Origin of the sequence: Emticicia agri (assembly GCF_004168285.1) — a bacterium.
GTDB classification, from domain to species: Bacteria; Bacteroidota; Bacteroidia; order Cytophagales; family Spirosomataceae; genus Emticicia; species Emticicia agri.
The window spans coordinates 1-115,343 of record NZ_SEWF01000006.1; the positions used below are offsets into that span (position 1 = coordinate 1).

The 115,343-nt window shown below is 39.1% G+C and carries 109 protein-coding genes, 2 tRNA genes and 1 pseudogene (1 of these 112 running past the window's edge); 59 read left to right on the forward strand and 53 right to left on the reverse strand.

The genetic code is table 11. The features are described from left to right. From EWM59_RS27570 to EWM59_RS05265, 5 genes are all read left to right on the forward strand, one after another. A partial coding sequence (locus EWM59_RS27570; protein ID WP_165372104.1) for a hypothetical protein occupies positions 1 to 206 on the forward strand: 206 nt, incomplete at its 5' end. An 8-nt stretch (positions 207 to 214) separates the two neighbouring features. Further along, positions 215 to 448, forward strand: a complete 234-nt coding sequence (locus EWM59_RS05250) for a DUF6252 domain-containing protein (protein ID WP_130019897.1) — start codon at positions 215 to 217, stop codon at positions 446 to 448. 46 nt (positions 449 to 494) lie between these two features. After that, on the forward strand, positions 495 to 731 hold the full coding sequence (locus EWM59_RS05255) for a hypothetical protein (RefSeq protein ID WP_165372105.1): 237 nt from the start codon (positions 495 to 497) through the stop codon (positions 729 to 731). 8 nt (positions 732 to 739) lie between these two features. Next, positions 740 to 973: a DUF6252 domain-containing protein gene (locus EWM59_RS05260; protein ID WP_130019897.1), complete on the forward strand. Its 234-nt coding sequence runs from the start codon at positions 740 to 742 to the stop codon at positions 971 to 973. A 46-nt stretch (positions 974 to 1,019) separates the two neighbouring features. Beyond that, a complete protein-coding gene (locus EWM59_RS05265) occupies positions 1,020 to 1,520 on the forward strand; it encodes a hypothetical protein (RefSeq protein WP_165372106.1) in 501 nt (166 codons plus the stop codon). A gap of 39 nt (positions 1,521 to 1,559) precedes the next feature. Here EWM59_RS05265 and EWM59_RS05270 read toward each other — a convergent pair whose 3' ends face one another. Next, complete coding sequence (locus EWM59_RS05270) at positions 1,560 to 2,270, reverse strand: thioredoxin domain-containing protein (protein ID WP_229239281.1); 711 nt, start codon at positions 2,268 to 2,270, stop codon at positions 1,560 to 1,562. Positions 2,271 to 2,547: 277 nt separating this feature from the next. On the opposite strand from EWM59_RS05270, the gene EWM59_RS05275 reads away from it, so the two are divergent. The 3 genes from EWM59_RS05275 (at position 2,548) to EWM59_RS05285 (ending at position 7,891) form a co-directional block, all read left to right on the forward strand. Continuing rightward, entirely contained in the window at positions 2,548 to 5,364 is a 2,817-nt protein-coding gene (locus EWM59_RS05275; RefSeq protein ID WP_130019900.1) for a TonB-dependent receptor, read from the forward strand. Positions 5,365 to 5,425: 61 nt separating this feature from the next. After that, on the forward strand, positions 5,426 to 7,186 hold the full coding sequence (locus tag EWM59_RS05280) for a beta-helix domain-containing protein (protein ID WP_229239282.1): 1,761 nt from the start codon (positions 5,426 to 5,428) through the stop codon (positions 7,184 to 7,186). Positions 7,187 to 7,342: 156 nt separating this feature from the next. Further along, on the forward strand, positions 7,343 to 7,891 hold the full coding sequence (locus EWM59_RS05285; RefSeq protein ID WP_130019901.1) for a hypothetical protein: 549 nt from the start codon (positions 7,343 to 7,345) through the stop codon (positions 7,889 to 7,891). Between the two features lie 186 nt (positions 7,892 to 8,077). On the opposite strand, the gene EWM59_RS05290 is transcribed toward EWM59_RS05285, so the two are convergent. Beyond that, positions 8,078 to 9,199 carry an AI-2E family transporter gene (locus tag EWM59_RS05290; RefSeq protein WP_130019902.1) on the reverse strand — a complete coding sequence of 374 codons (1,122 nt, stop codon included), beginning with the start codon at positions 9,197 to 9,199 and terminating at the stop codon, positions 8,078 to 8,080. A gap of 250 nt (positions 9,200 to 9,449) precedes the next feature. Here EWM59_RS05290 and EWM59_RS05295 point away from each other — a divergent pair, with 250 nt between their 5' ends. Then, positions 9,450 to 10,745 carry a DUF5690 family protein gene (locus EWM59_RS05295; RefSeq protein WP_130019903.1) on the forward strand — a complete coding sequence of 432 codons (1,296 nt, stop codon included), beginning with the start codon at positions 9,450 to 9,452 and terminating at the stop codon, positions 10,743 to 10,745. Positions 10,746 to 10,884: 139 nt separating this feature from the next. On the opposite strand, the gene EWM59_RS05300 is transcribed toward EWM59_RS05295, so the two are convergent. Then, positions 10,885 to 11,367 carry a DUF4494 domain-containing protein gene (locus tag EWM59_RS05300; RefSeq protein ID WP_130019904.1) on the reverse strand — a complete coding sequence of 161 codons (483 nt, stop codon included), beginning with the start codon at positions 11,365 to 11,367 and terminating at the stop codon, positions 10,885 to 10,887. A gap of 102 nt (positions 11,368 to 11,469) precedes the next feature. Continuing rightward, positions 11,470 to 12,651, reverse strand: a complete 1,182-nt coding sequence (locus tag EWM59_RS05305) for a hypothetical protein (protein ID WP_130019905.1) — start codon at positions 12,649 to 12,651, stop codon at positions 11,470 to 11,472. Positions 12,652 to 12,760: 109 nt separating this feature from the next. On the opposite strand from EWM59_RS05305, the gene EWM59_RS05310 reads away from it, so the two are divergent. Continuing rightward, a complete protein-coding gene (locus tag EWM59_RS05310) occupies positions 12,761 to 13,498 on the forward strand; it encodes a DUF5020 family protein (RefSeq protein WP_165372107.1) in 738 nt (245 codons plus the stop codon). A gap of 28 nt (positions 13,499 to 13,526) precedes the next feature. Here EWM59_RS05310 and EWM59_RS05315 read toward each other — a convergent pair whose 3' ends face one another. Together EWM59_RS05315 and EWM59_RS05320 are read right to left on the reverse strand one after the other, a co-directional pair. Then, positions 13,527 to 14,669 (reverse strand): TIGR03364 family FAD-dependent oxidoreductase, encoded by a 1,143-nt coding sequence (locus tag EWM59_RS05315; protein ID WP_130019907.1) that lies wholly within the window; start codon positions 14,667 to 14,669, stop codon positions 13,527 to 13,529. Continuing rightward, the gene (locus EWM59_RS05320; protein ID WP_130019908.1) at positions 14,670 to 15,410 is read right to left on the reverse strand and encodes an HAD family hydrolase; all 741 of its coding nucleotides are present in this window, start codon (positions 15,408 to 15,410) and stop codon (positions 14,670 to 14,672) included. A gap of 472 nt (positions 15,411 to 15,882) precedes the next feature. On the opposite strand from EWM59_RS05320, the gene EWM59_RS05325 reads away from it, so the two are divergent. After that, complete coding sequence (locus EWM59_RS05325; protein ID WP_130019909.1) at positions 15,883 to 16,398, forward strand: YMGG-like glycine zipper-containing protein; 516 nt, start codon at positions 15,883 to 15,885, stop codon at positions 16,396 to 16,398. A 242-nt stretch (positions 16,399 to 16,640) separates the two neighbouring features. On the opposite strand, the gene EWM59_RS05330 is transcribed toward EWM59_RS05325, so the two are convergent. Next, positions 16,641 to 17,438 carry a protein-glutamine glutaminase family protein gene (locus tag EWM59_RS05330; protein ID WP_130019910.1) on the reverse strand — a complete coding sequence of 266 codons (798 nt, stop codon included), beginning with the start codon at positions 17,436 to 17,438 and terminating at the stop codon, positions 16,641 to 16,643. A 760-nt stretch (positions 17,439 to 18,198) separates the two neighbouring features. On the opposite strand from EWM59_RS05330, the gene EWM59_RS05335 reads away from it, so the two are divergent. From EWM59_RS05335 to EWM59_RS05350, 4 genes are all read left to right on the forward strand, one after another. Then, entirely contained in the window at positions 18,199 to 21,402 is a 3,204-nt protein-coding gene (locus EWM59_RS05335; RefSeq protein WP_374755936.1) for a SusC/RagA family TonB-linked outer membrane protein, read from the forward strand. Positions 21,403 to 21,461: 59 nt separating this feature from the next. Beyond that, positions 21,462 to 23,054 carry a SusD/RagB family nutrient-binding outer membrane lipoprotein gene (locus EWM59_RS05340; RefSeq protein ID WP_130019911.1) on the forward strand — a complete coding sequence of 531 codons (1,593 nt, stop codon included), beginning with the start codon at positions 21,462 to 21,464 and terminating at the stop codon, positions 23,052 to 23,054. Between the two features lie 83 nt (positions 23,055 to 23,137). Further along, positions 23,138 to 23,719, forward strand: a complete 582-nt coding sequence (locus tag EWM59_RS05345; RefSeq protein WP_130019912.1) for a phosphonate degradation HD-domain oxygenase — start codon at positions 23,138 to 23,140, stop codon at positions 23,717 to 23,719. Positions 23,720 to 23,919: 200 nt separating this feature from the next. Continuing rightward, a complete protein-coding gene (locus EWM59_RS05350) occupies positions 23,920 to 24,987 on the forward strand; it encodes an alkaline phosphatase family protein (protein WP_130019913.1) in 1,068 nt (355 codons plus the stop codon). A 301-nt stretch (positions 24,988 to 25,288) separates the two neighbouring features. Here EWM59_RS05350 and EWM59_RS05355 read toward each other — a convergent pair whose 3' ends face one another. From EWM59_RS05355 to EWM59_RS05365, 3 genes are all read right to left on the reverse strand, one after another. Continuing rightward, positions 25,289 to 26,467, reverse strand: a complete 1,179-nt coding sequence (locus tag EWM59_RS05355; RefSeq protein WP_130019914.1) for a glycosyltransferase family protein — start codon at positions 26,465 to 26,467, stop codon at positions 25,289 to 25,291. Continuing rightward, positions 26,464 to 27,300, reverse strand: coding sequence for a UDP-2,3-diacylglucosamine diphosphatase (locus tag EWM59_RS05360; RefSeq protein ID WP_130019915.1), 837 nt, complete (start codon positions 27,298 to 27,300; stop codon positions 26,464 to 26,466). Before EWM59_RS05360 ends, EWM59_RS05355 begins: the two co-directional genes overlap by 4 nt. 149 nt (positions 27,301 to 27,449) lie before the next feature. Further along, the gene (locus EWM59_RS05365) at positions 27,450 to 27,641 is read right to left on the reverse strand and encodes a hypothetical protein (protein ID WP_130019916.1); all 192 of its coding nucleotides are present in this window, start codon (positions 27,639 to 27,641) and stop codon (positions 27,450 to 27,452) included. Between the two features lie 206 nt (positions 27,642 to 27,847). On the opposite strand from EWM59_RS05365, the gene EWM59_RS05370 reads away from it, so the two are divergent. Further along, positions 27,848 to 28,246: a hypothetical protein gene (locus EWM59_RS05370; protein WP_130019917.1), complete on the forward strand. Its 399-nt coding sequence runs from the start codon at positions 27,848 to 27,850 to the stop codon at positions 28,244 to 28,246. A gap of 357 nt (positions 28,247 to 28,603) precedes the next feature. Here EWM59_RS05370 and EWM59_RS05375 read toward each other — a convergent pair whose 3' ends face one another. Together EWM59_RS05375 and EWM59_RS05380 are read right to left on the reverse strand one after the other, a co-directional pair. Then, the gene (locus tag EWM59_RS05375; RefSeq protein ID WP_130019918.1) at positions 28,604 to 29,470 is read right to left on the reverse strand and encodes a right-handed parallel beta-helix repeat-containing protein; all 867 of its coding nucleotides are present in this window, start codon (positions 29,468 to 29,470) and stop codon (positions 28,604 to 28,606) included. A gap of 28 nt (positions 29,471 to 29,498) precedes the next feature. Then, positions 29,499 to 30,275 carry a phage tail-like protein gene (locus EWM59_RS05380; protein ID WP_130019919.1) on the reverse strand — a complete coding sequence of 259 codons (777 nt, stop codon included), beginning with the start codon at positions 30,273 to 30,275 and terminating at the stop codon, positions 29,499 to 29,501. A 265-nt stretch (positions 30,276 to 30,540) separates the two neighbouring features. On the opposite strand from EWM59_RS05380, the gene EWM59_RS05385 reads away from it, so the two are divergent. From EWM59_RS05385 to EWM59_RS05400, 4 genes are all read left to right on the forward strand, one after another. Continuing rightward, on the forward strand, positions 30,541 to 31,236 hold the full coding sequence (locus tag EWM59_RS05385; protein WP_130019920.1) for a response regulator transcription factor: 696 nt from the start codon (positions 30,541 to 30,543) through the stop codon (positions 31,234 to 31,236). Further along, positions 31,233 to 32,609, forward strand: a complete 1,377-nt coding sequence (locus tag EWM59_RS05390) for a sensor histidine kinase (RefSeq protein WP_130019921.1) — start codon at positions 31,233 to 31,235, stop codon at positions 32,607 to 32,609. The genes EWM59_RS05385 and EWM59_RS05390 overlap by 4 nt, the downstream gene beginning before the upstream one ends. 105 nt (positions 32,610 to 32,714) lie before the next feature. Beyond that, positions 32,715 to 33,197 carry a universal stress protein gene (locus tag EWM59_RS05395; RefSeq protein WP_130019922.1) on the forward strand — a complete coding sequence of 161 codons (483 nt, stop codon included), beginning with the start codon at positions 32,715 to 32,717 and terminating at the stop codon, positions 33,195 to 33,197. A 6-nt stretch (positions 33,198 to 33,203) separates the two neighbouring features. After that, on the forward strand, positions 33,204 to 34,589 hold the full coding sequence (locus tag EWM59_RS05400) for a SulP family inorganic anion transporter (RefSeq protein ID WP_130019923.1): 1,386 nt from the start codon (positions 33,204 to 33,206) through the stop codon (positions 34,587 to 34,589). Positions 34,590 to 34,733: 144 nt separating this feature from the next. Here the strand turns inward: EWM59_RS05400 and EWM59_RS05405 are convergent, their stop codons facing one another. The 4 genes from EWM59_RS05405 to EWM59_RS05420 form a co-directional block, all read right to left on the reverse strand. Next, complete coding sequence (locus tag EWM59_RS05405) at positions 34,734 to 35,243, reverse strand: DinB family protein (protein ID WP_130019924.1); 510 nt, start codon at positions 35,241 to 35,243, stop codon at positions 34,734 to 34,736. Positions 35,244 to 35,386: 143 nt separating this feature from the next. Further along, complete coding sequence (locus tag EWM59_RS05410) at positions 35,387 to 36,055, reverse strand: DUF4956 domain-containing protein (RefSeq protein WP_130019925.1); 669 nt, start codon at positions 36,053 to 36,055, stop codon at positions 35,387 to 35,389. 171 nt (positions 36,056 to 36,226) lie between these two features. Next, positions 36,227 to 36,961, reverse strand: a complete 735-nt coding sequence (locus tag EWM59_RS05415) for a polyphosphate polymerase domain-containing protein (protein ID WP_130019926.1) — start codon at positions 36,959 to 36,961, stop codon at positions 36,227 to 36,229. Between the two features lie 48 nt (positions 36,962 to 37,009). Beyond that, complete coding sequence (locus EWM59_RS05420; RefSeq protein ID WP_130019927.1) at positions 37,010 to 38,419, reverse strand: CotH kinase family protein; 1,410 nt, start codon at positions 38,417 to 38,419, stop codon at positions 37,010 to 37,012. A 121-nt stretch (positions 38,420 to 38,540) separates the two neighbouring features. On the opposite strand from EWM59_RS05420, the gene EWM59_RS05425 reads away from it, so the two are divergent. Further along, positions 38,541 to 39,143, forward strand: coding sequence for a Crp/Fnr family transcriptional regulator (locus tag EWM59_RS05425; protein WP_130019928.1), 603 nt, complete (start codon positions 38,541 to 38,543; stop codon positions 39,141 to 39,143). A gap of 71 nt (positions 39,144 to 39,214) precedes the next feature. Next, positions 39,215 to 39,886 carry a DUF8737 domain-containing protein gene (locus EWM59_RS05430; RefSeq protein WP_130019929.1) on the forward strand — a complete coding sequence of 224 codons (672 nt, stop codon included), beginning with the start codon at positions 39,215 to 39,217 and terminating at the stop codon, positions 39,884 to 39,886. Between the two features lie 63 nt (positions 39,887 to 39,949). Here the strand turns inward: EWM59_RS05430 and EWM59_RS27575 are convergent. The 3 genes from EWM59_RS27575 to EWM59_RS05440 all read right to left on the reverse strand — a co-directional run bounded on the left by EWM59_RS27575 (position 39,950) and on the right by EWM59_RS05440 (position 40,896). Next, a tRNA-OTHER gene (locus tag EWM59_RS27575) sits at positions 39,950 to 40,035 on the reverse strand. 156 nt (positions 40,036 to 40,191) lie between these two features. Further along, a tRNA-Arg gene (locus EWM59_RS05435) sits at positions 40,192 to 40,263 on the reverse strand. 54 nt (positions 40,264 to 40,317) lie between these two features. Beyond that, positions 40,318 to 40,896 (reverse strand): thymidine kinase, encoded by a 579-nt coding sequence (locus EWM59_RS05440; RefSeq protein WP_130019930.1) that lies wholly within the window; start codon positions 40,894 to 40,896, stop codon positions 40,318 to 40,320. A gap of 156 nt (positions 40,897 to 41,052) precedes the next feature. Here EWM59_RS05440 and EWM59_RS05445 point away from each other — a divergent pair, with 156 nt between their 5' ends. The 7 genes from EWM59_RS05445 to EWM59_RS05475 all read left to right on the forward strand — a co-directional run bounded on the left by EWM59_RS05445 (position 41,053) and on the right by EWM59_RS05475 (position 47,380). Continuing rightward, positions 41,053 to 42,321 (forward strand): DUF8457 domain-containing protein, encoded by a 1,269-nt coding sequence (locus EWM59_RS05445; protein ID WP_130019931.1) that lies wholly within the window; start codon positions 41,053 to 41,055, stop codon positions 42,319 to 42,321. Between the two features lie 37 nt (positions 42,322 to 42,358). Beyond that, complete coding sequence (locus EWM59_RS05450) at positions 42,359 to 43,252, forward strand: PorV/PorQ family protein (protein WP_130019932.1); 894 nt, start codon at positions 42,359 to 42,361, stop codon at positions 43,250 to 43,252. After that, positions 43,249 to 44,232 (forward strand): 2-hydroxyacid dehydrogenase, encoded by a 984-nt coding sequence (locus EWM59_RS05455; RefSeq protein WP_130019933.1) that lies wholly within the window; start codon positions 43,249 to 43,251, stop codon positions 44,230 to 44,232. Before EWM59_RS05450 ends, EWM59_RS05455 begins: the two co-directional genes overlap by 4 nt. Before the next feature lie 49 nt (positions 44,233 to 44,281). Then, complete coding sequence (locus EWM59_RS05460) at positions 44,282 to 44,953, forward strand: DUF2461 domain-containing protein (protein WP_130019934.1); 672 nt, start codon at positions 44,282 to 44,284, stop codon at positions 44,951 to 44,953. A gap of 228 nt (positions 44,954 to 45,181) precedes the next feature. Further along, on the forward strand, positions 45,182 to 45,898 hold the full coding sequence (locus EWM59_RS05465; protein ID WP_130019935.1) for a pirin family protein: 717 nt from the start codon (positions 45,182 to 45,184) through the stop codon (positions 45,896 to 45,898). Between the two features lie 23 nt (positions 45,899 to 45,921). Next, a complete protein-coding gene (locus tag EWM59_RS05470; RefSeq protein ID WP_130019936.1) occupies positions 45,922 to 46,497 on the forward strand; it encodes an NADPH-dependent FMN reductase in 576 nt (191 codons plus the stop codon). 28 nt (positions 46,498 to 46,525) lie between these two features. Further along, positions 46,526 to 47,380 carry a pirin family protein gene (locus EWM59_RS05475; RefSeq protein ID WP_130019937.1) on the forward strand — a complete coding sequence of 285 codons (855 nt, stop codon included), beginning with the start codon at positions 46,526 to 46,528 and terminating at the stop codon, positions 47,378 to 47,380. Positions 47,381 to 47,533: 153 nt separating this feature from the next. Here the strand turns inward: EWM59_RS05475 and EWM59_RS05480 are convergent, their stop codons facing one another. Both EWM59_RS05480 and EWM59_RS05485 read right to left on the reverse strand, forming a co-directional pair. Continuing rightward, complete coding sequence (locus tag EWM59_RS05480; protein WP_130019938.1) at positions 47,534 to 48,337, reverse strand: SDR family NAD(P)-dependent oxidoreductase; 804 nt, start codon at positions 48,335 to 48,337, stop codon at positions 47,534 to 47,536. 423 nt (positions 48,338 to 48,760) lie between these two features. Further along, positions 48,761 to 49,243: a DinB family protein gene (locus EWM59_RS05485; RefSeq protein WP_130019939.1), complete on the reverse strand. Its 483-nt coding sequence runs from the start codon at positions 49,241 to 49,243 to the stop codon at positions 48,761 to 48,763. Between the two features lie 104 nt (positions 49,244 to 49,347). Here EWM59_RS05485 and EWM59_RS05490 point away from each other — a divergent pair, with 104 nt between their 5' ends. Next, positions 49,348 to 49,944 (forward strand): methyltransferase, encoded by a 597-nt coding sequence (locus tag EWM59_RS05490; RefSeq protein WP_130019940.1) that lies wholly within the window; start codon positions 49,348 to 49,350, stop codon positions 49,942 to 49,944. A 45-nt stretch (positions 49,945 to 49,989) separates the two neighbouring features. After that, positions 49,990 to 50,511 carry an acyl-CoA thioesterase gene (locus EWM59_RS05495; protein ID WP_130019941.1) on the forward strand — a complete coding sequence of 174 codons (522 nt, stop codon included), beginning with the start codon at positions 49,990 to 49,992 and terminating at the stop codon, positions 50,509 to 50,511. Positions 50,512 to 50,720: 209 nt separating this feature from the next. Here the strand turns inward: EWM59_RS05495 and EWM59_RS05500 are convergent, their stop codons facing one another. The 3 genes from EWM59_RS05500 to EWM59_RS05510 are packed head-to-tail and all read right to left on the reverse strand — an operon-like array spanning position 50,721 to position 53,609. Then, positions 50,721 to 51,533 carry a polysaccharide deacetylase family protein gene (locus tag EWM59_RS05500; RefSeq protein WP_130019942.1) on the reverse strand — a complete coding sequence of 271 codons (813 nt, stop codon included), beginning with the start codon at positions 51,531 to 51,533 and terminating at the stop codon, positions 50,721 to 50,723. Further along, positions 51,508 to 52,467 (reverse strand): glycosyltransferase family 2 protein, encoded by a 960-nt coding sequence (locus EWM59_RS05505; RefSeq protein ID WP_130019943.1) that lies wholly within the window; start codon positions 52,465 to 52,467, stop codon positions 51,508 to 51,510. The genes EWM59_RS05500 and EWM59_RS05505 overlap by 26 nt, the downstream gene beginning before the upstream one ends. Beyond that, positions 52,449 to 53,609 carry a glycosyltransferase family 87 protein gene (locus EWM59_RS05510; RefSeq protein ID WP_130019944.1) on the reverse strand — a complete coding sequence of 387 codons (1,161 nt, stop codon included), beginning with the start codon at positions 53,607 to 53,609 and terminating at the stop codon, positions 52,449 to 52,451. Before EWM59_RS05510 ends, EWM59_RS05505 begins: the two co-directional genes overlap by 19 nt. Before the next feature lie 209 nt (positions 53,610 to 53,818). On the opposite strand from EWM59_RS05510, the gene EWM59_RS05515 reads away from it, so the two are divergent. After that, on the forward strand, positions 53,819 to 54,109 hold the full coding sequence (locus tag EWM59_RS05515; RefSeq protein WP_130019945.1) for a hypothetical protein: 291 nt from the start codon (positions 53,819 to 53,821) through the stop codon (positions 54,107 to 54,109). A 309-nt stretch (positions 54,110 to 54,418) separates the two neighbouring features. Here EWM59_RS05515 and hpf read toward each other — a convergent pair whose 3' ends face one another. Continuing rightward, a complete protein-coding gene (hpf, locus tag EWM59_RS05520; RefSeq protein WP_130019946.1) occupies positions 54,419 to 54,781 on the reverse strand; it encodes a ribosome hibernation-promoting factor, HPF/YfiA family in 363 nt (120 codons plus the stop codon). A 460-nt stretch (positions 54,782 to 55,241) separates the two neighbouring features. On the opposite strand from hpf, the gene EWM59_RS05525 reads away from it, so the two are divergent. The 3 genes from EWM59_RS05525 (at position 55,242) to EWM59_RS05535 (ending at position 59,886) form a co-directional block, all read left to right on the forward strand. Further along, a complete protein-coding gene (locus EWM59_RS05525; RefSeq protein WP_130019947.1) occupies positions 55,242 to 56,768 on the forward strand; it encodes a M20/M25/M40 family metallo-hydrolase in 1,527 nt (508 codons plus the stop codon). A gap of 52 nt (positions 56,769 to 56,820) precedes the next feature. Next, positions 56,821 to 59,268 (forward strand): TonB-dependent receptor, encoded by a 2,448-nt coding sequence (locus EWM59_RS05530; RefSeq protein ID WP_130019948.1) that lies wholly within the window; start codon positions 56,821 to 56,823, stop codon positions 59,266 to 59,268. 165 nt (positions 59,269 to 59,433) lie between these two features. Next, positions 59,434 to 59,886: an RrF2 family transcriptional regulator gene (locus EWM59_RS05535; RefSeq protein ID WP_130019949.1), complete on the forward strand. Its 453-nt coding sequence runs from the start codon at positions 59,434 to 59,436 to the stop codon at positions 59,884 to 59,886. Between the two features lie 315 nt (positions 59,887 to 60,201). On the opposite strand, the gene EWM59_RS05540 is transcribed toward EWM59_RS05535, so the two are convergent. The 6 genes and pseudogenes from EWM59_RS05540 to EWM59_RS05560 all read right to left on the reverse strand — a co-directional run bounded on the left by EWM59_RS05540 (position 60,202) and on the right by EWM59_RS05560 (position 64,112). After that, positions 60,202 to 60,558: a hypothetical protein gene (locus EWM59_RS05540; RefSeq protein WP_130019950.1), complete on the reverse strand. Its 357-nt coding sequence runs from the start codon at positions 60,556 to 60,558 to the stop codon at positions 60,202 to 60,204. Between the two features lie 47 nt (positions 60,559 to 60,605). Beyond that, positions 60,606 to 61,511: a M23 family metallopeptidase gene (locus EWM59_RS05545; protein ID WP_130019951.1), complete on the reverse strand. Its 906-nt coding sequence runs from the start codon at positions 61,509 to 61,511 to the stop codon at positions 60,606 to 60,608. Positions 61,512 to 61,692: 181 nt separating this feature from the next. Further along, positions 61,693 to 62,487: pseudogene (locus tag EWM59_RS05550) on the reverse strand (efflux RND transporter permease subunit); the annotation flags it as partial. 13 nt (positions 62,488 to 62,500) lie between these two features. Beyond that, positions 62,501 to 63,526 (reverse strand): TolC family protein, encoded by a 1,026-nt coding sequence (locus EWM59_RS05555; protein WP_130019952.1) that lies wholly within the window; start codon positions 63,524 to 63,526, stop codon positions 62,501 to 62,503. After that, a complete protein-coding gene (locus EWM59_RS28550; RefSeq protein WP_262709142.1) occupies positions 63,516 to 63,641 on the reverse strand; it encodes a hypothetical protein in 126 nt (41 codons plus the stop codon). The genes EWM59_RS05555 and EWM59_RS28550 overlap by 11 nt, the downstream gene beginning before the upstream one ends. Before the next feature lie 126 nt (positions 63,642 to 63,767). Further along, on the reverse strand, positions 63,768 to 64,112 hold the full coding sequence (locus EWM59_RS05560; RefSeq protein ID WP_130019953.1) for a hypothetical protein: 345 nt from the start codon (positions 64,110 to 64,112) through the stop codon (positions 63,768 to 63,770). Between the two features lie 338 nt (positions 64,113 to 64,450). Here EWM59_RS05560 and EWM59_RS05565 point away from each other — a divergent pair, with 338 nt between their 5' ends. The 4 genes from EWM59_RS05565 (at position 64,451) to EWM59_RS05580 (ending at position 69,874) form a co-directional block, all read left to right on the forward strand. Continuing rightward, positions 64,451 to 65,911: a TonB-dependent receptor gene (locus EWM59_RS05565; protein ID WP_130019954.1), complete on the forward strand. Its 1,461-nt coding sequence runs from the start codon at positions 64,451 to 64,453 to the stop codon at positions 65,909 to 65,911. Between the two features lie 68 nt (positions 65,912 to 65,979). After that, positions 65,980 to 67,545 carry a hypothetical protein gene (locus tag EWM59_RS05570; protein ID WP_130019955.1) on the forward strand — a complete coding sequence of 522 codons (1,566 nt, stop codon included), beginning with the start codon at positions 65,980 to 65,982 and terminating at the stop codon, positions 67,543 to 67,545. A 103-nt stretch (positions 67,546 to 67,648) separates the two neighbouring features. Next, a complete protein-coding gene (locus EWM59_RS05575; protein ID WP_130019956.1) occupies positions 67,649 to 68,569 on the forward strand; it encodes a DUF4349 domain-containing protein in 921 nt (306 codons plus the stop codon). 249 nt (positions 68,570 to 68,818) lie between these two features. Further along, complete coding sequence (locus EWM59_RS05580; RefSeq protein ID WP_130019957.1) at positions 68,819 to 69,874, forward strand: 3-oxoacyl-ACP synthase III family protein; 1,056 nt, start codon at positions 68,819 to 68,821, stop codon at positions 69,872 to 69,874. Between the two features lie 156 nt (positions 69,875 to 70,030). Here EWM59_RS05580 and EWM59_RS05585 read toward each other — a convergent pair whose 3' ends face one another. Further along, positions 70,031 to 70,783, reverse strand: a complete 753-nt coding sequence (locus EWM59_RS05585) for a DUF5602 domain-containing protein (RefSeq protein WP_130019958.1) — start codon at positions 70,781 to 70,783, stop codon at positions 70,031 to 70,033. 362 nt (positions 70,784 to 71,145) lie between these two features. Between EWM59_RS05585 and EWM59_RS05590 the strand changes: the two genes are divergently transcribed. Then, entirely contained in the window at positions 71,146 to 72,195 is a 1,050-nt protein-coding gene (locus tag EWM59_RS05590; protein WP_165372109.1) for a TlpA family protein disulfide reductase, read from the forward strand. Between the two features lie 118 nt (positions 72,196 to 72,313). Here EWM59_RS05590 and EWM59_RS28650 read toward each other — a convergent pair whose 3' ends face one another. Next, positions 72,314 to 74,326, reverse strand: coding sequence for a CHU_0125 family OmpA-like outer membrane integrity protein (locus EWM59_RS28650; protein ID WP_130019960.1), 2,013 nt, complete (start codon positions 74,324 to 74,326; stop codon positions 72,314 to 72,316). A 188-nt stretch (positions 74,327 to 74,514) separates the two neighbouring features. On the opposite strand from EWM59_RS28650, the gene EWM59_RS05600 reads away from it, so the two are divergent. Together EWM59_RS05600 and EWM59_RS05605 are read left to right on the forward strand one after the other, a co-directional pair. After that, positions 74,515 to 75,321, forward strand: coding sequence for an MOSC domain-containing protein (locus EWM59_RS05600; RefSeq protein WP_130019961.1), 807 nt, complete (start codon positions 74,515 to 74,517; stop codon positions 75,319 to 75,321). Between the two features lie 7 nt (positions 75,322 to 75,328). Further along, positions 75,329 to 76,153, forward strand: coding sequence for a hypothetical protein (locus tag EWM59_RS05605; protein WP_130019962.1), 825 nt, complete (start codon positions 75,329 to 75,331; stop codon positions 76,151 to 76,153). Here the strand turns inward: EWM59_RS05605 and EWM59_RS05610 are convergent. Together EWM59_RS05610 and EWM59_RS05615 are read right to left on the reverse strand one after the other, a co-directional pair. Further along, the gene (locus EWM59_RS05610) at positions 76,140 to 76,382 is read right to left on the reverse strand and encodes a hypothetical protein (protein ID WP_130019963.1); all 243 of its coding nucleotides are present in this window, start codon (positions 76,380 to 76,382) and stop codon (positions 76,140 to 76,142) included. The two genes, EWM59_RS05605 and EWM59_RS05610, sit on opposite strands and share 14 nt — an antisense overlap. Before the next feature lie 127 nt (positions 76,383 to 76,509). Beyond that, complete coding sequence (locus EWM59_RS05615) at positions 76,510 to 76,743, reverse strand: cytochrome b5 domain-containing protein (RefSeq protein ID WP_130020071.1); 234 nt, start codon at positions 76,741 to 76,743, stop codon at positions 76,510 to 76,512. 249 nt (positions 76,744 to 76,992) lie between these two features. Here EWM59_RS05615 and EWM59_RS05620 point away from each other — a divergent pair, with 249 nt between their 5' ends. From EWM59_RS05620 to EWM59_RS05640, 5 genes are all read left to right on the forward strand, one after another. Continuing rightward, on the forward strand, positions 76,993 to 77,430 hold the full coding sequence (locus tag EWM59_RS05620; protein WP_130019964.1) for a hypothetical protein: 438 nt from the start codon (positions 76,993 to 76,995) through the stop codon (positions 77,428 to 77,430). A 92-nt stretch (positions 77,431 to 77,522) separates the two neighbouring features. Beyond that, positions 77,523 to 78,545: a thiamine-phosphate kinase gene (thiL, locus tag EWM59_RS05625; RefSeq protein ID WP_130019965.1), complete on the forward strand. Its 1,023-nt coding sequence runs from the start codon at positions 77,523 to 77,525 to the stop codon at positions 78,543 to 78,545. Positions 78,546 to 78,604: 59 nt separating this feature from the next. Then, a complete protein-coding gene (locus EWM59_RS05630) occupies positions 78,605 to 79,738 on the forward strand; it encodes a C40 family peptidase (RefSeq protein WP_229239283.1) in 1,134 nt (377 codons plus the stop codon). An 84-nt stretch (positions 79,739 to 79,822) separates the two neighbouring features. Further along, positions 79,823 to 82,831 (forward strand): PVC-type heme-binding CxxCH protein, encoded by a 3,009-nt coding sequence (locus EWM59_RS05635; RefSeq protein WP_130019967.1) that lies wholly within the window; start codon positions 79,823 to 79,825, stop codon positions 82,829 to 82,831. 178 nt (positions 82,832 to 83,009) lie between these two features. Further along, positions 83,010 to 83,288: an Rdx family protein gene (locus EWM59_RS05640; protein ID WP_130019968.1), complete on the forward strand. Its 279-nt coding sequence runs from the start codon at positions 83,010 to 83,012 to the stop codon at positions 83,286 to 83,288. Positions 83,289 to 83,364: 76 nt separating this feature from the next. On the opposite strand, the gene EWM59_RS05645 is transcribed toward EWM59_RS05640, so the two are convergent. The 10 genes from EWM59_RS05645 to EWM59_RS05690 form a co-directional block, all read right to left on the reverse strand. Next, a complete protein-coding gene (locus EWM59_RS05645; protein WP_130019969.1) occupies positions 83,365 to 83,964 on the reverse strand; it encodes a dioxygenase family protein in 600 nt (199 codons plus the stop codon). 153 nt (positions 83,965 to 84,117) lie between these two features. Then, entirely contained in the window at positions 84,118 to 84,873 is a 756-nt protein-coding gene (locus tag EWM59_RS05650) for a LytR/AlgR family response regulator transcription factor (protein WP_130019970.1), read from the reverse strand. After that, complete coding sequence (locus EWM59_RS05655) at positions 84,870 to 85,937, reverse strand: sensor histidine kinase (protein WP_130019971.1); 1,068 nt, start codon at positions 85,935 to 85,937, stop codon at positions 84,870 to 84,872. Before EWM59_RS05655 ends, EWM59_RS05650 begins: the two co-directional genes overlap by 4 nt. Continuing rightward, positions 85,934 to 86,443: a copper resistance protein NlpE N-terminal domain-containing protein gene (locus EWM59_RS05660; protein WP_130019972.1), complete on the reverse strand. Its 510-nt coding sequence runs from the start codon at positions 86,441 to 86,443 to the stop codon at positions 85,934 to 85,936. The genes EWM59_RS05655 and EWM59_RS05660 overlap by 4 nt, the downstream gene beginning before the upstream one ends. A gap of 6 nt (positions 86,444 to 86,449) precedes the next feature. After that, positions 86,450 to 86,944: a hypothetical protein gene (locus EWM59_RS05665; protein ID WP_130019973.1), complete on the reverse strand. Its 495-nt coding sequence runs from the start codon at positions 86,942 to 86,944 to the stop codon at positions 86,450 to 86,452. Between the two features lies 1 nt (position 86,945). After that, a complete protein-coding gene (locus tag EWM59_RS05670; protein WP_130019974.1) occupies positions 86,946 to 87,299 on the reverse strand; it encodes a hypothetical protein in 354 nt (117 codons plus the stop codon). A gap of 25 nt (positions 87,300 to 87,324) precedes the next feature. Then, positions 87,325 to 88,818 carry an NHL repeat-containing protein gene (locus tag EWM59_RS05675; RefSeq protein ID WP_130019975.1) on the reverse strand — a complete coding sequence of 498 codons (1,494 nt, stop codon included), beginning with the start codon at positions 88,816 to 88,818 and terminating at the stop codon, positions 87,325 to 87,327. 313 nt (positions 88,819 to 89,131) lie between these two features. After that, positions 89,132 to 90,202 (reverse strand): SO2930 family diheme c-type cytochrome, encoded by a 1,071-nt coding sequence (locus tag EWM59_RS05680; RefSeq protein WP_130019976.1) that lies wholly within the window; start codon positions 90,200 to 90,202, stop codon positions 89,132 to 89,134. A gap of 87 nt (positions 90,203 to 90,289) precedes the next feature. Beyond that, complete coding sequence (locus tag EWM59_RS05685) at positions 90,290 to 91,471, reverse strand: parallel beta-helix domain-containing protein (protein ID WP_130019977.1); 1,182 nt, start codon at positions 91,469 to 91,471, stop codon at positions 90,290 to 90,292. A gap of 92 nt (positions 91,472 to 91,563) precedes the next feature. Further along, positions 91,564 to 92,142: a Crp/Fnr family transcriptional regulator gene (locus EWM59_RS05690; RefSeq protein WP_130019978.1), complete on the reverse strand. Its 579-nt coding sequence runs from the start codon at positions 92,140 to 92,142 to the stop codon at positions 91,564 to 91,566. Positions 92,143 to 92,251: 109 nt separating this feature from the next. On the opposite strand from EWM59_RS05690, the gene EWM59_RS05695 reads away from it, so the two are divergent. Then, a complete protein-coding gene (locus EWM59_RS05695; protein WP_130019979.1) occupies positions 92,252 to 93,169 on the forward strand; it encodes an alpha/beta hydrolase in 918 nt (305 codons plus the stop codon). A 207-nt stretch (positions 93,170 to 93,376) separates the two neighbouring features. On the opposite strand, the gene EWM59_RS05700 is transcribed toward EWM59_RS05695, so the two are convergent. The 6 genes from EWM59_RS05700 to EWM59_RS05720 form a co-directional block, all read right to left on the reverse strand. Beyond that, positions 93,377 to 93,943: a hypothetical protein gene (locus EWM59_RS05700; protein ID WP_130019980.1), complete on the reverse strand. Its 567-nt coding sequence runs from the start codon at positions 93,941 to 93,943 to the stop codon at positions 93,377 to 93,379. 88 nt (positions 93,944 to 94,031) lie between these two features. Beyond that, entirely contained in the window at positions 94,032 to 94,202 is a 171-nt protein-coding gene (locus tag EWM59_RS27580; RefSeq protein WP_165372110.1) for a DUF8506 family protein, read from the reverse strand. Next, positions 94,189 to 94,770 (reverse strand): ATPase, encoded by a 582-nt coding sequence (locus tag EWM59_RS05705; RefSeq protein WP_130019981.1) that lies wholly within the window; start codon positions 94,768 to 94,770, stop codon positions 94,189 to 94,191. The genes EWM59_RS27580 and EWM59_RS05705 overlap by 14 nt, the downstream gene beginning before the upstream one ends. 6 nt (positions 94,771 to 94,776) lie before the next feature. After that, positions 94,777 to 95,922, reverse strand: coding sequence for a MalY/PatB family protein (locus EWM59_RS05710; protein ID WP_130019982.1), 1,146 nt, complete (start codon positions 95,920 to 95,922; stop codon positions 94,777 to 94,779). A gap of 14 nt (positions 95,923 to 95,936) precedes the next feature. Next, positions 95,937 to 96,890: a 5'-methylthioadenosine/adenosylhomocysteine nucleosidase gene (locus EWM59_RS05715; RefSeq protein ID WP_130019983.1), complete on the reverse strand. Its 954-nt coding sequence runs from the start codon at positions 96,888 to 96,890 to the stop codon at positions 95,937 to 95,939. Positions 96,891 to 96,902: 12 nt separating this feature from the next. Then, entirely contained in the window at positions 96,903 to 98,210 is a 1,308-nt protein-coding gene (locus EWM59_RS05720) for an NCS2 family permease (protein ID WP_130019984.1), read from the reverse strand. Between the two features lie 87 nt (positions 98,211 to 98,297). On the opposite strand from EWM59_RS05720, the gene EWM59_RS05725 reads away from it, so the two are divergent. The 4 genes from EWM59_RS05725 (at position 98,298) to EWM59_RS05740 (ending at position 103,947) form a co-directional block, all read left to right on the forward strand. Next, positions 98,298 to 99,587 (forward strand): Gfo/Idh/MocA family protein, encoded by a 1,290-nt coding sequence (locus EWM59_RS05725; RefSeq protein WP_130019985.1) that lies wholly within the window; start codon positions 98,298 to 98,300, stop codon positions 99,585 to 99,587. 293 nt (positions 99,588 to 99,880) lie between these two features. Further along, positions 99,881 to 101,230: an AAA family ATPase gene (locus EWM59_RS05730; protein ID WP_165372111.1), complete on the forward strand. Its 1,350-nt coding sequence runs from the start codon at positions 99,881 to 99,883 to the stop codon at positions 101,228 to 101,230. A 106-nt stretch (positions 101,231 to 101,336) separates the two neighbouring features. Then, positions 101,337 to 101,819 carry an LURP-one-related family protein gene (locus EWM59_RS05735; protein WP_130019987.1) on the forward strand — a complete coding sequence of 161 codons (483 nt, stop codon included), beginning with the start codon at positions 101,337 to 101,339 and terminating at the stop codon, positions 101,817 to 101,819. Positions 101,820 to 101,964: 145 nt separating this feature from the next. Next, positions 101,965 to 103,947 carry an autotransporter outer membrane beta-barrel domain-containing protein gene (locus EWM59_RS05740; protein WP_130019988.1) on the forward strand — a complete coding sequence of 661 codons (1,983 nt, stop codon included), beginning with the start codon at positions 101,965 to 101,967 and terminating at the stop codon, positions 103,945 to 103,947. Positions 103,948 to 103,949: 2 nt separating this feature from the next. On the opposite strand, the gene EWM59_RS05745 is transcribed toward EWM59_RS05740, so the two are convergent. Continuing rightward, on the reverse strand, positions 103,950 to 104,657 hold the full coding sequence (locus EWM59_RS05745; RefSeq protein ID WP_130019989.1) for an NUDIX hydrolase: 708 nt from the start codon (positions 104,655 to 104,657) through the stop codon (positions 103,950 to 103,952). A 131-nt stretch (positions 104,658 to 104,788) separates the two neighbouring features. On the opposite strand from EWM59_RS05745, the gene EWM59_RS05750 reads away from it, so the two are divergent. From EWM59_RS05750 to EWM59_RS05760, 3 genes are all read left to right on the forward strand, one after another. After that, complete coding sequence (locus EWM59_RS05750) at positions 104,789 to 105,745, forward strand: ABC transporter ATP-binding protein (protein ID WP_130019990.1); 957 nt, start codon at positions 104,789 to 104,791, stop codon at positions 105,743 to 105,745. 267 nt (positions 105,746 to 106,012) lie between these two features. After that, complete coding sequence (gene hisB / locus EWM59_RS05755) at positions 106,013 to 107,128, forward strand: bifunctional histidinol-phosphatase/imidazoleglycerol-phosphate dehydratase HisB (protein ID WP_130019991.1); 1,116 nt, start codon at positions 106,013 to 106,015, stop codon at positions 107,126 to 107,128. A gap of 164 nt (positions 107,129 to 107,292) precedes the next feature. Next, on the forward strand, positions 107,293 to 108,108 hold the full coding sequence (locus tag EWM59_RS05760; RefSeq protein ID WP_130019992.1) for a polysaccharide deacetylase family protein: 816 nt from the start codon (positions 107,293 to 107,295) through the stop codon (positions 108,106 to 108,108). A gap of 211 nt (positions 108,109 to 108,319) precedes the next feature. Here the strand turns inward: EWM59_RS05760 and ruvC are convergent, their stop codons facing one another. Then, the gene (ruvC, locus tag EWM59_RS05765; RefSeq protein WP_130019993.1) at positions 108,320 to 108,880 is read right to left on the reverse strand and encodes a crossover junction endodeoxyribonuclease RuvC; all 561 of its coding nucleotides are present in this window, start codon (positions 108,878 to 108,880) and stop codon (positions 108,320 to 108,322) included. Between the two features lie 2 nt (positions 108,881 to 108,882). Between ruvC and EWM59_RS05770 the strand changes: the two genes are divergently transcribed. The 4 genes from EWM59_RS05770 to EWM59_RS05785 all read left to right on the forward strand — a co-directional run. Beyond that, the gene (locus EWM59_RS05770; protein WP_130019994.1) at positions 108,883 to 109,875 is read left to right on the forward strand and encodes a lysylphosphatidylglycerol synthase transmembrane domain-containing protein; all 993 of its coding nucleotides are present in this window, start codon (positions 108,883 to 108,885) and stop codon (positions 109,873 to 109,875) included. A gap of 25 nt (positions 109,876 to 109,900) precedes the next feature. Continuing rightward, positions 109,901 to 111,052, forward strand: coding sequence for a glycosyltransferase (locus EWM59_RS05775; protein ID WP_229239284.1), 1,152 nt, complete (start codon positions 109,901 to 109,903; stop codon positions 111,050 to 111,052). Between the two features lie 27 nt (positions 111,053 to 111,079). Beyond that, entirely contained in the window at positions 111,080 to 112,306 is a 1,227-nt protein-coding gene (locus EWM59_RS05780) for a dipeptidase (RefSeq protein ID WP_130019995.1), read from the forward strand. A gap of 783 nt (positions 112,307 to 113,089) precedes the next feature. Further along, a protein-coding gene (locus tag EWM59_RS05785; protein WP_130019996.1) for a SusC/RagA family TonB-linked outer membrane protein crosses the window boundary here: on the forward strand, positions 113,090 to 115,343 show its 5' portion. 1,007 nt of this gene lie beyond the right edge of the window; the window shows 2,254 of its 3,261 coding nt (coding positions 1-2,254); its start codon is at positions 113,090 to 113,092; the stop codon falls past the right edge of the window.

The window sequence follows — 115,343 nt, forward strand, 5'->3', positions numbered from 1 at the left end:
GTTTTCTGCTCACAGGCTCTTCATTTCTTGATTCTCTTTTACCCAAAGAAGAATTCTTTTGTAGAGTAAATGGCGAAAAATTCAGACCTGAAAAAGATGATTCTCCTGTTGGAGGCATTGGGTCTGACCCTTTAAAAGTTTCTTGGAATAGACAAAGTAAAAATTTAAGCATTTATGTTAGAGGAAAAGGAAAACTCGTTGGTTAAAACTATTAATGCCTAATTCAGAAATTGAAATTGGAAAATACCAGTTGACTAACAATAAACTATTAAATGTCGGATTATTTAGTCCTAATAACAATAGCTCGTTCCCAACTGATTTAATCTCAGAAATAGGCGAAGTAAACATCACAAAGATAGATGGTTACAATTTGTCGGGTACTTTCTTTTTTACATGTAAAGAGTACAAGATAACTAAAGGAGAATTTAACGATATTTCTTATTACTGATGTGTTGATGAAAAAAGTGCTATTCAATCATAAAGCTTCAATTTTTATGAAAGCCATGATTTTAACATGCTTTTTGTGTTTTCTGCTCACAGGCTCTTCATTTCTTGATTCTCTTTTACCCAAAGAAGAATTCTTTTGTAGAGTAAATGGCGAAAAATTCAGACCTGAAAAAGATGATTCTCCTGTTGGAGGCATTGGGTCTGACCCTTTAAAAGTTTCTTGGAATAGACAAAGTAAAAATTTAAGCATTTATGTTAGAGGAAAAGGAAAACTCGTTGGTTAAAACTATTAATGCCTAATTCAGAAATTGAAATTGGAAAATACCAGTTGACTAACAATAAACTATTAAATGTCGGATTATTTAGTCCTAATAACAATAGCTCGTTCCCAACTGATTTAATCTCAGAAATAGGCGAAGTAAACATCACAAAGATAGATGGTTACAATTTGTCGGGTACTTTCTTTTTTACATGTAAAGAGTACAAGATAACTAAAGGAGAATTTAACGATATTTCTTATTACTGATGTGTTGATGAAAAAAGTGCTATTCAATCATAAAGCTTCAATTTTTATGAAAGCCATGATTTTAACATGCTTTTTGTGTTTTCTGCTCACAGGCTCTTCATTTCTTGATTCTCTTTTACCCAAAGAAGAATTCTTTTGTAGAGTAAATGGCGAAAAATTCAGACCTGAAAAAGATGATTCTCCTGTTGGAGGCATTGGTTCTACTCCTTTAAGAGTCGAATGGTATAAAGACAAAAAAACTTTATTTATAAGTGTTCGTGATAGTCCGAGAGAAATAGGTTTTATAATTCTCTTTCCAAACGAGCAGATTGAAGTTCAATCCTTTTTATTGAAACCGGATATAAATGCATCAAAAGCGTATTTTACCCCAAGTAACAGTCATTCAGCGCCAGTTGAAAATATTATTTCTCAGGAAGGCACTTTTACCGTTTCCAAAATTGATGGCTATAATCTTTCCGGCACATTTGAATTTACCTGTAAGAGTGCCAAAAACGGGAAAGAATATACAATCACTAAAGGAGAGTTTAACGATATTTCTTATTACTGATTTTGGTTTTTTAACCTATCGCCCAACTAATAATTCCTACTACTGCAACTGCTTCACTACATCTTTCTTCTCAATAAACCCGACATTTGACCATTGGATGGTTTTGTTTTTGTAGAGTTGTAAAACAGGTAAAGCATCTACTCCCAAACTTTTGCATAAGGCCTGGTTATCGTCGGCATTGATGCGTATTACTTCTACTTGCGCTTTCATATCCGAAGCAATTTCTTTCAGATATGGTTCCATTCTTTTACAGGGTTCACACCAGTCGGCATAGAAATCTATCAATACCAGTTTATCAGAATCAATCAACTGATTGAATTGTTGTTGGCTCATGCCTTCAGGTTTGGTTGAACCCTCAGTAGTTTCCGGCAAATTAGCTGCCCGCCATTTCATGATTCCTCCGTCTAATTCATAGACTTCCTTAAAACCCATTTCACGCATTTTTTTTGCGGCGGCGGCACTACGTGCTCCACTCAGACAATACACAAACACAGGGTTCGATTTATCCATGCCCTCAATTCTGGCTGCAAAATTAGTGTCTCTCCAGTTAATATTTTTAGCATCTGTTAAATGTCCTTTGGCAAATTCTTCCGGTGTTCTTACATCAAGTACAGTTTCATTAGCCAATTCTTTAATTTTCTCCGAAAACGTATCAGCCGGAAGGTTAGTTGACTGGCTTTGTCCTTGTGAACAAGCTGCGCCAAGTATCGAGATAAATATCAGGCAGGTATAAAAGTATCTTTTCATCATAGTATTGTCTTATCTGATAGCAAATATAGGATATACATCTTTATTATACATATGATTATTATCAGATTTGCTACAATATAAATAATAAGAGAGATAACCAGTTAATGTTGTACCCTTCTTATAAATAGCAAATTTTTCAACATTGTGTCATTTGCATCAATTATGGCAACTCATTCGTAAGAAACCAAACATAATTAACCCATAATATTGACTTAACATTTACTTAATATTGGCGCAGTAGTTTTGCATCGTGAAAATTAAGACACGAAAAACCAATATGAACAAGATAAAAATTTCTACTACGCTATTTTTGCTATTTGCTACTTTTCTCACTTTTGCCCAGTCGGGTACTATTTGCGGAACAATTAAAGATGCTAAAACCAACGAAGATTTAATAGGTGCTACTGTTAAAGTTGATGGCACCGCTTTGGGTACAGTTACTGATGTAAACGGTTTCTTTTCGATTGCTAAGGTTCCGGCAGGTAAAGCAAAAATAGTGATTACTTATGTTTCTTATAAAGATAAAGTAATTGCTGATGTAGCAGTTGTGGCAGATAATGTTACAGAAATCAATACATTCCTTGAAGAAGAAGGAGCAGTTTTACAGGAAGTAAAAGTAACGGCCAGCCGATTGACAAACACTGAGGTATCGGTAATTTCAGAAATAAAAGCAGCCCAGATGGTGGTAAACGGTATTTCGGCACAACAGATTGCCAAATCTCTTGACCGTGATGCCGCACAGGTAGTAAAACGTGTACCAGGTATTACCATTGTAGGTGATAGATTTATCAACATCAGAGGTCTGAACTCACGTTATAATAATGTAATGTTGCACAATGCTTTTACGCCAAGTATGGAAACTGACGTAAAATCGTTCTCGTTTGATATTATCCCAAGTTCACAAATCGACAGAATGTTGATTTTCAAAAGCCCATCGGCTGAATTACCCGGCGAATTTGCCGGTGGTTTAGTAAAAATCTTCACCAAGAATATTCCTGATAGAAACTCTTTAGTAATCGATTACAGCACTTCTTACCGTAGTAATACTACTTTCGGCGATTTCTATCAGCCTAATCAGGGCAAAAACTACTGGACAGGCTTTAACAACGGTTATTACGATTTGCCTAAGTATTTTCCGGCTAATATCAGCCAGATTGGCAACAATCCTGCAGCCTTAGAAACGGCAGGTCGGTCATTGAAAAACGAATGGATTGCCAATCAGGGTACTGCCACACCAGACCAGAGAATTGGTGTAACAGGTAACTACAGATTTAATATAGGTAATGTAAAAGCTGGTAATGTAACAGCTGTGAACTACTCAGATACCCGTACTAATTTTGTGGTTGACCGTAACGACTTCAATGCCAATATCGACAATACTCAATCTCCGATTTATAATTTTAACGACCAGCAATATAGCCGCAATATCCGTGTGGGTATTATGCACAACTGGGCATTCCGTTTGAATGAGAATCATTCTATTGAATTTAAAAACCTATTCAACCAGTTAAGCAATTCAAACTATACCCGTCGTACAGGTCGTGCCATTGAGGCTAACTATAACCCTGATAACCACTCATTTAATCAGGTATATCGTGGGATTTACACCGGACAATTAACGGGTAAACATACCGTAGCTAAAGGTAAAACAACCATCGACTGGGTAGTTGGCTATAATAATTCTTACCGTGACCAACCTGACTACCGTCGTTATCGTTCAGATGTGGACCAAACCAGTGGTTCAAAAACTGTTTATATTCCGGTTGGTACAGCACAGGCTTTCTTCTTAGGGAGATGGTTCTCGAAAATGATAGAAAACGGTTATACCGGAGCAGTAAATGTAAGTCAGAAAATTACGCTTTCGAAAGAAAAAGAAACCGAAATGGAATTGAAAGCAGGGGTTTTCTATGAGAAAAAAGACCGTACTTTCGATGGTAGAAACTTAGGTTATGTACGTAGTTCTAACTTTAACGGAGAGCTTTTTACTGCCCCCATTAATGTTATCTTCAATAACATCAATAATACCAATGGTATCAGAATTGACGAGCAGACTAACCCTAATGACTCTTATACCGCAGGTAATAAATTATTAGCTTATTATGCAAACGCAAATATTCCGCTTACCAAAAAACTGAATATTATCGGTGGGGTACGTGTAGAAGACAATACACAAAGCTTGCAAAGTGCCTTTATTGGTGGTGCTAAAGTATCAGTGAGAAATCCTGTGCTTAGTGTGCTTCCATCGGCTAACCTTTCTTACAACTTCTCTGAAAAAATGCTGGTAAGAGCTGCTTACGGACAAACCATCAACCGTCCTGAATTCAGAGAGTTAGCGCCTTTCTCTTTTTATGATTTCGATTTCAACGTAGTATATGAAGGTTATACAGGCTTAAAAATTTCAACTGTAAACAACTTTGATGCCCGTTGGGAGTTTTATCCGACACCATCTGAGGTGATTAGCGTAGCGGCCTTCCACAAAGATTTCAGAAATCCGATTGAGATTGAAGTAGAAGCAGGTAGTGGCTCATTAGGCGCAAAAACTTTCATTTATAACAATGCCAAAAGTGCCAGAAGTACAGGTATCGAATTAGAAATCAAGAAAGGTCTGGCAAGCATCACTTCATCAAAACTGCTTGAAAGAGTAAGCGTATTGTTTAATACTACCTTACTGGTAAGTAAAGTAAAACTAAGAGATGGTTCGGTGGGTCAGTCAGACAATCGTCCGTTACAAGGACAGTCTCCATACATTGTGAATACAGGTATCAACTACAACGACCAGGACAGAGACTTTCAGGTGAATGTTCTTTACAATGTAATTGGTAAAAGAATCTTCGCCGTAGGTTTTGATGGCTACCCTGACCTTTATGAAATGCCAAGAAATGTACTTGACCTTACTTTCTCGAAAGGGGTAGGAAGAGATAACAGATTTGTAATCAAAGGCGGTGTGAACGACATTTTCAACCAGGCAGCTTTGATTTTACAGGATGGTAATCAGGATGGCAAATTCGACCGTAAGAAAGATGAAATCATGCAGGAGTACAGACCGGGCAGATTATTCTCTATAGGTGTGAGCTACACTTTAAATGGCAAATAACAAACGAATCATAGAGTAAAATTAAACATTCACTGAGTTTACATTATAAACCCCAAAAATTATGCAATTTTCTAAATTCTCTCGATTGTTTGCAGCGTGTACAATGGCAGTTTCTGCTGTGTTTGTACTGAATGCATGTAAAGAAGATGAAGAAGTGTTCCCGGCACCAAGTGTATCGGCAGGTACAGAAGCATCAGGTGTGCCAGGTGCTAAAGTTAACGTTACGGCTTCTATCAGTGCACCAGCAGGCTTAAAAACCTTGACAGTTTTGAAAAACGGAGCAGCATTTGATACTAAAACATATACTGCCAACGAAACATCAGATAACTATACCAAAGAATATACCATTGAAAATTTAGCTGCTGGTACAGCTGTTAACTTCACAATCATTGCAACAGACAGCAAAAACCAATCGTCGGCTCCTGCTACATTTACTGTAAAATCAACGGCTGTTCCTCCAAAAGAAATAGTAACAGTAAAAGGTGTATTAACAGGAAACGTAACCTGGTCGAAAAGCAAAATCTATAAATTATCAGGTTTTGTGCGTGTAGGTGGCGACACTACTGCCGTTACAGCAGCAGGTGCAGCAACAGGTACACTTACCATTGAGCCTGGTACAGTTATTATCGGCGAACGTGCTACGAAAGGAACTTTGATTATTCAGCGTGGTAGCAAAATCATCGCTAATGGTACAGCCACTGAACCTATCGTGTTTACATCAGAGCGTGGTGTAGGTGAGCGTGAAGCAGGTGACTGGGGTGGTTTAGTCATTTGTGGTAAAGCAGCAAATAACTTACCTGGTGGTTCTGGTCAATTAGAAGGTAGCTATAAAGGCTGGCATGGTGGCACAGATGACGCTGACAACTCAGGTAGTCTGAAATATGTACGTGTTGAATATGCAGGAGTACCTATCAACCCAAATCAGGAAATTAACTCTTTCACTTTCGGTTCAGTAGGTAGTGGTACCGTATTGGAGTACTTACAGGCTTCTTACGGTGGCGATGATGCTTTTGAGTGGTTTGGTGGTACTGTAAACGCTAAATATTTGGTTTCTTACAGAACATTGGATGATGATTTTGATATGGATAACGGTTTTAGAGGAAATATCCAGTTTGCCGTAGCACTTCGTGGTGCAACAAGTGCTGACCAATCAGGTTCAAACGGATTTGAAGTGGATAACGACGGACAAGGAACTGCTAATGAACCATTCACTTCGCCAACACTTGCCAACGTTTCGTTGATTGGTGCTAAACAAAGCCAGGAGACATTTATCAGTACTTTGTTCCAGAATGGTATGCACTTGCGTCGTAATAACAGAATTAAAGTATATAATACATTCATAACAGGTTTCCCTAACGGCATCTATATTGATGGTGCTACTACAGCAGCTAACGCCAATGGTGGTTCTTTAGTATTGAACAACATCGTATTGGCTGGTGTAACAGGTTGGGGTTCAAATGGTTACGGACAAGGAGCAGCTACACAACCACAAGGTTTCCCTGTGCGTGATGTTAATACCGCCACTCCTGCCGCTGACTTAATGATTGGTACTAAAAAACCATCTGAGTGGTTTGCAGGTCTTACAGGTAACAAAACAGTAGCTTCGTGGTCAACTACTGGTGTGAGCAATAGCGTATTCGGTACTGGCCGTCCAACATTTACAATTATTGGTACAGCCGCTGATGCTTTAAACAAAGCGGTTACAGTACCAACTTTACCGGCGTTCTTTACAGCTACTACTTATGTAGGTGCATTCAATGATACAGACTGGACTGCAACATGGGCAGAGTTTAACCCAAGTACAGTAACTTATATTAAGTAATATTTCTGAGAAAAAGTACCCCATCCCCAACCCTTCCGCATCGGCGTTCCGACCCAACAATGGGGAAGGGAGTTAAAGTCCCTCTCCCCACTGTTGGGGAGAAGGATTTAGGGAGAGGGGTTTTGTATTACTTTTTCTGATTGCCTGAACACCAATATGAAGAAAATTTTTGTATTATGTATTTGTCTGCTCACGCTATCATGCGAAAAAGACAAGTATGATGTAAATACCTATTTTGATAAAGCACAACAAGATTCTTTACTGACAAATATCATAACCTATATTTATCAAAAGGCTCCTCAGTCAAGCAATCAAACAAGATTCCAGCCACAATACCGGAATTTTTATGTAGGTGTTCTACCAAAATTCAGTATCCAGAATTATTACATCGCACCCGATAGTACACATTATTTTTTTGTGATTCGTCCGGTTGGTGGTCTGCCTTTTAAAAGGGGTGTAATAGGTCGATATAAATTAGGCAAAAACCTGATGCCGACTGATTTTGAAGAAGTGGTAAATACACCGCATCTCGACGAAAAAGTAGTGAAGGAACGAGGAAAGTTCTTGTTTAATGAACTGATTAAAAATGGCAATTTAGATAAGTATCTATCCATGAAGCATTATGTTGAATGGCCTGATGCAAATCTAATTTATGATAAAAAACTGAATGAATGGGTAGCGCCCAGACCTGAATCCATACAATAAAAGACATTAGTTTAAATACTAAAAGACTATCAGCCCTTTGGTTGAGAATTGAATCAGCAGATTCATATTGGTGTTAAATCAGAAAAGTCAGGAGCCTTGCTTCTGACTTTTTCTTTTGGTTGAATATTTTAGCAATAAATTTGTTGTTATTTTCTTTTAACAATAAGTTTATTGTTAAACTACAAGTTACTTCTCCTCCTTCTTCTTCCCCCTTTTTTCCATGCCTTTAAAATTAAAAATCACTTTCCCTACCCGGGGTTGGTTATCACCAATCAGGAAGCCGAAGGGTTTTAAATCATCAATCCTATCGAAAATTACTTTTAAAATGGCCGTTAAGGGAATAGATAGAAACATACCCGCAACTCCCCATAAAGCACCACCTATAAGTACTACTATAATAGAGACAAGTGCGTTTACATTCACTTTGCTTGCTACAATTTTGGGTACAATCAGATTGTTATCTATAAATTGCACTACCGAAAATAATACAATTACCCAAATTGCATAGCTGGGTTCTTTAGTGGTCAGTGCCATTAAAATAGGAAAAACCATCGCTATCATATTTCCAATATAAGGGATTAAATTGAGAAGGGCAGCGATGATACCCATTAAAATAGCATACTCAATTCCCATAATTAATAATCCTGCTGAAATAAGTGTGGCCACTATTACTGCTTCAGTAAGCAAGCCTATAAGGTAGCTTTGAATAAGCGTTTTGGTTTCATACAATACTTCTTCTACAATTTTCTTTTTAGGACCCTGAAAAAGCATGGCAATAAACTCAAGCAATAAAGGCTTATAGAACAGAATAAGAAAGATATAGACCGGCATCAGAATGAGTAAGGTAAATATATTACCCATAGCACCCAGCGTGGCAGTAATTACAGCACTACCATTTTTCAAGCCCTGGTCTTTGGCACTTTCAATGCCTTGCTGAATCTTGGGCTTGCTGAGATTAAAGGTCTGGGAAACCCAGTTAATAGTATTCTGGGCAAATTCATCGAGTTTTTCTTTAAACTGTGGTGCTGAATCGCTGAACATAACTAATTGCGAACCAATAAAAAACATCACTCCGCCAATAACAACAGTTGCCAGCAGAATGGCTAATGCAATAGCTAATATCTTGTTGAAGTTTTTGCTCATCAGAAAATTAACTATCGGATTGAGCAGAATGGCTACAATAGTAGCTAATAAAAAGGGAATAATGATGCCTTGCCCGATATACAGTATATAGAAAAAGGCCAGTAACCCTATAGTGATTTGAGCCAGTTTGAGATAGACGGGTATTTTAGAAGATGATGAGTCCATTAGTTTGTTTCTTATTAGGTGTTTGACTTTATAGATATTGAATCTATTTAAAAACCCTATCCAGACTGATTTTATAGCCAATTCAATAGAACAAAGGTGTTTATACGTTGAAAGATAAAAGTTATGTGGAATGCTACGTATATAGATTGTGGAATTAATTCCTCAGCCTGAAATTCTTTATTTAATACTGGCATAACATTGAGTTTATATGGGTTGCCGAAATTACAGGTTTAATAAATAGAGGCAACCTGTGAAGAAAATCCTTGAGAAATCTGAAGTATTATTGATAGTCTGGTGTATCATAGCGGCTTTTGGTACCTACTTCTGTATGTATGCTTTCCGCAAGCCTTTCACTACTGGTTTGTATGAAAATTATGAACTGTGGGGCATAGGCTATAAAAGTATTCTGATTATCTCTCAGGTATTTGGTTATATGCTTTCCAAGATTATCGGGATAAAGGTGATAGCTGAATTGAAAGCCAAAAGCCGGATACTGTTGATTATTGGTCTGATAGCCTTTGCCGAAGTGGCCTTGCTAGCCTTTGGTTTTGTGCCTTTTCCATACAATTTTGGTTTTCTGTTTTTGAATGGCTTGCCATTGGGTATGGTCTGGGGCGTGATTTTTAGTTTTTTAGAAGGACGCAAACTGACAGAGTTTTTGTCGTTAGGATTAAGCCTGAATCTGGTAATGACATCGGGGGTATTAAAAACCATTTATCTCTATTTGCAGGAAACTTATCATATCAGCGAGTTTCATTTGCCTTACGTAATCGGCCTCGTTTTTCTGCCTTTCTTTCTGTTTTTTGTCTGGATGCTGGCCCAGATACCGCCACCTAATGAAGAAGATACACGACTGAGAAACAAACGGACAGCTATGACTAATGCCGATAAAGACAGAATTATCAGAGAATTTGGCATCGGTCTATTCTGCTTTATAGGAATGTATCTGCTGATGGCCACCATGCGTGATTTCAGAGATAATTTTGCGGTAGAAGTCTGGCGGGAAATTGACCCTCAATTCAGTAAAGTTATTTTTTCAGAAATAGAAACCACTATTGGTCTGGTAGTGGTAAGCCTGATTGCACTGATAGCTTTTATCCGTAATAACTTTTATTCATACCTTACCTTTTCGGGTATGATGATAATTGCTGTAATAGCTTGTGGAGGGAGTACATGGGCTTTTCAGCAGGAAATGATTTCAGCAAAATTGTGGATGCTGAGTTTAGGCATTGGTTTATTTCTGCCTTATTTGTTGATACAAACGGTTGTCTTTGAGCGCCTGATAGCCCTGTTCAAAGCCCAGGGAAATGTAGGATTTCTGGTTTATATCTGTGATTCGATAGGGTATTTAGGAAGTGTGTTGCTCTTGTTATACCGGGAGTTTTTCTTGAAGCAGATTTCTTTTCTGAATGTATTGATTACGTTCGGCTATATCATTTCAGGCGTTTGTCTGGTTTTACTGATTATACAACTCATATACTTTACCAACAAGCATCTGAATGGACGTGTGTGGTGGAAAGCGGTGCCGAAGTCGGAGATGGTTTAGGTGATGAATAGCGAATGATTAAATTGTCTGAACTTTGATTTAACTGATTTATGTGATTACAATGATTTTTAATTCATTGGTTACTCAGATTATTATCAGTGAAATCATCAAATCAGTTAAATCAAAGTTCAGACAATTATCAATTCACCAACACCTCTGCTAATGGCTTAAAGTTGCCTTGTTTGAGCTTTTCTTCTACGGCGTCGTAAGGAATTACTTCTAAGATATTGGTGATGTTAATATCCGTAATTTGGTAGTCTTCTACCGTACCTAATCTTTCCGAGATAAGCTGGTAGGCTTCTAATGGGTTTTCTGCATTAATAAGCATATTGAAAGGCGTGCGTTTCTCTTTCTGCGATTTCTCATCGAAACTCATAAAGTTTACCTTTACCTTAAACCACGTTTCGGCACCTTCTTCTACAAAATACACTTCCTGTAGTTTCATGCGTGAAAGCCCGAATAAATGAAAGTCGGGGGTGTTAGAGGCAACCGTTGAGTAGATTCTTGCTTCGGCATCGGTATAAGATACGGCATCTACTAAATATACCTCGGTGATTTTAATGGTTTTGTCTTTTTCATCTACTTTCTGGTAGCGAATTTTCCCTTGATACCAAGCTGACATAGTGTAAATGGATTATTAATGAATGGAAAACAATTATATGCAAAAATACGGAGGCTAATTTAAACTAAAGGTATATACGCATCAATTAAATTACAATCCGGCTTATTCCTTACATTGTTGCCCTTTGAGGCTAAAGAAATCAATGTGAGCTGGTATGGCAGGTATATCGGGTCTGAAGCCTTTCAGAGCAAAAATGCCCACATATTTAGGGTTGATGAGTATATCACGGCTGATGATTTCTTTAAAAGCAAATAAATCATCATTACCAGAGGCAAAGAGAAACCGATAGGTATGGTTTAGCTTTTCAATCCGTAGAGCCGATTTCCTTAAATTTTTAGTCATGATTGCCGATTGCGCAGCATCTGTAGTAAAAACAACAGAATGGGCTATTTCCTCCGGTTTACTGAAGGCTCCTTCAGTAGTGCTGATAGCTTGCAGAAGTACCTCACCTGGCTTTTGAAAGCCGCCAAAAAAATCATTGAACGACAGCGTAAACCTGACACTCTTGCTCGTAAAAGTGGTATCTTCCATCAATAAAATGCCTACCTGCTGCCAGTTTTGCTGAGGAATAAAATTGCTCAGATGAATCTCAGTTGAAAAGCAGGAAGTGGCTATTTGTTTCACTAAGAGATTTTTGATACCAATGCGGCCTGCGGTATCAGGGTAATTGTCGCCATCTAATGTATAGAGGGTCAAATGTCCTGTTTTTTCGTCTCTCTTATCCCAATAAATCGGGTCTTCTGTTTTCAGCATCCAGCCTTTTTGACTGAGTGAATCCTGGCTAACAGTGGTAAAATTGTCTGTAAAATCAGTTGAGATAGTATTGTTTCTGTATAAGTAAAAAGCTATTGTAATCAGCAAAATAAGTGCAGCAATCAAATCCCAGATTTTCAGCTTAAAAGCAAACACAGGTTTTGTCCGTTTACGTCTGGTGCTGTGAGCTCTGGCATAGGTATCACGGTAATTGTACCAGTACCTGAAATGTGCCTCATTCTTTTTTCGGGTGGCCTCATCGGTTTTAGCAGCGTTACTAACATAGCGGGCAAAGGTATCTAAAGTAGCCGTGCTTGGGTTCTCCGGCTTATTGGTAGCCGGATTGAGAATGTGCAGTGAATAGTTTTTAATACTTTTCCAACCTACCACCAAGCCTGTGCGTTCCAGAATCTCATTAGAAAAATGTTTGCTTTCTGTTTCTGAAAGAGGAGTCGTCAACTCTTTCCAAAAGCATTTTTCATGGGCTTCGTGAAATAATCTGAAAAACGCTTTTTCGTCTATAGTGCTCATCGCAGGGTTTATGGTATGCGTAATTAACGTTTCCGCAAGGTTTATGCTTCAATTACGAAGCAAATTTTTTTTTCAGGCAAATTTTGAATCAACAAAATTAAAGATTCAAATGAACTCACGCATGAACACAGGCCTGATTTTTCTAAGCCTTTTTTTCTTTTCGTTTGTCGTACTGTCGCAAGACCTGCAAATCCATTACGATTTTCGCCATACGGTTGACCCGAAGCTGAACCCAAGGAATTTTCCGATGATTAGTTTTCAGTACTTTAAGCAGTTAGATACCGTGGGTACAGGCTCGTTTCTGTTCAAAGTACAAACCTTTTTAGATGGCGAAAAAAACAATACCAATCAGGCTTTTTTACAGGTTTCTCAATCTTTGCGTTTCTGGAAACCTAAAGTTTATCTCTCACTCAATTATAGCGGTGGTTTGGGTATTGCTCAACCCTCTTTTGGCTATTATCTCCGAAACTCTTTTGGTGCGGGTGTGGCATACCCGTTTCAATGGAAAGGTGCATGGTTAAGTGCGGCCGCTTTGTATCGGTATAATGCTTTTCAGAAAGGCAGCCACGACCCGCAATTTATTTTTTACTTTGGCAGGGGTTTTCTGAACTATAAAATTTTTGTTGAGGGAAGTATTGTGGCATGGACAGAAAACCGTGACCAGGGCGTTGACTATACCAAAGGACAAACAGGCAAGAAATTTGCGTTCTTCGGAGACCCACAAATATGGTTCAACATTAAAAAAGGATTGGCTGTTGGCTCAAGAATCAGTTTATATTACCACCTGTTGACCGATAAAAATACGATTCAGGCTTATCCTACTATCGGGACAAGGTATAAATTCTAAGCATTATGTCGCTGCCAGAAAATGGTTCTTACAACAAGCTATCAATCACATGTTCGGCATACCCGGCACTGGTAGTCATACCTTTGCCGCCGATACCCGTACGGATATGAATATTCGGGCTGATGTCATGTTCATAAATCTCGTCGGGGTGTTGGGCATAGAAGCCTGCCCAGGCACGGGCAATTTTCCTGACCGGAAAACTCATGATACGTTCAGCCTCTTTCAGCATGAGGTCGTTGATATAGGTTTTCGTATCAAAACCTAATTCGTCGGTGCGTCCGACAGGTGCGTATTCGTGCGAGTCTCCAATGATAATAGAACCATCAATGGCCTGTTTGAACAGGATATGGACACCCCATTTTTTTAATTCAGCGTAATGGTCAGGTGTAGTGATATTTTTAAAAGAAGGGCATTGCTCAAAAGACTCATAACGGCGAATAGAAAGCCCGGTAAGAATATTCCCTTTGATTGATACATTGGTCATAGGTACAGTTTGCAACATCTGCAATTTGCTCACTATCATGCCACTCTGGGCATATACCTCAGGGAAAAGCAGATTAAATACATAGCCGCTACAAATAATGGCTTTGTCGGCAGTGTATTGAGTATTGCCACTTGTGGTAACAGTTACTTTGTCTGATGTTTCCACGCAGTCAATCACACTTGTATTGGTCAAGTAAGTAACTTGTAATTGCTCTTGCAGGTATTGTAGCAATTTATAGATAAGCAAGTTAGGCTCTACGCTTACCTCGTTAGGGTAGTAGATAGCCCCACGCGCATAATCTTCCTTGAGTTCAGGATATAAATCGAGGCATTGTCTTTTAGAGAGCAGAATACAATCGTAACGTTGACTGTGGTGTATGTCATATAGTTCGTTAGCTAATTGCCATTCGGTTTCGTCAGAAGCAAAATAGACAGTGCCATTTTTTCTGACTGATATATCAAATTGTTGTTGGATTTCTTTGTAAATGTCAAGGCTTCTTCTGCCAAAGTCAAACCATTTTCCGGCTGAACCTGAGGGTACAGCCTGCCCGAAATTGCGAACAGTAGAACTGACCGGAAAATTGTCTTTTTCTATAATCAGGACTTTCTTGCCTTTTTTAGCGGCATGGTAAGCATGAAAAGCCCCCATAATACCACTACCCACTATAATAATATCGAAATTTTTCATTTATGCTTCACTAAGAACCCCTAATTTAATAATAATGTCTTTTAAATCTTTCAGCGAATTTAATAAGCCATCATTACGCAGAATAGTTAATTGCTGGCGGGTATGTGTGCCATTTACTACTCCTAAAGACAAACGACACCCGGCTCTTACACCTGATTTTAAATCAGAAGGAGTATCACCGATGTTTATTACTTCGTAAGGGTCAGTAACACCCATCAGTTTCATGGCTTTCTGAATCATATAAGGCTCCGGGCGGCCTTTAGGTACTTCATCGCTGGCAATAGATAAATCTATGACGGACTTGCCTGATGTATTCACATAATTGTATTCTAACCCCGCAAGCCAGCCTAATTTTTCGAGAATAATATTAGTTACTACCCGATAGAAACCCGTAGTCAGGGCTATTTTGATATTATTTTTGCGCAAGAACTCAAATACTTCCAAACAACCCTCGGTGGGCAGTACCTCACTATTTCGGTAATGCTCTTCCAGAATCATACGGAAATAGTCGTAAGAATAAAGTACGTTTTCATTATATTCAGGATGGTCTTTGCCTGATTTCTCTTCCCAGAGCATTCTGAAAACTTCTATTTTGGAATAGCCCTGTAAGGCCAGTATCCTTTCTTCTGATACATTCAAGCCTACATATTCGCAAGCTATTGCAAAACAGGTTTCAACTTCTTTTTTGTCCTGAACGGTAGTTCCAGCCATATCGAAAACAACTAATTTGATTGGGTACATAAGGTGCTGTTTTTTGACAAAAATAACTGACTTACTTTTATAAAACATATTATGTTTTTGTTAAGTAATCATTCGAAATAGCTAAAAAAGTGTGAAAATAACACTTAAAAAAGGGCATTTTTATATCTACATTCTCAAGAAATACGTCTCTCTTCTTCCTGCTTTCATAGAAGTGTAAATCAGACAGTTTTAGCTAAAAAATTACGTTTTGAGGAAAATATTCCCCGTAATTACCCTAAAAATTATACATACTTAGCTACAAGTAAATTACCCAATAAAGTAATTTGCTTTCTGTTAAGTTGTTTATTATCAATGTTTTATGGTTGGTTGCTGTCTTCTGTAATAACTTTTCATCATACCGGGAATTATTTTTTTATGAATTAATATAGCTGATAAATTTTAGCTGTTATTATCAATTTTAAACTTTTAAGACGTGTTACTGTCAATAACCACAAATAAACACGATACAATTATGAAAAATGTAATAATTCTTGCCTCACTTGTAGTAGCTACAATGGGGTGTAATAACAAAGAAAATACAAATGATAAGATACAAGCAGCCAGACAAGCTGCAATTGACTCGGTAAACAGAGTAGTACAAATAGAGCGTATGAAACAGGCAACTATTGACTCAATGAATCTGGTAAGAGAAGAGGAAATAGCAAAAGCCAAAAAAGCCAATACAGCAACCAAAACTAAAGAAACCGTAGTTTACAGAGACGGTGGCTCATCTAATAGTGGTTACACTCCCGTGTCTTATGCTTCAACAACTCCGGCTAAGAAGAAAATGAATCCTGCGCTGAAAGGTGCTTTGATTGGTACAGGTGTGGGTGCATTGGCAGGGGTAGCGATTGCTAAGGATAAAAAGGGTAAAGGTGCCTTGATTGGTGCGGCGGCAGGTGCAGCGGCAGGTGCCGTGGGTGGAGTAATTATTGATAAGCAGAAACAGAAAAAACAGGCACAACAACAGCCCCGTATTTATTACTAATTTCACAACCTGACTATATATTCACCCTCCTGAAAGAGTCTTAGGATTTTTCTCAGGAGGGTTTTCTTTTTCTATCATTCAGCAGACCTGAAAAGCATTTAATAATACCATTTATCAATCTAAGAGAGTGTTGAACGATAATGAATAAACGTAAGATAGAGTGTGCTAAATTTTACGTAATCAATATTACACAGTAAAGTTTACCGATTTCAAAAGCTATCTACCAGCAAGAGAGCATAAACTCACACAATTTCTTGTATGAGTTTAGCCCATTTTTCAATAGTATCTTCAAAAACACCCCGGTAATAGTTAATCAGGTTGTGGTTTTTTGCCTGAAATTCAGGTGTCATTCTTTTATTAAAACTCTTGTCTCTGAACACACATTCAAAATTGTTGATACTGCCAATCAGGTATTTATAATCGTTGATAAGCGTAGCAGGGGCATTATTTCTGATAGCAGGTTTAATCACTTCTTCGTGCATAATCAGGGCCGTTTCATTAGCAGCTAATCCTTTCTCAAACCATCTATTTTCCAGGCAAGTGCCTTCAATCGGGTAAAAACTGCCATTAAAAAGGCTTTTATGAGGATTTTGAAGTCCGGGCGACGAATAAAAAAGAAAATTTTCAGGTTCCTCAATTATATACTGATAATTCTTGGTATTCATATGATTCAACCATTCTTCCAGGCTAAGAGGGGCGTCTTCTGAAAAATTGAAATCAAAAATCAATTCCCGATTGCCTGACTGAATGATAGGAGCTACATGATAGCCCCATCGGATATACCCTTTAGGAGCTATCTGATTATGGTCTTGAATCAGGAATACTTCACTTGAAGTTTCAGAATAGCGGCAAGGAGCAAAAACCCAGATTTTTTTGTGCGGTATTTCATGCTTTTTCAACAGCAAAGAACTCAAGTGAGCATTGCAGTGACAATTACCCTGCAAATAACGATAAGATGGATAGAGATAATGCTTGATTTCATTAAATACTCTATCGATTAAAGGTTGAACCAAAGTTTTCGATTCAAATACATTCAGCATTTTTGTGAGTTGATTAGGTTTCAAATCTAATAGTTAAAAACCGATTGTTATATTATATTATGGTAAAGGAATTGTAACCCAGAGATTAAAATAAATCTCTGTTTTTAACCCTTCAGAAGGTCAGTAATTGAATGTTAAGAAAAACTTAATAAAAAATTAAAAAAGACATTTGGTTTATAAAAAAAGTAGCTAAATTGGAGCTGTATGCCATGCAAATCTATTATCAGATTCAAAAAATACCTACTTATGAAAAAAACACGCACCCTTTTGTACCTACCCTGAAATTTCTTTTCTAACCGGTTTTTAAGCATCAATTTTTTATTGCTTAGTAGAACCAGAGAAGAAAAGAAATTTATCGCTTTGCTGAGTATCGGCTATCAGGCTACTTTAAACGTATAACAGAAGAGTTTTATTGCACACTTTAAACTATCCTTAAACCTCAAAAATTCACTGACCTATTATCCTCCACCATACCGTCAATAAGCCGGTTACGACTTTGCCTACTTGTGGTGCTTTCTGGCACTCAATCCTGCATGAGTAAAATTACTTAGTTCTTGAAAAATGCCTGTTTTTTCATGTTTTTACACAAAAAGGTGTGAAAAAATGGATAATTTCTGCATGGACTTAACAATAGCTTAATTAGGGCTTAACATTCAAGGAATGTAAGAAATGTACTTTTGCATCCTGAAAATCATGCTGGCAATTATAATTTTTTTAATGACTTAACTCTTTACAAAATCAAACAAAAAACAAATAGTTTATGAAAAAACAACTCCTATTATGCATGGTAGTTTTTCTGACGGGTCTGTTCATCAGTGAGGCAACTTATGCACAGACATCAGTAAGCGGGAAAATATCTTCTGCCAATGGTGAAGGTATTCCGGGTGTAAGCGTGTTAGTGAAAGGAAGCAATCATGGGACAAACTCAGATGCCAGTGGAAATTTCAGATTGAGCAATGTTAATTCAAACACAGTTATCGTTTTTTCGGCCATCGGTTTCGTAACAGAAGAGCGTACCGTAGGTAACCAGACTACACTAAACGTAACACTAAACGAAGATACCAAAACTTTGAACGAGGTAGTGGTTACGGCCTTGGGTATCAAAAAAGACATTCGCCGTATCGGGGTGGCTATCCAGTCAATTGATGGTGCTTCTACCGTTAAAGCACGTGAGCCTAATGCCATCAATGCGCTGGCAGGTAAAGTAGCAGGTTTGACCATTGGTGCACAACCTGAAATGTTGCGTAAACCAAACATTTCGTTACGTGGTAATACCGAGATATTATATGTTGTGGACGGTGTACCGATTAACTCAGATACCTGGAACATCAGCCCTGATGATATTGAGACTTATTCAGTATTGAAAGGTGCTTCTGCTTCGGCCTTATATGGTTTCCGTGGTAAAAACGGTGCGATTCTGATTACTACCAAACGTGGTTCGAAAGACAAACGTGGATTCTCGGTTGAGGTAAACTCTTCGACCATGTTAGATAAAGGATTTTATGCAATCCCTAAAACTCAGGATTTATATGGACCCGGCGATCACGGCCGTTATGCCTTTGTTGATGGTAAAGGTGGTGGATTGAACGATGGTGATTATGATGGTGGCTGGGGACCTAAATTTGAAGGCCAGTTGATACCTCAGTATGATAGCCCGGTTGACCCTGTTACAGGTGTAAGACAAGGAACACCCTGGATTGCCCGTGGTAAAGATAACTTAGCCCGTTTCTTACAGGCTGGTATCCTTTCAACGAATAATATTGCGGTTTCTGCATCAGGAGAAAAATATAACTTACGTTTTTCTACTTCACAGATTTCGCAGCGTGGGATTGTGCCTAATACCAAACTCAACATCAGCAACTTTAATATAGCGGCTGATTATAAATTCTCTGACAGACTTTCGTTCACATCGAACTTACAGTATAACAGACAATATACACCGAATATTCCTGATATTAACTACGGTCCTAACTCAATTATCTATAACATGACACTTTGGGCAGGTGCTGACTGGGATGTGGATGATATGCGTAACTACTGGCAACCGGGTAAAGAAGGTATCCAACAGATTTATGCTGAGTACCAACGTTACAATAACCCATATTTTATGAGTTATGAGTGGTTGAGAGGTCATCAGAAATCTGATATTATTGGTCAGGCCGCTTTAACCTATAAATTTACAGATTATTTAGAGGCAACGCTTCGTTCGCAGATTACTACCTGGAACTTGTTCCGTAGCGAAAAAATGCCTTATTCAGCAGGTTCTTATGGCCGTGATGAACGTCGTGGTGATTACCGTGAAGACCGCCGTAACCTGTTCGAAAACAACACCGACATCTTGCTTAAATTTGATAAAGACATTGTTAGAGGCTTAAACGCAAAAATCTGGGCAGGGGGTAATATCCGTACGTTTGAGTATAGCTCCCAATATGGGTCTACCGATTACCTGAATGTGCCTGGTTTATACAATTTCAGCAACTCAGCTAACCCTGTTCGTTCGGCTAACTTCAATTCGGCTATGCGTGTAAATTCAGGCTATTATTCTGCCGACTTTACAATCAAAAACTTCATCACCATCGGAACCACAGGCCGTGTAGATAAATTATCAACTTTACCATCAGGTAACAATACTTTCTTCTACCCATCGGTTTCTGCTTCAACGGTTTTATCTGATTACATCAATCTTCCGTCGGTAGTCTCTTTCTTCAAACTGAGAGGTTCGTATGCAAACGTTAAAGATGGTCTGACCCGTTCTACTATCGGTTCAACACCAAGTTTAGGCGATGGCAACCCGATAGGTTATGGCGAGCAGTACTATTCTCCGTATGATGGCCCTGCTTATAGCAACTCTGCGGTTTATTCTACGCCATTTGCTTATAATAACCAGCCATCGGCTTACTTTACAGGAACTTTAAACAACCCTGGTTTGAACCCAAGCTCAACTTCTCAAACTGAGGTTGGTCTTGATTTCAGAGTATTACAAAACCGTATTGGTTTAGATGTAACGTATTTTATATCGAACGAAGGACCAAGAATCTTCTCATTACCTATTTCTTCAACTACAGGTTATACCGCAGCGCTTGTCAACGGTATCAAAACACAGAAAAAAGGTTGGGAAGTTGCCCTGACAGGCTCACCAATCAAAAATGCTGATGGATTGAACTGGGATGTAACAGTCAACTACTCTACTTTCCAGGAGAGATTAACAGAGATTTATCCGGGTGTTGAGAGTCTGAATACATTCTTTAAAGTAGGCGACCGTTTAGATAAATTCTATGGTACTGCCTTTGCAAGAACACCAGACAGACAAATTATCAATGATGCTTCTGGTCGTCCGATTACTACACCAGTAGCACAATTCTTGGGGTATATCAATCCTAAATTTGTATTTGGTATCAATAACAGATTCAATTACAAAAACCTGAGCTTCAGCTTCCAGTTTGATGGTCGTATCGGTGGGGTAATCTCTAACTATATTCAGCGTCAGACCTACCGTGGTGGTCGTCATATAGGTACTACTGAAGGCGTAATGGGTGTTGCCCGTGAGCAGGACTACAAAGGTATCAAAGCCTATGTAGGCGAAGGTGTACAGGTGTCTAATGGCGTACCGATCAGATTTGATGCCAATGGTATTATTACCAATTATGGCGAATTACAATATAAGACAAATGATACAAAACAATTTGTACAAGATTACGTAAGCCGTTATTATAATACTGATGATGGTAACCTGATGAGCCGCTCGTTTGCCATGTTGCGTGAAGTGGTAATTGGTTATTCATTGCCTGAAAGATGGTTTGGCGGTGTGGTAAGAAATGCTTCGGTATCTTTGGTAGGTAGAAATCTATTGTACTTTGCTGAAAAGAAAGACATTGATTTGAACCAATACATCAATGATGGTGGTTCAGGTCTGCAAACACCTTCGACCAGAAGATACGGTATCAACCTGAACTTCACTTTCTAATTTCACTTATTGCTCTTTTGAGCCTTATTTCAACATCATTCAGATAAAAATATTTACAAATGAAGATACATCAAATATTCGCAGGGGCTTTAGCAGTGTTAGCTGTTACCCTTAGCAGTTGCGAAAAATCGTTTGAAGACCTTGAAAAAGACCCCAACCGTCCGGTAAATGTGCCTGCTTCTTTGGTTTTGCAAGGCGTTGAAGCCGACTTAGCCAATAATACAGGTCGCCCTTTCAGTGCCGAAATGCGCTGGAATCAATTCTATGCATCAAACTATAACTATTATGCGACGAATGAATATACCTGGACATCGACTCCGAACCACTACAATACGCTTAAAAACGTAGTGAAAATGGAAGAAGAGGCTAAACGTGCAGGTCTGGCAGAGGTAAACGGATATACTGCGCTTGGTAAGTTTTTCCGTGCCTATTTCATCGACGAAATGTCAAAGCGTGTAGGTGACCTTCCGGTAACAGAGGCTTTGAAAGGTATTGAGAACACCACTCCTAAATATGATACACAAAAAGCAGTATATGTACAGATTTTGAAATGGCTTGATGAGGCTAATGACAATTTGGCTTCTTTAATTGCACAGGGGCAGACTGTACAGGGTGATTTCTATTTTGGTGGCGACCTGCGTAAATGGCAGAAAGCAGTCAATGCTTTTAAACTGAGAGTATTGATTTCGTTGAGCAAAAAAGAAGCAGAGGGTGAGTTGAATGTAAAAGCCCGTTTTGCTGAAATTTTAGGTAATCCTACCAAATACCCTTTGTTTGCAGGTATGGAAGATAACCTGGAGTTTAAGTATAACAACTTTAACAAATATCCGTCTAACCCTGATAACTTTGGTTTTGATGCTACCCGTCAGAACATGGCGAAAACGTATGTAGGCTTGTTATCAGGCTTGAACGACCCACGTGTAATGGTTACTACTGAGCCTGCAGGAGCAGAATTAAAAGCAGGTAAATTGCCGTCAGACTATACAGCTTATGTAGGGGCAAGTTCGGCAGAAGATTTGGCAGATATGAGTGATAAAGCCGGAAGAAACAACGGTGCAGGTTTTGCGCCGGGTGTATATTCGTTCCAGAATCGTTACCGTTATTACCGCAACTATACTGCCGAAAACACGTTTATTGTAGGTTACCCTGAAATGTGTTTCAACATTGCAGAAGGTTTGCACAGAGGCTGGGCAACAGGCGATGCAGAATCATGGTATAAAAAAGGTATTCAGGCATCAATTAGTTTCTACGGAATTGTAAACGGAACCAATACCATGACCTACTCAAGAACAGGGGGTAGAGAAGCAGCAGATTTATCAACCTTTACAATTAACTTTAATTTTGATACATACTATGCGCAGAATATGGTGAAATATGACGGTAAAACCACAACAGGTTTAGAACAGATTATCAGCCAGAAATATGCAGCATTTTTTATGAACTCGGGCATGGAAGCCTATTTCAACTGGAGACGTACGGGCTTTCCTAAATTTGAAACAGGGGTAGGTAATGGTAACTCCAACCGTATCGCACTTCGTTGGCAATATCCGATTTCTGAACGCAATACGAACACCAAAAATTATAATGACGCTATCAATAGCCAGTATGCCGGTAAAGACGACATTAACGATAGTGTCTGGATTATGAAATAGTTTTTGTACATCATAGGTAAGAGTTGAAAGTAGCGGAGCATTGTTCCGCTACTTTTTAATTCAAGCCTCCATAAGTTAGACCCATGAAGCAAGTGAATCAGGTAATTGATGAAATTCGTGCCATTTTTCTGTCGCAAGGCGATGAGCAGTATTATGGCGAACCTGTCAGCCAGTTTGAACACGCCGCACAGTCAGCTATTCTGGCCGAGAAATCAGGCTTTGATGCAGAAGTGCAGATAGCTGCTTTTCTGCACGACATCGGGCATCTGTTGCCGGCGGCTTCAGAAGAAGAATTGATGGCAAATTACGGCAGAAAAGACCATGAAGGGGTAGCTGCTGACTGGCTCCGAGACAGAGGGTTTTCTGAAAAAATAGCCGTACTGGTAGAGAATCATGTAAATGCCAAACGTTACCTTTGCTATGCCAATCCGGCTTATTATAACCATTTGTCTGATGCCAGTAAACAAACCCTTGCGTTTCAGGGAGGAAAAATGGAGCAGGTAGAAGTAGAGGCATTCGAAAAGAACCCTTATTTCGATCTTATTATCAGAATGCGCAGATGGGACGAAGCCGCTAAAGTAGAACATCAGCAATTGCCTGATTTAGATTATTTTCTGAAAATCTGTGAAGATTATTTAGCCCATTCCATAAATGTCAGCGAATAGAAACGATCCGCCTTTGCGGTCGCTGCCTAAGATAACAAAGCGAACGTAGCATGGGTATTTTTTCTTTCTTAAACGGACTTAAGTCCGCGCTACTAAACTCATTCCTTTGTTTAATTAGACGGCGAATTCTATTCGCTGTTAAGTTGATATTAGTTAATCATTTTCTCCTCGCACAAAATCATAAAAAACATCTATCTACTATGAAAAAAATACTTGTATTGCTTTTATTAGTTATTGAGACCTTTGCCCAGCAAAAAACGGAGAACGTATTTATTATTACGACCGACGGTTTTCGCTGGCAGGAAGTTTTTGGTGGCATGGACTCGGCTCTGTTAAATAAAAAAGAGTTTGTCAGAAACAAAGACCGTTTGAAAACTACATTCGGTTCAGATAATTTAGAAGAGAGAAGAAAGAAATTGCTGCCTTTTTTCTGGAATACCATTGCCAGAGAAGGACAGTTGTATGGGAATCGTTGGCATAATAATAAGGTAAATGTCATGAACCCTTACTGGTTCTCATATCCGGGGTATAATGAAATTCTGACCGGATACGCTGATGATAAAGTGAATTCTAATGACAAAAAACAAAATGAGAATATTACGGTATTAGAGTTTCTGAACCAACAAAAAGGCTTAAAAGGAAAAGTAGCAGCCTACGCAACCTGGGATTGTTTTCCATACATTATTAACGAGCAACGCAGTGGTATTACGGTTAATTCGGGTAAAGAATTAGTAGAAGGCAAAACGACTGATAAAGAGGAGATGTTAAACGAAATCCAGTCAAATTATCCGAGTTTAGCCAGCGACCGCCACGATTTTGTTACCTATTACTTAGCAAAGGAATATATCAAGAAAAACGACCCTAAAGTATTCTTTTTGTCGTTTGATGAAACCGATGAATTTGCCCATGAAGCCAAATATGACGAATATCTTTTTGCGGCCAATACAGTAGATAAATTCATTGGCGACTTATGGAAGTATTGCCAGAGCAACCCGAAATATAAAGATAAAACAACGTTTATTATTACTACCGACCACGGTAGAGGTGATAAGAATAAGTCTCAATGGACAAGCCACGGGCAAAAAGTGTCCGATTGTTACCAAATATGGTTTGCAGTCATTGGCCCGGACACTCCTGCCTTGGGTGAAATCAAAACAGAAGGACAGTTATTCCAGAATCAGATAGCGAAAACAGCCGCTAAATTCTTGGGCTTTGATTTCCAGAACGGAAAAGAGATTGGTAAAGAAATATCTACGGTGATGAAGTAATTATTGTCTGAACTGTGATTTACCTGATTGTGCTGATTATTATGATTTTGGAAATGATTATGTACAGACAACTTTACTTTATAAGAAAAATTAATCAGTTAAATCAATTCAATCAGTTAAATCAGTTAAATCAGTTAAATCAAAGTTCAGACAAAATCAAAAAAAACGAGCTTTGGCTCGTTTAATACGTCGTTTTCCTGACTATGGGTTTCTCAGCAAATTTTCTATTGGGACACTACATACGTTTATAGTGCAAGTGTTTGAGCTAAGGTTAATTGAGAAACTTGCTGATGGACTATTGTTAGCTTCTGGTTGAAGGCGAAACAAGAGACAAGGCCAGGCGTTTAACCAATTGTGGTAAAACCTCAAGGCGACGGAAGGTACGGCGTTCAGGTATATTAAACAAACTTTCTATTTCTCTTAAAAAGATAAAACTGCTACGGCTATGCCATGCCTTAAATTCTGCGCTGATATCTTTATGCGAAGGCAGATAGTTCATAAAGGCGGTTAAGTCAAAACTTGTTGCGCTGATGCCTGCACCTGCTCTACTGGCATCTATGGCATTACAGGCTTGCTCGTAATGCTTGGGTACTGGGATCATAAACGTAGGCTTTCCTAAATACATGGCTTCACATACCGACTCAAAACCTGCGGTAGTAACTAACCCCCGGCAATTCTGCATCATTTCCAGAAACTTTTTGCCATTGATTTTATGAAAATGAAGATTAGGCGAATACTGGTAAGTGTCGCTGTAGTCAGGGTTATCCCAGAAGCAGTGCATTTCTACACCAGGATTTTTATCGTGCCACGCCATTATCTGCTCGGCTAATGAATGTTGCGTTACATAAGCGAGCAGATAATTATGAGCATTGGTACTTAAACGTGACAAATCTGACCGAAGCAAGGGTGGAATGGCAAAGATTCTCTGGTTTTTAGCGTCAGCAAATGGGGTAAAGGAGAGTGCTAGTTTTTTGGCTGCACCTAAAGCTGTAATACGGGTATTGGTATTGACTAATAGTTTGTCTAACCAATGATTTTTTGGGTGGTGAAAATTGGGATGAAGCAATAAATATTGGTGTGCAATACAAACCATTGGTACTTTAGAACGGAACAATAACTGATGGATTCCGCCTAAAACATCATAAAAATTAATAATTATGTCAGGCTTCAGTTCTTTTGTATGAAGTCGAATCTTTTTAAGACTGCTCAAATAGCCTCGCAGGTTAAAAATTGTATGCGTAATGGTTTTGGTTATATCTAATGCCTTGGTTTTTGGGCAATAAGCCAGATAGGGGCTTGCAAATGGAATAATCTTGTTTCTGAAGTTTTCTGAGAAAAAAGAAGAAACATCTTTCCCATGAGCAGTACCTACCAAAGCACCCACTACTGTATGACCATTGTTTTCCAATATTTCGGTTAGTGCAATGGCCTGAGTCAGATGCCCTCTGCCTTCTCCTTGTACAATTAACAAAAACCTCATAGTGTAGCTGCTATTCTTGGTAAAACAAACCTTTCTTCTTTCATAGCTTCAACTTCTTCTTCCTCCGATTCTTCTTCAGCTTTGCAATCGCTTACCGAATAATAGACCAGACTCCAGTTGCCATCAAAATCTTCCACCAATGCCGACATTGTTTCTACCCAGTCGCCCGAATTAAGGTATAAAATCCCATCTATGGTTCTGATGGCAGGCTGATGAATATGCCCGCAGATAATACCATCGCAGTTTTTTGCTTTGGCCAGTTCGGCTAATTTTTCTTCAAAATCTGTTACATAGTTCACCGCCAGTTTTACGGCCTGCTTTACCTGCTGCGATAGCGAGTAATAGGGTAATCCTCTCCATTCACGGTATTTGTTGTAATTTTTGTTCAGCCACAGTAAAAAAGTATAGCCCAGGTCGCCTAAATGCGCCAGCCATTTCATATTAGTAGTAACACTATCGAACACATCGCCATGTGTTATATAGAATCGTTTGTCGCCCGATTTAAGGATATAGTCTCTGCGTATCTGAAATTGTTTGCCAATAACCAAAGGCAGAATCTGGTCGAGAAAATCGTCATGATTTCCACGCAGATATATCACTTTGGTATCATGTTTATCCATCTTTTTCAGCACAACTCTGAAAAAAGCTGTATGCTTTTTCTTCCAGTTTCCGTATTTTTTTAGTTGCCAGCCATCAATTATATCTCCGTTAAGGATGAGTCTTTCGCAGTGGTATTGTTTGAGAAACTCTGTTACCTCTTTCGCTTTACAACCACTTGTACCCAAGTGTAAGTCAGAAAGCACTATTGTCCGAAAATGTTTGCCTTTATTCATATAGACAAATTTGAGAAACTATTATAAATTGTTGATTAAGAGGATATTACCAAAATGTAAAGAAAAAAATAAAGCAGAAGAAAAATTCCTCTGCTAATCTTCAATCAATTAACCTAAACAAACTATAATACTGTACGTATGAACTTCTGTTAAGCAACCAGTTTCATCTCTTTAATAGAGATTTCATCTTCATAAAATTCATCAAATTCATCACCATCAAATGCCTCCTCATAAAACTCATCATCTGAATCTTCATAGATACGCTCTTCATTAAACCCATTAGTGATTCTGGCTGTATATTTCCAGTGAAACTGATTCAATTGATAAGGTATTCTTTTCATATACTTTTATTTTAATGCCACAAAGGTCGGGTTAAGATGTAAACTTACTATTGCCGTAATATTAAGAAACTGCTAAGACCACGTTTCTGAAAGCTAAAACAGGCATATTAAAGGCATTGAAAGGAATGAAACTTTATTTTTTCTTAATATTCGGGTAAACTCTATTTAATCTTAAAGGGGCTATTTTGTAGAAAACTTTATAAGTCATGTTTCTTCTGCGACAAACCTATTTTCAGAATTTTTTATCTGTACTCCTTTTTATGCTTATTGTCTGTTATTATGCTTTTAATGGTATTCCGGAAGAGAGTTTCGAAAAGCAAAGCTACCCGGTAGAGAAAGCCACAGAATATGAAAATAGTGTTGAATTTGAAAAAAATGCCAGTCAGTTAAGGGCAGCTATATTAATGGAGGCTGATGCAGTACAGATAAATGGCTTGCTTTATCAGTTAGAGGTAGCAGTAGCCAATCTGAGTTCGGAGAAGGAAGCCAGAACACAGATACAGCGCATTTATGATTTGTTACTAAAGGATAATAAAAAAGCAGCTATTAAAAGTATCAATCAGTTACGTACTTATTTGTTGAATAAATCTAAGGTTATTACTTAGTCGAAATAATTAAATCAATGAAAAGGAGACCTTTTGAGCTAAAGGCCTCCTTTTTAGTTTATTTAGTGCTGAGAACTGGCTGTAATTACCGGAATAATCTGCAATTGCTGCGTGCGGATAATCGAACATTTTTTTTATTATGTGGAATAAAAACAGAACGACTGCTGAAATATCCTGTTTTCTGTGCTTTATATAGAAAAATGAATGATTTGAAAAGAATAATGACAAGAGTGATATAATGATGTAAAGGTGCTGTTGTGCAGGTATCTGTTAAATTGATAAGGTCATTGTTACATATAAAAATGGTCTCCCTATATAACTATAAAGAGACCGGTTTATCTATATATGATACATTAGTTATTGAGAAGAACTGACTGTTGTAGGTGGTGCGCTGACAGCGTTTCCAACAATCTGATTATTGCCAAACGATACTACTTTTCCATTATATCCTACTCCTGCGGCTATACCGGTGTTGTTGCTGATAATTATATTATTTGAAAGTCGGGTTATGGAAGTAGACTGTTCAGGAGCAATTGCGATGGTGTTATTTGAAATGTAAGAATTAACCACATTAACCCTTGATTTTTCTTTAGCTATAATGGCTGTTCCAACTCCCTGAATATGTACATTATCAATGAAAGCGACTGCACTGTCGGTAGCAGCAGCAGCGGTGCATTTTACACTTATGCCATTCATGGCATGTGGCCCGGTGATGGTTGTGTTTTTAACCGTAAGTATTGACTTACTGGCCGAATTTTCTACTACAATACCATTCCCGCTTGCCCCACTGGCTGCCACAATTCCGCTGATAGAACAATCTTCAATATGAACCTGTGCCGCATTAAGAATTCTGATTCCATTGGTACCTGTCCCGGCCCCATTGATAAAGACATCTTTGATGGTTACATGAATACCAGCTCCATTAATAATTATACCGTTAACACCAACAGATAAGATACTTGCCAGAGTACCTTCACCATTAATTGTGATAGATTTTGTAATCGAAATCGCTCCATATCCGGCCGGGTCTAAAGCTGATATTTCACCACCAGCAGCAGTTTTTGAAATAGCTCCTGCAAAAGTTTTACAGGGAGCAGTTCGGCTACAAGGATTAGCGTCATCACCCACACCTGAAACCCATGTACGGGTAGCTTGGGCGAAAGTAGTTTGCTGAAATACAACAGAAACCAGCAGCGTAATCAATAAAGTACTTATTTTTTTCATGAGAAATGTCTTTTAAATAGATGAGAAATTAGAATCTTCTGATAGCTCTTACTTTGTAAGCTGTATTTTTAGGAGAAGTACCCTGACTACCTGTACTGAAATTAACATAATTGGCAGTTTCTGAAACCTGTCCGTAAGGTGCAGCTACTTCTGTCGAGCTCCAGTAATAACCAGCAGCATCATCCATTTCTACATTATTTCTTACCTGATATAAGATATACAATTCAGCTTTGGAAGGCAGATACCAGTCGCCATAATTTCCGCTTGAGGTTTGCGCAGCAGCCAAAGCCGCAGAAATACCATTTCCCTGCGCTTCATTAATAAGCTCGGTATTATACTGACCACCATATACACCATTTCTTACGGCGTTAGTATTCATATTACTGCCACTTATCCATTTCACACCTGCTCCGCCTGCATAGTCTCCCGATGCCACCACCAAGCCGTGCTGTCCACTGTCATCTACATAAAATATAATTCCGCCTTGTGCCGATTGGCCAACCGAATAGGTAATTCCGGCTGTATTAAACATAGGAAGCCAGACAGACCCATTGTATGTATAAGGCCCGGCACCGCCCGCACAATTGGTACAATAAACCTGAATACCTGCCACAGGACTACTGATGGCAGTACGCTGAGATTCTGTCATTCGGGGCATAAGCATTCCTTTTTTGGTAGAAGTAGCTTCAATAATACTTCCGGGAGTTGCATCTTTGGGGTCAATGGTTACGCTCTGTGCCTGTCCCGGAAAACAGAAGCCCAAGGCAATCATAACCCATAAAATGGCATGTAGGTGTTTTTTCATGGTTAATTCAATGGTGAAAAGAGATTATCAATTACTTTAGTATGTTTATCAAAATTAAGTAAAACACTCAACAGATACTATCATAGGGTGCCAATAAATCAGAATTATTTATTGAATGATAATCAATTTTGAAAAATAGACCTGAAACGTTTCTACAAATCAGCTTCAAGCAGGGTATTAGCAAAGTCTCAACCAATTATTGCTATCTTTGTAAATATCTATACAATTAGAATGATATTATTCTACCTATCCTATACTTGGCTTTATGAAAAAAATACTTCTTGTCGAAGACGAAATCAGTGTAGTCAGTTTTATCAGAAGCGGGTTGTCTGAAGAGAATTATGCTGTTTCAGTAGCACTTGATGGTACTACAGGCTCAAGCATGGCATTGGGCAATGAATTTGATTTGATTATTTTAGATATTATGCTGCCTGATAAAAATGGCCTTGAAATATGCAAAGAGCTACGGGCTCATGCTATTCAGACACCTGTTTTGTTTCTGACTGCATTAGGAACCTCTGAAAACATTGCCTTAGGTTTAAATACAGGAGCAGACGATTATCTGGTAAAACCCTTTAAATTTATTGAATTAAGTGCCCGCATTAAAGCATTGCTACGCAGGTCGGCTAATAAAACTGAATCTGTGAGCGAGTCTGCCCAGAATATATATACAATGGCAGACCTGAAAATTAATGATGATGCAAAAATAGTAGAGAGAGGAGGAGCAGTGATTTCGCTCACGGCTACCGAATACCGTTTGCTTTTAACATTGATGAAAAACAGAGGCAAAGTACTATCAAGATTAGATTTATTGGAAAGTGCCTGGGATATTAATTTCGATTTAGGTACAAATGTAGTGGACGTATATATCAATTATTTGCGCAAAAAATTAGACGGGGAGAATAAACAGAAACTAATCCATACGGTTATCGGCATGGGATATGTGTTGAAAGAAGCATGAAAACTCAAACAAAAATAGCCGTTTCATTAGTAGTATTCAATATTGGTCTATTGCTACTCTTTGGCATTGGAATTTACTTTTTTCTGAATGAATATTCTTACGTTGATTTCTATAAACGTCTGGAAACCCGTGCTACCATAGGGGCAAAATATAACCTGAAAATTGACAGCGCTAATGCTGAAGCTTTTAAGAAAGTAAGAGAGCAACATCTTGAAAAACTGGAAGCAGAAAAAGAACATATCATAAAAATCAGCCCAGAAGTATCATTAGAACAACAGGCTTCTACTTACCATTTACCTTTATCATTATTACAAGACTTACTAAAAGACGGTCGGGCGAGGTATCAGGAAGGAAGTAAGTTTTATGGAGGAATCAAACTTCGGCACAATAATGCTACTTATTTATCTATTGTTTCGGCTAATAGTCGGTTTGTTTCTCATCATTTAACTTTTCTGCGGAATATATTGCTCTGGGGCTTTTTATTCATTGTGGTGGTTACGGTATATCTGTCTATTTATTTCTCAAAGCATTTCTTTGACCCTATCAGAGAAATGATAGATAAAGTAAAGCAGATTAGTACCGAGAGTATTCACCTGAGATTGAAAGAGCCGGAAAATAACAATGAAATAAGCGAGCTGGCGAGTACTTTCAACGATTTGCTGAATAGGATAGAAACCGCTTTTGAAACCCAGAAAAACTTTATCAGTAATGCTTCGCATGAATTGGCTACGCCACTAACGGCCATTATGGGAGAAGCAGACGTGGCTTTGATTAAAGAACGAAAACCCGAAGAGTATCAGAATGTACTACACAATGTGCTGACACAGGCCGAAAGGCTTAATCAGATAACTAAATCCTTACTTTTTCTTGCACAGACCGGGTATAAAGGTAAGAAAATAGTTTTTGAGATACTCAGGACGGATGAGTTAATATGGGAAGTAAAAGAATTAATAGACCGATTGAACCCTGACAATAAAATTCTGGTAGATTTAAGTTTGCTACCCGAAGACCCCAAAAAACTCAAGATTAACGGCAACAGGCAGTTATTGCACTTAGCCTTAGCCAATATACTCAACAACGCCTGTAAATATTCACATAACAAACCTGTATCAGTACACATAGGCGCAAGTCAGGAACAGGTACTGCTTTTTATCAAAGATCAGGGAATTGGTATTCCTGAAAGCGAGCTTCCTTTTATCTATGACCCTTTCTTCAGGGCTTCAAATACCCGTTTATTTGAAGGATACGGCATTGGTCTGCCTTTGGCACGCAATATTATTAAACTGCATAACGGTACACTTTTAGTTACTTCTAAGGCCAATAGTGGCACAAGTGTACAAATCAATTTTCCCTTAGCTAAATTGATTAAATAATTTTCTAATCTGATTCTAATCTCATTTATCGTATTCTAATTTGGTTCTTATACCTGACTAATACGGGCTATAGACATTTGTACCTAATAATCAATTTAATTAGGCATGCAAAAAACTATATTAATTCCAATTGATTTCCGCGTAGCTTCGCTGAATACCCTGAAATTTGCTCTTGAGAGTAGCACCGGAGAACCACACAAAGTAATACTTATCTACGCTGAATTTTTGGACGACTCCATTACAGAACTGCTGTTCTACAGACCAGAAAGCAAAATAGCCAGTAAAATTACTCCTGAGTTTAAGAATGCAATGGAAGTGTTAAGAAACAGATTTGAATACCAGATAGCAGACCTGGAAATCAAATTGTTTCATAACAGAAGCAGGAGGGGCTTACGACGCTTCGTTGAAAACCATCAGGTTGATGCCATTTATATTCCGAAAACCTACCGCCTGAAAATGCCTAAAAAAGCATTTGATCTGGTAACTATTATCAGACAGACTTTTAGTGACTTTCAGGAGATAGACTGGCCTCAGGATCTTGGTAATGCTTCAGAGAAAGATCATCTACAATACCTATTTAATCAATAAAAAATCATGAGCAAGACCTCATTTCCTACCACTCCTTTGGGAAGGATAAAATTGTTTTTTACTTTTTTTGATTCCCGCTGGGAAGACATCAACAAAGACAACTGGGCTAAAGTTGTTTACAAAGATTTCAGTGCAGGGCTCATTGTTGCTATGACCGCTATACCTATGGCTATGGGTTTTGCTATGGCTATGGGCATGAGACCAGAAAACGGAATTATTGCGGGGGCTTTGGCTTGTATGGTCGGACGTACTTTTGGAGGATCAAAGTATCAGGTATATGGCCCCACAGCGGCTTTTATTCCGGTTATTGCGGCACTGTTTACGAAATACGGCCCTGCGAGTGGAGGTACATTTGAGGTTGCACACGGTTTTTTAGTTTTAGTTTCAATTATTGCAGGTATCATACTCATTATTATGGGTACTTATGGTTTCGGGCGATTTGCCAAATTAGTTCCTAATTCTATTATTGTGGGTTTTACGATAGGTATTGCCGTAGCTATTGCTCTTACCAATTTAGAAGATGTATTAGGTATTGAATCATTCCGTGACTTATTGGGGCAAGATGAAGAAATAAGGGGGGGTATCATACACAACTTGCAAAGTGCCTTCCAGAACCTCGATAAAATCAATGTATGGTCTATTTTTCTGGGTTTATTAACTTTTGCTCTCGCCAAAGGACTGCTGCGTATTTCTATTTTTATTCCGGGTCCAATTATTGCCTTAGGTGTTTCTACGCTACTTTCTGCTACTGTTTTATCTGATAAGGGTATTATTTTAGTGAAAGATATCTATGGTTCAATCCCGAATAATTTCTTTGTATTTACTCCACCAAGCATGCCGGATATGACTGCTCAGGTAATAATCGACATCTTTTATTTTGTGGGGGCTATCGTATTTGTATCAGGTGTTGAAAGCGTTCTTTGTTCATCAATGGCCGATAGGTTAGCTAATAATAAAAGAACACCGTTTAATCCTGATAAAGAGTTTTTCGGGCAAGGTCTGGTACAGATAATTACACCATTAGTTCAGGGTTTTCCTTGTACGGGTGCTTTGGCCAGAACTGCCACCAGTATCAAGGCAGGGGCTACTACGCCGTTGGCAGGATATTTCAAAGCTATTCTGAAATTAACAATGGCCTATTATTTAGCCCAATACCTGGAGTTGATTCCGATGGCTTGTATTGGTGGAATTCTTATCTGGGTAGCCAGCAATATGATAAAACCTTCTGAAATAAGAGAGGTAAAACACTTGGGTAAATTTGAGTTTGCCATGCTGTTGTACACAGCAGTAATGGTACCAGTAACAGACTTCCTGACAGGGGTATTATCAGCCTTGATTATTTATTTTGTAGTAAAGGCTGTTTTCAAGAGAAAGGTTAAGAGTATATTATAAAGTTGAGTTGACACACTTTTATGAGAGCCATTGGATTATCTGATGGCTCATTTTTAATCAATAGCAGCAGTCTGGTGTTTATATTTGCCTGGGGATACCTTGAATTTCTTTTTAAACATCCGGTTGATTAAACTTCTTGATTCTTTATTGGGTTAAAATCTTCACGGTAACTAATAGCTGCCCTACATGCCTTGTGGTATGCTCGGCGGAGTGGGTTAATAGTCCGATGACTGTTGAAGGGAGTTTTGCCCGACCCACTTCCCGTGCTTGCGTTAGTATTTTTTCGTCGGTATTAGCTAATGCCGCAATAGATTGTTCAATCTGCCTGTCGAGCGCTGATAATAACTCTTTTGCTGTAATTTTTTCATTATATTTTCCTTCTGCTGCCAAAGCAGTCAATTGTGCAGTAGTGAGTGTTTCTCCACGTGCATACGTAAAGAGCCTGTCTAAAACGCCTGTGAGGTGTTGCAAATGAAAAGCCGGAGCCGCTACATTGGCAGGGCGTTCCCATAAAAGATTATCAGGGAAATCGGCCAGCATCGCATGCACTTCTTCCTGTGCTTGTAGTAGTGCATGGGCAATTGGTTGCAACAAAGCAGGAATATTCGGGAGTGGCCCACGGAGCCATACTTCTAATTTTGGAGCATCAGCCATTTTTTAGCTTCTATTGGTTGTTATACTTACTGCTTCGGAAAAGAGTTCTAATCTGCCCAAAGCATCTCTTAGGGTACTAACACCAATCATATTAACTAAATTTCATCTCATACCTAATTGAATGAAAAAGAAATAAGATGCTCTTAATCATCGCTGTCGCCTCCTCCATAAGCGGCGCTTTTGGTCTCATTTTCATTTGAATAATAAAAAGCATGAATACGGGCTACATCTCGCAGAAAATCGACATTCAGTATCTCAACCCTGTGAATAGGTAAGCCGATTCTTTTTCTTAAATCTGCTATCATTTCCTCCCGACGTTCGGGCACTACCAATTCTACTTTCTCGTAGCGAACCTCTCTGAAATTCTCATGTTTAATGTTCAACCCATGTTCTAAACCCAACGTAAGTGCCACTAATAAAACATCGGCCATGATTAATTCATAATGGGTCATGCTTAAAGGGGTAAGCGCATTAATAATACCAATAGCTACGCACACAAAAAAGTAGCCCATTTCACGCACAGGCACTGTAACTGTACGGTAGCGGATAATAGAAAATATAGCAAAAAGCCCAAAGGCAAAGCCCATTTTCAGTTTGGTGGTACTCAGTAGAAAACAAATCAGAAAATTGACAACATTGAATAAAAAGAAAGTAAAAACAAAGTCTTTGTTTTTGTAGCGATTATAATAAATGCCACGCACCAGTATCAGAATAACAACCATATTCAGCAAAAATCTGACGCTAAATTCTATAGCTATACTATCTCCTAAAAATTGATTAATGGTGTGTGACGAGCCTTCGAGTTCTTCCATGAATGAATGGTGAATTAGTGAATTGCGAATTAGTGAATGATGAGTTTTATGATTAATTGGTGAATAGGGTCGCCGTGAAGGTGAATTAGCGAATAGTTTAGTCTTGAAATATGAATGAGTAGGGTAATGGTTTAATTAATTCACTAATTCACCATTCGCTATTCACAATTACTACTCACTCAATATCTTATCCAACTTCCGCAATACAGGTTTGAATGAATTGCGTTTGACATTTTCTAAGGTGGCGATACCTATGGAGTATTTACTGAAACTTGCCTGAGCGATATGCCTTTTTTTGAAACATTGTACAATAGGACTGAAAACTGAACCTTTATCCTGTTTGATTTCTGCTACTATCAGTCCCTGATTCGCTTTTTTTAATTCTCCTTTCTGAAATACCAGATTCAGGTCTAAAGTCAGGCGTTCGGTAAAATCTTTTCTGACCAAAGTGATGCGGTCGAAATAAATCCAGAGTTGGTCATGGAGTCGTTCGGGTTTCTGCAAAAAGCTGTTAAAGAGTTGATAATCGGCATTTTGCAGTTCTTTGTTCAGGCTGATTCGCTCTTCTCTGTATTTAACCGTACGGCTATTGCTGATTTTCTTTTTTACCTCAAAAAACACCAGACCCGTATCAGAATATCGGCGGTAACGTACTTTCAGCCTATTTGGCTTGCCATTGTGGTGTTGATAGTATAATGCGTAATCGTCGGTATCAAAATACAGAGATTCGTAACTATGTGCACGTTTCTGATTGATTTCGAGTATATGGTAGTAAGGTTTGATTTCTTCGAGAATATCAGGCAATACATTTGTATGAAAGATATACTTACTATCTATCCTATTGAGTAGCTTCACAGCTTCAATTTCGGGCAGAGAGATACTTTCAAATGTTTGCAGGTCAATCATATCGGGTATAATAATTTTAAACAGCCTGTTAATCTACGGAATTATTTGTTATTTTAAAAATGTGGCTACGGCCTGATTCCTTGTATTGACATGCGTTTTAAGTGTGGCTAACTCACTGGTAAAGGCCGCCGTGCTTGTCAGATTTGAATAAGGCTTCTGCTCTACCTCACTTCCGTTTACATAAGGTGCTATCAGGTTATGATATTTGTCAAAAAGTGTACCCATCTTTGCTGCCGTAAATACATTGTTAGTAAACGCTGCCACATATTGTTTGTATTGGGCATAATAAACCGCATCCTCGGCCACATATCTAAGCAATGGCCATGTTTTGGCAACTTCTGTCATCGCCAACGAAACGGCATTTCGTCCACTGGTTTTCATGGCTTCATTATGATCCCACGGAATCCAGATAAGCTTTTTTGTTGGCGAATTGTACAAATAATAGTTATGCGCCATAGCTCCATACACGTCCCAACTTACCATCGTGTTATTAACCGCCAGATATTTCAGGTAATGGTCAACATTGAAGGTCTTTTCAAGATTGTCTCGCCAGATAGATGCAGCTGAGGTACGATTCGTTGCATTGAGTGCTGTAATAAATGCCTGCACATCGCCATAATTGGCTTCCTCTTTATTATTCTTTTTCTCAAACTGGCTTTGTACAAAAGATTGAAAAGTAGATTCGGGCTTGTAAATATTGCCCTTCGCTTCCGGGTCATCAGTAAACTGGTCTTTTACCATCGTATCGTCTATTACTTCAACCATCGTATAAATTCCACAGTATTTTTTACCCTCACCAAAATCTATATATACTTTGTAGAAAGCTGTTTTAGCAGCAGGTACACCTGCTTCTCTGAAAATATCGGCAGCTACTTTTTCTCTTATCAAAGAATTATCTCCATAGCCCGGCGACATGGATAGTTCCTGAAAACCATAGAGGCGCTGATTTTTGATAGCAGGGAACTGATCTTCAAATTCGTCCATCTTTAAACGAAAAGGAAGTTTATAAATACCCGAACGCCAGATAGAAGATAAACTCGAATTTCCTTTGAGACGAAAACCTAAGTTTGTCCAGGTCTTTTCATTGAATTTCATCGTAACGGCAAAGTAGTTGGGTTCTCCTGTACCGAAAGTAGGAACACCACCATTGCCTCCTCCGCCGATACCGCCACCTCCCGGGCTACCACCTCCTGCGCCAAAATCGCGACCGAATTTAGCTTTCATATCAGTTCTGATACTATCCCATTGCGTTTTGCGGATAGTAATTTCTAAAGCATTAACAGCCTCTTGCGGAAAGACAACAGCATAGTTAGGCGATACATCGTTGCCGTGAGACTCGGCTGTCCAGTCGGGATTAGTAGCGGTAACATCAGGGGTAACTTCTTCCTCTTTAGGTTTGCAGGCTGCAACCCAGCATAGAAAAACTACCGTAGGCAATATAAATCGCAGTTGGTTCATTTTGGTGTTAAAAAGGGTGTTTGTCGGGATAGACGCAAAAAAATTAAAACGGGTTGCTTGTTTCATCTCAGGCAAACTTTTATGAATGTTGTGTAACTTGCAGTTGATAAACTTTCCGGCAATGATACCTGAAGAAAAAAACGCTATTTGTGAGTTTATACTAAAAACCTACCCGATGTCGCAGGAGCAACTGGCATCAGTAGTGCAGTATTTTAAACCTAAAGCGTTTCATAAAAACGATTTCGTAGTAGAAGAGGGCAAGATATGCCAGTTCTATTGTTTTATGGAAGAGGGCTTTATGCGGGCCTATACTTATGACCATGCCGGGAATGAAGTTACAACTGCGCTTTATTCACCAAACCAAATCGTTTGCGATTTATCTTCCTTTTTCAAACAAACACCTTCTCAGGAATATATTCAGTCGTTGACCAATAGCAGGGTATGGTATATTACTTTTGATGAACTACAACACGCATTTCATGCCATGCCTTATTTTCGTGAGTTTGGCAGGTTGATTTTAGTAAATTCCTATACGCAATTGAAACAACGGATGTTATCAATGTTGCAAGAAACAGCCGAAGCCAGGTATGCAAAATTGATGGAAACCAATCCGGTGATTTTTCAGAAAGTGCCCTTGAAAATGATAGCCTCTTATATTGGCGTAACAGATACTTCGTTGAGCCGCATCAGAAAAGAGTATGCTAAAAACAGGGCTAAAGCCTGAAAACTTGCCAAATGGCAAGAATAAATTCATATCTGAGTCTTTCCTTTGTGTAAATTTTAATAGGTTAATCAATGGAACAACTGCCTTTTTATATTGCTTTAGTGATGGGGTTAAGCACTTTTCTGTCTGCATATTTTTTAGCAAAGGCTTCTCCGAAACACAAAACCCGGATTCTGACTATTGCTATTGGCTGGCTTATTTTGCAAAGCCTGATAAGCATCAGTGGCTTTTATACGCACACTAAGGCAATGCCACCAAGGTTTCTGTTGGCTATTGGTCCACCTTTCTTGTTAATCATTGGCCTTTTTGCCACTAAAAGCGGACGCTATTTTATAGACAGCCTTGAGATAAAAACGCTGACAATGCTGCATGTTGTGAGAATTCCGGTAGAACTGGTTTTATTCTGGTTGTTCCTGCACAAAACAGTGCCGGAAATCATGACCTTTGAAGGACAGAATTTTGATATTATTTCGGGTATTACGGCACCTGTTGTCTATTATCTTTTCAAAAAAGAGTATATAGGTATGGGCATTCTGCTTATGTGGAATTTTGCCTGTTTAATGCTTCTGATAAACATTGTATCCACAGCTATCTTATCGGCACCATTTCCATTTCAACAACTGGCATTCGACCAGCCAAATATTGCAGTCTTATATTTTCCTTTCAACTGGCTGCCTTGTTGTATAGTACCGATAGTATTGTTTTCGCACCTGGTGGCAATTAGGAAGTTGATGAGGGAGTAGGAGAGACTTTTACTTTAGTGCCTTCTGTTTGGTTTAAGTATCAATAGGCCAATATTTTATTTGTGTTCCCGAAGGGATTCGAACTCCCATCATCACAACCGGAATCTGACGGGGCGACCTTCGCATTCTATCCGTTGAACTACGGGAACTAATATATCTATTTTACTTTACTACTTCTTGAAATTATATCCCCAAGGGATTCGAACTCCCATCATCACAACCGGAATCTGACAGGGCGGCTTCCCGTGGGGCGGCCATCCGCATTCCATCCATTGAACTACAGAGATTAATTGACTATAATTTTGTGTCCTCGAAGGGATTCGAACCCCCATCTTCAGAACCGGAATCTGAAATTCTATCCATTGAACTACGAAGACAAGTACTATTCTGTTTTGAAACGCAAAACTACAAAAATCTTTTCTTAAATACTATCAAGGATTCAAATGATAACAGCGGCGGCAGCGGGCTTCGTAGTTATCAGACTCTCCTAAGAATACTTGTGGGCCATCGGCGGTTTTTCGATAAGAATAATGTGCAATATCGCCACAGACCACACAAATGGCGTGTACTTTGGTAACATATTCGGCAATAGCCATCAATTGCGGCATAGGCCCAAAAGGAATCCCCCTTGAATCCATATCCAACCCTGCTACTATCACTCTTTTGCCTTGTTCGGCCAATTTATTGACTACCTCTACAATTCCCTCATCAAAAAATTGTGCTTCATCAAGCCCTACTACTTCGCAGTCGCTGCACATCAGCAGAATTTCTTCTGAGGTATTAACAGGCGTAGAGCGGATAGCCGTCTGGTTGTGCGATACAATATTGGCTTCATGATACCGTACATCAATAGCAGGCTTGAATATCTCTACTTTCTGCTGGGCAATTTTAGCACGGTTGAGCCTGCGAATCAGTTCTTCAGTCTTACCCGAAAACATTGAGCCGCAAATTACCTCTACCCAACCTGTTTTATGTCCTTGCCCTCTGCCTCTTTTTGGTTCAATAAACATTATTTTCTTAATTTTTTCGTTCTATGTAAAACTGGCAAAAAAGTTGTAGTAAATTTACTGTCAGTTAGCCGAAATCATACATCCACATGACGTGCTAACATTAGCTTCTTTTATAAACCAATAGCTATTTAAATTACAAAACAAACAAATTTAAGAATGTCGAACAAATTGAATTTGTCCGCCGTCGAACGGTACAGTAAGGCTTATGCAGCCCGTGTGTGTGATGAGTTTTTTGCCCAGAATAATACTATATCTGGCAAACAAATCCTTTCTTTATGTAATGTTCAGCAGGTAAATCTGTTGACTATCAGGGCTTTATTTGAAAAGTGGCAGGGAGATACGCAGCGTTTACGTAGCCCATATTTTGATTTTACTGCGCCGGAAGTACAGCAAGCACTAAAGAGTTTTATGAATACAGTTTCGCAATTTATTTCTGTGAAACGTGAACAGTTTGAGCCCCTGTTAGTAGATTCGGTAGGAGAAACACTTGTATTGATTCTTGAACCGCAGACTTTCTATAAAGAACTGATGCGTGACCTGCCTAATTTCAGATTTACACAGGAGAATGCAGCTCCGCTTGCCAAATATATTCAGATTAATAAACAGGTGATACCGGGTCTGGTTGAAAAACTGAACGGTAAAGAGTATGTTTTTGCCAACCAGGCAATGGCATGGATTGACGAAATGCCTATTGTTGCCGAAAGCTCTGATAAATATCTGTCGCTTTTTGCGCAGAAAGTAGCTATTCCGGACGAACTGGTGCCTGCCAAGGCGGTTCCCGTTTCAGAAATCATCAATAACCCATCTTCTGCTTCTTTCTTTGATTTAGAATTAAGCAAGCCTGTGATAGAAGAAAAACCCTATACGCCGCCTCCGGTGGTAATTCCCCCTCCGGTAGTGATTCCTGAGCCTAAGGTACAAGAATACAATGCTTATGTAGAACCTCCGAAATATGTTGAGCCTCCTAAGCCTGAACCTGTAAAAGAGGTAGTAGTTGAAAGACCCGCACCAATATTTGAGCAAAAACTGAATCTGGTAACATCGAAAATGAATGAGTCGGTTTATGAAAAATCGCCATCAAAAGAGATAGAAGAAATGCGGTTGAACGAAAGACTGGCCAGTGAGCAAAAAAGCCTGAATGACCAGACTAAAGCCAACAGAACCATTTTAGACCACCATCAGAATAATCGTATTGAGGGTATCAATAGTGCGATTTCATTAAATCAGCGATTCTTGTTTACCAATAACCTTTTTGGAGGGAATATACAGGCATTTTCACATGCGCTTGATGAAATTGAGTTGTGCAAGGATTTTGGAGAGGCAAAAGAACTGATTCTGAAAAAATATGTTCCTCGTTACCTATGGGATATTACAGGGGCAGAAGCCGAAGAATTTATAGAAATTGTAAAGCGCAGATTTAATTAACACATACCATTTGCCTTTTTCTTAACAACCCCGTATTTTGCTTCAAAATTCAAACGCTGCCTTGGCTGAGAAAGAAGTGAAATACGGGATTTTGTTTTATCAGCAAGCAAGTCTGTTTGTCTTTTATTACCTTGTTGTTTTTTCTGCTCACTATAGCCGGGCATCGGGCGAACCCTTTCCTATTGGTGCCAGAAGCTGGGGAATAGGCAATGCTACGGTAGCTGTAGCCGACAAACAATCGGTTTTTAATAATCCTGCCGGATTAGGTTTTCTAGCCCATAACTATGTTAGTACTTCGTATCATAACCGATACACCATAGCTGGACTTAATACCTTTTCTTTAGGGGGTAATTATACCCATAAATTGGCCAATGTAGGACTTGTGATAGAAAGGTTCGGCGATAAACTGTATCATGAACAGAAAATCGGTCTGGCTTTGGCCAAAAGTACCGGCAGGGTTTCGCTTGGCATACAGGTAGCTTATATGCAAGCCGCCATTGCGGGATATGCGGCAAAGCATACGCTATTAACCCAGTTTGGTGTAATGGCTAAACTAAATTCTACCATTCATATAGGTTTCAATGCCTACAACCTTACAGCCGCAAGGCTTTTTGTTTCTCAACGTGTGCCTACCGTACTTCGTTTAGGATTTTCGTATCAGCCTGTCAAACAATTGCTGCTGATAGGAGAAGCTGAAAAAGATATATTTTTACCTGTTTTATTTAAGGCAGGATTAGAATACCAGATAGTCAGAAATTTTTATCTTCGTACGGGTATCACCTCTAAATTAAGTAATGCCCATTTTGGCATTGGTTTTCAGGCTAAACAATTTATTTTTGATTATGCCGCAAGCAATCATTCAATGCTTGGTTTTTCTCATCATCTGACACTCGCCTATCAGTTAGGCAAAACCCCACAGAAATCATCATGAAAATTGCATTTTTCAGTACAAAACCTTACGACAAAGATTTCTTTGAAAGGTATAACACAATACATCAGTTCAATTTTTATGAAGTCGCTCTCAATGAGCAGTCAGTTCGTTTAGCAGAGGGTGTCGATGTAGTTTGTGTGTTTGTCAATGATAAACTGAATGCACAGGTAATTGATTCGCTACAAAAATTGGGCGTTCAACTTATTGCGCTCCGGTGTGCGGGTTTTAATAATGTAGATTTGGTTGCTGCCAAAAATGCCGACATGAGAGTAGTGCGTGTGCCTGCTTATTCTCCATATGCAGTAGCCGAACATGCGCTGGCACTGATTATGGCCTTGAACCGCAAAACACATAAAGCCTATAACCGTGTGCGTGAGGGAAATTTTTCATTAGAAAAACTGACAGGTTTCGACCTTTATCATAAGACTGTTGGCGTAGTAGGAACAGGCAAAATAGGCGGAGTATTTGCCAGAATCATGTCAGGGCTGGGTTGCAAAATATTAGCTTATGATAAGTTTCAGGATGAGACATTAATCAAAGCAGGTGTCAGTTATGTGAGTTTTGAAGAACTACTGGTACAATCTGATATAATATCGTTGCATTGCCCCCTGACAGCAGATACCAGACATCTGATTAATGCGCAGGCATTGGCACAAATGAAAAAAGGGGTAATGCTCATTAATACCAGTCGTGGAGCGTTGATAGACACACAGGCAGTAGTAGAGGCACTTAAAAATAAAACAGTGGGTTATCTGGGGATTGATGTATATGAGCAGGAAGAAAATATATTCTTTAATGACTTATCAGAAGAGATCTTGCAAGATGATACTTTAGCCCGATTGATGACTTTCCCAAATGTGCTGATTACCTCGCATCAGGGCTTTCTCACCGAAGAAGCATTGACACAGATTGCTATTACAACCTTACAGAATATCAGCGATTTTGCGGATAAAAAGTTGTTGATAAATGAAGTAAAGTAGTTGGGAACTTTTATTGTCGGCGAAATGATTCTGTAAATAAACTCAAGCTATGATTCATGCACCGACTTTACAGTTTTTAGAAGATTTAAAGGCCAATAACAACAAACCCTGGTTTGATGCCAACCGCAGAACTTACGAAACCGCCAAACAGAATTTCGGAGAGGTGGTTGCACAACTTATTAAAGGTATTGGTAAGTTTGATAAAGCTATTGAAGAGAGCAATTTACAGGTAAAAGACTGTATCTTTCGTATCAACCGTGATGTGCGGTTTTCAAAAGATAAATCGCCCTATAAAACAAATTTTGGCGCATGGTTTAATGCAGGAGGTAAAAAAGTACATGGCGCAGGCTACTATTTTCATATTGATGCCAAAGAATGTTTTTTTGCCGGAGGTGTGTGGATGCCCGAAAATGCTGACCTGAAGAAAATCCGTGATGAAATTGACTATAACTACGAAGAAATAAAGGCAATCATTGATGCCGCTCCTTTCAGAAAATATTTCCCGAATGGGCTTGACAGAGAAGCCGCCACTACACGTCCACCCAAAGGATATGATGAGAGTAATCCTGCCATAGAACTGCTTAAACTGAAAAGTTTTACTGTTTCACAAAGTTTTCCTGCTACTAAAGTATTAAGTCAGGGTTTTATAGAAGAAATATTAGCAGGCTTTGAAGCCATGTATCCTTATGTACAGTTTTTGAATAGAGCGATAAGGGGGTAAGGGAATTGTGAATTGCGAATGGTGAATTAGTGAATAATTCAATTAACTCACTAAAATTATGAAACATAGTGCACTATTGGGTAAATTATGGCAAATCGTTTATCTAATATTCACTAATTCACCCGCGCGGCGTCCGCATTCGTTATTCACGATTAAAAACAATCACTCAATACAGATGAACTATTTTACTCGTATATATGTATATACATTAAATGTAAATGTATTAAAATGAAAGCCATCTATTATAAAGCGTCAGAAAGAGGGCATGCCAATCATGGTTGGTTAGATGCCTGGCATTCTTTCAGTTTTGCAGGGTTTCATAATCCTGAAAAAGTGCATTTCGGTGCATTAAGAGTATTGAACGATGATATGATTATAGGAGGCAGAGGCTTTGGTATGCACCCACACGACAACATGGAGATTGTGACAATTCCGCTTTCAGGGGATTTAGAACATTCTGACAGTATGGGGAATACAGGAGCTATTGGTAAAGGAGAGGTACAAATCATGTCTGCTGGTACAGGAATTTATCATTCAGAGAGAAACAAGAATATCGACAAAGCACTTAGATTGTTGCAAATCTGGGTATTTCCGAAGTTAAGAGATATTCAGCCACGTTACGACCAGAGAGCGTTTCCGGTTGAAGGTAGAAAAAATCAGTTGCAGACTATTGTTTCTCCCTTGGACGGTCAAGATGGAGGAATGGGTATCAATCAGGATGCCTGGTTTTCTTTAACTAACCTTGAACAAGGCAAAGAACTCAACTATACAGTCAAACTGCTTACTAATGGCATATATGTCTTTGTGATTGAGGGAGAAGCCGAAATAAACGGACAGGTATTAGGTCGTAGAGATGCTTTAGGTATCAGTGAAACCAATGAAATAACCATTAAAGCCAATACAGACTCGGAAATCTTGTTGATAGATGTACCGATGTCATTTTGATAAGAATCTTAAACCAGAGAAAAATGAAAATTGAAATCATTTCAGGAAGCCCAAGACAAGAAAGCCTTACGGCAAGAGTAGCCAGGTATCTACATAAACATTTAAGCGAAATTACTGATGCCGAAGTGGGTATTATTGATGTAAGAACCTACGAATTACCGTTTGTGCAAAAAGTATGGACTTCGAAAGAAGTTGTTCCGGCACAATGGAACGAATTAGGTGAGCGTATGTTTTCGGCAGATGCCTTTGTACTGGTAACACCTGAGTATAATGGTAGCTACTCGCCAGCAATGAAAAATCTGTTAGACCATTTCCCGAAACAGTTACATAAACCTTTTGGTATCGTAACGGCTTCGCCGGGAGTGATGGGTGGTATGCGGGCAAGCCAGCAAATGATAACTTTGGTAGCTGCTTTGTTTGGTATTGTATCGCCACATATGCTGATTGTGCCGACAGTCGATAAGAAGTTCGATGCCGAAGGGAATTTAACAGACCCAACCTTCTTAAAGGCCATTGAGCTATTTACCAACGAATATATATGGCTGGTAAATAAAATAGTGGTTAAAACAGAAGAACAAGTATTACAACCACATGCGTAGTGCTAAAGGAAGCACGCAATTTACAACAATGAAAGCTCGTAATATTCAGCATACAAGTTTTGCTAATGAGGTTCAGATGGGACCCATGCGGGTGAAACAACCTTTGCCTGCTACCAATATCAGGCAGATGAGTCCGTTTATTTTGTTACACCATGCAGGGCCTACTTACTATAACCCTGATACCAGTAAACCTCGTTTGAGCCCTCACCCTCACAGAGGATTCGAGCCTGTTACCTTTTTATTTCAGGGTAAAATACATCATAAAGATTCATTAGGCAATGAGGGTTTCCTAAATGCCGGAGATGTACAATGGATGACCTCCGGTAAAGGAATTATCCATTCAGAAGGTCCCTCAGCAGAGTTTATGCAAGAGGGAGGCAATTTTGAACTGATACAATTATGGGTAAATCTGCCACGGGTACATAAAATGACAGAACCTAAGTATCAGCACCTGACCAAAGAAACCATGCCTGTAATCAAAGAGGACGGATTGGAATTGCAGTTAGTAGCCGGGAATTACAAAGGTCAAACAGGTGCTGCCTCAACATTTTCACCGATACTGGCGATGATGGTACATTTTGATGCAGGTGCAAAAACTTTCTTTGAGTTACCAGACTCTTATAATGCCCTGGTATATGTGCTTGACGGAGAGATAAAAACCAACGAAACCACAGTAGAAAAATTGAATATGGTTACTTTTGACCATGAGGGAGAGGGGATAGACTTTGAGGCAGTTAGTAAAGGTAAACTGTTATTGTTAGCAGGTGAACCTATTCAGGAACCCCTTTCTACCTACGGGCCTTTTGTCATGAATTATCCTGCTGAACTGAAACAGGCGATAGAAGATTATGAATTGGGCTTAATGGGAGTTTTAGAAGATTAACCACCGTGTCACGGCTCTACTCGTCAGCAAAAGACCGTGGCACGGTTATTCTGAAATCTATCTGTCATGAAATATCCCAAATTATAACATTTCAGGCTAAGCCCAGTGTGCCACGCCCGCTTAAGTTCGAGTAGAGGCGTGACACACTAGGCATTACTTCTGCACACCTTCTTTAGGGGCTTGCTGTTTATAAACTCTCTCAGCCACAATTTCGTCAGGTGTAATGCTGCTCATGGCTACCTGTAGCTTGTTATTAAAGCCCGATACTACCATATCATCTCCGTTCATCAGCGCATTGTATCCATCCAAAGCCACTTCAGCCGGGTCAGCTAATTTGCCGTCTTTTACAGTTTTAGAATGTAACATATCTGCTTTTCTGAAAAAATCGGTTGCCGTAGCTCCCGGTAGAAGCGAGGTAATCACAACTCCGCTATCTTTTACCTCGGCACGAATCGCCTCTGTAAATGAGTGAACAAAGGCTTTTGTACCATGATACACTGCCTGAAAAGGCCCGGGTACTTTACTGGCTACAGAAGCGAGGTTCAGAATTTTACCGCTTTTTCGCTCTACCATTTCTATCAGAAACAGTTTGGTAAGGGCTACCAGACTAGTAATATTCAACTGGATAATATCTATCTCACGTTCAATATCGGTATTAATAAACTCTCCGTATTGCCCTTGTCCGGCATCGTTTACTAAAATATCTACCTGTAAGCCCTGCGATTTTACAAAATCATATACCTCGAAAGGTGCATTTTTCTTAAATAAATCTTTGGCAAAGGTAACTACACCAATTTTATAAGCTGAGGTTAGTTCATGAGACACTCTGTCAAGCTCTTCCTGGCTACGGGCAACAATCAATAGATTATAACCGTCTTTTGCCAAAAGCCGAGCCAATTCATAACCAATACCGCTTGTTCCGCCTGTAATCAATACGTATTTCTTGTTCTTAGTCATGACTATCTGATGTGAATGATTATGAACAAAGAAGCGAAAAAACAGCACCACCCGTATTTTTATGGAAAATGAGGGTTAATGAGGGAGGAAATCAACAAAGAGCCATGACTTGAGGAATAATGCCTACATTGGACAAGAAGGAATAAATGGTCATTTTGTAGAGACACAATACTATGTAATAAAATCACGCTCTGTATTTCTTTCTATCCTAAATAATATAGTCGAGCAAGACGAGTGAAATTATGGCAAACTAACAAGCAATAGTACGCAGACTGGTGATTTGCCAGCTAACCTGTCCTGTAAGTTAATTGATATGGGATTGGTCGGTTACTTTTTAAATTGACAAAGCTCTTGGATAGTAATTCAAGCGTCCTAACCGTGCCACGCACTTTTACGGACGAGGATATGCGTGGCACGGTGGTATCAGGCATTATAAATATTCTGAAATTTACTTGTAATACTTGCATCAGGCAGAATGGCTTTCAAATGATGTTTCAGGTGCTCTACATAATCTTCCATGATAAAAGCTAAGGTAAAAGGCCCACTGCCCTCAATGCTGATAGTGTTTGACAGATATGCCGGATTAACTGATTCAATAATATGGGCAATGTGCAGGTTATAGGCATACCAGAAGTTAATAATCTCTTTCCAATTTCTGTGGTTATAGCGTTGCTCAGCTACCCAGAAATCCTGCGCATAACCTACAAAGTCTATATGCGGTTGCGCCATTGTTCTCACAAATTTATGCTGGTTGTTAGTAGCAGAATCTATCAGATGCCCTAAAATCTCTTTTTTCGACCACTTATTTGGTTGTGGTTTAATACTGGCATCTTCCTCAGAAATAACTTGTAGTAAAGGCAAAACTTCCTGTAAAGTCTGGCATAAGTAATCGGCAACGGCTTTCATTTTTATTGCTATATTTATATGAGCAGGTAAAACTATTAAAATTGAATGGTTTTGCTAACATTTGGTAGATATTTGCGGTTCATAATCAATAAAATAAAAAACAGATGGATACTTTGTTGAATGACGATTATTGGAGTCAACGGTACAAAGAGGAGCAAACAGGTTGGGATATTGGCTATGTATCCACACCGCTAAAAGAGTATTTCGACCAACTGACAGATAAGAATGTAGCTATACTGATTCCGGGTTGTGGAAACTCTTATGAGGCAGAATATCTGCTGCGGCACGGCTTTGCAGATATTACCCTGATTGATATTTCGGTGGTTTTAGTAGAACGTTTGCAGGAAAAGTTACAATTTTACATCGAAAATGGGAACTGTCGGGTAATTCATCAGGATTTCTTCCAGCATACAGGTCAATACGATCTGATTATTGAGCAAACCTTTTTATCAGCTATCCATCCTGCACTCAGGCCGAAATATGCCGAGCAGATGTATAACCTGCTAAAGCCCGAGGGTAAGTTAGTAGGGGTAATTTTTGATTTTCCGTTCGAGGGTGGGCCGCCATTTGGTGGTTCAAAAGAAGAATACCTGACCATGTTTGAGCCATATTTTCGACCTGTTATTTTTGAGAGATGCTTTAATTCGGTGCCACCAAGGGCAGGAAACGAATTATTTATTCGCCTCAATCGTAAAGAATAATCTATCCAAGCATTTTTACCAACAAACTATTAGAATACATATTTTATGCAGAAAGCCAGAAAAGCACAGGAGTCGCTTACAGTAATGACAGAAATGGTTTTTCCGAATGATACCAATACCCTGGGAAATCTGATGGGAGGAAACCTGATGAGACTATTAGACATAGCAGGAGCTATTGCCGCCCAGAAACACTGTAATCGGATTGTTGTGACCGCATCGGTTGATAATGTTTCGTTCAAAGAAGCAATCCCGTTAGGCTCGGTAGTTACCTTACAGGCCAAAGTAACCAGAGCATTCAATTCATCGCTCGAAGTAGGAATTGATGTATGGGCAGAGAATATTCCGGCCGGAACAAAGGTATATACCAATAAAGCCTTTATGACTTTTGTTGCTGTTGACCAGGTGGGTCGCCCTATTGAAGTACCACCTGTTGAACCGGAAACTACTGAAGAAAAAGAATTATATGCAGGGGCTTTACGCCGCCGCCAGTTAAGACTGGTACTGGCAGGCAGAATGAAGCCGGAAGAAGCCAAAGAACTGAAAGAGATATTTAAACTCGATGTGTAAAAGTTGTTAGACTTTACAAATAAAGGTTATCATAATTAAAGGAGCGACTTGAATCCCGTAGGGATGGTATATCGGTAGAAAAAAAGATAAAATAATCCTTAAGTCCCGTAGGGACGATATATTAATATACCATCCCTACGGGATTACAATTTCGGCGATAAAATGGGTATTCTGATTATAAATGTTTATTTGCTAAAATCTAATCTTTACTATGCGTTTTTTAAGGTCTGTTCAGGAAACAAATAAGGTTGTTCTATCAACCAGGAAGTAGTTCTGAATGTAAAACCTTCACGTTGTAGAAATGCCATTAACTGGTTAAACCTCTCTTGCATGCTGCGTCCGTTGTTTCTTTTTAAATAAAAAGGATACTTTGCTCCATTAGGCAAATCGGTATAATCTGTAAATTCCCAGGGGTGAAAATACAAATGCAGGTAACCGTCTGCCTCGGCTACTTTTTTGCATAAATACAAAAAATAAGACAAAGGATAATTATGAAAGGCTATCCAGAACAACGGCAGACGCCATTTGGGTGATACCGAAGCAGGTACATGAATGAGCCCGTTCTGCTGAAAAACAGTTCTCGGAATATGTCGGTAATCATACCTGCCGGGTAGATAGGTCGGATTATAAGAGGCGTTATATTGATACCCTGCTGCCAGCAAATCGGCATCTGATACAGGAGCCATGCGTGGCATTCTGAATCCCTTTACTTCTTTTTGTGTAATATCTTCTAAAACCCTTTTAGAGTTCCGTAAATCTTCTGTCTGGTGGCTCGAATGGTAATAATTATGGGAGGCAACTTCGTGTGTCTCGCTAATGGCCCTTATACTCGCTGATTGTGCCAGTGCATACACGCTGGTGCAATAAAACGTAGCGTTGGCATCGTATTTATCTAAAATCTGAAGTACACGCTTCAAGCCAGTTTCTGAGGTAGCAATCTGTTCCTCCATCGATGGTTTGCCGCCATACTCAAAGGGCATATCAAATTCTTCTACATCAAAACTGAGAATAGCTGTTTTCATAAATATTATGTTCCTGAACAATGTATAGCGGACGTTCCTTATTCTGAATAAGTATTTTGCCTATATACAAGCCAATAATTCCTAAAATAAACAAGTTTAATCCGCCAAAAAAGGCAATGGTAATAATCACCGAACTCCAACCGTCAACAGCCTCTCCGCTGAAAAAACTGTAAAGCACATAAGGCAGATAGAGAAATGAAGCAACGGCAATCATAAGCCCTAAATAAATAGCCCCATGAAGCGGCTTTACACTGAAAGAAGTAATACCCGCCAAGGCGAGTTTAATCATCTTTTTCAAAGTATATTTACTTTCGCCTGAAAAACGTTTGTGTGGTTGATAAGGCAGGTTTATTTGCTTAAACCCAATCCACTGAATCATACCACGCAAAAAAACATCTTGCTCTTTAGAGTTTTTCAGGGTTTGGGCTACCTGCCTGTCTATTAGCCGAAAATCTGCCTGTCCGGGCTCCAGAGACAGGTTACTGAGTTGATTGATAATTTTGTAAAACCACTGACTCGATTGCTTTTTAAACCAAGATAAATCTCGGTCTTCTTCACGCAGGGTATTTACAATATTTACACGTTTCTGTAGCCATGTTTCAATCAGTACAGGTATCATGGCAGGTGGGTGCTGCAGGTCGCTGTCCATCATAATAATGGCATCGGCATCAATCGAATCAATACCTGCTTTCAGGGCAACCTGTTGTCCGAAATTTCTTGAAAAAGACAGGTATTTTACCGATTGGTCTTCTTGTGCCAGATTTCTGATAATCCGTAGTGTACCATCGGTACTACCATCGTTTACAAAGCAGAATTCAAAGGTGTAAGGTAGTCTGTCAATCACATTTTTTACAGCATTATAAAAAACGAGTACATTTTCGTTTTCGTTATAAGCAGCAGACAGAATACAGATTTTTAATCTTGAAATATCCATTTTTTTTCGGTTAGGGAATGTTTGTCGGTTAGTAATTGGTAAATGCACGCAAACCATAAAATACAACAAGGAAATGCCTTGATAGAGTAAATGATGAACAGGTGCCGTATATGGGAAGGAAAAAGGTCTGACGCCGAGAGCGAGGTAAGTACGAGTACAGTACCGAATACTGCCCATACCCAACGCTTAATGGGGTAATCTTGTGTAATAAACCAGATAGCCACCCCCGAAACAGCCACTATATAGGTGGACGACTCGGAAGATGAAGAAAAGATAACGACAAATATCAGAATAGAAGCCAGATAGCGTAACTGAAAAATAAGATTCTGGTAATAGTTAATTCGTAGCAAAGGGGATAATTGTAGAATCAAACCCGGAACAATAAAAACCAGATTAGATAAATCAAGACCACCTACACGTCTGAATAAGCCCATGATTGAAACATCCTGATAGCTACCTATGCCATGACTTCCGGTCTGATTGCTAAGGTTTTTCTCAACCAGACTATGGTACCAGTCTGCATAAGATTGCACCACAAATGCCGGCGAACTGATAACCATAGGCAATACAAAAAGCACTGCTGCCCAGAAAAATGACGAGTAGATATATTTGAATTTATGTTTTGAAAAAAGCCAGAAAACCAGCCCCACAATGCCATAAAGTTTCACAAAAGCTCCAATCATGACAAACAAAGGTGCCCAGAAATCTTTTTCTTCTTTCACAAAATACCACGACAGAATAATTAATGCTCCAATGCTCGGATTCACTTGTGTATTGTGCGAAGAGGTGTTTAAATCAACCAAACAAATCATCAGCACTATCCAGAGATTGGCATCTTTGAGCGGTAGTGTTTTAAATGCTTTATAGAGTACAAAGGCATGAAACGTTGTCCATAATACCAAGCCTATATAATCCGGGAAAATAGTGAAAGGCATTACAATCAGACCAAAAAATGGCCCGTAATGGTTACTGTCGAAATATTCGTTTGGGTAAAGGCTATAGAGATTGGTTTGGGCAACAAGATGATAGAATACCCCCTTATAAATGGCGTAGTTATTGGAAGGACGGAAATAATGTATTAAACCTACAACAGCAGGCAAGATAAACCACACAAGACGTGGAATGTCTTTTCTTTTTCTCATAAATAATAGGAATAAACTAAAAACCTATGCAAGATAATGAATAGATTCAGAACTACAGATAATGGTTGGAACAAATTGTGTAGATTTAATTTATTATTTATTAATAGCTCATAATAATGATACCGAGTTGATTAATATATCCGTTTTTTAGCTATTATTGAGTAGTAAAATTGAGGTATTTTTGCAACGATTCCCTGTGTCTGAATATAATGAAACTTCTACCCTTTGAAACAATTATACTTGAAACAAAACTGAATGAAGAAGAGATAATAAATCGGTTAACTGATTTTATAGAATCTGAGAAAATTTTCAGACTCAGGACACTTTTAAGTAAGGAGCCGGAACTGCCTTATGAAGGTAAAATAGAAGAGCAAAAGTTTAAAATACAGAGAATTACCGGTGATAGGTTACATATTTTTCCTGTTATTACAGGCAATCTGGAAAACGTTTCCGAAAATACATTAGTAAAACTCAGAATAAGACTTTCTATTTTAACGTGACTTCAATGGAACAAGTCCCTACGGGACTACAAGTGATTTATAGTCAGTAGTTTATCTATCGAACTCACGTTATTTTAGATATGGTAACATCAATTATATTGCTAATTTTTGTGGTTTTTATTTTTTTAATTTATTCGCCATCGGTATAATAATCTATACCTGTTTTTTTATTATGTACCGATTTAATAATGAAAGCCTGAGGGCTAAATCAGATTTGATGAAATTATTAGATGCAAAAGAAGTATAGATGACCCACAAAAAAAGCAGCAGCCCCTTACGAGACTGCCGCTTTTTTATGTAAAAACCTGATTAATATTCGTCTTCAACTAATTCTTCTGCTATGGGCTCTACTTCAGGTTTTTTATGCTCAACTATGTTTTTCTTGTCTTTAAATTTCTTAATCTGGGATTTTAATACTTCCAGTACTAAATCTGTAGCTTCTTCAAATGTATCGCCTTTTTCTTCTACAAAAATTGTCTGGCCGGGAACGTTTAATTTAACTTCGATGTGCTTTTTATGAACTTTACTTTTTTCACCTTTTCCTAATTTCAAAAACACTTCGGCATTGGTAACTCTATCATAAAAGGTGTCTAATTTATTTAACTTGGTTTGAATGAAACCGACTAATCTTGGGTCGGCATCAAAATGTACTGCATGCACATGAATCTTCATATCTCACTAATTTAAAGTTAAAAAATGGATTAACTGGTCAGATTCATAAATTCAGGTATCAAGTCGTGTTTTCATCATAGCTAAATCTACGAATCTGGATTTTCAAAGAACTAATCTTTAACTAACCTATGAAAAAAAATAATACCAGTCAAGAAGAATTTAAAGAAATTTATCGGACGGGTGTGTTTTCCCCAAAACTCAAGCCCTTCTCGTTTATATACGCATAACAACCTTTTACAGCCGTAAGCAACCTTTAAAAAAACTACAGGTAAATTTCTTTGTTTTTTATTTTGCCAAGTTTGTAAATGATTGAATTTCAGTAGATTATATTTTTTGAGTTAAAGATGGTTTCTGAAAAATGACTCTGAAAAACGCAACAGAATTTCTGTAGAGATTTTCATGTGTTGTAAAGCAAATGCTAAACCAATTTTATATTTTTGTTGAACATAAACTAAAATTCATGAAAAGCTGCCTTTTCCTGCTCTTGTTATTTACCCAGATAGCTGTTTTTGCGCAAAGCCCCCTCACTGAACAGGTCAGAAAATACCGTCAGACCAATGAACACACTTTTTTATCAGAGTTCATGGGCTTGCTATCCATCCCGAATGTAGTCTATGATACGGTAGGTATTCAGAAAACAGCTGCCTATATCGTAAAAATGATGGAAGCAAGAGGGATAAAGACCGAACTCCTGGAAGCAAAAACCAAAGGCGTACCTCCGGCGGTACATGGTGAAGTAAAAGTACCCGGTGCTACCAGAACGGTTATATTTTATGCCCATTATGACGGACAGCCCGTAAACCCGAATCAATGGGCCGAAGGGATAGAACCATTCAAATCAGTTTTCTTGGATGCCTCTTTAGAGAAAGGTGGAAAGATAATTCCGGTTCCTAAGGCTACTGAACCAATTAATCCTGAATGGCGGATTTATGGCCGGAGTGCATCTGATGATAAAGCAGGGGTTTTTGCTATTCTGTCGGCTTATCAGGTATTAAAAAAACTGAACATTCAGCCATCGGTTAATATCAAATTCTTTTTTGAGGGCGAAGAAGAAGCAGGTTCTACGCATCTGGCTGAAATATTAGAAAAACATGCAGATAAACTCCGTTCAGACCTTTGGATTATCTGCGACGGCCCTGTGCACCAGTCGGGTCGTAAACAGGTCGTATTTGGCGTAAGAGGTGATGTAAACATGGAAGTAAAAGTATATGCGTCTAAAAGACCTTTGCACAGCGGGCATTATGGCAACTGGGCGCCTAATCCGGCCATGATGTTGGTTAAATTACTGGCATCAATGAAAAACGATGAGGGGCGTGTATTGATTAAGGGTTTTTATGACGACGTAGTGCCTTTTACTGAAACCGAAAAACAGGCCATTGCCCGGGTGCCATCGGTAGATGAACAGATGCAAAACGAATTAGGGTTTGCCAGACCTGATGGAGGCGGTAAATCTCTGGTAGAGTTAATTAACCTGCCTTCGCTCAATATCAATGGCATTGCCAGTGCCAATGTGGGTAAAATGGCAGCTAATGTGATTCCTACTTCGGCTACGGTTGCTTTAGATTTACGACTGGTATTAGGGAACGATGTGCAAAGACAGGTACAGAAAGTAATAGACCATATAAAAGAGCAAGGTTATTATGTAACACGCAATGAGAGTATCACTGACGAAGAGCGTATGAAGTACCCGCTTATCGCACGTGTACAGGTAGGCAAAGGCTATAATGCCCAAAGAACCAAGATGGATTTACCTATTGCACAGGACGTAATAAAAGCGATACAATCGACAGTAAAAGAGGAAATTGTGCTGATGCCGAGTTTAGGTGGAAGTTTACCCTTATTTTTGTTTGAAAAGTACCTGAAAACGCCTACTATTACAGTACCGATTGCCAATCATGACAATAATCAGCACGCCGAAAATGAAAATATCCGTATTCAGAATATCTGGAACGGGATTGAAACCTATGTTGCGCTGATGAAGATGTAATAATTTGCTTGCTAAAGAAGTTTATAATATACACACATTCAACTCTTTGATTATGAAAAAATTACTGTCAATATTTGCTGTTGCTGCCACGCTATTTGCCTTTACTTTTCCGGTAGATTTAGCCGACAGCATTGTGAGCCAATTTAACAAATATGCAGGAGCGTATCCACAGGAAAAAGCCTACCTGCATCTGGATAAACCCTATTATACAGCCGGAGAAACTATCTGGCTGAAAGCCTATCTGATAGAAGCAGCCACAAATGTACTTGATACCGCAAGCATTCCGCTTAATGTAGAACTGATTGACAATCAGTTAGGAAGGGTGGTTGAAAAAAAGATTCTGAAACTGGAAGGAGGAATGGCCGCAGGTGATTTTGAACTATCTGACAGCCTGCATTCAGGCTATTACCGCTTGCGGGCTTATACCAACTGGATGAAAAATTTTGATGAAAGCCTGATGTTCAGCAAAGAATTTAAAGTGTATAAAATCGGCGAAGAAATTTTGCCTGTCAAATTCAACGCACAGGAAATTGACTTTCAGTTTTTCCCGGAAGGTGGGCAGATTGTAGAAGGTTTAGACAATAAAATAGCTTTTAAAGCAACCGATAAAGTAGGAAACGGAATAGATGTGAGCGGTGTGATAATCTCTGATAAAGAAGATACGGTAATGGTTTTCGGGAGTGAACATTTAGGGATGGGGGTTTTTAACTTTAAAGCTGTGGCAGGAGAAACCTATCGGGCAAAAATTAAATACCGCAACATTTTTGAAAAAGAAGTTCCTTTTCCGGCCATCGAAAAAGAAGGATTCATTATGGGGGTAGAAGGTTTTGTTGATAAAAAAGTGATACGCTTATATGTAGGACACAACTACAACAAACCTAAAGGCAGCGGTGATATTGTAGTGGTGGGGCAGTCGCAGGGAAGAATTTGCTATGTGGCACGAACTCCGGCGCATAACAAAGCTATGTCTGTGAAAATTCCCAGAGACAAATTTCCCGAGGGTGTAGCACAATTTACAGCTTTTGACGAAACAGGCCGCCCACGTTGTGAGCGACTGGTCTATATTTACAAAGAAGATTATGTAAATGTGAGCATTACCTCTGATAAAAGAACCTATCTGCCCAAAGAGGAAGTAAAACTGGAAATTGAAGCCAAAGATATGGACGGAGAACCGGTAGCCGGTAATTTCTCGGTAGTTGTCTCTGATGGCAAACAGGTATTAATGCCAGCGCACGACGAAAATATCATGACTTATCTTCTGTTAAGTTCAGATGTCAAAGGAAAAATAGAAGAACCTGATTATTATTTCTCTCAGACCAAACCAGAGGTGCGTCGGCATATGGATATTCTGATGCTTACACAGGGCTGGAGGCGTTTTAAGTGGGAAGATATTATGAAACCAACTTTGCCTGAACCTGTGTTTGCCTTAGAGCGGGGCATAGGTATTTCGGGCGAAATTACACGGCCAAGCGGAAAGCTATTTGAAAAGCCTGTAAATATTACTTTTATGTTATGGTTAGGAGAAGATGACCGCCAGTTCGGCACAGGTCAGGCCGATGCCGAGGGAAGATTCTCTTTACAAAACCTTGACTTTACGGGCACAGGTAAGATTCTGGTTCAGGCTGTGGTGGGTAAATTAAATCGTAATACAAAGATTTTCATCAACAGACCTATGGCTCCCAAATTGCAGCGAAACCTGTTGCCATTTAATCCTATTACCTTTGATGAAAACGATTTGGCTGATTATCTGAAAAGAACCGCAGACGATTTAGCCATAGAAAAATTATTGAGAGAGCGCCGGGAACGAATGTTGCAGGAGGTAACCATAAAAGCGAAAAGAGAAAAAGAACGAGAAGACAGAGTATTGTATTCTCATGCTACTAACTCACTGAAAATAACGCCTGATATGCAGGTTTCGGGTAATGTAATAGACTTGCTGAGGGGTAGAGTACCGGGGGTACAGGTATTAGGTAGTGCCAGTGACCCAACGGTGATTATCAGGGGAATAAGCTCTATGATGGGGTCAACTGAACCTACTTATCTGTTAGACGGGATGATGGTTGACAAAATGACTTTATTGAGTATTCCGGTTTTTGATGTGGATAAAATTGACGTACTCAAAGGGGCAGATGCGGCCATTTACGGGTCGAGAGGAGGAAATGGGGTCATATCGGTTTTGACTAAAAGAGGTAGCCCAAGCAATGATGGCGGACCACCACAAGGAATAGATGTAAGCGATATATATGGCTATGCCGTACCTAAAGAGTTTTATTCGCCCAATCATGCAGAAGCGAGCATGGAAGACTTTACGGCAAATGCCAGACCCGACTACAGGTCAACTATTCATTGGGCACCAATCGTAAAAACCAATGCCAAAGGTAAAGCCAAGCTATCTTTCTTTAATACCAATGCCGAAACAACGGTTGACATAAGACTGGAAGGAATGGCATTGGCAGGAATGCCTGTACGAGCAAAAAGTAGTTATTTAGTAAAAAGATAGCTAAATTAGCTATGAAAACAGGTTTCGGGTAATTTAAATGAGCACCAAATCAGAGATTTATTGCGAAACCAAGAAAAAATTTTACTTTTGTTTGATTCATCTGAGAATATACCTAAATATGTGATGAAAATGAATCAGGTAAAACTCACATCAGCATACTAATAAATGATTTCTAAAAAAGCAAAATATGCACTAAAAGCTTTGAAACTCCTCTCAGAAAGGTTTGAATCAAAGCAACCTGTTCTTATTGCTGAAATAGCCGAGAAAGAAAATATTCCAAAGAAATTTCTGGAAGCCATATTGCTTGAATTGCGTAATAACGGAATATTGCATAGTCAGAAAGGGAAAGGAGGTGGCTATCAGCTCAGGCTTCCGCCCGAGCAGGTAACCATTGCAAAGGTTGTCAGAATTGTAGATGGACCTATTGCTCCTATGTTGTGTGTATCGCTTCATTTTTATGGTAAATGCGATGATTGCGCCGATGAGGTAACCTGCCGCATCAGGCCGATTATGGAAAAAGTAAGAGATGCCAATCTGGCAGTTTACGAGCATACTACCTTAAAAGACCTGATAGACGAAACGCCTCTGTTGATGGAGCATAAGAAAGCATTAGTATAGAACAGTTGATTGTAGCCCTCAAAAGGAGGGCTTTTTTATAGTGGTAGTTGATATAAATAATAGGGACTTAGAGGAAGGAAAGGGAAATAACTAAAGAGAAAAAAGAGAGGCGATTCGCCAACAGGGGAGCCCCTCTCTTTCTGAATGTTTGTTCATTATGCAATTTAATGCATCATCACACTTATAATTTAGACGATGATTCTGTGTTTGGTCAGTTCAGAAAGCAAACAAAAAGCGGTAAATCTCTTAACAGATTGTACCGCCTTTTAAAACTGATAAAACAGATTCTTTATATAAACTGATAAAACAGATTCTTTATATAAATAGATTATCAGATAACTCCTTAGCGCTTTTTGTACGGGAAATACCTGAAAGCATTTCAAACAATCCCCATACTGCCCCGGCAATTGCTAAATAAGAGCCTTTATTATCGTTTTGAAAAAGTATGACTGAGGTAATCAATCCACCAACAAACCATAAGCCTCCTCTGACTATTTTTGTTGTGGCATTCTCTCTTAAAAATTTAATATAAGCCTCCTTTGAAATCCTTGACGCCATTTCTTTCTCGATTCCATTCTCAATTAAAATCCTGCGAACCTGTATAGGCGACTGCCCTTTTGCGAGATAAGATTGTGCGTTTTCTATTTCGTATTTTATTTCAAAGTCTTCCATCAAGACAGATTTATATAAGTTTTAAGGACTTCGGAGCCAAGCACATATCAGGCTCTCGAACGCCTTTTTTTCTTTTTTTGCTCAACAGGCAACGATTCATTTTTTACTATCGGTGCTTTAAATGCAAGCGTTGGCAAAATCTTAGCTTTTACCTTCATAGGTCTGATATTCCTATGATAGGCCAATGGTTTTAAATCAGCCGCAATACGTGGGTCGAGTAAGGTAGCAGCATTTTTTAACCAGCCATACGTATTAATAGGGGTCGGATTACCGTCTTCGTCTATTCTCAGATAAGTCAGGTGTAAATGGGTATCCGAACGCTTCATGGCAGCATTGTAGCCTGTTCGACCAATAATAGAGATTTTTTGCCCTGCCTTTACTACATCGCCTGTTTTTACATAGATTTCTTTCTGGTGGGCATAGTACCATAATCCACCTGTTACGGTGTCATAGACCCAGATATAATTGCCCCCCCTGTATTCGCTATCGGGTTGCCAGTTGTTTTCTGTGCCTATTACTACGCCATCACTTACCGATAGGATACTTACATAGTCTCCGGTTCTATCGTCTTTGCAGTCCTGATTTTTGTCTTTAATAAAAATATCATGGGCAGGGTGGCTGCCTTTGGCATTCTGGTCGAATAAATCATAGCCTGCTGCCCTGAATCCATTTCCATTTCTTCCTCCAACGGCTCTGTAATCGAAACCCATTAACGGAAAAAAGAGGGTTACCTGCGAGGAATCGTAGGATACCGTAGGATTGGCCTGTTTCAATAGACGCATAATCTGTTGAAAACGGCTACGGGCTTCCTCGGGGGTAGCTTTGTACTCTCGTATATCTACTAATAATGGCTTAAAACCATTAATAGCTGACTGGTAATCTTCATAAGTAATGGTGGAAGTATCCTTCTGGACAATCAGAAGGTTTAAGCAAAAGGCAAGAATGTTAATCATACTTTTCAATTCAATGATTATAATGGCTTGTATGTGGAGTTGATGCAGTTAACCTGCTTAACTTACAAATTACGCCATTTTTGTTGAATTATTGTAAGGAATTTATCAGACAGCTTGATTGAATTTGCAGATGGGATTCGTATAGTATATCAGTTATAACTTAAAAAACCGGATAGGAGTGCTATCCGGTTTCTGAAAAAACATATCCTTTATCCAGGTCTTTCAATGTATGTACATTGTGTCGATAGAAGAACCGATAGATAATCGGGAAAATCAAGAGCGTTAAAACTGTTGCCGAAATTAACCCTCCTATTACTACTATCGCCAGTGGTTTCTGGGTTTCTGAACCTATACCTGTTGAAATAGCCGCAGGTAATAAACCAATGGCTGCCATCAGGGCTGTCATTACCACAGGTCGTATTCTGGATTTAACCCCCACTCTGATCGAGTCATCAAGCGACATCCGACTTGTCATGTTTTTATTGAAAACAGAAATCAGAATTACCCCATTCTGGACACAGATACCAAACAGCGCAATGAAACCTACCCCTGCCGAAATGCCAGAAATAGTTCCTGTGGTATGTAAGGCAAGAATACCGCCAATAAGGGCAAAAGGTACATTAACCAATACCAGCCCTGCATCTTTGGCATTCCCGAACATCACAAAGAGAATTACAAAAATAGCGGCTAAATAGAGCAGAACTACCTGCCCCAGACGTGCACTGGCACGCACCTGATTTTCAAATTCTCCTGTCCATTCAATGCTGGTATCTCTGTCGAGCTTTACTTTTTGTGCCACTTTTGCCTGTGTTTCGGCAATGGTACTGCCTAAGTCACGTTCACGTACCGAAAACTTCACCCCGATAAAACGCTTATTTTTATCACGATACACAAAGGCCGGACCTGTTACGGTTTCAATAGTAGCTATTTCTTTCAGCGGAACTTTGGTGCCTCTGGTAGTTGGTACTAACAAACTGCTCAAATCGTTTTCATCGTTTCTCAAAACTGACCTTTACATTATCAAATAGCTTGTCGAAATCAACCATAAAAGCCTTGTCGTAACTTTTATAGAGTTGGTCAGCTTCTAATGCTTTGCGGTAGGCCAGTTGTATATCTCCAATGATTCTGTCTTCCTGACTTACCACCTGTTTTTGCGCCGATTGAATCCGGTATTCGGCAGCTTTAATATTCCCCTGATTTTTGTTGAATACAGGCAAGCCGATCTGAAAAGTAGCGGCAAAGTAATTGGGTACACTACTACCTGCACGGTCGTAGGCAAGTCCTGCCTGTAAATCAGGTACTTTAAGAGCTTTCTGATAAACAAGATTCTGCTGTTTGTACCTGAGCGACGATTGTTGTAATCGTAAATCCGGGCGGTTTTCAAGAGCGGTAGTAATCAGGTTATCTAAAGTAAGGTTCTGCATACTTATGCCATCAATGGTATTTTTATTTGCCTGTGGTACAAAAAATACCTCATTGCGTGTACCCGTAATCGTGCGCAGCATTACCTGACGTTCCAGCATCTGTACTTTCAAATCTTTCCGCTCGGTTTCCAGCGAAAACTGTAAGGCTCTTATACGGGTAATGTCTTTGATGGGAATAATACCTTTTTCCAGAAGCGTATTCATGCCTGTCAGGGTTTTTACGAGAGAGGCAATTTCTTCATCATAAATTTTTACAACACTCTGCAAATAATAGAGGTCATAAAAATTGTTACGCAATTCATACTTTAAGCCTCTGAGAACATCGTAATAGGCATCTTCTGCCATTTGCGTGCTTGTTTCGGCCAATGCTGCACGTTTGGTGCGTTTTCCGGCCAGATAAAACAATTGTTGCACTTGCGCAGCCTGTTGGGTAGTAGGTGCGCCTTTGGTATCGTTTAAGCCTAATATAGGCAATAGGCTTCTTGTATTGTTGTTATAGAGCATCTGCTCGTAAGACAGTGTGGGGTTTTCCCATAATTTAGCTTGTATGATAGTGGCACGATTGGCCTCAATGTCAAACTTATGCGCCATCAATAAGGCATTTTTCTGTAAAAATAAACCCTCCAATTCCCGCAGGTTTATCTCCGGTAGCTTGCGCTTGTGCACAGAAAAGCCATAGAAAAACGATATTTTGTATCTTTTTCACGGTAATATAGTATAATAATGTAATTGAAAACACAGCAGAAAGCCCTCATCAGGCATAGCCAATGACAGTTTATCTGAGAAATTCAGATTTGTTCTGGATTAGAAAAAAATAAGAAGGGGGTGGATATCAGATAAGCCAGATACAATTAAGCAGATAGATGATCCGGCTTTTGAAGAAGTTTACTGTTTTTTGAACGAATACATCTGATGAAGCATTCTTCTTTAAGAAAAGGTAGCTATAGGTATTTAGCTGGCCATATTCATCTGGGTCATCGTTCAGCGTACGTACAAAGTAGTAATTAGTGCGGAAATCTATCGAAAGAAAATCATCTGCACTCGGAGGAAGATTTTTTGCTTTACTGGCAGTAGTACGTATGCCCTCAACGGTAGCGAATGATACCTTATACTCACTGCCAAAGAGTAGCCCAATTAGGCTTAAAAACAGTATAATATATGTAAACCGCTTAAACATTATTTATCAGGACAGAATAATAGGGTGTACTTTTATTTACTACTTGAAAAGGTTTTTGTTATACCTATAAAAAGATTGGTTTATTCCTATCATAAGTGCAAACCTTTTCAGATACAAAATTAATACTAAGTAAAGATTTCATCTGCCAAATATTCCTTAAGATTTTATTAAAAGTTGTTTTTTAGTACAAAAAGCCATTAATATTATCCTATTGATTAGGCACTAAACTTGCTTGCTTTTGTGTTATACACTTGGAAAAGTACAAATAGGAGGCTACCTTTGTAGTGATAATTAAGACAAGGAGCGAAAGGATAATTATGAGTAAAAACGCATCAACAATGGAAACCATTTACGAGAAAAATCTGGGTACCAAACAAAAGGCATTGCGCATTAATCTGAACAAGCAGATTTACGGGTGTTTTGCTGAAATTGGTGCAGGTCAGGATGTTGCGGCTAATTTTTTTAAGGCAGGTGGCGCATCGAATACGATAGCCAAAACCATGTCGGCCTATGATATGACTTTCTCTGATGCCATTTATGGCGTGATGGAGAACGGACGGTATGTGTGCGAACCCCGCCTGATGAGTATGCTCGACCACGAGTATGGGCTACTGATTGAACGCCTGGGGGAAAAGAGGGGAGAAACTTCTACGTTTTTTGCATTTTCAGATACAGTTGCTGCATTGAATTACCATAAAACCAATGATGCGCATGGCTGGATGGGTGTAAGATTTCAGCTGACACCTAAAGGAGATTATAACGATATTATTATCCATGTAAAAATGCTGGATAATGACAATGTATTACAGCATCAGGCTTTAGGAACATTAGGCGTAAACCTGATGTACGGGTGTTATTTTTATAACAAAGACCCAGAGACTTTGTTGCTCTCGTTGATGGACGATTTGACGAAAGACCGGATACAGATTGACATGATTCGTTTTGAAGGGCCAGACTTCAAACATGTTGATAATCGGCTGATGAGTCTGCATCTGGTGAGTTATGGTTTTTCAGATATTGCGCTTTTTGGTGCCGATGGCAAGAATTTACAACCTTCAGAGGTGCTTTTCAGGAAACATGCACTGGTATTGAGAGGCAGATTCCGCCCTCTGGTAAATGTGCATTTAGACATGCTCGAAACAGGCCGAAAGCAGTTTATGCGAGAGCCGGATGTAGATAAAGAGAAAGTAGTGGTGCTGTCTGAAATAACCTTACAGGGTCTGAAACAGAATGATGCCGAGATTGACGAAAAGGACTTTTTAGACAGAGTGGACATTCTTTGCTCAATGGGGCAGATGGTAATGATTTCTAACTATCAGGAGTACTATAAACTGGTAGCCTATCTTTCAAAAATCACCAAACTCAAAATGGGACTGATTATCGGTTATCCTAATCTGGAATACATTTTTGAAGAAAAACACTATAAAGATTTACCGGGCGGAATTTTAGAGTCGTTTGCGACCCTGTTCAGCAGGAACCTGAAATTATTTGTATATCCTACTTATCAGAACAACAATATCATGAACAGTATGCGCTTTATGCCGCCTATGCATTTGCTTGATTTGTACCGCTATCTGATAGCCAACAATAAGATTGAGGATATACACCATTATAATGAAAAAAACCTTGCTATCAATACGAATAAAACCCTCGAACTCATTAAACAAGGTGAGGAAGGATGGGAAGAAAACGTACCTGATGAAGTAATAAAAATGATAAAAGACCGTTGTTTGTTTGGCTTTCCTTGTGTAGTTGTACCGGGTTTGAGCAAGCAGGATATGGCTACAGAAGAGAAGTAATTGGTAGACTGTAAGCGTTGATTATTACTTGAGTTACCAATTTTTAAATGATTTACTGTATGATTAAAATGAGAACTAACATACTGATTTTTAGTTTATTAGTGTTTTTCCAGCAGCTATTCGCACAAGACTCACCAAAAATTATTTTACCTGCCGGCACCGACTGGACTCAATTGAAAGAGGGTGTTCCTGTTTCGTTCGGGTTGAAAGTAGAAGGTAAAAATTGCGAAAAGTTTCGTTTTTCAATATCACAGGGAGAAACAGACGGAATGAAGTTGGATTCATTAGGTAAATTTACCTGGATTCCCTCTTTTGATTTTGTTGACCGCCTGACCGGGTTCAAGTTTCAGCAGGTTATTTTTGAGGCTAAATGTGATTCAACCAATGACGTAATGTCTTCAAAGGTAGAATTCAGGGTTCAGCATATCAATCGTAAGCCTGTTGTAAAAGATTTGAAGCCTTTTTATGTGCAGTATAATACGACGAACATTTATAAAATAGACCGTTATTTTGTATTTGATGAAGACAACGACCCTATTGTGGTAGTGCCATCTATGGAAACCCTGCCTGAAGGCATGAAGATGTCGTCGCAGGGAGAGGTTTCGTGGACACCTTCGTTGACACAATTCAAACAAATAAAGAATCAGCCTATCTATATTGAGTTTTATGTAGAAGACCAACCTTCAAAAGCGCAGGTAAAAGGGCGGTTGAAAATAGAAGCCACACAGATAGACCTCTCGCCCGAAATTGTGGTAGTGCCGCGTGAGAGTAATTTCTATTTAAAAGAAAATCAGACAGTTAGTTTACGCTTTTACCTATCAGACCCGAACGGCGATGATGATATACAGGTATTTGATTTTCTGACAGACAATCAGCAGGTTACCAAGAATATGCTTGTAAAAAATACTCCCAATCAGTATGAGTTTATATTTAAGCCAGGCTATGATTTTGTATTAGACCCGCTTGATACATTAGCTTTTACCATAGATTTCTTTGTGTTGGATAAAACCAGGAAGAGAGATGTAAAAACCATCAGATTTGTGGTAAAAAATGCGATTAATGAAGCAGAAACCGACCAGAAACTGTATAATCTGTATAGAGGTACTTTATTGAGGGGCTGGGAGCTGATGGAGCAGATGAAAGAAAAAGAAACCGAATTGAAGAGGCTCTACACACAAGCCAAAAAAGGTAAAAAGAACCGTTCGATTCTGAATGCTTCTTTGGGGGCTACTACAAGTTTATCATCGTTTCTAATACCCAAAGAAAAACCCGACCAGCAAAGGCTTGTGTCAACTCTTGGTGGTACAACTGTGCTGACGATTGGTACTTTAGAAGCTACAGAGGTAATTGGTAAATCGATGAAAGATTTGATAGATCGGTTAAACTATATCATTGAAAAGAAAAATGAGATTCAGAGCAAAGGCGATATCTTTGCCCGTGACTTTGCTTTAAAATCGTCTCGCAGAGGGCCTGATTTTATCAGAAAGGTAGATGATTTTATGAATGCCATGAGTCTGAAAGGGCTGGTAGTGTTAGATTTAGATGCGGCATGGGAGCCAAAAAACAAACCGACTGATACCAATATTAAGAAAACTTTTAAGGATTTTAACCCCGAGCAACCCACTCCGTACTAATTCTTAAATTAGCCTTAAATAATTCTTAAAATTTTCTTAAATAAAATACAATACTATTCAATCGCATACGTTTTTGAGGTATAATCAAAACCTTAATAAACTTATGCGATTTAATTTTTCTTCTAAAGCAGTGCTGTTCGGAGCAATGGGCTGTTTTTTTATGGCTTGTTCAAGCAAATACGAATCTCAATCTAATTTACAGGAACAATATGCAGACACTACTATGGTAGATGAGGCAAAAGAGCCAATCAGTGAGCCTGAGAAATCTGTGGCCACTCAACCAGAACGCAAATTTGTCCGCACTGCCGACCTACAATTTAAAGTAAAAGATGTACGAAAATCTTCGGAGCAATTAGAAGACCTGACTATTAAATATGGCGGATTTGTTACTTACGCTCACATGCACTCAGACGAGCAAAATAAGAAAACAGTCATTATCAGCGAAGACTCTTTGCTACAAGTGAGTACGATAAACATTGAAAATGATATAAGTATCAGGGTTCCGAACCGCTATTTGTTAGATGTACTCAAAGAAATCAATAGTATGATGCTCTATGTTGACCATCGGACTATTAAGGCAGAAGATGTAAGGTTACAGATGTTATCAAATGAGTTAGCCAATAAAAGACAGGAGAAATTTGTAGAGCGTAACCAGCGTGTACACCAGAACAGAAAAGGTAATATAGGTGCCGCTGTAGAGGCAGAAGAATCTTTATTAGACCATCAGGCAGTAGCCGACAATCATAAAATGCAGAACCTGAGCCTGCAAGATCAGGTAGATTTCAGTACGCTTACTATTAAATTATATCAGGCCGCTTTTCTGAATAAAGTCATGATTGAAAACAGAGAAGGTATAGAAAATTACCGCCCTAATGTCTTTGTTCGTATATGGGATTCTGTTAAAACAGGTTGGTTATTTGTAGAAGACCTGATTGTGATTTTAATCAGGCTTTGGGTATTTATCCTTTTAGGCGGGATAGGTTTGTGGTATTGGCTGTATAAGAGAAAAAGCAGTGTAGCCTGATGCTACTATTGTGAAACATTGTGTATAATCGTGTACTTCGTGGCAATTTCTTGAATATTTTGCCACAATTTACACAAATGACACAATGTTTCACTATTTGTTTGCTGTGTACTTCTTATTTGTTTTCAATTTTCATGAACAAACCTCATTCGGTTAACAATCCATCTCAATAATCACTATTCCAAGATTCTCTTGCACATTCAAACGATTTTCTTGTAACTTCGTGGCTGGACTCAAACAGCAACAAATATGGTCAATTCAAAAATAGCAGGTATAGGTTTTTATGTGCCTGAACAGGTGGTTACTAATGCAGATTTAATGAAAGTAATGGATACCTCTGACGAGTGGATTCAGGAGCGTTCGGGCATTAAAGAAAGAAGATACGGCAAGAAACACGAAGAAACACCTACTACTATGGCGGCCAATGCTGCTAAAATAGCGTGTGAGAGGGCAGGTATAAAACCGGAGGAAATAGATTTTATTGTTTTTGCCACCCTGAGCCCCGACTATTATTTTCCGGGTTGTGGCGTATTACTGCAACGTGAATTGGGCATTACGCATAAAGAAATGGGTGCCATAGATATCCGGAATCAGTGTTCAGGTTTTATTTATTCGCTGTCAGTAGCCGACCAGTTTATTAAATCGGGTATGTATAAAAACATATTGGTGGTAGGCTCTGAAATGCACTCAATGGGACTTGATTTCACTACCCGTGGGCGCAACGTAGCTGTTCTTTTTGGCGACGGTGCCGGAGCGGTAGTACTACAACCGACTACGGAAGAAGGAAAAGGTATCCTGACAACGCATTTACATTCAGATGGTACTTATGCCGAAGAATTAGCCTTGATTAGTCCGGGTAGTCATGGAGGAAAACATTTAGGAAAAGAGCAATTTGGTTTTCCTGAGGCTTTATACGGAGAAATTTTTGTGTACGAAAACCTGATTGAAAATAAAACCTACTACCCGAATATGAACGGGCAACTGGTATTTAAAACCGCCGTTACCAAGTTTCCGGAGGTTATTATGGAGGCCTTGAACAAAGTAGGCATGACTCCGGTAGATATTGATTTATTGGTGCCACATCAGGCCAATTTACGTATTGCCCAGTTTGTGCAAAAGACTTTGAGATTACCTGACGATAAAGTTTATAACAATATCATGAAATATGGCAACACCACTGCCGCTTCTATTCCAATAGCTTTGTGTGAAGCCTGGGAAGCCGGAAAAGTAAAAGATGGAGACCTGGTTTGTCTGGCTGCTTTTGGTAGTGGCTTTACCTGGGGCTCGGCATTGATTCGGTGGTAAGGAAAAATTGAGTGATTGTATGATTTAGTGAATGAGTGATTATTGATTTCACTACTTTAATTAGTTATTATTCTATTGCAACTAATCACTAAATCGCACAATCACTCATTCACTCAATTGTATTCTATAGTTTTTACAAAAGTCATTTTAGAATTTTTATTGCATGAGCATCATCGCATCAAGGCTTACCTGAATATCGTCACCTACCTGTTTGATGCTGTAATTCATAGGGTAATACCCCGGTTTTTCAAACTTGGTCGGTAGTGGTAATGCCTTTACTACATTTGGTTTGCTTTTCAGAAACTCATGCGCAATCATCGGCTCAATAAAGGTAAACTTACCGTCGTACGAACCATAAATAAGTGTTTCGGTAAATTTGCCCGTACCTGCCAGTTCGGGTGATGCCGGATTTGCCCAATGCACTCCCATTTCAGGTACACCTGCCGGAAGACGAATGTACCCATTCGGCAAGTAACCTGCCGCAGGTAGATTATCAAACTTGGCAGGTGCCATCGGGTAAGGTGGAATGGCCTTACGGTCGGCTAAAGACTGCACATAAAAGTGCATGTCAAAATGCGCTACATCATACGTACCCGGCGGCTCGTGACCTGTGTGCAGGTAATCAATCATGATGTGGTCGAAAGGTGTTTTGCCAACTGCTTCCGTAGGCAAGGCCAGTACTAAAGCTACACCCGTGTGAGGAATGTTGTCAAGAGCCCCTTTGGTAAGTGTAATACCAATAGATAGAGGTTTGTTATCGGCTGCAAAAGTTACCCAGGAATAGGCTTTGCCATTACCTAAACTCTGTTCAGTACCCTTGTAGGTCGGGTTACCCGGGTCTTCTTCGTTTTTCTCGCAGCCCATCAGTAATACTAACGCTACCAGCGTTAAGGTAAACAGGTATTTCATAATACGTGAAATAATTTAGTTGATTGGAAAATGTAAAAAGTAACAGACAGCAGACAAGATGTAGCAAAGTTGAAGTTATTTGTGGGATAAATGTTATCTCAAATATAACAATATTTTCCTCATTTTCGACATTTTTATTAGGTGGTAGCGTTTAAAGTGCCGAATGACTTAAAAGTGGTCGGATAAAAGCCTACTTTTATATGTTCAGGTATTTATTTACCAGATAAGAAGTTAATTAACAACATGCTGTGAGCCTCTAACGGCTTGGCTTTTCCTGATTTAAAAAAATGCAACTTATTGCTATCTTTTGGTTTCTCTTTGTCATGTGTGCAAACACACTGGCGCAATCAAAAAAAATACAAGTGAAATTAGTTTTTCATGAGGGAGTCGATAAGAAAAACCTTACTATTACCTATGATAATGGATTAACCTGGCAGAAGCATCCTTTGTCAAAAAATAATATTCCTGTTGAAGAGATTATTGAAGCAGAAACACATGCACCTTATTTGAAGATAAGCATTATTGGCTTATATAAAGAAGATGCCTTTGATAATAATGAAGATTTTTATATTAATGCAGAGTCGGGGCGTATTGAATTTTTCAGGAATTTAAACCGGAAAGATAATTTACGATATAAGCTAAAATTGGAAGGTGTGCTTGATGATATTGGGCAGAATAACCATAAGAATACCATCAGGAAAGAGGTAGATGAAATGGCTGTTATCAGGCAGAACCCTATGTTGGGAACAGATGAATCAGTACGAATGTCGTATAATACTAAAGCCGCATTAATACAGAAAAAAGAACGGGATTTAATTAAATCGAATAGTGGACAATTTTATTATCAGGAACTATTCTATAAAAAAATAGGTCAGTGGAATGCTGATTTCACCGAGAAAGAAATAGAAGAATTCTATGTAAGTAATTTTGATGAAAATTTTCGGAAGTCAGCCTATGGGCAGAGGATAGCTAATACAATTGCAGATTTAGAATTAGATGAAGGGACTATTGCTCCACGATTTTCACAAAAGGGGCTAGATGGCAAAATAATAGACCTTATCAATTATAAAGATAAATATGTGTTGATTGATTTCTGGGCTACCTGGTGTAAGCCTTGTGTACAGAATTTGCCCTTGCTACAAGAACTTGCTAAAAAATATAAAAGTAAAGGCGTGGTAACCATTCTGATATCGAGTGATAGCGATGAGGAAGAATGGAAAAACTTTATTGAGGAACATAATCTGGATATGATTCATGTCCGTGACGTTGAAGATAGTATAGGAGGAACTTGGAAAACAAATTATATCCCCCAGACTTTCCTGATTGATAAAGAGGGAAAAATCATTTATAGTGCAAAAGTCAGTAAAGATGAGAGTCTGGAGAAATTAAAGAGAATTCTGGAGGAGATATAATTTTTTGTATCACGATTTTTCAAATAGTTTTTAATAAACAAGACGATTTGAAAAATCGTGATACAAAAAATAGCCCCGAAAAACTCCGGGGCTATCTCATATATATTAGGATTTATTGCTATTCAATTTCAAGAATCTTGAACTCTGTACGGCGGTTGGTCTGATGTTCTTCTTCAGTTCTGGCGGCTTTAATCAATAATTCACTTTCACCATAGCCTCTGGCTGAAATACGGGTTTTATCAATACCTTTAGAAACAATATAATTCACAGCAGACTCGGCACGTCTTTGCGACAGGCGTTGGTTATACACCTCTGTTGCACGGGAGTCAGTATGAGAACCTAATTCAATTTTGATAGTCGGGTTATCGACCAATACCTGCACCAGTTTATCAAGTTCTATAGCAGCATCTGGTCTGATGTCCCATTTATCTAAGTCATAATAGATATTTTCTACACGAAAGGTTTTCTCTAATTGAATTTCTTCCAAATTCAGACTCGTATAAAACGTGGTATCGGTAATGGGTTTGGTAAGCAATGATTGTGGAATAGCCCGCCCATTCATTGAAAAGTCTTCACGTTTGGCCAGGTAATTCTTTTTGCTGCCTAAAATTACATAATCACCGTCTTCCTGTAAACCAATAGGACCAAAAGTACCATCTTTCCTTGTTACAATCTCTGTCATAGGGTCGTCCTGACCTGCTGTAAGAATTTTCACTCTTACCGAATCTAAAGGCACATTTTCATTGTTAGCATTTTTGGTATAAACCGTTCCGGCCAGATAATATCTTACCGTCTTGATTTCTTTCGGTCTGCTCAGGCTATCTGGGGTTGAAATAGGAATCAAAGGCGATTTACTCGGGTCATTAGTGGCTACATCAGGTTGTGGCGCTTCATAATAATAAATATCATCGTCGCCTGTACCTCCGGCTCTGTTCGACGAAAAGAAAATATCGCCCTTTTTACTCATCACCAGCCCGAAATCGTCCATGTTGGAGTTATAAGGGGCTCCCATGTTTTCAACAGTAATTTTACCGCCTGAACGCACTGCTATAAAAAGGTCTAATTTACCAAGTCCCGGATGCCCATCTGAAGCAAAATAGAGTTTGCCATCTTCTGATACATACGGAAACATTTCATCACCTGCCGTATTCACTTCTTTCCCTAAATTCACCGGATTTCCGAAACGACCGGATGCATCCATATTTACCCGATACAAATCAATACCACCTAAACCTCCCGGACGATTAGAGGCAAAATAAATGGTTTTGCCATCACGTGAGAAAGCCGGACAACCATCCCAACTGGCCGAGTCAGAAGCACTTACATAACGGGGTTCTGTCCAGCCACTACCATCTACATAACGGGAGATATATAAGTCCATATCAGGCGACAGGTCTTTTCTTTTACCTGTATTACCCCTGGCATAAATTATGGTTTTACCATCGGGCGAAAACGTAGGTGTACCTTCGTTACGCTCTTCATCAAAAATGACCGTACTGAATTTCTCCGGTTTCCCCAGTTCATTCATCGAACGAGCCAGTCGGGCTTTATATAAACCCACATAAGGTAAACCATTCGAATACGTTTTGCTTTTGCGTGAAGCTGTAAAAACCAGTTCATCACCAAGTATGGTAGGAGAAAATTCTGCACCTGATGTATTAATCTGAGAAAGATTTTTGAAAGAAATTTCGGTTTGTTTTTTCTTCAGTTCACCGATGATTTTCAGGGTATTTACCTCACGATAGGCCTTTTCGTTATAGGCTTTGATGGTGCTTTTGGAGTCGATAAACTGTTGTAACTCTCTGAGCGCCATATCATATTTTTCGGCTGCTTTTAAAGCGAAAGCATAATGAAAATGGGCTTCTGGTATTAGCAACTTGGCTTCAAACGCCTTTTCGTAGTAAGGAATAGCCTCAACCCAACGGTTCGATAAACGGTAGGCTTCTGCTATTTTGTAATTCAGATTCGCTTTTTCACTTTCAGCAATATTAGTTACCTTTGCTAAATCTTTAATGGCTAATTCGTACTGACCTTTGTCGAAACTTGCAAGACCACGTTTGTACAATTGGAGTTGCGCAAAAACACCATTGGAAAGGAGCAGAAATGTAATGAGATAAATTGTTTTTTTCATCTTATAAATGGGTAGGGCCATCAAACACGCCCAAAATTTTTATAGGTTGAGCTATCATCTTTCAATTACCGACACTAAATAGAGGCTTGCTCTTACGCCCTGAAAATTTCCTCCAATTTATGTGTTTGACCTAATAACTCAAACGATTTTTGACGAGAAATGTTGTGTCCGAAAAAATATAAGTAAATATGGCAATAATTATTACTGAAATAAACATTTACCCTATTAAATCTTTAGGTGGAATTTCGCTTCAGACAGCAGAAGTAGAAGACAGAGGTTTGCAGTATGACCGTCGTTGGGTGCTGGCTGATGGTGGGAATATATTTATGACACAAAGGGAAAATGAGCAAATGGCTCTGATAGAGGTAAGCATAGAAAGCGATGGACTAAAAGTAAGCCATCGCAAAAAAGACATTGCTCCGCTAAAAGTACCATTTGAGCCTGAGACTAATGATAACCGCATGATAACCATCTGGGATGATGTAGTGAGAGCCATAAGGGTAAATGATGAAGCCGATGCCTGGTTTACTGAAGTTTTAGGGAAAGAAACACACTTATATTATCAGCCTGACGACTCTATCCGTCTGACAGACCCTAAGTATTCTATTACCCACGAAGAACATACCAGTTTTTCAGATGCTTATCCGGTTTTAATCATTGGCCAGTCGAGTTTAGATTTTCTGAATGAGAAACTGGAAGAAAAAATGGAGATGAAGCGCTTTCGTCCGAATCTGGTTTTTTCGGGAGGCGAGCCGCATGATGAAGACAATTTCAGATACTTTCAGGTAGGAGAAGCCAGATTAGTCGGGGTAAAGCTCTGCGCACGTTGTGTACTGACAACCATTAACCCCGAAACGGCAGAAAGGGGTAAAGAACCTTTGAAAACCCTGACACAATATAGAAGAAACGGCAGTAAAATCTTATTCGGGCAAAATCTATTGGTGGTAGAAAAGGGTAAAATTGCTTTGGGAGATGAGATAATATTAGAAATTTAGTAAATGCGTGAAAAACAAACCTACTCATCTACTGCAAATACTCCACTATTTTAGCCTTGATGTAGTGGCAGGAGCGGTTTTGAGTAGCGTTATGTTCTGGAAAATGCCTGATGGACAAGGAAAAATTAATGGGGTAGTACTGATAATTTTAGGCATATGTACCTGGATTGTCTATATTTTTGACAGGCTTCTCGATAACCTTAAATCGCAACCGCAGGATACCCGGCATCAGTTCCATTATGATAATCAGTATTACCTGCAAATGGTTATTATTGCGCTATCAACCCTGGCACTTTTTCTGGTTTTCTTTCTGCCAGAATCTGTCATTATCTTTGGTATTGCTTTTTCAGTTGTTCTGCTTCTTTATTTTCTTCTGCTTCAAAAGAAGACCATTGCCTCAGCCTATCATTATTACAAAGAAATTGCTACTGCGCTGTTGTATAGCATCCCCATTTTTGGAAGCGCATTTGTCGATAAAAATGTAGGTTTCTGGCAATACCTGTCTGCTTTCATTTTTATACTGCTGGTACACCAGAGTATTTTAGTTTTTTCGTGGTACGAAATGCAGGAAATGCCCGGAGTAAAAAACTTTGCTCAGAAAGTAGGCGAAAAACAAGTGAGATTAATAGTAATAGGTATCACAGCCTTTATTTGTATTACATTGCTGACAAGTATTGAAGGTTATATGAGGAAAGTATTCTTCGTTGAATTTCTGATGGCGTGTAGTACACTATCTATCTTTCTTTTTTCCAAACAACTGTCAGTTAAACAACATTATCGCTGGCTCGGCGAACTGGTATTCTGGTTGCCTGGATTGCTTATTTTTTCTTGAGGCGTTGCTCAATATTTTTAGGTTTTTCTTCCTTTTTCGCCTCTGCTTCCTGCTTTTCTTTAATTTTTCTTAATCCCCGACGGTACGTATAAAATAAAAAACCTGCTAACGAAAACATCAGAAAGAAATAACTATCGCTCAATGGTACTTTTTTATAAAGTGCCTGATCGACAAACATAATTAAAAAAGCCAGACTGGCAAAAAGTATAATTGATTCAATGAGTTTCATGAGTGAAAATTTAGTGATTGAGTGAATGAGCGATTGAGTAAATAATTAGCAGCTATGTGGTTTATGAATGATTACTTAGAATTAGTAAATAGCTTAAGATTAATTAATCACTCATTCACTAAATCGCTCAATCACTCAATAATTTCCCCACAGCTTTAAACTTCTGAAAAACACCCTCTGTATGTGGAGCGTCTTTTAGTTCATCAGTAAGGTCCTGGCCGGCCCAGTGTTCGTAGTGTTTGCCTTTGCGCCATAGTCTTGAATGTGTTACATCATAAATGACTGACTGATAGGCTATCCAGATTTCTTCTTTATCCTGACCATTACGAAGTGCCAACTGATTTCGGGTATATTCTTTCAATATGAGCAATATATTTTCTGCAAAGGTCGTAAAGATTTATGAATGCAGGCAATGAAAACATAGATTAATTCGTTTTTAAACATATTTTTATGGGTAGTAATTACAACCGTTTCATCAAAAATACCGTCAATATTAGTAAGAAGATTTTTTTTTATTTTATATTTAAGCCATATTTGTCGGATGTTCCGCGTGTAGAGCGATAATGTTGATTAAAAAAGATTGAACTAACATATTCAAAAATAACATTCTATGAAAAAGATTGCCATTCTATTGTTTGCCTGTAGTTTTTTTATCTTTTCGTGCGGAAAAGAGAAAGCGGTACCTGTATCTGAAAAAATTAAAAAGAACTGGGTAGCAAATACCGTGAAAGAAGGTAGTGCAATTGTCTATACCAAAGGGGCCGCAAACAATACTAAACCGGGGTATTCAAGTTTTCAGTTAAGATTATTGGTTGCTCCATCAGCAACTTTAGTAGAGTTTGATGGTAATACATTCTCTGGTCAGTATGAGCTGGTTGGTGATACAAAATTAGTGCTGAAAAACTTAAGCCCGGCACCAACAGGCACGGGAGGAACCATAGAGTTTACGATTGATTCGATTACAGATACACAATTGATATTGACACGTACTACCCCAAGCCAGAAAACAGGGGGTACTACTAATACATATACCTTAGCAATTCAATAAGGTAGAAAGGTTTTGAGACGAAGGGTGGGCTGAAAAGTCCACCTTTTTTTGTGTATCTTTGCAAAAAAAACAGATATTAGCTGAATAGTTTTATGGAAAGAACAGAACTGAATGCATTAGGAGAATTTGGCTTAATTGACCGGATAAAATCAAAATTTACTATACAGAATACGGAGACCGTTACAGGAATTGGCGACGATGCCGCAGTGATTGATATGGGTAATCAGTATCTGTTACTATCGACAGATATGTTGTTGGAAGGCGTTCATTTTGACCTTTCTTATGTGCCGCTTCGTCATTTGGGTTATAAAGCGGTAGCCGTAAATGTATCTGATATTGCCGCCATGAACGGTATTGCCAAGCAGATTACGGTAAGTATCGGATTAAGTAACCGGATTTCGGTAGAAGCTGTTGATGAAATTTATGAGGGAATCAGGTTTGCCTGCGAAGATTATAAAGTAGATTTAATAGGGGGCGATACCTCGTCTTCACGTTCAGGCTTAGTAATTTCGGTAACCGTAACAGGGGTAGTAGATAAAAACAAAATAGCGTATAGAAATGGGGCTAAAGCCAATGATATTCTGTGTGTAACAGGCGATTTAGGAGCAGCCTATTTTGGCTTGCAGATTTTAGAAAGAGAGAAACAGGAGTACATGGCTAACCCGAATATGCAACCTAATTTAGAAGATAAATCTTTTTTAGTGGGCAAGCAATTAAAACCGGAGGCGAGAGCCGATATTGTGCATGAATTAGCAGAAGCAGGTGTGGTACCAACGGCAATGATTGATATATCTGATGGATTAGCCTCCGAAATTATCCATTTAAGTACGCAATCAGGCGTGGGTGCTTTGATTTTTGAAGATAAACTACCGATTGAAGATATAACGATGCTGACGGCATCAGAATTTAATATAAGTCCTATTACGGCGGCATTGAATGGTGGAGAAGATTATCAGCTATTGTTTACAATTAAACAGACTGATTTTGAAAAGATAAAAAATCTATCAGATATTACGCCCATTGGCTATATGACAGAAGACAAAGCCGTAGAGTTAGTTTTAAAAAGTGGTGCTAAAGCAAGCATCAAAGCCCAGGGTTGGAATCATTTACAATAGTTATATAACCCATGTACTATTCCCTAAACACTCGCAGCAAATTTTACCTATTAATTGTAATGCTTTGCCTGAGCAATGCCCTTTTTGCTCAGACAAATCAAACCCATACTTCGCATCCAACTATTCAGACGATTATTGAGCAGGTGAAGAAAAAATATGCGCCCGATAAGCGGGTAGCTGTTTTTCAGGTTGAGTTAGACAGTAATTTGCTGGTCGGTAAAACCAATTTGCCATTAGCCAAAAAAGAATTACTGAGCCGTTTGCAGAGCAATGGTTATACCTTAGAAGAAGCAATCAGGGTTTTGCCTGATACAGAAGAGTTAGAAGATAAAATCTATGCTTTGGTAAATGTATCAGTTGCTAATATCCGAACTATGCCTAAAGAGTCGGCGGAATTGTCAACACAGGCTTTATTAGGTACGAGTCTGAAGGTGTTGGAGAAGGAACGGAATTGGTACCTGGTGCAAACACCTGACCATTATATAGGCTGGGTAGATGGAGGAACTATTAAACGCAAGCTAAAAACAGAGGTTGATACTTATCAGAGTCAGGCAAAGCTGATGTTTGCCAAACCATTTGGTTTTGCTTATGCTGAAGCTGATGAAAATACACAGACAGTTTCTGACCTTACGTGGGGAGATTTATTGGTGGTAAAAGATACGCTGTCAGATTTCTACGAAGTGGCATACCCCGATGCCCGCAAAGGCTTTATTGCCAAGCGTGAAGCTATCTCTTATCAGGATTGGAAGAAAATGACTACACCAAGCCCGGAGTCATTGACTAAGACGGCTTTTCGGATGATGGGCTTGCCTTATCTATGGGGTGGAACATCGTGGAAAGGGGTTGATTGTAGTGGTTATATGCGCATGGTTTATCAAACCAACGGTATTTTACTGCCGAGAGACGCTTCACAGCAGGCTTTTGTAGGAGAAGATGTAGCCTTTGAAAACCTGAGAGTAGGTGATTTACTGTTTTTTGGCGAAAAAGCTACGCCGGAGAAGCCCGAAAGAGTGGTACATGTAGGTATGTGGTTGGGCAATAATGAATTTATTCATTCATCAGGTATGGTTCGAATCAGCAGTTTTGACAAAGACTGTGCTAATTATGATGCAGGTAATGCTAACCGTTATCTGAGAGCGAAACATATATTAGGCTTAGGAGCAGAAAAGGGAGTGGTTTCGTTGAAGAATTGAGCAAATAGTATTTTTATTTGTCAGATTAACACTTATTCTATAATTTTAGCATATCTATTCAAGCCTATAAATACAACCTGTTTCATGAAGAAATCAATCATTTTTTCTCTCTCTGTTTTATTGCTGGCAGGTGCCTGTAAGCAAGCCCCTACCACGCTTCCCGACGAAGAATATGCTAAACTGACAGATGAAGACAAACGCAAGGTAGAGCATGCTGTTGATGGTGTGCAATTGGCCGACCCTGATTTAGAGGTAACCTTGTTTGCTTCTGAACCCATGATGATGAACCCTACCAATATGGATATTGATGCCAAGGGTAGAGTCTGGATTTGTGAGGGGTATAATTATCGCAATAAACTGAATCCGCAAAATCCTTATAACAAGAAAGGAGACCGGATTCTGATATTGGAAGATACTGATAAAGACGGCAAAGCCGATAAAACAACAGTTTTTTATCAGGGCGAAGAAATTAACTCGGCTTTGGGTATATCGGTATTAGGCAATAAGGTGATTGTCTCTTGTAGCCCGAACGTTTTTGTGTTTACTGACGAAAATGGCGATGATAAAGCCGATAAAAAAGATTTGATTTTTACTAATCTGAAAGGTGTTCAGCACGACCATGCCATTCATGCCTTTACTTTCGGGCCTGATGGCAAACTGTATTTCAACGGAGGTAATGAAGTAGAAACACTAAGCGATAAAAATGGCATTGAACTGAAAGACGATTTGGGCAGACCTTTCTCGACTTATAGACAGGGAAAAATTTTCAGATGTAATGTCGATGGCTCGGATGTGGAGATTTTAGCACATAATTTCAGAAATAATTTTGAAGTAGCGGTTGATTCATACGGCAGAATGTGGCAGTCGGATAATGATGATGATGGCAATAAAGGTGTGCGTATCAACTACGTAGTAGATTATGGTAACTATGGTTTCAAAGATGAAATGACAGGCGCCAGCTGGCAGGAACGCCGCACCAACTGGGAAAGCGAAATACCCCTACGTCACTGGCATTTGAATGACCCGGGTGTAATGCCTAACCTCTTACAAACCGGAGCAGGCTCGCCAACTGGTATGATAGTATATGAAGGCGATTTATTACCTGAAAAATACCGTAATCAGGTGATTCACTGCGATGCCGGGCCAAATATTGTGCGCTCATATGCCGCTGAGAAAGACGGTGCAGGTTTTAAGGCTACTATTAATAATATCCTTGATGGGTCTAAACGTGACCAGTGGTTCCGTCCGTCAGATGTAACAATGGCACCGGATGGTTCTATTTTCGTAGCCGACTGGTATGACCCGGGTGTGGGTGGCCACGCAATGGGTGATAGTTTACGTGGCCGTATCTACAGAATTGCGCCTAAAGGCGAAAATTATTCAGTGCCGACTTTTGATTTTGAAACACCGGAAGGTTGTGTGAAAGCCTTACAGAATCCGAACTTAGCCGTGCGTTATTTGGCCTGGACAAAATTAAATAGCTGGCAGAAAAAAGCAGAAAATGCGTTGGTTGACCTGTGGGAGTCGGATAATTCACGTATGCGTGCAAGAGCTTTATGGTTGTTGGGTAATATCAAAGGTGAAGAGAAAAAATACATTGAGGCAGCTTTGTCCGATAAAGATGAAGATATCAGAATAGCAGGTATCCGTCTGGCACGTGAACTGAAAATGGCTGACATTGCCATGCTGAAAAAACTGTCAGAAGACCCGTCTCCACAAATCCGTAGAGAGGTTCTTTTAGCCCTTCGCCATAATACAAGCCCTGAAGCGGCTGATATATGGACAACTTTAGCTACCCAGTATGATGGTAAAGACCGTTGGTATTTAGAGACTTTGGGTATTGCCGCCGATAACCAATGGGATAGTTTCTTTGCAAAATACCTTACTCGTATTGGCGATAAATGGAAAGTAGATAATTCGTCGAAAGATATAGTATGGAGAAGCCGCTCTACTGATAATGTGTATCGTTTGGCAGAACTGGCTAAAACGACAACCGGTAGTGATAAGCTTCGTTATTTCAGAGCCTTTGATTTCCAGACAAGTCCGGATAAGACAAAGGTATTATTTGGTATGTTAGATGGAGGTAATGCGCCTGCCGATATTAAAACATTAGTATTTAAACATCTGGATATTGAAAGTGCCAAAAAAGACCCATTATACGCCAGCTTATTGCCAAAAGTATTAGAGGGTATTCAAAATCCGGCTGATTACTTAGATTTGGTGAAACGTTATCAATTGAAAGACCAGTCGGCTCGTTTAGTAAACATGGCCATGGCTGACAGCATTTATGGTGGCGAAGCGGCCAAAACTCAGGTGAGGCTTAACGGTATTGGTGAGTTCCAGCAACTGACGAAGAGCAAAGATGAAGCTGTGGTATTGAAAGCCATTAATATGTATGGTAGCGTAGATGACAAACCAGTAACCGATTATCTGATAAACTTATTTAACAATAAAAGCCTGAGCCTACCCGTACGTGAAAGAGCCATGCAAGCCATGAATGGGTGGAATAGCGAAGAGATTTTGTGGGGTTTGGTAAAAGCCAAAAAAGTACCGGAAGAAGTAATGCCTATTGCCAAAAAACTCTTATTAGGCACATGGCATGGCGATATTCGTACCGAAGCTATGAAAATGTTTGGTGCTGATGTGGATAAGTCGGTCGGTAATGTGAGTGATTTGGTAAAACTGACAGGTGATGCCAATAAAGGGCATGAGGTATTTAAGATGTATTGTGCAACCTGCCACGTAGGTAAAGGTGAAGGCGTAAATTTTGGTCCTGCGCTGTCTGAAATTGGTAGCAAGTTATCAAAAGAGGCTTTATATACGGCTATTATGAATCCAAGCCAAGGGATTAGTTTTGGTTTTGAAGGCTTTAAGGTGAAACTGAAAAACGGCACCGAAGTAGATGGGATGATTCTGACCAAGACCGAAAACGAAATAACGATGAAAGCCTTGGGCAGTGCTACACCTACTACCTATAAGCGTTCAGAAATTGCTTCACAAGAAGCCTTAAAAGAATCGTTAATGCCTAAATTCCCGCTCCAGAAACAAGAGTTTGTAGATTTAGTAGAGTATTTATCTACTTTGAAGAAATAGCCATAGCCAATGTGTCACGCATATACTCGTTAGTAAAAGCGCGTGGCACGGTTAATTGGGAGTAGCTATGGTGTGTATTGAAATCGAAAAAATAAAATCCTTGGAATGTCTAACCGTGCCACGCACTTTTGAGGATGAGTATAGCCTACGCGGCCCGAGCGTGGCACGGTGAAATACAATGAAACCTAAAATCACTTTAGAATATTGCCCCAAATGCCATTGGCTCATGCGCTCGGCATGGATGGCACAGGAACTGCTGACTACTTTTTCAGAGGAGTTAGGAGAGGTAAGTCTGCGCCCCAGCGAAGTAGCAGGGAGGTTTCAGGTTTTATTAAACGAAGAAGTAATTTTCGACCGTAAACGTGAAGGACACTTCCCTGAAATCAAGGAACTGAAACAACTCGTAAGAGACCTCGTAGCCCCCGAAAAATCTTTGGGGCATACTGATAGGAAATGATGGAACAAGAAAAACGGAGAATGGAATAAGGAGAGCGAAAAATCCTTTCTCCTTGTTCCATTCTCCAAATCTCCAATCAATTATAATTAGGAATATTCATTCCAAGAATAATATCTCTTTTCCCAATCCAGACACCTTTATCGTTTTTGGTGAGTTTAATGATGCCGCTGCCGCCACGGTTTTCGTCTCGGGCAGTTTCTTCTTTTGTTAAAAATCTATCTCCTTCAAAGCGGTATTCATCAACATAATATTCATTTTTATTGGGTTCCTTAATAACCGGATGAATATGTGCCGGAATGGTGGCATTGGGGTAGGAGGCAGGTCTGATGCTGACAAACTTGTATCTGCCCATATTGTCGGTTTTCATCCAACCACGTAATTTGCCATTGCGTTTGGCACAGTCTTCACCGGTACCTCTCGAATAATTGCCTTTGGCATCGGTATGATACACATAGAGAATCACATGAGGTGCAGGAGTTTTGCCGTCTTTCTGGTAAATGATGCCTGTGATTTCCATAGGCTCACCTTCTTCGTTTTTATCTGAAATCTGCGTTTCCCATGAGAGGTTTGCAGGCATTCGCTGATAAATAGCTTCGCAACATTCGCAAGGGCCACCCACTTGTTTTTGGGCAGACAAACCTAAAGGCAGTAAAATAATGAGCATTAACTTTTTCATGTTGTAAATGTTTAAAAGTGAACAATTGTCTTGAACTTTGATTTAGCTGATTAATCTGATTTAAATGATTTTACAAATGAGCGAATTAATTGCGATTGATTTAATCAGTGAAATCAAACCAATCAGCTAAATCACAGTTCAGGACAAAATCACTCAATGTATTAAATTCTCCTTATAATTCCGGCTCATGCGCAGGACTTTGGTGTTTTTCAGTAGCACCGAATAATCACCGTTGAAATGAGACTGTATTTCTTTAATAAAATTGATATTGACAATAGTAGAACGGTGAATACGAACGAAAGTCTTGGGGTTGAGTTTCTGCTCAAAGCTCGAAAGCGTTTCATACAGCAAATGCTTCGATTTCTCGGTTTGCAGGCTTATATAATTTCCTTCTGCTTCAATATACATTAAGTCGGCAGTTTTCAATAATTGTATGCGTCCGCCATCTTTTACGGTAACAATTTCGGGATAACTGGGCTGACTGAATTGTTGAAAAAACTGACTGTATTTATCAAAAACATTGCTCAAATCTTCTTTATTAGTCAATTGTAATTGCTTCATTGCCTTCTGAAAAGTCTTGTCAAAACGTTCTTTATCAAAGGGTTTCAGCAGGTAATCAATGGCATTGGCTTCAAAGGCTTGCAGGGCGTAGTTATCAAAAGCAGTTACAAAAATAATGACTGGCAATTTTTCTACGTTCAGGCTTTTAGCTAAGTCAATACCGTTCAGTTCAGGCATCTGAATGTCCAGAAAAACTAAGTCGGGCTGGTGTTTTTCAATTGCTGTTAATGCCTCTTTACCATTTTTACACACGGCTATCACATTAACCTGTGGATAATCCTGCAATTGTTTTTGCAGAATTTCTCCGGCTATTAATTCATCGTCGGCTATCAGAACTTTGTAAGTCATTTTAAAAGAGGTAAAGTGATAATAACCGTAATGCCATTATCAGGTGTATTGCTCGTGATGTCGAGCTTTGCTTCCTCACCAAACAGATTTTTTAACCGTTCCTGGGTGTTCATCAACCCAATCCCGAAATTGAAATGCCCGAAAGTATCAATGCCATTGTCTTTTACCAGTAATTTCAGTTTATCTTGTCCATTCTGTGCTGAAATCTCTATTTTTCCTTGTTTGGCAAAGGGTTCAATGCCATATTTTACAGCGTTTTCTACCAAAGGTTGCAGAAGCATGGGCGGCACAAAGGCTTTTTGTAAATCGTTGTTAATCAATATCTGATAATCTAAACGTTCTTCAAACCGTACTTTCAGTATATCTAAATAGAGTTGCAACAATTGTACTTCGTTTTTAAGGGGTACTAAATCATCGTTATTTTCTTTCAGGCTCAATCGCAGCAAATCGCTCAGTTTCATCAGCATCTTAGTAGCTTTTTCGGTATCACCTTTTTGCATCAAGCCAATGATATTGTGATGGGTATTGAACAGAAAATGAGGTTGCAACTGCATTTTCAGAAAACCTAATTTGGCGTCAGATAATTGTTTTTCAAGGTTGGCTTTATCTAACTGAGCCTGCTGAAACTGACGGAAAATAGTATAGGCTTTATGGGTTGCCAAAATAATCCAGTAATTGACAAACTCATTGAAAAGAGAAACCGCTAAGTTTCGTCTGAAAATGATTGAGAATTGGGATTGTCCGATAAACAGATTCCAGAACCAGGTAACCAGTACAGAATAAACAATTACTGCTAAAAAACTGACGGCCAGAGAAATAAGCAGATTAATGAAAAGATTTTTGACTAAATGAGGTGATTGTAAAGGCAGCTTTTCGCCTAACCAGAATACAATAAAGGTAATGGGAATATACAACAACCACTTGATTTTAAAAATCAGGGTATCTGCCCATACTACAGGATTTCCTCTTAGTGCACTGAACAATAAGTCTTGTCCAATCATTAAGAGCGTAACGATGAGCCAGAAAGCCGGAATCAGGTAGTATTTCAGTTGTTTGATTTTCATTCTACAAGTTTCTTCTGAACTCTGTTGAGCGTATAATTAAAATGCTCGTTACCTGTGAGTATATTTTTATCGTTGTCTAAGAAAAACAGCACATTATCATCCCCTTTCATCAGATAAATTGTTTGCTGATTATCTGCCTCTAATTCAAAAACTATATCATCGGGGTCTGATTTTGTGCCTTTAGTCATGCGCCAGTTACCTTTACGGATGGCTTGTCTGTAGAAAGAACCCTCTAAAACATAAGTAGCCGGAGCTTGCGTATCAGGATTCTGATAAAGGTAAAGACTCCATTTTGTTTTATAACAGTCAGCAGAAACCTCTCGTTTTAAAACTGCTGCCAACTCCTGACAGGCACCTCTTCCCTCAAAAATACCGTAAACATCTTTACCCGATGGGAAAGGTTTAGAAGAGGTAGTAGAGTATGGTTCGTTTTCTACTCCGCCTTTTTGTGAGTATGCCACAAAATAAGCAAAGCTGAGTATCAATATAAGCATTGTATTTTTCATAATCTATCAGGGTTTTTGCTTGCTTAATGTATAACTATAACCGGAGTTTCCTATCATCAATCCACGCTGACTATCGAGGAGGTGAATGACATTATCGCTTAACTTTAAAAAAAGCAGGTTTTTATCTAATGTATGTATTGTTACCTGATAAACCATTGCATTAGGCTTGGTTTTGGTACCTTTCTGGATAGTCCAGTGACCTTCAAATTCTGCTCTTTTTTCATCCTTAAAACCACTTGTATTGGGTCTGCTTACACCATATTGATAGACTAATTTCACCATAGCAGGCCTGTCGGCTTTTGGTTGATAGAGCGTTAGTGTCCATTTGGTAAAATCACAATCCGGCTCATTGGCAATCCCTAAAAAGGGTTTCAGAATATTGCCACAGGGGCTTGTGCCTACATAGGTTGCCAAAGGTTTAGCGTCCTGAGCGAAGAGGTTAACAGTAGTTAACAGCAAACAGACACTACTGACAATGACAGGTTTGAAATAGTTTTTCATATCAGTATTCTCTTTTTTTACCGTCTTTATCAGCCAGAATTAATTTAGAACCCTCTTTTTTGGCTAAGGCATGCAGTCCGACTTCAGTTGAGTTGTTAAGTAGTACCAAACCCGAACCGTTTTCGTCTGCGCCCAGTTTTACTCTGATAGTTCCGGTATTATCAATCAGGCGCATAATGACCGAACCATCGGCTTCTGTTTTAAGAGAGGCACGTTTCACACCTGCCTTATCAACCAGTTCAAATTCTTTTACACTGATTTTGTCGAAATTTTCCTGACTGGGCTTAGCGGCAATAAAGAGCATTAACAGTAAGTTAAATACACTAAGCAGTATTGGCAATCGTTGATTTTTCATTGTTTTATATGTTGAGGTTGAAAAACTAAAAATTCAATAATGTACTCAGACTCTCTTTATCTGTATCGAAATTGACGATTTTTTTTGTAATAACCCGCTTTTTGTAAGCAAAAATGGTGTTTTTTACTTTGGGGTTAATTTCATAGACTCCTGCAGTTTCGGCATCAGTAGGAGAGTGTATAAAGGTAAAAGCTACATTCTTTAAATCTAATTTTCTGACAAAATCGCTTAGTTTTTGTTTGAGCAACTTTTCATTTTCTTGTTTGGGGTTCATAAACACAATAAACGTTTTCCAGTTGTTGGCATTTCTGGTCAGGTACTGCCCTTCAAGAAAACTTAACATCTTTTCATAATTCTTTAAATCATCGTTTATCCATACCATCAACCCATCGGTTTTAGCTCCGTATTTACACATAGGGCAGGTTTTTGTGCCTTTGTCTTTGCCTGATATATGATAAGGGTCAAAGGCTGGAGCATCAGCCCCTACTGCAAGCCCGGAGGTTTGCGCTACGGTATTCGATGAAATAAAAAAGATGAAAAAAGATGCTTGAAGTATCAATCGGAATGATTTCATAACCGGAAATTTTTTAATGAGAAAAAAGAGTAAACTACCCCCAAGGAGTAAGCAGAAAATATTAAAAACTATGAAGTCAAAATCTGATTTTTCGAAAGCTGCTTTGGCTAAATCAGCCCGATTTACTTTAGTAACTCTTACCTGATTGAGAGAATTATTTTCTAAAACCCACAGATTACCGCTTTTATCAAACAACCCACCGGTAGGATGCCAACCCAAAGGAGCGGTATAAGCAATAGAAATTTTTCCGTTTGTCTGAATCTTACGGATTTCCCGATTTTCATACACAGTTACATATACGTTCTCGGCATCATCTGTCCACATACCATAAATGCTATGGTTAGCTTTAATATTGGTTTTGCGTTCTCTTACATCGTCTAAGTTCAGGGAAACAGTAGTTATCTTGCCATCTTTTATTTTAAATAAATCATTGTCATCCACATAAAAGAAAGTACCATTGTCCTGACAATATTGCCATCGTACATCGGTTGTTTTAATGGTTTGTACAATTACTATAGTACCATCAAGCCCACGTTTCATCAGAATACTTTCTTTTTTGCCTCGCTCTATCCAATACATATTGCCTTGCGCATCACGGGTAAAACTGTAATTGCTCAGAAAGCCCTCTGTATTGGGAATTACTTTGGTGAATTTACCTTTGGCGTCATATTTCCACACAAAATGCCCCCATTTGTCAATAGCTTCGCCTTCGTACCAGAGGTTTTCTCCGTAAAGGTTATCTTGCTTATCCATGTGAAGCTCGTGGGTATGTACATTTGGCACTACTACAGTTTTGGTTTTGCCATCAGCCGATACTTTCCATATCCTGAATAAGTCGCTGTAAAATATCTCTCCTTTAGCATTAGTTACAATTCCTATACCCGGATGAGCATAGACATTTGCGAGTGTAAACAGACAAATAAGAATGAGCAATAGCTTTTTCATAACCTTTATTGATTTTGATAAGCAAATCTATACCGGATATGAAAGCTACTAAATAAGATTATGACAAGGCGATGGAATGATGGGGTGAGGTGTGGGAAAATACCCCAGTCCCTAAAGGAGTGCTCGTGTCGGCGACTGAAAACTTCCACCGTGCAGTTGCCATCTAAAAAACAAAGGAAATTTATATATGTAAGCCGGACTTAAGTCCGGCATTGTATGCAAAAAAACCTTTGTTACCTTAGACGGCGACTGCACGGCGGACCGTTTCAGTCGCTGATATTAAGGTTATGAATAATATAACATTTTGAAGAAATCAAGGATTTTTCATTTGTTTAATCCATTCTTTCAGCAGGTCAATACTTTCTTTATGGGTTGTTTTTCTGCCCAATTCGGGCATCATTTCGCCCGGGTCGGTTGATTCAATGCGGTAGAGTAAGATAGATTCATCAGGTTTACCCGGAACAATATCAAATTTGCGGTTGCCTGAGCCTCGGCCAGCCGCTACCGGAGTTTTAAGAATACCCATAGCCAATGGGTCTGTTTCATGAATGCTCAGATTTAAGCCGGAGGTCTGGGCAGGACCACCTAACCGATGGCAATGTGCACAATTAATATCCAGCCAGATACGGGCTCTTTCGTCGATGCTGCCAGTTTCAGCTTTATTCCAGATAGCTGCTTTGGGTACTTCCCCGATGGCAGGTAAATCTTGCAGGATTCCTGCTTTTTGCCAGGCTGTTAACTGATTTTCTGTATTTTCAGGCAATCCCCAAGCTCTGTAAGTACCATTGAGTTGTCGGGCAGACGGACCAATGGGCGACATCTGTTCGTTACGGTTATGGCAACCCTTGCATTGATTCAGATTCGGGATACTGTACTCATGTTTTTTCTTTTTGCCGTTCGGGTCAATGTAGCTTACTTCTTTGGTGTCTCCTGCTACTTCAAGATACGCATCGGTTTGTTCATCGTTCCAGACATAAACCAAGGCTTTCCAGCCATCAGTTTCATGGGTTAATAGTCTGGTTTCCATGATTCTCCGGCCTTTATTTGTATTCCTGAAATCGTTGGGAAAATAAAAAGTTTTGATAAGTGTTGTACCTACAGGAAAATCCAATACTTCTTTGTCGTTATAGGTGGCCTTTGTGCCGTCAGGTAATTTAACAAAGCGTAGTTTTTCTGCATAATCGCTAAATAGGGGAGTATTGAGCGAAAAAGGCATGATGCCCTTTACAGGTTTTTGTTCAGCTATATTACCCTCAAAGAAGGCATATTCCGAGAGTTTTTCCTTGGGCATACTTACTTCATTCCCCTTTTGTATCTCTTGCTGATTAAAGGAAGACAAACCAAAAATGCCCAGGGCTATCACTAATAATAAGAATCTTTGCATTGACAGTAAAAGGTCACGGTGACTGGGTGTGGCCGACCAGGTGTGGCCGACTAGGTGTCCCCATATCATTCGTGCTACGCTATATGTTTAATCGATTTTTGCCATTTTCAAACTTTCCAGACTACAATCGTGTGCAGCCGCATCACGGGAAACGTTCTTGAAATTATGCGCTACATCTAAATTGGCAAACGACACATTTTTATTGTTTTTGATACACAAAACTTTGGCAGAATTTTTCTCATCTACAATGCCATCCCACTGGATATGTGGCACATTCTTACCAAATCGTAGTTTGAACTTATACATTTGTCCGAAGCGACCCTTACCTGTAGCTTTCACGTTTTCTCGCTCATAAACATTGTCATGAATATTAATGGCTACCGGATATGGATAGTAAGTCGGGTCTTTGATAGGGTTTTCGGTAGTAAAATAAGAGATAATACCCGTACTTACCGACTTGTTATTAATAATCTGATTATCGAATATCTCCACATTGTTTGCCGCTAAAATCAATATACCTGTACCATCAGGTACTTTGCCTACAATATTGCCTTTTGGCGCAAAGTTCGGCAGGTTATTATGGTGGATATTGTTTTTATACACACGGGTATAGCCCCCTTTTTTCAGAATCAAGTCAGGTAAATCAAATACCAGAATACCGCCTGTGTTTTCTGTGGCTTCGTTTTCATATACATCGGCATTGAGCGAGTTTTCAATTTCAATACCTGCTACGTTATGGTATGCCCTTGATTTGCGCACAATGATGTCTTTCGACTGCCCCACATAAATTCCTGCATCAGAAGCACCAATGGCCTCACAGCCCTCAATCAAAACCTTTTCGCATTGTACAGGATATAAACCATAAGCACCGTTTTCTTTCTTAGGTGTACCTGTCCATTCGGTTTTCACGTTTCTGAAAGTAATGCCTTTTACATTCATAGTTTTTACAGCGTCACCTTTGCTATCCTGCACCGTTAAATCCTCAATAGTGATGTTTTCGGCATTAGAGACCCTGATTCCCTCTGCACCCTCTGTTTGTCCTTTAAATGAAAGAATGGTTTTGTCTTTGCCTTTGCCTTTAATGGTAATATTCTTTTTACCCTCCATTGAAAGGCTTGCCGAGAATGTAAAAGACCCTTCGTCTAACTCAATGGTCGAACCATTTTCAGCCATGATAAATTGAGTCTGATAGCGTTTTTGCACATCCTTCTGGGCAAAAGCTACCGAGCCAAGTAAAAGGAAAGTAAGTAAAAAAGAGGTTTTTTTCATGAGAATAAGAGGATTGAATGAACAGACTTCAAAGTAGGCGGATTTTATTGAGATAAATGTTTGATAAATGTCAAATAATTTGCGGACGTATTTTACTTCTGCCCTCTTACCCGGCTCAATGTTTCGAGTTTAATGCCCAGGAATGAAGCAAGGTATTTCAGCGGAATGCGTTTGATGAAATCAGGTTTATTTTGCAGCAGATATTCGTAGCGTTGTCTGGCGGAGAGCGTTTGCAGGATAATCTTCATTTCTTCAATCTGTACCAGATACTGCTCGGCTAATAGTCGCCCCAGTCTTTCTATTTCATGAAACTGATTGTAGAGTTTATGTATATCCTCGTGTCTGATTACAATCGTTTCGGTATCTTCTAATGTCTGAATATTGGTTAAACTTGGTTTTTGTGAAAAGAAACTATAGGTAGAAACCGCTACGGCATTTTCAAAACCAAACCAGGTATTGATTTCATCAGCATTGGCATCTTCAAAGTATTCCCGGACACAGCCTGATATAATGAAGTATAACTCATCGGAGATATTTCCCTGACGAACCAGAAAGTCTTTTTTTGCGAAATTTTTTTGTTGAAGAAAAGGCATAAGCGCTTCAATACTTTCAGGCGAAAGTGGGTGGATTTTCTGGATAAACTCAAGGTAGTTTTCAAACAAGGGAAGCATATTGAAAAGAAATAGCTATACAATATTAGTAGAAAAGTGTCAGAAACAATATTTTTTTTCAACTTTGTAAAATAACTATTTATCCTATACCTTCTCAAAAAAATACTCAATGAAAAAATTGTTTTTAATGCTATTCGCCATGACTATTATGTCTGAACTTTTTGCCCAGAACGAAACTATTTTGCTTTATACTGATGCCGCACCGGGGTCAAAAGGGAAGCAGGTACCGGAAGATGCCAAAACTACCGACGGTATTACCCGTGTGAAAGACGTAACCCAACCAGCTTTGATTGTGTATCCGGCTAAGAAAAAAACTTCTGACGCCACGGTAATTATCTGTCCGGGTGGGGGTTATGGTATTTTAGCTATCGACCACGAGGGTTATGATATTGCCACATGGTTTAACGAAAGAGGCATGACCGTTTTTGTATTAAAGTATCGTTTGCCACAAGAAGAATTGTTTGAGAACGACGAGATAAGACCTTTGCAAGATGCTCAACAGGCAATCAGAATTGTGCGGAAAAATGCCACCAAATATGGTATTTCGCCTGATAAATTAGGTATTATGGGCTTTTCGGCAGGTGGGCATTTAGCTTCTACTGCATCTACTCACTTTACTACTCAGATAGGAGAGATTACCGACCCATCTATCAGTGTACGCCCTGATTTCTCTTTATTGATTTATCCGGTTATTACTTTTAATGATAGATTTACGCATTTTGGTTCAAGAGATAACCTGATTGGGAAAAATCCTCCGGTTGAAAAAATAGAACTGTATTCAAACGATAAACACGTAACTAAAGATACTCCACCAACCTTTTTAGTAAGTACAACCGATGACGGCGTACAACCTGAAAACAGCATTGCTTATTTTCTGGCCTGTAAGAAAAATAAAGTGCCTGTAGAAATGCACATCTACGAAAAAGGTGGCCACGGCTATGGACTGAAGAAGAAAGGCAGAGGCCCTGTAGAGACATGGGCAGCCCGCATGGAAGATTGGTTAAAGGATAGGAAGTTGATGAAGTGAGGATTAAGTTTTAAAGAATAGAATTTCTCAAAATTATTGATTGTGTTTCGTAGAGACGCCACGCTGGCGTCTCCAAGGGTCTATGAATAGGAAAGAAATATCTATATTATTAGTACTAAAAATCTCTTCACAATTAAGATGCATTGGTAAGGTTAGTCTCGTGGAGACGCCAGCATGGCGTCTCTACAAACAACAATTAATTCCTTTTCACCCCAACCGCCTTATAATCAACCCCTTTACGACCTCATAAAAAACATGGGGTTTCATGGTTCGCCAGTTATCTATCATTTGTAAGGTGCCACCGAAATTGATGTAGGAATCGACATGATAGCGTCTGAATTCTTCTAAGATAAAATTGGGGAAATTCACAGCAGCTATCCAGCCATCTTCTATGTCTTCATACCATTCTTCGTAGTAATCTTCTTCCCCTCCATGAAACTGAAAAAGGTTTTCTCCTATCAGTATGTATTGATTAATGCCGTGTTTATTCAGGTGGTCAATGACATTTCTTTTCAGAAACATAATATCGTTATGCAGGGTGTCATTCCATTCACCAAACAATTCAATCACTGCATAACGAAGGTCATAATCTGCCATCAGGAGTTTACAGTATAGCGTTTCAGATTCTATGCTATCCCAGTTTGGGTCAATATAATAGCCGTAAATGGTATCTTCATATTCTATCCCATACGAGCGGCCATAGAAAGGAGATTGCTCATCGTCTTCGGCCAGATAATATCTTTGCCAGTTATAAAAGGGTTCAATTTCGTGCATGTGGATTTGTGTTTTAAAGACAAATTCAGGAAGGTAAGATTTAGTAATCTTATGATTTTACCTTAGTGTTATAAAGTAGATGAGAACACTATTTATTTTCGTAGTTTTTCAATAATTCTTTGGCAGGTACCTCTTTTACATTACCTTGCTTATCACTTATAATAAGGGTATCATTATTTAATGCGCTCTTTTCAACAAGCCTTTTTATGGCAAGATTCAATCCAACCATAAATTTTTCACTTAATTCAGTAGATTTCATCTTTTTGTTTATTTAATAACGACCAAAAATCGGAATTAATTATTTCTAAATCTTCATTATTCAATTTTTGAGCAATTAACTCAGGTTGAATATCATAATTATTAACAATTAACCCATTGTCAACTATTAGTAAATATAGTTTAAAAAGATTTTGAATACCTCTGAAATACCTTCTTTTTATTGTTTCAGCAGGAATATTATGTCCACCATTTCTCACTCTTTTTAAAACCCTTTTTTGTACTACTTTTGGAGAAGGCAGCCAAAAGAAAGCTAATGTAACTTCATAACCTTCTGCTTTTGCTTGTTTTACTAAAGAAACATAACTCTTGGTAGCCAAGGTTGTTTCAAAAGCAAAAGTCAGGTTTTCTGCCATTAAAGTATGAATACGTTGCAGCATGATTCTCCCGGCTTCAATTGCCACACTTTCAGGATTGAAAGGAGAAAGCCCGGCTGCAATATTATCGGCATTCACAAACTCTCTACAATTAAGCATTTCAGGCAAAATCGTATAAGAGGCAGTTGTTTTACCTGCCCCATTACAACCTGCTATGATGTAGAGTTGTGGCATATTTACCTACTTCAATTCCAATACTTTCTTCATTCTGTCAACTGCCTCAACCAACAGACTCATAGGTGTACCAAAATTCAGGCGGATAAAACCTTTGCCATCAAAAAACATTTCTCCTTCCGAAATCCCTACGCCAGCGTCTTCTAATTTCTGCGCCAGATTTTCGATACCTGCTTCACGCACATCTATCCATGCCAGATAAGTAGCTTCTAACGGCAGCATTTTAAAACCTTTAAATCCATTCATTTCTTTCAGAATGTACTCATGGTTTTTACGCAGATAAGTCAATAATTCCTGATGCCATTCTTCACTATCTCTATAAGCTGCCAAAGCGGCATAATAGCCATAAGCCGAAACCATCGGCTCAAGGATATAACGCATACTGGCATATTTCGCCCGCAATTCATCATCCGGAATAACCGCAAACGAACAACCTAAACCTGCAATATTGAAAGTTTTGCTTGGGGCTAATAAAGTTACCGTATGCTTTTCAGCTTCAGGGCTTAGAGTAGCAATTGAAATATGATTTTTAGTTTCATCTAAGATTAAATCACAATGAATCTCATCGGCACATATCACAATGTTGTTGGCTACGCAAATATCAACCAAAGTCTGTAATTCTTCTTTCGTAAAAACCGTACCACCCGGATTATAAGGATTACATAACATAAATACCCTCGTGCGAGGAGTAATAGCAACTTTAATGGCCTCAAAATCTAAAGTCCAACGATTGTTTTCTTCTTTCATCGGTACTTTTACCAGTTTCTTTTTGGCAGCAATCGGGGCTTTCATAAATGGGCCGTAGATGGGAACTGTCGTGATTACCTCATCGTCTTCATCGCCTACACACATACAGGTCAGTGTAAGACCCGGCACCATACCCGGTAGCCACACCAACCACTCTTTAGGTACTTTCCAGTTGTGTTTTTCCTCTAAGCGTTTCAGGGTTACTTCAACCAGTTCGTCAGGTACTTGCCAGTAGCCTATAATGCCTTCTTTGGTTACTTTATCTAAGGCATCAAGAATAGGCGGAGCTGCTTTAAAATCCATATCGGCTACCCACAACGGAATTATATCTTTGCCTGCATATCTTTTCCATTTCACACTATCGGTTTGTGTGCGGTCTATCACTTCATCAAAATCGTAAGTCATGTAACAGTAATAATCTATAGTTGTTTAAGTATTTCTTTTACCAATGTGGCCGAGTTATCAGATGCAATTTTCTTGAATGTCTGAAAATCGACCGAGGCTTTTTCGTTGGCTTTGTCGCTGATGCTTCTGATAATCAGAAACGGAATATGCTGTTGATAACATACCTGCGCTACTGCCGCTCCTTCCATTTCTGTAGCGCTTGCCTGCAATGTTTTTTCAAAATGCCCAACGGCCGTGCTTGAAGTAACAAAGGTATCTCCTGTAACAATAGTTCCGACACTTATGTTTGGCTGAGAGGCTTCTGCTGACATTTTTTGCAGACGTACTTCTTTAGCAGCATTCAAAGCCTGTAATACCAGAAGAGAATCAGAAGAAAAATAAAGAGGGTTTAACTGTTTGGTAATAGGGTTTCGCGTAGCATTAGTGCTTAGACCCTCATTAGTTAATCTACCATAGTCATGATAAGTCAAACGATTCCCAATCACTATATCGCCTTGTCTCAATGATTCACTTATACCTCCGGCAATGCCTGTGAAAATGACTGATTTTGGATGAAATTCTTTGATAATCAATGTAGTTACCACTGCTGCATTTACTTTACCGATGCCTGTTTCGGTCAGTACTATTTTCTTACCATTCAGCTTGCCTGTTTTGAACTGAAAACCTAAGACGGTTTTAGTTTTTATTTTACTCATTTGCGATTCGAGCAATTGAATTTCTTCCGGCATGGCGCCTAAAATAGCAATTCGTTGGGCAAATGTTGGGGTTAAACTGGTGAATAAAATCAATAATAAGAATATACGGGCAAAGTGAAATAGATTCAAAGGTTTTAATATATCGTCCCTACGGGATTTTTTTAGTCCCGTTAGGGACGATATATCGGTAGTAAGAGTAATATTTTTCGAATATTCGTATCCCGTAGGGATAATATATTGTAGTTTCTCCCAAAGAGTGTCTATATGTTTCATTGATGAAGTGGATTAATGTCCTAAATATAAAGCCCATAGGGCAAAAATATCAATCACGATAAGCATCCATGATACTTCTTTTGATTGATTCGTAAATAATTTAATGATAGTCCAGGCCAGAAAACCCCAGATGATACCCTGTGTAATGGAATAGGTAAACGGAATTAAAACCATAGCCAGAAAAGCCGGAACGGCATCATCTAATTTATCCCAGTTGATTTTGGTAATGGGTTTTATCATCAAGACACCTACTACTATCAGGGCAGGTGCTGTAGCAATTGCCGGAATAATGCTGAGTAATGGAGACAAAAACATAAAAGGCAAAAATAATATTCCGGCAGTAATGGCAGTAATACCTGTTCGCCCTCCCTGACTAATGCCGACTGCTGATTCTATATAGGCCGTGCCGGGACTTGTACCTAATAAACCTGCCATTGTGGTAGCTACAGCATCTGTCAATAAAGATTCTTTGATATTGTGTGGCTCTCCATCTTTGTCGTATAAATTTGCCGCTTCGGCTACTCCTACAAATGTTGAAAGGCTATCGAATAAATCGGTAAAAACGAAAGCAAAAATGACAGGTATCAGGCTTATTTTCAGCGAATTGATAATGTCCAATTGAAATAATAAACTGAAATCAGGCGCAGAAAATACCCCTTGCCAGGTTACCAATGTTTTTTGTCCGAAATTAATGGCCGAAGCATCACCCCAATATCTGCCAATAGGAATTGCTAAAAGAGTTGTCAATAAAATACCTATGATAATCCCTCCCTGTATCCGTTTCACCAACAAAATCATGGTAATAGCCAAACCAACCAGAAAAGTAATTACAATAGGGTCGTGCAGGCTTGTAATGCCTATAATAGTTGCCGGATTTGCCACAATAAATTTGGCATTGGCAAAGCCAATAAGTGTAATAAAAAGCCCGATACCTGCTGAAATAGCATATCGCAAAGGCTTGGGAATAGCCTTAACAATCTGTGAACGGATATTGAAAACAGAGAGTAACAAAAACAAAATTCCTGCCCAGAAAACTGCCCCTAAAGCTACCTGCCACGAAATGCCCATCCCCTTCACGGCCGTGAAAGTAAAGAAGGCATTCATGCCCATTCCGGGAGCTACTACTATCGGGTTTTTGGCATAGATGCCCATCATGAGGCTACAGAAAAATGAAAGTAGCACAGTAGCTGTCAACACACCATTGAACGACATACCCGACTGACTCAAGATAGCAGGGTTTACTACAATGATGTACATCGTAGCCAGAAAAGTAGAGACACCCGCAAGGATTTCGGTTTTTAGTAGAGGTTTAGGTGGCATATAGGTAATCTTTTACAAATTGTTTTGCAAGATAAATGGATAAAACTTAATTTTCTGAAAATCTATTCAAAACACTTATATTAAATCATGAATCGTAAAGATTTTATTCGTACTTCTGCCTTAGCTACAGGGGCTTTAGTTTCTCGTCCGTTTATCACCTATGCCACACAAGCCAAATATAAAACAGCCCTGATTGGCGCAGGTTGGTGGGGTACTAATATTGTCAGAGAAGCCATTAAATCAGGTGAATGTCAGATTGTGGCTGTCTGTGATGTTGACGACAGACAAATCAAGCAATGCTTAGGTGAGATAGGCAAACTGACAAATGACCAACCTAAGATTTATAAAAATTATCAGGAGTTATTGCAAAAAGAAAAACCTGAAATAGTCATCAATGCCACACCCGACCATTGGCACGCACTCATTGCTATTGATGCCATGAAAGCCGGCGCGCATGTGTATCTGGAGAAACCAATCGGGCATACTATCAATGAGGGTAAAGCAATTGTAAAAACTGCCCGAGATACGCAACGCATCTGTATTACAGGTTTCCACCGCCGCTATTCGCCACATAATGTGAGTGGACAGGAGTTTCTGAAATCGGGTAAAGTGGGTAAAATCAAAGAGGTTCGTGCCTTTGTAACCTATAATTTCGGACAAGGCAAGAGGGTTGAGGACGAACCTACTCCGGCAGAAATAGACTGGAATATGTGGTGTGGCCCGGGTCCATTGGTACCTTATAACCGAACTATTCACCCAAGAAACTGGCGTAACCACGTAGAATTTGCCAATGGGATGGTAGGCGACTGGGGGCCGCACTGGTTTGACCAGATTTTATGGTGGACAGACGAGGTTGCTCCTAAGAAGGTATATTCAATGGCAAGCACCAAGTTTAATACCAATAACAATAATGCCCCTGAGAGCCAGGTTGTGGCCTATGAATTTGAAGATTTTACGTGTACATGGGAACATAGCACACTGAATGGCAGACCTACCTCAAAAACTGAAGAAGTAGGGGTATATTTCCACGGTACAGAGGGCACTTTCCACATGGGTTGGACAAAAGGCTGGACGTTTTTTCCGAGAGATCAGAAGAAAGAAATTATTCATCAAGACCCTGTTTTAAATCAACCCGATTTACAGAATATTGATTTGGTTTTTGCAGATTTATTGAAATCTATCAAATCGAAACAATTACCATTTGCCGATATTCTGAAAGGTCATAGAGCTACCAATATGAGTTTGTTGGGCATGGCTGCGCTGAAAGCAGGCAAAAGTCTTGAGTGGGACAGAGAAAAAGAAGTTTTTTTAGACTCAACTGCCAATAAATACCTGAGCCGCCAGTATAGAAAAGGCTGGGTATATCCGAAAGCGTGATAGATAGGTTTTGGGATGCTTTATTGGCTTTGCACGGCCTTCGACCATGCAAAGGAATGTTTTTCCCAATCATTTATCAAAACAATATTTCTCAAAGAGGTAGGTATCAAACCTGCCTCTTCGTATTTTCATCAAACAAATCATAGCTGTCTTCATTCTTTCCTACACCTCATCATTTATCCGTTTGCTTTGTTGCAAAATATCGACTTAATTTATTCAAAAATTCGCTAATCGAAATGCCAACTTACGGACAAATTAAAAGACAGATAGATTTAAATCCATTCGCGCTATTGATGCTTCGCAACGAACTGAAAGCGCTGCCAAGCATTATTCAGGAAGAGGAGTATATTGATGCCTCGGTGCATGGCTACTGGAACAACCGTCATGTATTGCTTTTAGCCACAACCAAACGAATATTATTGGTTGATAGCGACCAGTACGGCGATGTAGAAGTGATTGAATTTCCGTATGATAAAACCGTTACAGTACGTTGCCCTACACCTGACTCTGTGGTGTTTGGTACAGCCGAACGAAAGGTAAAAGTTGATAATACTATAGAAGAATACATAGTCGCTTTTTATAAAGTTGTAAACGACAGGCTGGAAGGCAAAGAACCTCAGCTATATCGTGAAAGGGACATTTATTCAAAGAACGCTACCGAAGAGCAACAAGACTATTCAGAGCAGGGAAAACCGGAATATAGTAGTAATCCGTTTCATGTGCTGCTGAAAGGGCTGGACGGCATTACGAAGATGATTAATCCTGATGTAAAAGTAAATCAACAGGAGAAAGTTAATCCTGCCAAACCTACCGAACAAATCCCTGCTGTACCGGAACAGAGCTTAGATGAGCTATTAGCCGAATTGAATGCTTTAGTAGGCTTGCAGAATGTAAAAGATGAAGTAAGTAGTCTGGTAAATGTACTGAAAATTGAAAAAATAAGAGCAGAAAAGGGTATTAAAGTACCTGAACGCTCGCTACACATGGTTTTTCATGGAAACCCCGGTACAGGTAAAACTACCATTGCCCGGTTATTAGCCAAGCTATTCAAGGCGTTAGGTATTCTGAGCAAAGGACATCTGTACGAAACCGACCGAAGCGGATTAGTGGCCGGATACACCGGACAAACCTCGCTGAAAACCCGTGAAGTATGTGAGAAATCGACAGGAGGTATTTTGTTTATCGATGAAGCCTATGCGCTTAATACAGACGATACCTACGGCCCTGAAGCAGTAAATACCATTGTAAAATACATGGAAGACCACCGTGACGACTTTGTAGTGATTGTAGCAGGTTATGAAGAAAAAATGACCGAATTTATTAACTCCAATCCGGGGCTACATTCAAGATTTAATAAGTATATCGGCTTTAAAGATTATACACCCGAAGAAATACTGGAGATTTATCTGATACAGGCAAATAAAGTACAGTTGAAAGTTGATGAGGCTGCTAAAAAGAAAGTGTATAAACTGTTCAAAAAACTTTATGAAGACCGTGATTCATCGTTTGGTAATGGTCGTCTGGCACGTAATATTTTTGAAAAAACATACGAAAAACAAGCTAACCGCTTAGTAAAAGAAGGGATCGAAACAGCAGACATCAGCCTGATAAAAGAGGTAGATATTCCGGTGATGGAAGAGTAGGTTTATCCTTGAAAACAGCCTGTTATCCGACTTAATATCCACCTCTATAAATGTTGAATAAAGTTATTGCTGAAAGCTTATATTTGTTATAGTAAATGAAGATAAGATGAGAAATACATTTAACTATTTAAAAAAAGCACTCAACAATAAAATTGATATTTTAGAGAGAGAGTCAGCTGTGGGCTATGTGCAGTTTGAAACCCTTAAAACTGATGTGGCAGGGGTATTTAAACAAAAGAAATATCTGTTTAAAAAGAAAAGTTTCTGGAGTTCTAATTATGATATTTACAGAGAAGACAATCAGCAATTGATTGGTGAGGTAATATTCTCTGTCTGGAAAGGAAAGGCCGATATTACCCTGATAAACGGAGAAAAGTTTACAATGAAAGCCAAAAATTTCTGGAACACTCAATGGAGTCTTGACGATACAAACAGAGAGGTAATAAACTTTGAACAAACCAAAACCTTCTGGACTGACGAGGGAACGGTTACAGTCACAAGTAATGATAATGAGAAAATGGGCTTATTGGTGCTATTAAGTATATTTGTAAATTTTGTGTATCGTAGAAGGTCAGCAGAGGCGGCTTAACAGTAATTATTTGTGGTGCGAACTGGAAGTTCGCACCACAAATAATTGAACCGCCCAGTAAATTTTTAAACAGGCTTTCTCAGAATCCTTTGGTTTTGTATGCTTCATTGCAAATTTTTGCATATACAATCCAAACAAATGTTTTATGAGAACCTTCACTTTACTTGTTTTAAGTATCTTATCAAGCCTTTATTCTTTCGCACAATCTTCGGCTGCTACTATTTTACCCAATACTGCTACTTTCAAAACCAATATCAGCAATGGGTATGCAGGGTATTTTGAAACCAATCATGCCTCAAATCCTGCACCTGTTTTAGGTGCTATCAGCAAGTCTATTGGGCCGGCCGGGTGGTTTTCTATTGATAATGCCAGCAACTTTTCACCTGCCATCTATGCTACTACGGTTGGAGCCGGAACTACTATTCAGGGTAGAAATACAGGTACAGGTATTGGGGCAGGTTTTTCGATTGAGAACCCCTCAAACAGCAATACAGCATTATATGCGATAACTGATGGCAAAGGTGGAGCAGCAAATTTTCAATTGAATAATACTACATCCTCTGTCCATGCGCTGAATGTATCAAACATGGGTACGGGTTTTGCCGTCAATGGTATATCAATAGGTATGGGCGGCGCAGGAAGATTTGAAATTAGCGCGGCTGGTAACACTGCCCGTACGATATATGCCACCAATAAAGGCAAAGGGAGAGTGGGTTATTTTCAAACCGCCAATACACTCAGCGACTCGGTTACCTTAGCGGCTGTCAGCAATGGTCAGGCCAATGCCTTTGAGGCAATTACTACCGGAGGTGGTATGGCAGGCTTTTTCCGGATAAATAGCTCCTTTAGTTCCAATAAGGCATTATCGGTGCTTTCTAATGGCACCGGGGCTGCACTCTCATCTCAGGCTATTGGTACGGGTCGGGCAGCTGAGTTCTTTGTAAATGCAGCTGGTAGTGCATCACAAGCAGTTTTTGCTTATGGGAGTGGTACCGGAAATACTATTGAATCACGGGCTGTTGGGAGTGGCACTGCTATCAATGCGATAAGCCAGGGTTCTGGTCCGGCAGGTGTTTTTGTTAATCAAAGTACCAATTCAACCACTTCTTTATGGTCTTCAACCAATGGTTTTGGTAATGCGGGCAATTTCCAGACAACAAATGCTTCGAATCCGGCTTCAACTATATTTGCCAGTGGTAGCGGTAGTGGTAACGCCATTGAAACCTTGAGCTATGGTTCAGGACGGGCAGCTTATTTTTTTATAGACAATATGAATAGTCCGGCTACGGCGGTTTTAGCTAAAACAACGGGTAGTGGTATTGTACTTGAAAGCCAGACCACAGGCACGGGTAAGGCAGGGCATTTTCAGATTACAAATACAGGTAATAGTAGTTCCGGTATCCATGTAACTACTGATGGTATAGGCAAAGGAGGCGAGTTTTATACAACTAATAGTAATAATGCCAGTACTACGCTGTATGCTAAAACAGTTGGAACAGGTAGAGCAGGACACTTTGAGATTGAAAATGAATTCGCTACAAATCCGGCTTTATATGCGGTGAGTAATTCAAGCAATGGTGCTGCCTTAATAGCTCAGACAAAGAATGGATTGGGAGATATCGCTATTTTTAAAGGGTCAAATGATTTTGTAAACGTGGCTCGTATCAATTATCAGGGCACAGGTTTTTTTAATGGAGGTACACAGAATAGCGGTGCCGATTTAGCTGAAGCATTTGCGGTAGAGGGAGAAAAAACTGACTATGAACCGGGTGATGTACTGGTCATTTCGGAGAATACAGATAGAACCGTTGAAAAGTCGAGCCAACCTTATTCTACTTTAGTAGCAGGTGTTTATGCAACCAAACCGGGTGTACTTTTGAGAGAAGACGATGTAAACAATGATTTAGACGGCCAGGTACCTATGGGCGTGGTAGGGGTAATTCCGACTAAGGTTTGTAATGAGGGCGGAAAAATCAAAAGAGGCGATTTACTGGTTACGTCATCAAAAGCAGGTTATGCCATGAAAGGCGACCCAGCCAGATTAGGTTTTGGTCAGATTTTAGGCAAAGCATTACAGGATTTTGACGGAACCGAGGGTAAAATCAAGGTGCTGGTAAATGTCAGATAATATCAGAGCATACCATCAGGATTAGGTACAAAATTCAGGAATGAATCTGAATGGATTTTATACTTTTCGGTATCTAATTTATACAAGAATGCCCCTTTTTTAGAAAATCCTTTTTGCTTCTCTTTTAGCTTAATTAAAAGCCCGGTAGAAAGGATTTTTCTGCTGAAATTACGTTTGTCAAAATTGCTGCCATAAATAGCTTCATACAGATTCTGTATCTGCGGAATCGTAAAGGTGTCGGGCATGAGTTCGAACCCAATCGGGTGAAAAGCCGCTTTGTAGCGCAGGCGCTCAATCGCCATTTTTATCATCTCTGCATGGTCAAAAAGCAATTCGGGTAAATCGTGCATCGAAAACCAGTGAGCATGGTAGGTGTCTGATATTTTGGTTTCGTAGTCTTTTACGTTCACCAAGGCATAGTAGGCAATCGCTACTGTTCTTTCAACGGGATCCCGGTTAGGGTCACCAAAGGCACCTAATTGTTCTAAAAATACGCCTGTCAGGTTAGTTAATTCAAACAAAATTCTGTCAGCAGCCTGGTCAAGGCTTTCTGCAGGTTTTAGCCAGCCACCCATCAGCGACCAGGTGTCCCGGTCGGTTTGCACACCTCGCTTCACCAGAAGTAATTTTAATTCTTCACCGTCAAACCCGAAAATGATTGAATCGAGTGCTACCAGGCACTTGGTTTGTTGTTTATATAGTTCTAACATTTCCTGTTAAGCTTGCAGGTGTATTTTCTAATCAGGTTAATAATTTGGTAACAATATTATAAAAGTGAATGCCCATGCACAACAAAAAAACATATTTTCTGTAAAAAACCCTAATTTTGCAAGAAAAACGAATGTCGCTGCTCAAAATACAACATCTATCCAAGTCTTTCGAAGATAAAAAGGCAGTTAACCATATTTCATTTACTTTAGAGAAAGGAGAGATTTTAGGGATTCTGGGCGAAAGTGGCTCCGGCAAAACTACTTTGTTACACCTGATTGGAGCCTTTCAGGAACCTGATGAGGGCACACTACTCTTAGAGAATAAACGTATTACTCCACCCTCTCAGAAACTCATTGCAGGGCACCCTGATATTAAACTGGTCAGGCAGGATTACGGTCTTTTTCCAAATATCTCTATCCGTGAAAACATTGCTTACGAACTTCGCTACTATGAAGAAAACTACCGTAATAAAAGGGTAGATAAATTGTTAAAACTGAGTAGGTTAGATAAAGTTCAGTCTCATTTACCCCGTGAGGTATCGGGTGGTGAGCAACAAAGAGCCGTAATTGTAAAAGCCATAGCCGAACAACCGAAACTCTTGTTATTAGACGAACCATTTAGTCATTTAGATGCGGTCAATAAACGCAAACTAAAAGTAGAGATATTAAAACTTATAAAATCTGAAGAGGTAAGCTGTATTTTTGTTACCCACGACGTAAGCGATGCCTATGGCATGGCCGACTATCTGGCAATTATGAGAAAAGGTAAAATGTTGCAAGTAGATGCACCACAAAAAGTTTATCAGCATCCATTAAATCAATACGTAGCAGAAATTACAGGCGAAGTAAATGTAGTAAGCATAGAATGGTTGGCGCGTGTGGGATTATCGAACCTACCCAATGTATTTATACGTCCTGAGCAGATTTTTGTTGCTCCTGAATCAAACCTGAAAGCTGGCGTGGTAGCCCTCAAATTTTTAGGTAATTATTATGAAGTGATTATCAGCATTGGTGAGCAGGAATTGAAGATGTTTAGTTTTGTGCCTTTAAAGGTAGGCGAGGAAATTGGTGTTGACATCAGACATTAGAGCATATTTAAAAATTATGATTCGATCTACAAAGCTCATCTTTTTTAGCTATAATGCGTTGCATTTTTTCGATGTAGCTGCTGGCTACATCTGCAAAATGACGCCTTGTCTATCTGAAAAATCTAAACTTTTCGGTCAGAATAACAAAATTTAAACATCCTCTTAGGTCTTGCATTTATATTGCTGGCAGTAGTAAATTCTGAAAACACGATACTTTTCAGAATTTACTGCCTACCTTTGCCAAAAAAACTACTCTATTCAAAAGCAATGCAGAAAATTCTTTTTATCGACCGCGACGGTACTATTATTGATGAGCCAAAGACAGATTTTCAGATAGATTCTCTCGAAAAATTATTCTTTCTTCCAAAAGCCCTTTCTAATCTCCGCAAAATAGCCGAAGAAACTGATTATAAACTGGTGATGGTAACCAATCAGGATGGTTTAGGAACAGATTCGTTTCCGGAAGATACTTTCTGGCCTGCACATAATAAAATGTTACAGGCGCTGGAAAACGAAAACATCCATTTTGACGCCATTCTTATCGACCGTAGCTTTCCGCATGAGAATCTGCCTACCCGTAAGCCCGGCACTGGTCTGCTTACCGGATACCTGAATGGAGACTATGATTTAGCAAACTCTTACGTAATCGGCGACAGAACTACTGATATACAACTGGCTGTAAATTTAGGTGCAAAAGCCATTTTTATTGGCGAAAATCCTATTCTGAATATTGAGCATGAACATGTAACTAAGTTGGTAACAACCGACTGGGATAGTATTTATGAGTTTCTGAAACTGCCGCCACGCATTGCTACCATAGAGCGTAATACCAAAGAAACACAGATTAAGATTGAACTGAACCTTGATGGCAAAGGAAAATCGGATATTCATACAGGGCTTGGTTTCTACGACCACATGCTCGATCAGGTAGCCAAACATTCAGGTGCTGATTTGACGATTCATGTGAATGGCGATTTGCATATTGACGAACACCATACCATTGAAGATACTGCTTTGGCTTTAGGAGAAGCCTATCTGAAAGCCTTGGGCGATAAAAAAGGGATTTCTCGCTATGGTTTCCTGTTACCGATGGACGATGCGTTGGCACAAGTAGCGATTGATTTTTCTGGTCGCCCGTGGATTGTATGGGATGCAGAATTTAAGCGTGAAAAAGTAGGAGAGATGCCAACAGAAATGTTTTACCACTTCTTTAAATCGTTTTCTGATACTTCTAAATGTAACCTCAATATCAAGTGCGAAGGGCAGAACGAACACCATAAAATTGAAGCCATTTTCAAAGCCTTTGCCAAATCAATAAAAATGGCTGTAAAACGTGATTTGAAAGAACTGGACAGCCTACCAAGTACCAAAGGGGTACTATAACACTTTTTGGCAAACCGTGACGACGTTCCACGGTTTGTTAAACCGTGGCTCTGATAGTTGCAAATGGATTGAATAGTAAATAAGAACAGAACAACCCTGATAAAATTTCACCAGGTACAAACGAGTAGTATGCTTACAAATGATGTAAAAACTGAGTTTCCCCAATGAAATCAACCCTATACCTTAAAACTTCCCTGCTTCTCTTAGCAACGCTAACCTGTTTTGCGCAAAACCAATCATTCAAATGGCCGAAAGAGGCTCGTATGGCTATCAGCCTTACTTTTGACGATGCGAGAGGCAGTCAGGCCACCAAAGGTGCCCCCTTATTAGATGAATATGGGGTAAAAGGTACTTTTTATGTGGTTCCTTCGGCGGTGAAGGGGCAATTAGCAGGTTGGAAAAAGGTAGTTGATAAAAAGCATGAAATCGGCAATCACTCATTAAATCATTCATGTAGTGGCAATTTTGTCTGGTCAAGAAAAAGTGCTCTTGAAAACTATACAATAGACCAAATGCGTACAGAACTGTTAGAAGCCAATACGCAGATTGAAACACTATTAGGCGTGAAACCTGAATCTTACGCCTATCCGTGTGGACAAACGTTTGTCGGTCGTGGGAAAAATGCAAAGAGTTTTGTGCCCGTTATTGCAGACCTCTTTGTCTCGGGCAGAACTTGGCTTGATGAAGCACCTGTAGATGCGGGCTATTGCGATATGGCGCAACTGACAGGTGTAGAAATGGATGGGAAAGATTTTGAGCATCTTTTACCTGTCATAGAAGAAGCCAAAAAAAACGGACAATGGCTGGTACTGGCAGGCCATGAAATGGCCGATTCAGGCGCACAGACCACCAGACTGGCTATGCTACGTAAACTTTGTGCCTATGCCAAAGACCCTGCCAATGGTATCTGGATTGCACCGGTCGGTGAAGTTGCCAGATATGTAAAGGGGGAGAGGAAGCGGTTGGGCTTGGCGGAGTAGTTTTCTGATTGCCATTTTAATCATCAGTGCTAAAATAAACGGAGGCATTTATAGAAGCAGTACTCAACGATACATCTGTACCTATAAAAAATGAAGATGTAATTATGGCAACTCTTTTAGCCTACGCCGCAAAAAAATCAATGGATGAACAGCGGCCTGTGAAGGTTTCGGAGATGGTGTAGTGTGAGACTTTAATTGAGTATTGAAACAATCACTTCAACCTCTCAGGATTCTCACTCACAAAAGCAGACCAACCTTTTTTCTTGGAACCATTGCCCGTCAGGGCTTTGGTTTTACCATGCATATAGTGGCATATAGCTACGCCAACAGCATCAGTTGCATCATAAAACTGAGTATCCAGCTTCATTTTCAATAGGTGTTCAAGCATATAGGCTACCTGCTCTTTGCTGGCATTCCCATTGCCTGTTACCGATTGTTTCACTGTTTTGGGCATATACTCTACAATAGGCACATCACGGTTAAGAGCAGCGGCAATAGCCACCCCTTGTGCACGTCCCAGTTTCAGCATAGATTGTGCATTTACGCCATAAAACGGAGCTTCAATCGCCATTTCGTCGGGTAAGTATTCTTCTATGATTTGCGTCATTCTTTCATAAATCTTCTTTAGTTTCAGCTCATGTGTGCTATATTTGTCAAGTTTTAAAACACCATATTGCACCAGCGTAAGAGCATTACCGTCAACCGAAATAATGCCATAGCCCATGATTCTCGTACCCGGGTCAACACCTAAAATGATTTTCTCTTTGTTCATATATGCAAATTAACTCAAAAATCTTTACTGCTAAGCACGGACTATGGATATTAAAAAATATTCTGTTTTCAGGCGTATTGTATGGGGTATATCTGTTATTGGAACAAAAAGGAGAAAGCATTGAAGCAATGCTCACCCATTTCAGGCAAATTCCTTTTGATAGTACTATCTGGGTAGTGTTGCTATTAATTCCGGTTAACTGGGCTTTTGAAGCATGGAAATGGCAACGATTAGCCACAAAAGTAGAAAAAATCAGTTTTGCAGAAGCCTATCAGGGTGTTCTGGCAGGAGTGGCTTTGGCTAACTTTACCCCAATGATGATAGGCGACTATGCCGGAAAAATACTGATGCTGAAAACCCAGAAGCGTACGGCAAGTATAGGGGCTATTTTATTAGGTAATGGTATGCAGTTGTATGTATCTTTATTATTTGGGGTTATTAGTTATGGCTATTTTGTTTGGGTAGCTCAACCTGAACCCCTGTTATTACACATAAGCATGGTTGTATTGCTTTGCATCTTTTTACTGATTGGCATCTGGATAGCCTTTAGTCTTCAGAAACTGAGTTTTACTACCGAAAATAAATGGCTTAAATATATAAGCCCCTATCTCATCGTGTTAAAAGAATATACCTTACCTGAAATAAGAGATGTATTTCTGATAGCCACAGGCCGATACATTATTTTTACTATTCAGTTTTTGCTGGTCTTGCAAGTATTCAACATCCATTTACCGATTACAGTATTAATAGCAGGTATCGGTATTATTTTTCTGACTAAAACATTGGGGGCGGCTTTCAATTTTTTAGGCGACTTAAGTATGCGGGCTATTACCTCTGTCTATTATTTTGGCTATTTTGGTGTAAGTCTTTCCCTGATTACTACGGCTACTTTTACTATCTGGCTTATGAATGTATTAGTGCCTGTTATCATCGGAAGTCTATTTCTTTTATCTTTGAGGTTTTCAACAAAAAAACTGAAGGCTTCTGCTGACTGATAAGCCTTTATTAATTTCTTACCAAGTGCTTGCAACTCTTCTCATATCTATTGTGTTGGCGTATTTCTTCATGAATATAGGCTTGTTATTTATCTGGCTGACTCATAAACCTTATCAGCAACAGATGAATCAAGAGCCATTGCTGAATATATCGGTCATTATTCCTGTCCGTAATGAAGCCAGCCATATCATAAATTTACTGAAAGATATAGAAAACCAGACGTATGCCAAAGAGAAGTTTGAGGTAATTGTAGCAGACGATGATTCAATAGATAATACATTAGCCCTTGTAAAGGATTTTCAGAAAGTTACTTCCATGCGGTTAATTATTAATAGTTTACCGCCTAAAGAAAACAATGCTTCTCCCAAAAAACGAGCTATTCATTCATCTATTCAACTGGCGCATGGAGATTTAATTGTTACCACTGACGGTGATTGTAGGGTTGGCCATAAATGGCTGGAAACGATTGCTCATTTTCAATCCGAAAAAAAGGCTTATCTCATTAGTTCACCTGTTACTTTTATAAATGATGCCAGCAATAGCATAGGTAACTTCTGGCAGAAAATCCAGACTATTGAGTTCAGCAGCCTGATTGGTTCGGGAGCTTGTGCCATGCTTATCGGTAAACCCAATATGTGTAATGGAGCAAATTTAGCTTATCTGAAATCAGTATTTCATGAGGTAGGAGGGTTTTCGGGTAATGAAAATTTAGCTTCAGGTGATGACGAATTTCTGATGCATAAAATTGCCTCCCGATTCCCTGATAAGGTATGTTTTTTTAAAAGTCAGGACGCAATTGTAGAAACAGAGTCTCATACTTCATTTAAATCATTTTATTATCAGCGCAAAAGGTGGGCCAGTAAATGGAAACATTACAACAACCCTTTTACCACTGCCTTAGCCGTATTTATCTTCACAGCTAATTTTTCTTTAATTGGTGCAGTAACCCTGTATGCGTTTCGTTTGCTTGATGGCACGAATCTGCTCATTATATTTTTACTGAAATTTTCGGCAGAGCTTCTTTTTTTAATCTTGGTTCTTAGTTTTTTGCGTAAAAAAAACTTAATTTGGCTCATTCCTTTTGTACAACTTATTTATCCCTCGTATGTAACATTCTTCGGATTAGCAGCTCAGGGAAAAAATGAATACATCTGGAAAGGGAGGAAACTCCAGTAATCACCTGACATCACTAAACTAAACAGCATGAAACAATTATTTCTGCTTCTTCTATTACCCGCCCTTGTTTTTGCGCAGAGCAAAAAAGAACAAAAATTGCTGAAAAAAGCTGATAAAATTCATGCAAAAGCCTACACAGTAGATACCCATGCCGATGTACCTATCAATATGATGGAAATGAAAGGCTTTGATATTGGCGAGAAGCATAACTATGCAACCGATGGTACACAGATTGATTTCCCACGGATGAAAGAGGGTGGAATGGATGCCATGTTTTTTGCGGTATATATGGCACAAGGTAAGCGTACACCCGAAGGCAATGCCGAGGCTAAAGAAAAAGCCTTGAAAATTTTTCAGGCTATTCATGAAGCAGTAAAGAAATATCCCGACATGGCCGAACTGGTAACCAGTGCCGATGCAGGTTTTGCTACACATAAAAAAGGAAAATTAGGCGTATTTATCGGAATGGAAAACGGCTGGCCTGTAGGGCATGATTTATCCAATCTGAAATTATATTATGATTTGGGTTTGCGGTATATTACACTTTCGCACTCTTTTAATAATGATTTATCCGATTCATCGGGCGACCCGGAGGTTGGCGAATATGGGGGGATAAGTAAATTAGGAGAGCAATGTATAGCCGAGATGAATAAATTAGGTATTATTGTTGATGTATCACATATTTCGGATTCAGCATTTTATGATGTGATGCGTTTGAGCAAAGCTCCGGTATTTGCCTCTCATTCTTCGTGTAGGGCATTGAGCGATGTAAAAAGAAATATGACAGACGATATGATAAAACTGATGGCATCGAAAGGCGGAGTTATTCAGATTAATTTTGTATCTGATTTTCTGAAAAAACCATCGAAAGAGATAGAGGTATCTATCAGAACCTTACGGATGCAGGCGATGAAAGCAGATGCTACGCCCGAAGATAAACAGCGGATTAATGCCGAACTACGTCAATTGAAATATAAATTTCCGGGAGAAGCACCTACCGTAAAAACAGTGGTTGACCATATCGACCATGTAGTACAGATAGCAGGTATAGACCATGTAGGGATTGGCATGGATATGGATGGCGGAAGCGATGTAGTAGGCTGTGAAGATGTAAGTAAAATAAAAAATGTAACCATTGAGCTTTTACGACGGGGTTATTCAGAAAAGGATATACGCAAAATATGGGGTGGTAATACCATGCGTGTGTTGGCAACTGCCGAAAAAGTAGCTAAACAACTGAGTACACAACCCTGATAGAGCGTAGCAGGAGTCAAATAAGGGTCTTTGATGCGTGATTTTAGCTCATAGTGTTGCAAACAGATAGTTTTATTTTAAAAAAAAAACATCAATTGACTTTTATAAGATAAAATTTCTATCTTTGTAAGATTATAACATTTTTAATATTGTTTATAATAAAATAAACTCACGAACAGTTAATATATAAAAATACTAAGAAAAATTTGGAAGCATTATGCAAAGTGTTTAATATTGTATCCAATTGATACAATATACCTAAGTCTAACTAAATGATTATTTTCCTTACGTGATTTTAATGATTAAACCGCGAGTATTTACCAGATTTGTAGCTTTTGCGTGGCTCAATGAACTTCATCAGACAATTTAATTCACAATTTAAAATCCTCACAGAATAAATAATAAGAATTAAGGTTTATGCCTTTTCTTGCACGGTACATTTTAAAGAAAAATTTTGGAAAACAGAGATGTAACATAACCTGATTTAAAAAAAAACATCATAATTCCAAACATTGTATTTTCCACAGCTTCATAATTTAAAAGTAGATTTTCACGAAAGTAGTTTTTTTGAATTTGGCAAAATTTTATTTGGCATAAATAAAATGTGTGTTTGGTGTGGATAGATAAATTTATAAAAAAAACATGAAAAATTTGGAAAATTTGGAGTGGATTTCTATAATTGTGCCAAATACACTTATTAAGATAAATCAACAAAATCTTGATATAATATAAAGTCTTTAATTACAATTTATTTTTTACTTTTTTTTTAACTAAAACAAAACTATGAAACAAAACTACTTTGTGCCCATACGGGGTGCTTTGTTTTGTGGACTACTATGGATGATGTCCATAGTAGCTTTTGCACAAAAGTCTGTCAGTGGTAAAGTAAGTGATTCAAAAGGAGAAGGTGTGCCAGGCGCCAGTATTTCTGTAAAAGGAACTACTGCAGGTACAATCTCAGATGCAGAAGGGAACTACAAAATCAATGTTCCAAACGCCGGCGGAACATTGGTAATCAGCTCAATTGGCTACAAAACGGTAGAAATTACATTAGGCAATCAAACCACTGTTGATGTTACACTTGAAGATGATGCAGCAAGTCTTGACGAAGTTGTTGTAACAGGATATTCAGTTGATAAAAGACGTGAGTCAACTGGTGCCATCTCAACTGTAAAAACAAGAGACCTTACAACCGTTCCTTCAGCCAGTGTTGAACAACAATTACAAGGTAGAGTAGCCGGTTTAACAGTTGTAACTACGAGCCAGCCGGGTTCTGGTAGCCAGATTCGTGTACGTGGATTTGGTGCATTTGGTGGTAACGCTCCTTTAATGATTGTCGATGGTTTTCCGGTAGGTGATGTAAATTACCTGAATCCTGAAGATATTGAGTCTACTACCGTATTGAAAGATGCTTCTGCGGCTTCTATCTACGGGGCAAGAGCTGCCAACGGTGTAATTGTATATACTACCAAGAAAGGCAAAAAAAATGCGAAGAAACTAAACGTTACTTATGATGGTGTGTTTGGTTTTACAGATCCGGGTCAAGGTCAGAAAATGATGAACCCACAAGACCAGGCAGAATGGACCTGGACAGCTCTTAGAAACTCAGGTGCACCGTTAACTCACCCCCAATATGGTTCAGGAGCAACGCCAATCATTCCTGATTACCTGAAAGTAGGAAACAGAAGTGGTGTAGTGGGTACTATTGATATAGAAGCTGAAAGAGCAAAATACAATATTACCGGCCCAACCATTGGCGATTACTACCAAGTAATTAAAGCTAATAAAGCAGGTACAGACTGGTACAAAGAATTGACTCAAACAGGTACAATCCAAAGACATTCATTAGGTTTTGAAGGTGGTGGCGATGCTTCACGTTTCTTCGTTGGTTTATCATTACAAGACCAACAAGGTATTTTGGCAAGCCAGAGAGCAAAACGTATTGCTATGCGTGTAAATACTGAGTTTGACCTTTTCAAAAATGTAAGAATTGGTGAAAATATCCAGTTGACATTCTTGCAAATCTTAGGTCGTCAGGGTGGTAACAATGGTTTGCAGTCATCACAAGATGAAAACGACATCTTGGGTGCGTTCAGATCGCCAACTATTATCCCGGTTCGTGACGAATTTGGTGGATGGGCTGGTACAACTGCCCTTGGTTTTGGTCAGGGTTCAAACCCTGTTGCTAACCAACAAGCAGGAAAACTAAACAAAAACTATAACGCTTTAGCATCAGGTAACTTCTATATTGAAGTTGACCCGATTAAAGATTTGACACTACGTTCGTCTATTGGTGGAACTTTCAACAACTTCTACGGTTGGGGATATGGTCGTCCGATTTATGAAACACTTGAAAATAAAAGTGTAGTATGGTCTTATAACGAAAGCGGTGGTTTCAGATTAGGCTGGACATTTACCAATACAGCTACCTATAAAAAGAAATTTGGTGCTCATGGTATTGACTTATTGGTTGGACAAGAAGCCCTTAATACCGGATTTGGTAAAGACATGAGAGCTGATGGTCGTGCGCCATTCTCTGGTGACCCTAACTATATTACTATTTCTACGCTTGATATCAGAAACCCTGCTACCAGTGTTAAAGACAATGGTATTACCTTTAACTCATACTTCGGTAGAGCAATCTACAGTTTCAAAGACAGATATATTATTACAGGGGTTATCAGACGTGATGGTTCATCTCGATTTGGTCAAAACAACAGATATGGGGTGTTCCCTGCGGTATCAGCTGCCTGGAGACTTTCAGACGAATCGTTCATGAAAGGTCTTGCCTGGGTAACTGATTTGAAAGTCAGAGGGGGATATGGTACAATGGGTAACTCAAACAACGTGGCACCTGCCAACCAGTTTAACTTGTACGAGCAAAATGTAGGAACCTCTGGTTATGACATTAATGGTACAAATGGTGGTATCGTAGGTGGGTTCAGACAATCAAGAATTGGTAACCCTAATGCTAAATGGGAAACCAGTATCACCAAAAATATCGGTATTGATGGTTCATTCCTGAAAGGTAAATTAG

Coding starts and splice junctions, on each gene's coding strand:
- EWM59_RS05250 (WP_130019897.1), top strand. CDS start 215: ATGCCTAATTCAGAAATTGAAATTGGAAAATACCAGTTGACTAACAAT.
- EWM59_RS05255 (WP_165372105.1), top strand. CDS start 495: ATGAAAGCCATGATTTTAACATGCTTTTTGTGTTTTCTGCTCACAGGC.
- EWM59_RS05260 (WP_130019897.1), top strand. CDS start 740: ATGCCTAATTCAGAAATTGAAATTGGAAAATACCAGTTGACTAACAAT.
- EWM59_RS05265 (WP_165372106.1), top strand. CDS start 1,020: ATGAAAGCCATGATTTTAACATGCTTTTTGTGTTTTCTGCTCACAGGC.
- EWM59_RS05270 (WP_229239281.1), bottom strand. CDS start 2,270: ATGATGAAAAGATACTTTTATACCTGCCTGATATTTATCTCGATACTT.
- EWM59_RS05275 (WP_130019900.1), top strand. CDS start 2,548: ATGAACAAGATAAAAATTTCTACTACGCTATTTTTGCTATTTGCTACT.
- EWM59_RS05280 (WP_229239282.1), top strand. CDS start 5,426: ATGCAATTTTCTAAATTCTCTCGATTGTTTGCAGCGTGTACAATGGCA.
- EWM59_RS05285 (WP_130019901.1), top strand. CDS start 7,343: ATGAAGAAAATTTTTGTATTATGTATTTGTCTGCTCACGCTATCATGC.
- EWM59_RS05290 (WP_130019902.1), bottom strand. CDS start 9,199: ATGGACTCATCATCTTCTAAAATACCCGTCTATCTCAAACTGGCTCAA.
- EWM59_RS05300 (WP_130019904.1), bottom strand. CDS start 11,367: ATGTCAGCTTGGTATCAAGGGAAAATTCGCTACCAGAAAGTAGATGAA.
- EWM59_RS05305 (WP_130019905.1), bottom strand. CDS start 12,651: ATGAGCACTATAGACGAAAAAGCGTTTTTCAGATTATTTCACGAAGCC.
- EWM59_RS05310 (WP_165372107.1), top strand. CDS start 12,761: ATGAACTCACGCATGAACACAGGCCTGATTTTTCTAAGCCTTTTTTTC.
- EWM59_RS05315 (WP_130019907.1), bottom strand. CDS start 14,669: ATGAAAAATTTCGATATTATTATAGTGGGTAGTGGTATTATGGGGGCT.
- EWM59_RS05320 (WP_130019908.1), bottom strand. CDS start 15,410: ATGTACCCAATCAAATTAGTTGTTTTCGATATGGCTGGAACTACCGTT.
- EWM59_RS05325 (WP_130019909.1), top strand. CDS start 15,883: ATGAAAAATGTAATAATTCTTGCCTCACTTGTAGTAGCTACAATGGGG.
- EWM59_RS05330 (WP_130019910.1), bottom strand. CDS start 17,438: ATGCTGAATGTATTTGAATCGAAAACTTTGGTTCAACCTTTAATCGAT.
- EWM59_RS05335 (WP_374755936.1), top strand. CDS start 18,199: ATGAAAAAACAACTCCTATTATGCATGGTAGTTTTTCTGACGGGTCTG.
- EWM59_RS05340 (WP_130019911.1), top strand. CDS start 21,462: ATGAAGATACATCAAATATTCGCAGGGGCTTTAGCAGTGTTAGCTGTT.
- EWM59_RS05345 (WP_130019912.1), top strand. CDS start 23,138: ATGAAGCAAGTGAATCAGGTAATTGATGAAATTCGTGCCATTTTTCTG.
- EWM59_RS05350 (WP_130019913.1), top strand. CDS start 23,920: ATGAAAAAAATACTTGTATTGCTTTTATTAGTTATTGAGACCTTTGCC.
- EWM59_RS05355 (WP_130019914.1), bottom strand. CDS start 26,467: ATGAGGTTTTTGTTAATTGTACAAGGAGAAGGCAGAGGGCATCTGACT.
- EWM59_RS05360 (WP_130019915.1), bottom strand. CDS start 27,300: ATGAATAAAGGCAAACATTTTCGGACAATAGTGCTTTCTGACTTACAC.
- EWM59_RS05365 (WP_130019916.1), bottom strand. CDS start 27,641: ATGAAAAGAATACCTTATCAATTGAATCAGTTTCACTGGAAATATACA.
- EWM59_RS05370 (WP_130019917.1), top strand. CDS start 27,848: ATGTTTCTTCTGCGACAAACCTATTTTCAGAATTTTTTATCTGTACTC.
- EWM59_RS05375 (WP_130019918.1), bottom strand. CDS start 29,470: ATGAAAAAAATAAGTACTTTATTGATTACGCTGCTGGTTTCTGTTGTA.
- EWM59_RS05380 (WP_130019919.1), bottom strand. CDS start 30,275: ATGAAAAAACACCTACATGCCATTTTATGGGTTATGATTGCCTTGGGC.
- EWM59_RS05385 (WP_130019920.1), top strand. CDS start 30,541: ATGAAAAAAATACTTCTTGTCGAAGACGAAATCAGTGTAGTCAGTTTT.
- EWM59_RS05390 (WP_130019921.1), top strand. CDS start 31,233: ATGAAAACTCAAACAAAAATAGCCGTTTCATTAGTAGTATTCAATATT.
- EWM59_RS05395 (WP_130019922.1), top strand. CDS start 32,715: ATGCAAAAAACTATATTAATTCCAATTGATTTCCGCGTAGCTTCGCTG.
- EWM59_RS05400 (WP_130019923.1), top strand. CDS start 33,204: ATGAGCAAGACCTCATTTCCTACCACTCCTTTGGGAAGGATAAAATTG.
- EWM59_RS05405 (WP_130019924.1), bottom strand. CDS start 35,243: ATGGCTGATGCTCCAAAATTAGAAGTATGGCTCCGTGGGCCACTCCCG.
- EWM59_RS05410 (WP_130019925.1), bottom strand. CDS start 36,055: ATGGAAGAACTCGAAGGCTCGTCACACACCATTAATCAATTTTTAGGA.
- EWM59_RS05415 (WP_130019926.1), bottom strand. CDS start 36,961: ATGATTGACCTGCAAACATTTGAAAGTATCTCTCTGCCCGAAATTGAA.
- EWM59_RS05420 (WP_130019927.1), bottom strand. CDS start 38,419: ATGAACCAACTGCGATTTATATTGCCTACGGTAGTTTTTCTATGCTGG.
- EWM59_RS05425 (WP_130019928.1), top strand. CDS start 38,541: ATGATACCTGAAGAAAAAAACGCTATTTGTGAGTTTATACTAAAAACC.
- EWM59_RS05430 (WP_130019929.1), top strand. CDS start 39,215: ATGGAACAACTGCCTTTTTATATTGCTTTAGTGATGGGGTTAAGCACT.
- EWM59_RS05440 (WP_130019930.1), bottom strand. CDS start 40,896: ATGTTTATTGAACCAAAAAGAGGCAGAGGGCAAGGACATAAAACAGGT.
- EWM59_RS05445 (WP_130019931.1), top strand. CDS start 41,053: ATGTCGAACAAATTGAATTTGTCCGCCGTCGAACGGTACAGTAAGGCT.
- EWM59_RS05455 (WP_130019933.1), top strand. CDS start 43,249: ATGAAAATTGCATTTTTCAGTACAAAACCTTACGACAAAGATTTCTTT.
- EWM59_RS05460 (WP_130019934.1), top strand. CDS start 44,282: ATGATTCATGCACCGACTTTACAGTTTTTAGAAGATTTAAAGGCCAAT.
- EWM59_RS05465 (WP_130019935.1), top strand. CDS start 45,182: ATGAAAGCCATCTATTATAAAGCGTCAGAAAGAGGGCATGCCAATCAT.
- EWM59_RS05470 (WP_130019936.1), top strand. CDS start 45,922: ATGAAAATTGAAATCATTTCAGGAAGCCCAAGACAAGAAAGCCTTACG.
- EWM59_RS05475 (WP_130019937.1), top strand. CDS start 46,526: ATGAAAGCTCGTAATATTCAGCATACAAGTTTTGCTAATGAGGTTCAG.
- EWM59_RS05480 (WP_130019938.1), bottom strand. CDS start 48,337: ATGACTAAGAACAAGAAATACGTATTGATTACAGGCGGAACAAGCGGT.
- EWM59_RS05485 (WP_130019939.1), bottom strand. CDS start 49,243: ATGAAAGCCGTTGCCGATTACTTATGCCAGACTTTACAGGAAGTTTTG.
- EWM59_RS05490 (WP_130019940.1), top strand. CDS start 49,348: ATGGATACTTTGTTGAATGACGATTATTGGAGTCAACGGTACAAAGAG.
- EWM59_RS05495 (WP_130019941.1), top strand. CDS start 49,990: ATGCAGAAAGCCAGAAAAGCACAGGAGTCGCTTACAGTAATGACAGAA.
- EWM59_RS05500 (WP_130019942.1), bottom strand. CDS start 51,533: ATGAAAACAGCTATTCTCAGTTTTGATGTAGAAGAATTTGATATGCCC.
- EWM59_RS05505 (WP_130019943.1), bottom strand. CDS start 52,467: ATGGATATTTCAAGATTAAAAATCTGTATTCTGTCTGCTGCTTATAAC.
- EWM59_RS05510 (WP_130019944.1), bottom strand. CDS start 53,609: ATGAGAAAAAGAAAAGACATTCCACGTCTTGTGTGGTTTATCTTGCCT.
- EWM59_RS05515 (WP_130019945.1), top strand. CDS start 53,819: ATGAAACTTCTACCCTTTGAAACAATTATACTTGAAACAAAACTGAAT.
- hpf (WP_130019946.1), bottom strand. CDS start 54,781: ATGAAGATTCATGTGCATGCAGTACATTTTGATGCCGACCCAAGATTA.
- EWM59_RS05525 (WP_130019947.1), top strand. CDS start 55,242: ATGAAAAGCTGCCTTTTCCTGCTCTTGTTATTTACCCAGATAGCTGTT.
- EWM59_RS05530 (WP_130019948.1), top strand. CDS start 56,821: ATGAAAAAATTACTGTCAATATTTGCTGTTGCTGCCACGCTATTTGCC.
- EWM59_RS05535 (WP_130019949.1), top strand. CDS start 59,434: ATGATTTCTAAAAAAGCAAAATATGCACTAAAAGCTTTGAAACTCCTC.
- EWM59_RS05540 (WP_130019950.1), bottom strand. CDS start 60,558: ATGGAAGACTTTGAAATAAAATACGAAATAGAAAACGCACAATCTTAT.
- EWM59_RS05545 (WP_130019951.1), bottom strand. CDS start 61,511: ATGATTAACATTCTTGCCTTTTGCTTAAACCTTCTGATTGTCCAGAAG.
- EWM59_RS05555 (WP_130019952.1), bottom strand. CDS start 63,526: ATGGCGCATAAGTTTGACATTGAGGCCAATCGTGCCACTATCATACAA.
- EWM59_RS05560 (WP_130019953.1), bottom strand. CDS start 64,112: ATGTTTAAGCGGTTTACATATATTATACTGTTTTTAAGCCTAATTGGG.
- EWM59_RS05565 (WP_130019954.1), top strand. CDS start 64,451: ATGGAAACCATTTACGAGAAAAATCTGGGTACCAAACAAAAGGCATTG.
- EWM59_RS05570 (WP_130019955.1), top strand. CDS start 65,980: ATGAGAACTAACATACTGATTTTTAGTTTATTAGTGTTTTTCCAGCAG.
- EWM59_RS05575 (WP_130019956.1), top strand. CDS start 67,649: ATGCGATTTAATTTTTCTTCTAAAGCAGTGCTGTTCGGAGCAATGGGC.
- EWM59_RS05580 (WP_130019957.1), top strand. CDS start 68,819: ATGGTCAATTCAAAAATAGCAGGTATAGGTTTTTATGTGCCTGAACAG.
- EWM59_RS05585 (WP_130019958.1), bottom strand. CDS start 70,783: ATGAAATACCTGTTTACCTTAACGCTGGTAGCGTTAGTATTACTGATG.
- EWM59_RS28650 (WP_130019960.1), bottom strand. CDS start 74,326: ATGAAAAAAACAATTTATCTCATTACATTTCTGCTCCTTTCCAATGGT.
- EWM59_RS05600 (WP_130019961.1), top strand. CDS start 74,515: ATGGCAATAATTATTACTGAAATAAACATTTACCCTATTAAATCTTTA.
- EWM59_RS05610 (WP_130019963.1), bottom strand. CDS start 76,382: ATGAAACTCATTGAATCAATTATACTTTTTGCCAGTCTGGCTTTTTTA.
- EWM59_RS05620 (WP_130019964.1), top strand. CDS start 76,993: ATGAAAAAGATTGCCATTCTATTGTTTGCCTGTAGTTTTTTTATCTTT.
- thiL (WP_130019965.1), top strand. CDS start 77,523: ATGGAAAGAACAGAACTGAATGCATTAGGAGAATTTGGCTTAATTGAC.
- EWM59_RS05630 (WP_229239283.1), top strand. CDS start 78,605: ATGCTTTGCCTGAGCAATGCCCTTTTTGCTCAGACAAATCAAACCCAT.
- EWM59_RS05635 (WP_130019967.1), top strand. CDS start 79,823: ATGAAGAAATCAATCATTTTTTCTCTCTCTGTTTTATTGCTGGCAGGT.
- EWM59_RS05640 (WP_130019968.1), top strand. CDS start 83,010: ATGAAACCTAAAATCACTTTAGAATATTGCCCCAAATGCCATTGGCTC.
- EWM59_RS05645 (WP_130019969.1), bottom strand. CDS start 83,964: ATGAAAAAGTTAATGCTCATTATTTTACTGCCTTTAGGTTTGTCTGCC.
- EWM59_RS05650 (WP_130019970.1), bottom strand. CDS start 84,873: ATGACTTACAAAGTTCTGATAGCCGACGATGAATTAATAGCCGGAGAA.
- EWM59_RS05655 (WP_130019971.1), bottom strand. CDS start 85,937: ATGAAAATCAAACAACTGAAATACTACCTGATTCCGGCTTTCTGGCTC.
- EWM59_RS05660 (WP_130019972.1), bottom strand. CDS start 86,443: ATGAAAAATACAATGCTTATATTGATACTCAGCTTTGCTTATTTTGTG.
- EWM59_RS05665 (WP_130019973.1), bottom strand. CDS start 86,944: ATGAAAAACTATTTCAAACCTGTCATTGTCAGTAGTGTCTGTTTGCTG.
- EWM59_RS05670 (WP_130019974.1), bottom strand. CDS start 87,299: ATGAAAAATCAACGATTGCCAATACTGCTTAGTGTATTTAACTTACTG.
- EWM59_RS05675 (WP_130019975.1), bottom strand. CDS start 88,818: ATGAAAAAGCTATTGCTCATTCTTATTTGTCTGTTTACACTCGCAAAT.
- EWM59_RS05680 (WP_130019976.1), bottom strand. CDS start 90,202: ATGCAAAGATTCTTATTATTAGTGATAGCCCTGGGCATTTTTGGTTTG.
- EWM59_RS05685 (WP_130019977.1), bottom strand. CDS start 91,471: ATGAAAAAAACCTCTTTTTTACTTACTTTCCTTTTACTTGGCTCGGTA.
- EWM59_RS05690 (WP_130019978.1), bottom strand. CDS start 92,142: ATGCTTCCCTTGTTTGAAAACTACCTTGAGTTTATCCAGAAAATCCAC.
- EWM59_RS05695 (WP_130019979.1), top strand. CDS start 92,252: ATGAAAAAATTGTTTTTAATGCTATTCGCCATGACTATTATGTCTGAA.
- EWM59_RS05700 (WP_130019980.1), bottom strand. CDS start 93,943: ATGCACGAAATTGAACCCTTTTATAACTGGCAAAGATATTATCTGGCC.
- EWM59_RS27580 (WP_165372110.1), bottom strand. CDS start 94,202: ATGAAATCTACTGAATTAAGTGAAAAATTTATGGTTGGATTGAATCTT.
- EWM59_RS05705 (WP_130019981.1), bottom strand. CDS start 94,770: ATGCCACAACTCTACATCATAGCAGGTTGTAATGGGGCAGGTAAAACA.
- EWM59_RS05710 (WP_130019982.1), bottom strand. CDS start 95,922: ATGACTTACGATTTTGATGAAGTGATAGACCGCACACAAACCGATAGT.
- EWM59_RS05715 (WP_130019983.1), bottom strand. CDS start 96,890: ATGAAACATATAGACACTCTTTGGGAGAAACTACAATATATTATCCCT.
- EWM59_RS05720 (WP_130019984.1), bottom strand. CDS start 98,210: ATGCCACCTAAACCTCTACTAAAAACCGAAATCCTTGCGGGTGTCTCT.
- EWM59_RS05725 (WP_130019985.1), top strand. CDS start 98,298: ATGAATCGTAAAGATTTTATTCGTACTTCTGCCTTAGCTACAGGGGCT.
- EWM59_RS05730 (WP_165372111.1), top strand. CDS start 99,881: ATGCTTCGCAACGAACTGAAAGCGCTGCCAAGCATTATTCAGGAAGAG.
- EWM59_RS05735 (WP_130019987.1), top strand. CDS start 101,337: ATGAGAAATACATTTAACTATTTAAAAAAAGCACTCAACAATAAAATT.
- EWM59_RS05740 (WP_130019988.1), top strand. CDS start 101,965: ATGAGAACCTTCACTTTACTTGTTTTAAGTATCTTATCAAGCCTTTAT.
- EWM59_RS05745 (WP_130019989.1), bottom strand. CDS start 104,657: ATGTTAGAACTATATAAACAACAAACCAAGTGCCTGGTAGCACTCGAT.
- EWM59_RS05750 (WP_130019990.1), top strand. CDS start 104,789: ATGTCGCTGCTCAAAATACAACATCTATCCAAGTCTTTCGAAGATAAA.
- hisB (WP_130019991.1), top strand. CDS start 106,013: ATGCAGAAAATTCTTTTTATCGACCGCGACGGTACTATTATTGATGAG.
- EWM59_RS05760 (WP_130019992.1), top strand. CDS start 107,293: ATGAAATCAACCCTATACCTTAAAACTTCCCTGCTTCTCTTAGCAACG.
- ruvC (WP_130019993.1), bottom strand. CDS start 108,880: ATGAACAAAGAGAAAATCATTTTAGGTGTTGACCCGGGTACGAGAATC.
- EWM59_RS05770 (WP_130019994.1), top strand. CDS start 108,883: ATGCAAATTAACTCAAAAATCTTTACTGCTAAGCACGGACTATGGATA.
- EWM59_RS05780 (WP_130019995.1), top strand. CDS start 111,080: ATGAAACAATTATTTCTGCTTCTTCTATTACCCGCCCTTGTTTTTGCG.